We start from the raw sequence: 115343 nt of genomic DNA on the forward strand, positions 1-115343 counted from the left end.
GCCTCGAGCAGATCCAGCACCTTGCGCCGGAACTCCGGCGGATAGCCCCGTCGTCCCATGCCACTTTCCTCTCATCAAGTGGCACAAGAATCCAGTAACCCAACTCCACTCAAACCGGGACACACCACTTGATCTCTTGAGAGGATCGAGTCCATGCCTGGTAAGTCTCCCTATCCCGCCGAGCTGCGCCGCCGAGCGGTGCGGATGGTCGCCAAGGTGCGGCCGGATTACCCGACCGAGCTCCCCGCGTTCCGGAGGTGTGACGATGCCGTCGGCCTTGGCCGCGTGAGCCAGCGCGCTCAGGTAGTCAGGGTGCAGGCGGACGGCATCGGCCCGGCTGAGGTCCAGCTGGGCGGCCAGGGCGATCAACGCGTCGGCTTCGGCCGCCGAGATGTGATGGTCGAGAAGTACCTGGTCGAGCAGGGTGAAGTAGGGGTCGGCGCGGACCGTGTCGGAGGCGCGCGGCAGCCTGTCCAGCAGCCGCGCGAGGAAATGGGTGTCGCGCTCGGCGGACACGCCCCGCCGTACCGGGTCGGTGTCGGTACGCGGGATGGCCGGCCAGGTCAGCGCGGAGGCGGAGTGGAGGACGTGGGCCCAGGGCGCGTCCGGGTGCGCGAGCCTGAGGTAGTGGCGCAGGAGCTCGGCGGCGGCCCGGGCGTCGATGAGCGCGTCGTGATGGCCGTCGAGCGGGATGTCGGCGACGGCGCAACAGCCGGCCAGCGTACGGGGAGCGACCGGCAGGAAGCGGGCGGCCTCGGTCATCGTGCAGACGCCGACGGCGGCCAGAGCGGGGATCGCGGCGCCGGTCCGGGCGAACTCGGCCCGGGCCGGCGCCGCCTTGATCCACCGGTAGAACCCTGAGCGGGACACCTTCAAGACCCGGCACAGCCGCTTCACGCCGAAGGCGTCCCGATGGTCCTCGACGAACTCGAAGCGGCTCACCAGTTCGTCTCTCCGGCGAAATATTTGGCCGCCCGGCGCAGGATGTCGCGCTCCAGCTCCAGCTCCCGGATCCGGGCCTTGAGCTGCTTGTTCTCCTCTTCCAGCACGTCGTCGGACGATAGCGGGCCACGTGCCGGCTTCCTCACCGGGCCCCGCTCCTTCGCGCCCGCGGTGCCGTCCGCCTGCGCCTGACGCACCCAGTTACGCAGCGTCTCCCGGCTGATCCCCAAATCGTCGGCCACCGAGGCCAGCGTCCGTCCCGGATCGGACAGGTACAACGCGACGGCGTCCGCCTTGAACTCCGGCGGGTACGACTTCATCGCCACGTGGAACTCCTTGTCTCCGGATCTCCATCATCCGGTATTCAAGATGTCCACACGTCGGGGGCAGGGCCCGTTGGCATGATTGCCGCCGGACAGGCCGAGAACCGGCGGCAGTGGATCAGCGGTGAGCTTGTCGGGAGCGGTCGTGGCCAGCCACGCCGCCTCGCCTGGTGTGCCCGAAGCACGACGGATGCTTCGCCGAGGTTGGGCTGCTTGTCGGCCAGGTGCGGACCCTTGGTCACGGCTGCAGCGGGTCCCCATCGGCGGGTTCGACGTCTTAGCAGGCGATCAATGCCATGAGGCCGACCGCATCCGCGCCGAGCTCGTCCAGGTCGTGGCCGGCCAACTGGTCCAGCAGGGTGAGCGCGTCCGTGATAAGAGACTCCGAGGAGGCTCTTTGGCGTAGTTGGCGATGGCGGGTCCTGGGTTTCCTATGTCCTGGACCAGCACACGCCTCTCTGCCGGACTCTCATGCCCGTGCCGAGGAATCGGAGTAGATGACCTTGCCGAGCCATTGGCCGCCGTCGACCGAGAGCACGTCGCCGGTGATGTAAGCAGCACGCCGGGGGTCAAGCAAGAACGCCGCCGACTCGGCCACCTCCTCCGGGGTGGTGAACCGGTTCGCGGGGACGCTGCCGAGCACGCGGCGCCGGTCCTCCTCGGTCGGCCACAGTGCGGCACCGGCCCCCTCCGTCTCCGTGGGGCCCGGGGAGATGCAGTTGACCCGCACCCCGCGTCCGCCCCATTCGGAGGCGAGCGTGCGCGTCATAGCGAGGACGCCGCCCTTCGCCGCGGCGCTGTGGACGGTTCCTGGGTGCCCGTGCCAGGCGTAGCTGGCGATGACGTTCAGGATCGCGCCCCGGCCGGCTTCGAGCATGTGGCGGCCCGCGGCGCGGGTGCCGTAGAAGGTGCCATTGAGGACGATGTCCACCACGGCACGCCAGCCGCCGGGCGAGAGGTTCTCGGCCGGGCACACGAAGTTGCCGGCCGCGTTGTTCACCATCGCATCGATGCGTCCGTGCTCAGCCGCGACGCCGTCGATCGCTGCCGTGAGTGCGTCGGCGTCGCGCACGTCACAGGTGACGACGGCGGCGCTGACACCGAAGTCCTCGATCATGCGGGCCGTCTCCTCCAGAGGCTCTGCTCGGCGGCCGACGACGACGTTCCCTCCCCCGGCGGCGTAGCGCACGGCGATGGCACGGCCAATGCCCGAACCGCCACCCGTGACGACGGCGACCTGGTCGGTGAACTCGGCGAGCGGAGACTTCTCAATCATGGAGTGGCATCCTTCACTGGGGTTGAGGCGGCAAGGACGAGGGCGTCGACGGCGATCGCACCGTCAGGGCCGGCGCGGCGTGGGTTGACCTCGCACTCGACGACACCGGCGTCTTGTGCGATGAGACGGGACACGGCCGCGACGCTCTCGGCGACCGCATCGAGGTCGACGGCCGACCGGCCGCGAAATCCGGTGAGCAGGGGCAGGCCGGCGAGCGACTCTACGAGGCGACGGGCCTCACCCACCCCGATGGGCGCGAGAGCGAGTGCGACGTCCCGGTAGAGCTCGGCCTGCACGCCGCCGATCCCGACGAGGACGACGGGTCCGAAGGCGCTGTCGCGCCGAGCGCCGTGCCGTGGACGCTAACCTTCTCGATCGATCCTGCACGGGTGTCCCACTCGCGGGCGCGGTACGTATTCTCCTGAACGTCCGGGGTAGGGACCAGTCCGGGGGTGTTGCAGATGCGTGCGCTGACATTTGCGCCAGGCAAGAAGGGGACGCTGGAGGTGCAGGAGGTGCCCGGCCCCAACCCGGGCACGGGGGAGCTGCTTGTCCAAGGGCTGGCCCTGGGCATCTGCGGGACGGACAGGGAGCTGGCCGCCGCCGTGTATGGCTGGCCGCCGCCAGGCAAGGACCGGATGGTCATGGGGCACGAGTCGCTCGGCCGGGTGTTGGAGGCGCCAGCGGGCTCCGCATTCTCGCCTGGCGACCTGGTGGCGGGTGTCGTACGCCGCCCCGATCCGGTGCCGTGCGGGGCGTGCCTGCGTGGCGAGTTCGACATGTGCCGAAACGGCCGCTACACCGAGCGCGGCATCAAGGAGCTCGACGGGTACGGGAGCGAGCGCTGGACGGTTGAGGCCGCGCACGTCGCGCGCCTGGATCCGTCGCTGGAGAGCGTCGGCATGCTGACTGAGCCCATGTCCGTGGTCGCCAAGGCGTGGGAGCAGATCGACAGGATCGGCACGCGGGCCTGGTTCGAGCCGCACATGCTGCTGGTGACGGGAGCGGGGCCGATCGGGCTGCTGGCCGCGTTCTTGGGGCGACAGCGAGGGCTCGAGCTGCACGTGCTGGACCGTGCTCCTGAAGGAGGGCTCAAGTCGAGAATGGTCTCCGACCTGGGCGGCACCTACCACTCGGGCACGTCCCTAGTGGATTTCCACCAGCACAAACCCGACGTCATCATCGAGTGCACCGGTGCGGGGAGGCTCGTCATCGAAGCCATGACGATGACTGCGGCGGCGGGCACTCTGTGCTTGTGCGGGCTCGCGCCCGGGGGGCGCGAGCATCGGGTGGACCCCGGAATGATCAACCGGGAGATCGTGCTGGAGAACGACGTGGTCTTCGGCAGCGTGAACGCGAACCTGCGCCACTTCAGGGCCGCGGCCACCTTCTTGGCCGAGGCCGATCGGAGGTGGCTCGAACGGATGATCACCCGGCGGGTGCCGCTGGACCGCGCACTTGAGGCTCTCGAGCCTGGGGACGACATCAAGGTCGTCATCGACCTCACCACGTAGCGGAACTCCCCAAGTCTGCTACTGAGAGTGACCTGATGGGTATGCCCCCATCAGGGGGAACTCTCATGATCTTTAACCGAGCCGGTCAAGAGCGCTTGGGACATGTCGTGTTCATCGCGGCGGCCGCGGCCGTCGGCGGATTTCTGTTCGGGTACGACAGCGCCGTCGTCAACGGCGCGGTCGTCGGTATCCAGAACCACTTCCGGGTGGGACCGGTCGAAACCGGGGTCGTGGTGGCGATCGCGCTGCTGGGCTCGGCCGCGGGCGCCTGGACGGGCGGAAGGCTGGCCGACCAATTGGGGCGTACGAGGTCCATGCAGGTGGCGGCGCTGCTGTTCATGATCAGCTCGATCGGGCAGATGCTGCCGTTCACGGTTTGGGATCTCGGCTTCTGGCGGGTGATCGCGGGCTTCGCGATCGGCATGGCGTCGATGCTCGCGCCCGCGTACATCGCCGAGGTGGCGCCGCCCGCCTACCGCGGCCGGCTGGGCTCGTTCCAGCAGTTGGCCATCGTGCTCGGCATCGCCGTCTCACAGCTCGTCAACTACGTAATCGCCAGCATCGCCGGCGGCAACGTCAGCAACCACCTGGGGCCGCTGCAGGCCTGGCAGTGGATGCTGGGTGCCTGCGCGATCCCAGCTTTGCTGTATCTGCTGCTCGCACTGAAACTCCCCGAATCGCCCCGCTATCTGATCATGTCGGGCCGCACCCGGCAGGTGCGCGAGGTGCTGACTGAGATCGAGGGTGAAGACGTGGACCTCGACGAGCGCATCGCGGAGATTCAGCACGTGGTGCGCGCCGAAGGCGTGCCGGGGATGAAGGACCTGCGCGGCCCGGCGCTCGGGCTGCTGCCGATCGTCTGGATCGGCATCACTCTGTCGGCCTTCCAGCAGTTCGTCGGCATCAACGTGATCTTCTACTACTCGACCGTACTGTGGCAGTCGGTCGGCATTAACCAGAGCGAGTCCTTGCTGATCAGCTTCTCAAGCTCGATCATCAACATCATCGGCACGCTGATCGCGATGGCGCTGGTGGACAAGATCGGCCGCAAGCCACTGCTCATGATCGGCTCGGTGGGGATGACGATCGCGCTGGCCACCACGGCGTGGGCGTTCAGCGCGGCCAGGGTGACCGGCGGCAGGGTTACGCTGCCGGACCCGCAGGGACTGATCGCGCTCGTCTCCGCCAATACGTTCGTGCTGTTCTTCGCACTGTCGTGGGGCGTGGTGGTCTGGGTGCTGCTCGGCGAGATGTTCCCCAACCGTATCCGCGCCGCAGCCCTGGGCGTCGCCGCCGCGGCCCAGTGGCTCGCCAACTGGCTGATCTCGGTCTCGTTCCCGGCGCTCGCGGAGTGGAATCTTCCGCTCACCTACGCCGGGTACACCGTCATGGCGCTGCTGTCGTTCATCTTCGTCGCCAGATGGATCAGGGAGACCAAGGGCCGCAAGCTGGAGGAGATGGGCTGACCCGCTCAGTACGGCTGTGGTGTCCCACCGGCGAGGGACACCACGGGGCCTCGGTGTGACGACTGGGGACCTGGTCGCTGGTGTGACGGGATGGGACGATCCCGAGCCACGGCTTGCCGCACGCGGTGATCCACTCTGCCTGACGGACTACGTCGAGGTTGTGTTCGATCCTCGTAGACAATGGATGGCGAAGAGCGGCCGAGCACCTGCTGCAGCCGCCGGACGGCGGAAGGTTAGTGTCGCCGACGTGACGTGAACCAGGCTGCTTGTTCACGAGCGCGTGGGAGGATCGCGTCGCGATGCGGCCCGCCGTCGGGATCGACCTCATAGCGCAGTTGGACGCAGTCCTCGAGCAGCGCGCCGTACAACGTCCAGAGGGGTGAATGCGGATCGATCTCTGCCAGCTGCCTGCGGGCAGCGCGTTCGAGGTGCTCGCCTTCCGCTACGGCGGCGCGCAGGCGGAGCAGGTCCTCGCCGTTGCCAGGGACGACCAGAAGTTGCTCGAAACAGGCGTAAGCCTTCCCGACCGCATCCAGCAGGTCGGCGAAGACCTGGGGAAAACTGCTGGTCTCGTGCTGTCCTGGCAGGCCGCGAACCCCGGCAGCCAGATCGGCGAGGGCACGGGCGACGCCGCGCAGTTGCAGGCAGGCGTGCTCCAGGCACGCGACTGCCTGCATGATGCGGCGCAGGCGCTGGCGGGTTCGCGCCCGACGTAGGGTGAAACGCAGGGACTCATTGGCTCGTTCGGCGCTCTCGTGGGCCGAACGCAGCCTGATGGACAGGCGTCTGGCGCGGGCCAGCCACTTCTGTGCCTGGTGGGCGGTCCAGGGTTGCCTGACGCCTTCCGCCAGTTCGGAGCAAAGGTCGGCGAGATTATCGGCCAGGTCGGCCATGTCCTTGATGGCCCGGCCCACGTGACGGGGCGGAATCACTAGTATGAGCGTGGCTCCGACGACGGCGCCGATGACAATGTCGAACAGCCGCGCCATGCCGTACTCGCGGCCCAGGGCGAACACGAGTAGGGCGGTGATGGGCGCCTGCGTGTTCTGCCAGGGTATGCCGACGGTTCTGCTGACCACCAGCGCGACCGCGACCAGGATGGCCATGGTGGCGGCGCTGGTGCCGAACACCTGCACGAAGCCGATTGCAGCCGCCAGTCCTACCAGCACCGCGATGGTCTGCTGGACGGCCTGGACCAGGGTGCTGTAGGCGGTCGCTGTCACCGACAGCAGCACGCCGGTGGGAGCGAGCACCGGCTGAGGTGAGCCGATCAGTACGGTGGCGATCCACCAAGCCACCAGGCAGCCGACGGTGACCGTCACCGTCGGCATCAGCAACTGCCTCTCACGCCGCACCCAGCGGCGTAGCCCCCGCCGCCGCCATCGGCCCAAGCCGGGGACTAGGTCAGCCCACCTGTCCAGCCATCGCCTCGCGGCGGAAAATGCCATCACCGCACCCTCAGACGTGGTGCCCCACCTGGTGCTTCCGGGTCGTCTTTCACCTTCTATCGCGAGCATGCCCGCGTCGGGTAGCGGGCGCTCCGTTTTCGAGTGGCATTTTGCCCTCACCAGGCCTTCGAGAACACGGCGGTGGATCGAGTGCCGACGTCGCTGACCGGCATGAGACCCTCTCAGCGTCCATCCCGGTAAATGGTGGGTCGTGGCTGGTGCAGGAAGGACAGTGGGCGGATGGGAGGCCTTGGTCCGACAGCAGCCGACCAAGATCTGATGCCCAACCGTGAGCCTCGTTGCTGTCTGACCAGTGAGACTGGTGCCATCGGGAACGACTGCCACTGGATATCGCTGCAGGGGCAGGATGTGTTCTCCCCTGAGGTTGACCCTTGTCTTACCTGGCCCTGGTCCTCCTGGTGCCATCGGCACGATCTGTCGCCTCTTACGGGGAAGCGCTCCCAAAGGTGTGTGTCGGGCTGGCCGTGTGTGGCTTGATGGAAGCCTCGGCGAGAGAATCCGTCCCGTCACTGGTCTGCCTGCTCGGCCACCCCGGCGCGCACCGCCTTCGGATATCCCTGAGCCGGTGAGGATGCACATGACGGAGTTCAAGAAGCCCAAGGCGCGTCGAATCGTGGGCGGGGTCGACACGCATGCTGACACTCATCACGCCGCGGTGGTGTTGATGAACGGACGCCGGGTGGCCGATCGCGAGTTCCAGGCGACCAGAGCGGGATACGCGAACCTGCTGCAGTGGATGCGTTCCTTCGGCCGGCTGCATGCGGTGGGAGTCGAAGGTACCGGCTCCTACGGTGCCGCTCTGGCTCGCCACCTGAGCAGCGCGAAGGTCAAGGTGATCGAGGTCAATCGTCCTGACCGGCAGCAGCGCAGGGCCAAGGGTAAGTCTGATCCACTGGACGCCTATTCCGCTGCCGAAGCTGTCCTGGCGGAGAGGGCCGGCGCCGTCCCGAAGAGCGGGAACGGGGTGGCCGAGTCGATCCGTGTGCTGCATGTGGTCCGCGCCGGCGCGGTGAAGGCGCGCACCGCCTGCATCAATGAGCTGCAGGCGCTGATCGTCACCGCCCCGGCAGAGCTCCGCGAGCAGCTGGCCGGTCTGAAGAAGGCCCGGCTCGTCGATGCCTGCCTCCGGTTAAGGCCGTCCGCCGATCTGGCGGACCCCGCTCAGAGCGTCAAGGCGGCGCTGCGGTACCTCGCTGCTCGCTACCGCGCCCTCAGCGCCGAGATCGACGCCACCTACAACCAGTGGAAGGCGCTGATCGAGCAGGCCCGGCCCGAATTGCTCACCACCCTAGGCGTGGGTGTGGAGACCGCCGCACAGCTGCTGACCACCTGCGGCGACAACCCCGATCGACTGCGCTCCGAGGGATCGTTCGCGGCCCTATGCGGGGTATCGCCCGTCCCCGCATCCAGCGGCAAAACCCGACGCCATCGGCTCAACCGTGGCGGCGACCGGCAGGCTAACCGCGCCCTGTACGTCATCGTGCTGTCTCGTATGTCCTGCGATCCATCGACCCGTGCCTACGTTGAGCGCAGAACCACCGACGGGCTGTCCAAGAGAGAAATCATCCGCTGTCTGAAGCGATACGTCGCCCGCCAGCTCTACAAGATCATCATCCGCCCTCAGGCGCCAGTAACCGAATCGTCCGCCCTCGCTTGACACGCCATAGAAGCATCGTGCCGCCATCCCGTATCCGCCCGCGCCCTTGCCCACTTGGCCGATGCACAGGGCAGGTCTCCGATCTCCATGGTGGACTTCGCGGTGGCGTCGGTGAACGAGGCTGAGCCGCCGCGACACCGCTTGGTGAGGTACGTGGTCGGCTACGACAGTTCTGGCAGCATGCGCGGCACATGTCCCGTGAGACTTGTCAAGGAGATCGGCATGACCATCGCCTCGTACCCCGTGACCGACCCCGTCGCCGAGCACGGGGAAGGGCCCGTCTGGTCTGGCCGGTGGGGCGGACTGCGGTGGGTCGACATGCTGGCCGGCGACGTGCTGATGCTCGACCTCGACGGCAACGTGCGCCGCCGCCATGTGGCAAAGGTCGCCGCTGTCGTACGGCCGCGCGTGTCGGGAGGCTACGTGGTCGCGGCAGAACGCGAGTTGCTGCTGGCCGACTCCGATGACCTGGACGCCCCGCTGCGCTCGCTCGGCGAGGCGTGGACTGACCCTGCGATCAGGATGAACGAGGGCGGTTGCGACCCCGACGGCCGCTTCTATATTGGCACCATGGCCTACGACGAGAGTCCCGGACGCGGCTCGTTCTACGTGGCCGAACCCGATGGGACGCTGCGGATGGTCCTGCCCGAGGTGACGATCTCCAACGGCTTCGACTTCAGCCCGGACGGCTCCCTCGCCTACTACACCGACACCGCGACCGGGCGCGTGGACGTGTTCGACTATGATCCGGAGGGCGGGCTCAGCGGGCGCCGCCCGTTCGTATTCATCGACCGGGAGGTTGGGGCTCCGGACGGCCTGACAGTCGATGACGAGGGCGGAGTGTGGGTGGCGCTGTGGCAGGGAGCAGCCGTCCACCGCTACGACGTCGGCGGCCGCCTCGACGCGATCGTCGGCCTGCCGGTGCGCAAGGTCACCTCGGTCGCCTTCGGAGGCGAGAATCTGGACCGCCTGTTCATCACCACCTCGGCGCGGGACGTGGACCGCGCTGAGCAGCCGGAGGCGGGTTCCCTCTTCGCCGCCGACCCCGGCGTGCCAGGTCGCCCGGTCTTGCCGACGACACTCTGACCGGGTGCTCTATCGCCCTGGCCTAAACGACGAACGGCGGCTATCCCGAAGCCGCCCGTGCGGAGTACGCCGACCTGCATGCCACCCGATGTCGCGCGGGTGGTCACAGCGGAAGTCTGCCTGAACTCGGCCGGCGCTGATCCTACGGCGGAAGAACAACAGGGGGCAGAGGGCGAGGGGACGGCCAGGGCCGTGGCCCTGGCGAGCCCGCCCGGCCCGGCTTCGGCTGCGCCGCGACGGTCTCCAAGCTGGTGACCTGGCCGCCCTGCCGGCGGCGCTCACTCACTGACGCTGGTGGCGGCGTGGCGCGGACCGGCGTACCGCCAGAAGAAGTTGACCAGCACGGTGATCCGGTTGCGTCCGCCCAGCAGGTACGCCACATGAATGAAGATCCACACCAGCCACGCGGGCCACCCACGCATGGTCAATCCGTTGGACAACTGCAACACGGCCTCGGCCCGGCCCACGGTCGCCATGATCCCCGGATCCCGGTACGAGAACGGCCGCAACGGTAGTCCCTGAGCCGCAGCCAGGACCTGCTTGCCCACGTGCTTTCCCATCTGGATCGCCGGCTGAGCGAGCTGCGGCAGTTGCTCGGGCGGTCCGGCCAGGTCGCCGGCCACGAAGATCTCGGGATGCTTCGGCACACTCAAAGCCTCGGTGACCCTGATCCTGCCGCCCTTGGTCTGCGGCAGCCCCCATTCCGCCACGTAGGCGGGCGCAGTCACGCCGAGCGCCCACACGGTCACGTCGCTCGGCACGTGCGTCCCGTCGACGATCCCCACCGCATCCGGTTCCACGGATGCCACGGTGGTGCCCAGCCGCAGTCGCACCCCTCGCTTGCGCAGCGCGCCTGCCGCCGCATTTCGCAGCAGCGGCCTGTACGGCGCCAGCACGAAGTCGAAGCGCTCCACCAGCGTCACGCTCGTCTGGTCGGGACGAATCTCGGGATGCGTCAGCGGCAGCGTGCGCCGCCGCAGTTCGGCCAGCGTCCCGGCAATCTCGACCCCGGTCGAGCCCCCGCCCACCACCACGACATGGACGCTGTCGCGCCGGCCCGCCACCGCGTCCTCCAGACAGTGCTGGAGCCGCCGCCGCAACGCTGCCGCGTCGTTGAGCGAATAGAGCGGCTGTGCGTTCTCCGGCGCGCCCGGCACGTCGTACCAGTTGGTGGTCACACCGGTGGCCAGCACGAGAAAGTCGTAGTCCAGCGTGCTTCCGTCATCCAACTCCACGCGCCGCTTCTCGGGCAGCACCTTGCTTAGTGCACCGCGGCGGGCGCGCACGTTCGGCCACTTGGCGGCGTAGGTCCTGATGGGGTATGACACGTCGGACATGCTCATCCCGGCCGTAGCCACCTGGTAGAGCAGGGGTTGGAAGGTCGAGTACGGGTTGTGGTCGATCAGCGTGACCAGCGCACCTGCCTTGGCCAGCGTTCGCGCCGCGGCCAGCCCGGCGAAACCGGCTCCCACGATCACGACGCGGGTTCTTCGTCTCATGACCATCTCCCTGCCCCGTGCCGCCCCCTCGGAGGCCCAAAGCATGCCCAGTGTCCGTTGAACCCGAGGGACGCAGGAACCGCGCCTCGTACTACCTGGGCGTATGCGGGACCGTTCGCTGGTGCTGTCGACCAGCCTCGTCCAGTACTGTCTCGGCGCTTCAGGGTGACCTGTTCGAGATCGTCAGGCATCGACACGGGCTCATCGCTGCCCCAGATCGGCGAGGAGACCGACCGACACCGCGATAACGACGGTGCCGAAAAGATAGGAAAGCAGGGCGTGCCCAAAGGCGACTTTCCGGATGCGGGTGCTGGCCAGCACATTGTCCGATACTCCGTAAGCCATCCCCACGGTGAACGCCGTGTAGGCGAAGTCGCTATAGCTCGGCGGCTGCTCCTGCCGGAAGTCGATGCCTCCCTCAATTTCGACATAGTACAAGCGTGCGTACTTGAGGGCGAAAACGGTGTTCGTCAAAGTCCAGGACAGGACCACGGTCACCAAACTCAAGATCACCGCGATTGCGGCAACAGGGTCCTGATCGCTGCCCGGGCGGAGGAGGGCCGCCACGACAGCCGCGAGACTGGCCACCGCAGCGATCAGGATGCCCGTGTCGGTGGTGTGTGTCCCACCTTCCTGTTCGGCGATGCGCTTGGTCCCCTCGTGGTCCTGCGACCAGCTGATCAGCCACGCCCACGCCAGGACGAGGGAAACAGCCACATCCCAAGTGACGAAGAAGAACAGTTCAGGGGCGCCGATGAGCGCGACGCCCCCGCCGGCCACGGCACCGAGCAGGACGCACATCAAAACTAGCCGCAAGGAAAGTATCCGCCGTCCGCGACGCTCCCACGCTGCCCTCACTGCACCAGAGTGTCATAGGACGGGCCGACGCCACCCCTTTTGACGTGCGAGTCCAGCGCACGCTCGCCGTCGCTGACCTCGCTCTCGCCCTTCCGACACCGGGAAATTACCCGTCGGCCCCGAGCACAGCCAGATCAGCGGCGGTAACCGGCCATGGCCTCCAACCGTGCGATCCGGTCGGCGATCGGTGGGTGGGTGGAGAAGAGCCTCCCGATGCCCCCGCCACGGAACGGGTTGGCGATCATGAGATGCGAGGTCGAGGAGAGCCGGCCGGTCTCCGGCAGCGGCAGTTGCCGGGTGCCCGCATGGATCTTCCGTAGCGCGCTGGCCAGCCCGATCGGGTCACGGGCCAGCCGGGCGCCGGACTCGTCGGCCTGATACTCCCGTGCCCGGGAGATGGCCATCTGGATCATCCCGGCCGCCACCGGCCCGAGGACCATCATCAGGAGGGCCCCCAGGAGGCCGGGACCCTCGTCATCGTCTCCCCCGCCGAAGAACCCGGCTATGTAGGCCAGGTAGGTGACCATCGTGGCCAGGGCCCCTGCCACGGAGGAGATCAGGATGTCGCGGTTGTAGACGTGCGACAGTTCGTGCCCGAGGACAGCGCGCAACTCGCGTTCGTTCAGCATCTGGATGATCCCGCTGGTCACACAGACTGCGGCATGACGCGGATTGCGCCCGGTGGCGAACGCGTTCGGCTGCAGAATTCGGCGAAATGTACAGCCGGGGCATGGGCTGGCGCGCCTCCTCCGACAGTTCGCGGACCATCTGGTGCAGCGCGGGCCAGTCACCGGGGCCGACAGGCTGCGCATGATCGCCGACAGTGCGATCTTGTCGGAGAAGAAGTAGGCGACACCGTTGCTGACGAGCGCGACCAGGACGGCGATCTGTATTCCGGTGCTGCCGCTGAGCCACCACCCCGCCAGGATGATCAGAGTAGACAGGGCGCCGAGCAGCGCCGCGGTACGCAGACCGTTGTGACGCATGGCGTCCTCCTTTCTCGAACACATCTCCTACCTATCGCGCTCGAGCCCATCCTCCCTGTGGTGTGGGGCCAGGCCTGCCTGTATCCGAGCAGCCGCCATCCGATCGCGTGGCGAGCGGAGGCAGCGGCAAAGCGCCGAATCTCGTCATAGCAGCAGGTCGAAGACACGGATTGTGCGTGTCCACTCCTCGCTTCCCGGATTCTTACGATCAGGCCCCATGACCCTGATCGCCCTGGCGAGCGCCACGGAGAGCCCACCCGCCACGGCCGGCAGCCGAGCCTCGGTTTCTTCGCTGAGCGACAGATCCAGCGGAGGCAGCGCCGCGAGTTCCGCCAGGATCGATGTCAGGTCCAGTTCCTCGTCCAGGTCCCGGAAGTCGTGCATGTTCTCCTGCAGTCCTTTGGTGATGGGCAGGTCCCAGAACTGGATGATGTCGCGCCGGTTCGACTTCGCGGCGGCCTCGGCGACAATGAGCATGTCGTACAGTTTGCGGTTGACGAAGTCGCTGTAGCGCTTGAGATCGGCCTTGTCCACGTCGAGTCCCGCGGCGGCGCGAAAGAAGTGCTCGAATCTGGAAACTGCGATCACGGGCATGTGGATCACCGTCCTTCCTATTGAGTGCCTGTGGTGGTGAATCTCTCGTGCACCAGGCGTACCGCCATGGCACCTTCTCCGACTGCGGACGCGACCCGCTTGACCGAGCCGCTGCGAACGTCGCCGACGGCGAATACGCCCATATGCCCGGTTTCCAGGGAAAGGGGGGTACCCCAGGGCGACGTGCCCTGACCCGTGACAATGAAGCCGCGGTCGTCCAGCGGGACGGTCCCCTTGAGCCATTCAGTGTGCGGCTCGGCTCCGATGAAAACGAACAGCGCGCTGGTCTGGATCTCCAGGAGTTCTCCTGTTCGCGTGTTCTGCGCGCGAACAGCCTGTAGCGTGCGGTCTCCGAGCAGTTCGCGTACCTCGGTGCAGTACATGATTTCGATGCCGGGAGTTCGGTCGATCTCGTCGGCGAGGTAACGGGACATACTCCCGTGTACGTCGCCGCCGCGCACGAGCATGCGCACCGACGACGCGTTTCCGTTCAGGTAAAGCGCCGCCTGGCCCGCGGAGTTCCCGCCGCCGACGACGACCACGGGCGATCGCCGGCACATGCGCAACTCGAACGGTGTCGCCGCATAGTAGACGCCGGATCCTTCGAATTTTTCGAGATGGGGAACATCAAGCTTCCGATAGCGGGCGCCGGTCGCGATGATCACGGCGTGGGCCTTCACGGCGCACTCGCCCTCCACGATGATGCCGTAGTGGCCCTCACGCGGTTCCAGCTCACTCGCCTCGGCGGGGACCGTCAGGCGGGCGCCGAACTTGCCCGCCTGGATGACGGCACGCTCGGCGAGCTCGGCGCCCGAGATCCCCGTAGGAAAACCGAGATAGTTCTCAATGCGGGACGAGGTGCCCGCCTGGCCGCCCGCGGCTACGGCATCGAGCACGACGGTTGTCAGGCCGTCAGAGGCCGCGTACACGCCGGCGGCCAGGCCTGCGGGTCCCGCGCCTACGACGACCACATCGCATACGGTGGCGCTCGACGCAGGGGCGAGCAGGCCGATGGTCTTCGCCAGTTCGGCGGTGGTCGGGTTACGCAGCACCTGGTCGCCGCGCCAGATCACCACCGGGGTGTCGTGCGGGGAGAAGCGCAGCTCGCGCAGGAGCGCGTCCGCGGCTTCGTCCTCCTCCAGGTCGATCCACCGGTGAGGGATCCTGTTGCGTGCGGCGAACTCGCACAACCGCCGGGCATCGGGTGAGTATCGGGAGCCGATGATGCGGAACCCGGCGTCCAGACCGATCAGCAGGGTGCGGCGGGTCAGGTAGGACCGCAGGATGAGGTCGCCGAGCGCTGGATCGCCCGCCACGATCGTCCGTATCTCGTCGGCCGGCACGGCCAGCACCTCGCCGGGCTCCCGCACGACCGCGGTCACGAATCCCGCCTGGCCGGTGAGGAGGCCGAGCTCGCCGAGGAATCGTCCGGTGCCGTGGACGGCGATCGTCCGCTCCTTCGCGCCGTACCCCTCGACCACGGCCACCTTGCCCTGCAGGATCACGATGAACTCACGGAGCTGCTCGCCCTCCCGGTGCAAAATGTCGCCCGGGGACACGGATCGCCGCTCGCCGTGCCGCGACAGCTCGGCGATCTGATGCTCGTCCAGCCGGGGATAGGCCCCGCACAGGTCAGGCGTCTGGACCACGTCGGCCGGCGAGGCCGTCATGACGGTGCCCCTACTGTGTCTTCGACCCACTCGCGCAACTGCGGCGCGGGCGGCGCGCCTGCGCGTTGCGCCACGACGCGGCCCTCGTGCAGCACCATGAGCGTCGGGACGGCCGTGATCGTGTATCGGCGGGCGAGGGCCGGAGAGCCGTCCACGTCGACTTTGACGAGTTTGAGCCGTCCCGCCATCTCGCGAGCGAGCTGTTCGAGTGCCGGGGTGACTGTCCGGCACGGGGCGCACCACTGTGCCCAGAAGTCGACCAGGACGGGAAGGTCGGCTTGTTCGGCGACCTCGGCGAAGGTGCTGTCGTCAGCGTCGGCGATCCACGGCAGCGGCTGGTGGCAGATCCCGCACTGGGGCCTGCCTCGGTAGGCGTCCGGGACCCTGTTGGGTCTGCCGCAGTTGGCGCAGTTCACGGTGTGCATGTCAGGTCCTAGGCGGATAGAAGGTGACGTTCAGCTCACCCTTGTCAGCACCGACCGTGATGGTTGACCCGTCAGGCACGTCGCCAGCGAGCAGGGCGCGTCCGATCCTGGTCTCCACCTCGCGGGCGATGAACCGGCGCAGTGGCCGGGCACCGTAGACGGGGTCGTAGCCCTGGTTGGCGATGAGCCGGCGTGCGTCCTCGGTGACCTCCAGGGTGAGCCGGCGGCTGGCCAGGCGGTTTCTGATGTCGGTGAACATCAGGTCGACGATGCGCTCAATCTCGGCCTCGGTCAGCGGCTTGAACAGCACGATGTCATCGACCCGGTTGAGGAACTCGGGCCGGAAGTGCCGGCGCAGCTCCCCCATCACGCTCTCGCGTGCCTGAGGCTTGATCTCCCCGTCGGCGGTGACCCCGTCCAGCAGGTGCTGGGAGCCGATGTTCGAGGTCATGATGACCACGGTGTTGCGGAAATCGACCGTGCGGCCCTGCGCGTCGGTCAGCCGCCCGTCGTCCATGATTTGCAGCAGCGTGTTGAACACATCCGTGTGGGCCTTCTCGATCTCGTCGAACAGCACCACCGAGTACGGCTTGCGCCGCACCGCCTCCGTGAGCTGACCGCCCTCCTCATAACCGACGTAGCCCGGCGGAGCACCGACGAGCCGGCTGACGGTGTGACGCTCCTGGTACTCGCTCATGTCGATGCGCACCATGTTGTCCTCGGTGTCGAACAGGGCCGCCGCGAGGGACTTCGCGAGCTCGGTCTTGCCGACCCCGGTGGGTCCGAGGAACAGGAACGATCCGATGGGGCGCCGAGGATCCTTGATGCCGGAGCGAGCGCGGATGACGGCGTCGGCCACGAGCCGCACGGCCTCCTCCTGCCCGATGACACGTTCGTGCAGGATTTGATCGATCTTGAGCAGTTTGTCCCGCTCCGCCTCCTGCAGCCGGGTCACGGGGATGCCGGTCCAGCGGGAGACGATGGACGCGATCTCGTCCTCCGTGACGACCTCGCGCAGCAGCCGGTGGCCGTTCTGCCGGGTACCGAGCCGCTCCTCCTCGGCGTGCAGCCGGCGTTCCAGTTCGGGGAGCCGGCCGTGGCGCAGTTCGGCGGCGCGGTTGAGGTCGTAGGCACGTTCGGCCTGTTCGGCCTCCCGCCGCACGCTCTCCAGCTCCTGCCGCAGGCTCTGCACCTTGCGCAGGGCCGACCGCTCGGCCTCCCACTGTGCCCGCATCGCCTCGGCCTCGGCACGCGAGGCGATCAGCTCCTTGCGGAGCTCTTCCAGACGGGACCGGCTCGCGGGGTCGTCCTCCTTGGCCAGCGCGGCCTCCTCGATCTCCAGCCGCATTACCTTCCTGGTGAGCGCGTCGAGCTCGGCCGGCATGGAGTCGATCTCGGTACGGATCATCGCGCACGCCTCATCGACCAGGTCGATGGCCTTGTCCGGCAGGAACCGGTCGGCGATGTAGCGGTGGCTCAGCGTGACCGCGGCGACGAGCGCGCTGTCCTGGATCTTCACGCCGTGGAAGACCTCCAGCCGCTCGCGCAGGCCGCGCAGGATCGACACAGCGTCCTCGACCGAGGGCTCGTCGATCAGTACCGGCTGGAACCGCCGCTCCAGGGCGGCGTCCTTCTCGATGTGCTGGCGATACTCCTGCACCGTGGTCGCGCCGATCATGTGCAACTCGCCCCGGGCCAGCATCGGCTTGAGCATGTTGCCCGCGTCCATGGCACCCTCGGTCGCCCCGGCACCGACCACAGTGTGCAACTCGTCCACGAACAGCAGGATCCGCCCCTCCGCCGCCTTCACCTCGTTCAGCACGGCTTTGAGGCGTTCCTCGAACTCCCCGCGGTACTTGGCTCCCGCCACGAGCGAGCCCATGTCCAGGCTGAAGATGGTCTTGTCACGCAATCCCTCGGGCACGTCGCCGCGGACGATGCGCTGGGCCAGCCCCTCGACGACGGCCGTTTTACCGACGCCGGGATCGCCGATCAGGACCGGGTTGTTCTTGGTCTTGCGGGACAGGATCTGGATCACCCGCCGGATCTCCTCGTCACGGCCGATCACCGGATCGAGCTTGTCCGCCCGGGCGTCGGCGACCAGGTCTCGCCCGTACTTCTCCAGCGCCTCGTAGGCGACCTCGGGCATGGCCGAGGTGACCCGCTGGTTGCCCCGGACGGCGGTGAGCGCCTCCAGGAACCGGTCCCTGGTCACACCCTGGCCGTGCAGCAGCTGTCCTGCCGCAGTCGTGGAGCCCTCCTCGATCAGGGCCAACAGCAGGTGTTCGACCGAAACGTATTCATCCTTGAGCCGGCTCGCCTCCCGGTCCGCGGCGTCGAGCAGCCGGGCCAGGCGTTGAGTGAGGAACACCTGGCCAGGGGCGGTGCCTGGGCCGCTGACCTTGGGACGGCGCGTCAGCTCCGCCTCTAGATCGGCGCCAAGACGTTGCGTGTCGGCACCTGCTTGTTGCAGCAGCCGAGGTGTCAGCCCATCGGGCTGGTCGAGCAGGGCCAGCAGGAGATGCTCCCCATCGACCTCGGTGTGACCGTGCCGCAGCGCCTTGGTCTGGGCGTCGTGCAGGGCCTCCTGCGACTTCTGCGTCATCTTGTTCGGGTCCATTCCCATCCCCCTAGCGTCGTGGCGAAGGGCCGCGCAGGGCGGTCTCGAGCTCCGCGATCCGGTCGAGGAGGTCGATCACCACGCCGATCGCGGCGTAGTTGATGGACAGGCCCTCGTGCAGCCGCTGAATGCGGGCGGCCGCCATGACCTGGGAGGGGGTGAAGCACAGCTCCCCCCTGGCATCCCTGTCCGGCTCCAGCAGTCCGAGCGTTACCAGCCGGCGGACGATCTCCGGGTGCAGCCCCGTGACCCGCGCGTAGGAATCGAGGTCCAGCCGGGCCGGGCGTACCAATGCGTAGATCACGAGCGCCTCCTCGGGTCGAACCGCGATGCGGCAGCGAGCTGCTCGAACAGGCGTCGCTCCTCGTCGGTGAGCGTGGCCGGCACCATGATCCGGACTTCCGCGAAGAAGTCACCCGCGGGGCCGCTCGGGTTGCGCATGCCGCGCCCTCTCAAGCGCAGGCGACGGCCGCTGGACGTGCCCGGCGGCACTTTCAGCTTCGCCTCGCCGCCTGGTGTGTCGATGGGCACCGTAGCGCCCAGTGCCGCCTCCCAAGGAGCGAGCGGCAGGGTGGTGTGGATGTCGCGGCCCTCCACGCGATACCGGGGATGGTCGGCGATCTGCACGATCAGGTGCAGATCGCCTGGCGGCGCTCCGTCGCTTCCTCGCCCGCCTTGCCCGGCGAGCCTGATGCGCTGCCCGTTCGTGACCCCCGGCGGGATCGTGACGTCCACGCGCCTGCCACCGGGCAGTGTGATTCCGCGACGGCCGCCGCGGTAGGCCTCCTCGACGGTCAGCGTGAGCTGCGCCTCCTGGTCTGCACCGGGCACAGGGCCCCAGCGCTGCCTGCCACGGCCGCCGAACATGCCGCTGAGCAGGTCATCCAGGTCAACGTCTGTGCCGAACCCAAAGCCTTCGGCCGGTGACGACCGCCAGGTGCCGCCCGAAGCGCGCGTGCCTGCGCGGGCGTAGTCCGCGGGGTCTACGTGGGGCGGCACCTGGCGGAAATCGTGGCCGAAGGCGTCGTAGCGGCGACGCTGCTCGGGATCAGAAAGCACAGCGTAGGCCTCCGAGATCTCTTTGAACCTGTCCTCTGCCCCCGGATCTTTGTTGACGTCCGGGTGGTAGGCGCGCACAAGCTTGCGGTAAGCGCGCTGGATCTCGTCCGCGTCGGCGTTCCTGTCCACGCCGAGCACCTCATAGAAGTCCCGCCGTGTGGCCATCATCCCGCCTTCTTCGCGACGGCGACTCTTGCGGGCCGCAGTTGCCGCTCACCCTCGCCGTAGCCGGGCCGCAGCACTTCCACGACGTTGCCAGGCTCGACACCGGCCCGTTCGACGGCGGCCACCGCCTCGTGGCGCGCCGGGTCGAAGACGACGCCCGTCTCGTCCTGTCGTGGGTAGCCCAGGTTGGACAGGACGGCGACGGCTTGGTCGCGCACCGCTCGCACACCGTCGAGCACCGCCTTCGCGTCGTCGTCGCGGCACGCATGGCTCAGCGCGAGCTCGAGATTGTCCAGGACAGGCAGCCACGCGGCGGCGACCCTGGCGCGTTCCTCGGCCCGCAGCCGCTCGTTGTCGCGGGCGATCCGCTTGCGGAGGTTATCCAAGTCTGCGACGGCGCGCAGCCACCGGTCCTCCAGCTCCGCGAGTTTGGCGTCTGTCTCCGCAGATGCGGCGGCACTCTCCTCACGGGGTTCCTTCCGGACATCGGGTACGTTCTCGTTCATGTCAATCGGGCTCCGAGGTGGAGAACTCCGCGTCGATTACGTCGTCGCCGGCGCCCGGGGCGCTTTCCTCCCGAGCCTGGGGAGGCACCCCAGGCGTCTCTGGCCGGCCACCGGCGGCGCCGAGTCCGTGGTACACCTGCTGCAGTTCGCCACTGAGTGACCGCAGCCGGTCGATCGGCACCTCTTCCTTGATCGCTTGGCGGGCCTCCTCGATGAGCTGCTCCGCACGTGCCTTCTCGTGCACGGGTACGGTGTCCCCGAGCTCCTGTAGCCGGCGCTCCACCTGGTAGGCGACCGAGTCCAGCTCGTTGCGAGCGTCGATGGTCTCTCGGAGCCTGGTGTCCTCGTCACGGTGCTGCTCGGCGTCCGCCACCATCCGCTCGATCTCCGACTTGTCCAGGTTGGAGCTCTCGCTGATGGTGATCCGCTGCTCGGCCCCGGTGTCCTTGTCCCGGGCGGAAACGTTGAGTATGCCGTTGGCGTCGACGTCGAAGGTGACCTCGATCTGCGGCACCCCTCGTGGCGCGGGCCGGATGTTCTCCAAACGGAAACGCCCGAGCACTCGGTTGTCGGCGGCGCGCTCCCGCTCACCCTGCAGGACCACGATGTCCACGGCGCTCTGGTTGTCCTCCGCCGTAGAGAACGTCTCGGTCCGGCGGGCCGGGATAGTGGTGTTGCGCTCGATGACCTTGGTCATGAGCCCGCCCATCGTCTCGACACCGAGTGAGAGCGGTGTGACGTCGAGCAGCACGACGTCCTGCACCTCGCCCTTGATGATGCTCGCCTGGACCGCCGCTCCGATGGCGACCACCTCGTCCGGGTTCACCGTCATGTTGGGGTCCTTGCCGTCGGTGAGCCTGCGGACGAGGGTCTGGACGGCAGGGATCCGGGTGGATCCGCCGACGAGGATGACCTCGTCGATGTCCGCGGGCCTGAGCTTGGCGTCCTCCATCGCCTGCTCGACGGGATGGATACAGCGTTCGACAAGGTCGGTGGTGATCTTCTCAAAGGTGGACCGCATGAGCGTGGTGTTGAGATGCTTGGGTCCGGAGGCGTCCGCCGTGATGAACGGCAGGCTGACCGTGGTCTGAGTGACCTCGGAGAGCTCGACCTTGGCCTTCTCGGCCGCCTCGAAGAGGCGCTGCAGCGCCTGCGAGTCGTTGCGCAGGTCGATGCCCTGGTCCCGCTGGAACTCGTCGGCCAGGTGGTCGACGATCCTGCGGTCGAAGTCGTCGCCGCCGAGATGCCCGTCGCCGGAGGTGGCGCGGACCTCGACCACGCCTTCGCCGATGTCCAGGATGCTGACGTCGAAGGTGCCACCGCCCAGGTCGAAGACCAGCACGGTCTCGTTGGACTTCTTGTCCAGCCCGTACGCCAGGGCGGCGGCGGTCGGCTCGTTGATGATCCGCAGCACCTCGAGCCCCGCGATGCGCCCCGCGTCCTTGGTCGCCTGGCGCTGGGCGTCGTTGAAGTACGCCGGAACGGTGACGACCGCCTCGGTCACCTTCTCGCCGAGGTACTTCGCCGCGTCGGCGGCCAGCTTACGCAGGACCAGCGCAGAGACCTCCTCCGGCGCATACTGCTTGTCGCCGACCTGGAAGCGCACGGCTCCCTGGGGCCCCTCCACGACGTCGAAGGAGACGGCGTGCTGCTCGCTCTGGATCTCGTCGTAGCGTCGGCCGATGAAGCGTTTGGCGGAATAGATCGTTCCTTTCGGGTTGAGGATGGCCTGGCGGCGGGCCAGCTGGCCGACCAGCCGTTCGCCCTGATCGGTGAACGCCACCACGGACGGCGTCGTCCGGGAGCCTTCAGCGTTGGGTATCACCGTGGGGTGACCGTCCACCGTGGCGGCGATCACCGAGTTCGTGGTACCGAGATCGATGCCTACTGCTTTCGCCATTGCTCGTTCGCCTTCCGGAGAAGCTCTTGGGCCCTGGCCGCGTGCTCGGAGTCGACGAGGACCTCGTACTTGTCGGCCACTAGGCCGGTCTCGGAGATGAAGTCCCTTCGGCCGCCGTGTGCCGCGTGCGCGATCAGGCCGAAGATCGCCCCGGCGACCGCGCCGCCCAGCAGTCCCCACAGGACCAGGGCGACCATGGACGCGGCCGTCGTCGCGAAGATCCCAAAGAACAGGCCGATGAGGAGGCCGAACCAGGCTCCGCTCAGCGCGCCCCAGCCGGCCGCGCGGAGGTACGTCATCCGTGCGACGACGTGCTCCACTGAGCGCAGCCCCACGCCCACGATCAATGTCCCATGCACGGGGAAGCCGTGATCCGACAGGTAGTCGACGGTCTTCTGCGCCTCCTGGTACGTGTGGTAAGTGGCGAGCCGTTCCCTGTGGGCCGTGATGGAACCGGTCGGCGCGACGGTCACGGCTGCTCCTTTCCCCGCCTCAGGCGGTCACCTCGATGTGCCGGGGCTTGGCAGCCGCCGCCTTCGGAACGGTGATGGTGAGCACGCCGTCGGACAGGCGCGCCTCGACCCGTTCTGCGTCGACCTCCCCCGGGAGCAGCGTGCGCAGCTCAAACCTGCCGGTCCTGCGCGTCTTGCGGTGCCGCCGCTGACTCTCGTGCTCCTCGATCTGCCCGGTGACGATCAGTTCGCGCTCGGAGAGCTGAACGTCTATCTCGTCCTTCTTCACGCCGGGGACGTCGACCTCCACGACATACGAGTCCTCGGTCTCCGAGATGTCAGCCGTGGGAGTCCACACGCCTGTGGACCTCTCTTCGGCGAACTCTCCCAGGGCTGCATTCATCAGCTGCCCCAGCCGGTCGTAGACGTCCTCGAACTCGCGTATCGGGTATGTCTCGCCGCCCCTGCGGCGCATTGCCAGCAGTGCCATCGGTCCCTCCTGGGATGGAGGTTCGGGTTCGGTATTTACAGTTCTGACTCTTGTCGGCGCGCTGGGCGGTCGCATCCCCAACTCGTGTAGTTTCGGCGGCTCAGTTTTCGCTCTCATCGTGCGACCGGTCGGGGCCGACCCGTTCCTGCGCCACCGCGAGGCGTGTGAGCTCGACGCGGGAGCCGATGTTCAGCTTGCGGTAGACGTGCCGCAGATGGAACGCGACTGTATGGACGCTGAGGAACATCTGCTCGGCGATCTGCCGGTTGGTATGTCCGTCGACGGCGAGCAGGGCGACGGCATCCTCGGTTTCCGTGAGGCTGTCCCAGCCGGAAGCGGGCCGCGGAGTGTTGTGCCAGTGGCGGCGGCGCACTCCCATGCCGCGCAGCTTCCGGCGGATGCGTGCCGCATCCCTGGTGGACCCGATGTCATGGTAGATCGCCAAGGCTCGATCCAAACTGGTGATCGCCTCCTGCTGCTCCCCGACGGCCTTCAGCAGCACGCCAAGATCCTCCTCGGCCGAGGCCCGCGCCCATATGTCCTCGATCTGCTCGGCAGCGCGGGTGAGGGCCTCGCGATCGCCGTCGAGCAGGCCCCGGGCGTGCGCGGCGGACGCGGCCAACATCGGAAATCCCAAGCTGGCTTGGCTGAGGGACTCCGCCATGGTGACGATGGACTCGGCCGTTGCACGGTCTCCCGCGCCCATGGCGACCCGGACCATCCACGCGCTCACCGTCGGATCCATGGCGAGCAGCGAAGACGGCTGCTGCAGCGGGCCGCAGAGACTCGTGAGCAAGGCCATCGCGCTCCGAGGGCCGTCGCGCGCCTCGGTGACTTGGGCTGCCAGCAGCGCGTGCCGCGCACGCGCTTCGCTCGATCCCTCTGCGGGGGCCGCGACACGTCGCGTCGCTTCTCGCAGGTCGCCCCGTCGGAGAGCGACGGCGGCGAGCATGCCGCTGGCCACCTCGGCTGCCAGCGGGATGTTGTGAACGGCGGCGAGGCTCAGGGCTCTCCTCCCTTCGGTGATCGCACCGTCGAACCGGCCCGCGGCGAACTCGGCGCGAGCCTCCAATGCCGCGACGTCCGCTACCCAGGCCAGATGGTCATGAGCGAGCATGTCCGTGCGTGCCTGCTGGAGCATTGCCCGCGCCTCGTCGAGGCGGCGCACATCGATGAGCATCGCCGCGATGGTGAGACAGGCCTCGTAGCGGCGTTCGTCCGGCCGGTCCTCGCTGGCCAGCCGCCAGGCGTCCTCGGCCAGTGCAACGGCGTTGGAGAGCCTGCCCTCGTCCCGCTCGATCGTGGCGAGGGCGGTCAGCGCGGCCACCATGACGGTTGGACCGTGCCCGGATTCGCCGTCGATGATCTCCTCCGCGTACGCCCGTACGTACTCGTCTTGCAGGCGTGTCATGGCGTACAGCCTCACGACGACCGCGCGGTCACGCACGTGATGCCAGCGGGCCGGGAGGGCCAGCACGCTGTCGGCCTCGTGGATCGCCTCGTCGCCTCTGCCGGTCCGGTACATGATGTCCGAGAGCAGGCATCGTAGTTCCGCCACGTTCTGTGCGGAGCGATTGCCGGCGAGACGTTCCTGGACCATGTTCTCGGCCTCCTCCAGCCGCCCATCGGCGACCGCCGCGTGGACGGCAGCGGCCGAAGCGGTGAAAGGGGCGCCCGCCGGTTCGAGGTCTGTGAGAGCGCCGGACTGGCTCAGCAGTGCATCCCGTATTGGCGGAGGAACCCATGTGGCGGTGGCGGTCCCGATCAGCTCGTAGCGGAAGGCGAGCCCACGCCCCGTGACGTCGAGAATGCCCGCCGCCGTGGCTTCCTCGATGGCGGAGAGCAAGCCGGCCGGTGTGGTGCCGAGCAGCGACGCGGCCTGCTCGATCGGTAGCGGCCCACCGAGCACGGCGACCGTCTCCATCAGGCTTCTGGCCTCCCCGCCCAGGGCATCGGTCCAGCGTCGCACCACCGTTCGCAGCCGGGCGGGCAAATGGGCACGTGACATGGCACCACAGGACGCGTCGAGGCGGCCTTCGACGCGCAGGCCGGCAAGCAACTCGGTGATCAGCAGAGGATTGCCCCCGGCACCGGCCACCAGCGCACGCGTCGTCGGATCGGGCGGCCTCCCGAGCATGTCCGCTGCCAGCTCCGCGACGGCTTCCGGCGAGAGCGGCGCGAGCGTCACCCGCGCGGCGCCGTTCCGCTCCAGGAGGCCGAACAGACAGGCGGCCCGGGCGTCGTTCCCGGCGGTCGAGCCGCTCAGCAGCCAGCCGACGGGCTGGGTCGTCAGCCGGTCGTGTAGGAGACGGACGGTCCGCAGCGTCGCAGGTTCGGCCCGGTGCAGGTCGTCGAACACGGCCAGCACCGGCGCTCCGGCCCGCTCTAGGAAGCCCTTCGTCAGGCGGTCCAGCAGGTGCGCCGGTGAGCCGACGGACTCTGCCTCGAACGGGAGGTCGAGGGCTTCCAGCAGGAAGCCGCACGAAACGAGTTCGCCGAGCTCCTCCACGCTGCCGCGGATCACGCCGATGCCGTGGTGGGGAGCGGCATCGGCGGCTTCGTTCAGCAGCCTGCTCTTGCCCACCCCGGGTTCACCGTCTACGAGTAGCGTGCCGGTCCCGCCTTGTTCCAGCGTACGAAATAGCCCCTCGACCTGGCTCCATTCCCGTTCGCGTCCCCGCATCTCGTCCCCCCAATCGAGCACTTTCCGGCGCCGGAGCAGCGAATCCCATGCCTGCCGAGATCTTTTGTGCTCGGTGCACTACATGTCCTGGGGATGTGGATCGGGGGCGGCTGGAGCCAGGGTTGTAGTGCCGTAAGAGAACGCGAAGGGGTGGACGAGATGGCGGAGACCGGTTATGCGCCGTTCAACCGGACGGTGGACAAGACGAACCGGGTCCTGCGGGAGATCGAAGAGGCGCACGGTTGGTCTGCTGAGCACCGGAACCGATCCTACGCCGCCCTCCGGGCGGTGCTTCACGCGCTGCGCGACCGGCTGTCCGTCGAGGAGAGCGCGCACCTCGCCGCCCAGTTGCCGCTGCTGATCCGCGGTCTCTATTACGACGGCTGGCGCCCGGGCGCGGTTCCGGTGAAGCTCAACCGCGAGAAGTTCCTCGACCGTGTGTCGAGCGGGGTGGACTTCGAAGTCCAGGAGAGTACGGAAGATCTCGTCAAGACGGTGTTGCAGGCGCTCAGGAAGCACATTTCCGACGGCGAATGGGAGGACGTGAAATCCAGCATGCCGAAGGACCTGGCTTCGGTGCTGCCCTAGCGGTCAGGTCTTTCGCCGTCGGCGCAGGGCGCGGATGAGCCGGAGCGGGAGGAGTCCCACCAGAGGAGTCCGCCTGCCGAGATCGTCTCGGTCCTCTTTATCGAAGGCCTCGGCGTAGCGGCGGCCATCCTCGGCGGAGGCGTACCATTTGGCGCTGCGATCGGGTTCTTCATCGGAGCGGCGGCCATGGCCACCGGCGGCATTGCCGTGTTGCTGTTCGGCGTCCAGGCAGAGCAGCAGTCGCTGGAGAACATCGCCCGCCCGCTGACGGCAGAGAAAGAAGAGATGGAGCCCGCCGAACGCGAGTCCCTGCTCCGGGCCGAGCACGAGTATGGCCTGAGCATGGAGGGCAGGCGCGAGGCGGCGGAGCGCAGGGAGCGGGCCCGCCTGCGCAGCGAACGCCGAAGGACGTTGGAGAGCGCAGGAGCCCCACGCTTTCGCCCAGGTCCCGGGACCAGGCTGTACTCGCCAGGCGCGATCGGCATCAGTGGGACGGCCAGCCGGTACGCCGCCATCGCCGGGGAAACCCTCGATCGGGAGATCGACGAGGTGGCTCACGCGCTGGAGCATCACGCACGGCCCTGCGGATCGCGACACCCTCGCCAAACGCGTCCACGGCCGCACGTGGGGACCGGGCCGCTTCCGCACCGCCCTGCGCCACCCGGCTTCGCGCAACCGTGTCGTTCTCCAAGACCGCTCCAAGCGCGCCTGCCGTTACAGCCATCGAAGCCGCCATCCACAACAGCTGCAGTAGTCGGCCAGGCCGACGGCATGGTCCAGCTCCCGGTGGTGAGGGCGAGGGAGGCGAGGAACACGATCGCGAACTGGGCCGCGTAGAAGGTGAACATGCCCATGACCACTGTGAACGGTGGGGAGGTTGAACAGTGCCGCCTGTTCGCGTGCCTCCTGCCTGCTCCCATGGCCGGGCACCTGCTCCCACAGTCGATGCACGAAGGTCAGGACCCCGTGGCCGTGAAGTGCGTACGACCCTCCTCCTCAGCGATGCACTGATCCTGCCGCAAGCCGATGCGCCATATCCAGGCCAGGACGAGGCTCTAGGCGACGATCCAAGAGACCGGTACGGACAACTCGGCGGCACCCGCGATCCCGACAGCCATGTCCACCACAACCCCCGACACGACCGAGGTCGACAACCGCCGCTAGGAGAGGAGCCGTCGTTCGGGGCGCTCCCAGTGAGCCCTCGTCTGAACCACGATGTCACAGGAGCGCGTTCCGCACTTGGGTATGACCTCCTCATGGGGGACCTTCCGGAGTACTCGCCGATGTTGGCGCGGCTTGGGCGGCTGCCGCCGTCAGCAGAGGACCGGCTGTTCGGCTACGAGATGAAGTGGGACGGTGCACGGACGGTCGGCTACGTGGACGGCGCCGCACTCCGGCTGTTCTCACGCAACGGCCTCGACGTCACAGCCGCCTATCCGGAGCTCGGACCGCTCCCGACCGCCGTCCGCGGCCGCGCGGTGCTCGACGGGGAGATCGTCGCACTCGACCACCGGGGCGTGCCGAGCTTCACCGCGCTACAACCGCGTATCCACCAGCGGGATCCGAGTAGAGTCGCGGCATTGGCTCGGTCGACGCCGGTCTCCTATCTGATCTTCGATGTCCTGCACGTGGACGACTTCTCCACCATCGACCTGCCGTACGCGGAACGCAGAGAACTGCTTTCAACGACCGTGGCGGCAGGAGAACGCTGGAGCGTCCCGCCCCACAGCGTCGGCGACGGGGCCGCGGCGTTCCGGCGGAGCCGCGAACGCCTGCTGGAAGGCGTGGTCGCCAAGCGGCTGGCATCGACTTACGAGCCGGGACGGCGCAGCCGCCACTGGGTGAAGGTGAAGAACTTCCGCACCCAGGAGGTGATCGTGGGAGGGTGGAGACCAGGCGAGGGCAGACGCGCCGACATGATCGGATCGCTGCTCCTGGGCGTGTACGACGACTCGGGACGGCTGATCTACGTGGGGAATGTAGGCACGGGCTTCACGGACGCTATGCTGCGGGATCTCGCGGCCCGACTGGCGCCGTACGAGCGGCCGGACAGCCCGTTCGACGAGGAGCTGCCGCGCCCGCACGAGCGCGACGCGCGATGGGTCGCTCCCGTCCTGGTGGGCGAGGTGCAGTACACGGAGTGGACTGCAGACGGCCGTCTGCGGCATCCGAGCTGGCGCGGCCTGCGCCCGGACAAGCGGCCGGACCAGGTACGGAAGGAGGAGGACTGACGGCGAGGATCGGTCAGTCCTCATCCGGAAGCGCTGGAGTCGCGGCGCGCGCCCGACGGCGGACGGGTGGGCCGCCGCTGCGACCATCGTGCCAGCGCCAGCGCCGCGACCAGCATGAAGGCGCTCGCCGTGTAGATGACAAGCTCTGTGAGCTGCTGGCGGCTCTCTGCCGGGTTCACAGGGATAGTCAGCCGGACGACCACTGACAGGATGTGCCGGATGATCGCGATGGTGCCGACGATGATGAACGGTTCCAGATGCAGGCGGCCGCCCGCGAGGTGGGTCTGCACCGTCACGAAGATCTCCAGCACGATCAGCACGAGGAGCAGCTCTTCCAGGATGACGATGATTCTCTCAGCCCCAGACGCCCCTCCTTGAACGACCGTGAGGGTCATCAGGGCGAGAATGCCGACGCCCAGAGCCAGCAGCGCGAACGACACCAGATAGAGGATCCAGTGCTCGGCAGCGGCCAGCATGGCCAGCAGCCTGCTGTTGCCTGGCTTGTGGGCGACCTCGTGTGCCACGGCCTCGGCCGGAGATGGAGGTCCGGGCGCACCTGATCTGTCCGTTGGATTGTTCATGAGCTGTACCTGGGATCGTGCTGGGTGTGTTGCGACCGTGGTCCAGGGTGGCCCATACCCTCGGTTTGGCACGCGTGAATCTCCCGGTCTGGTGCGGTGCCGTCCATCATCTGCCCAGCTCAGGTACCCGCACTCATAGCTGATCGCGGCTCGAGACGTTCAAAGGTGAGGACTACATGGCCTGGCCTGGGCATGAGCTGGTAGGCGGTCGTTGCGGTGCTACCTCCTATGTATGAGGTATCCCTGTGGTGGTGGTCTGACCGCTGAACAACGGTTACGCCGGGAGCAGGGTCACGTCCACGGACGTGATGAGGTGCCTAGCAGATTCCGGACAGTCGGCTACATAAGCTGACAGAAGTCTGGAAGAGTCGAGGCACCCATTCCGCGTAGCGTGCCCCGATTTACCGGACACATCCACAGGAGGTTAAGGCCGGGAGGTGGTGTTGGACTATGGTCCGCAATATGCGCCCGATGCCGTCGGCCGATATGGTCAGTTTGATTTCTTTTCTTGCCGTTTTGTTGATCTTCTTTAGCATTGACGTGCGGTCGAGGGAGTCAGAGGCCGCAGACCCGTGGCATGCGCGCATGTTCGACTGGACCTCCCGGTCCGGCGGGATCTGCACCGCCCTGGCCCTGGCGCTGGGCTGGGTCGACCTCTTCCTGCCGGACGAGAACAGCCCGGTCCATGTGGCGTTCGTGGTGATCCCGGGGTCCGTGGCGGTGCTGTGCGCGATCGTCCTGGGGCTGGAGATGCTCTGGCAGCGGCGATAATCACCAGGATGATTCGCCGGTAGCCCGGCCCTCCCCGCCCGCGGAGCCGCCCTCCGCCAGCACATCCAAGTCAGCTCCCCCGATCATCGCGCGCAGCCAGGACAGCTCGTCGATCGCAGTTTCACCGACATTGCGCACCGAATGGATGTGTCGGTGCTGCCGACGTTGCCGATCGAGCCACCACGTGGCGATCATCCGGGCCGTAAGCGTCTGGATGGCCCGGAAGGTCCTGTCGGGCATCCTGTTCATGCTCTACACCGGCATTGCCTGAAAGTTCCTGCCGCAAGAGCTTGGCTTCGGTTCGGGGATGACCTGCTGGCGCAGGTTGCGCGACTGGCATCAGGCCGGGCTGTGGGACCGGCTGCACCAGGTCCTGCTCGCCGAGTTGCACGCCGCCGGTAGCTCGGCTGGTCCAAGGTGGTGATCGACAGTTCCCATGTCCGGGCGCTCAAGGGTGGCCCAAACCCGGTCCGAGCCCGGTCGACCGTACCAAGCCGGGCTCGAAACACTACGCCATTGCGGAGAAGTGGCATTCTCGTGGCCGTCTCCCTGACCGGCGGCAACCGCAACGACGTCACCCAGCTCATGCCTTTGATCAAGGCCATCCCGCCGATTCGCGGCCGGGTCCGCCGACCACGGAAGCGGCCGGACTGTCTGTACGCCGACCGTGGGTATGAATGACCACGACAAGTACCGCCGCCTGGTCTGGCGCACCGGCATCAAGCCCATCATCGCCCGGCGCGGCACCCCTCACGGCTCCGGCCTGGCATCCAACGGTGGATGGGCGAGCGGACGATTGCGCTGCTGCACTGGTTCCGCCGTCTGCGCATCCGCTGGGAGTCCGCGACGACCTCCACGAAGCCTTCATGACCTTCGCCGCCGCCATCATCTGCTGGCGACCGCTTACGAGAAGCTGATAGCAGGTCAGTAAGTGGGCCCAACCGCCGACAGGTCCCCAACGGCGTCGGCGTAGTAGGCCGAGTCGGCCAGGTGGAACGCGATCTGCCGGAATGTCCAACCCTCACCGGGCGACCGATCGAGCTGCTCTGGAGTGAGCGCGGTCAGCCTGTCGGCCCAGATCCGGCCGAGCCGGGCGAGCCGGCTCCTGGCCTCATCCAGGTCTTGGCCGGTGAAGGGCGCCAGATCGGCAGGAGTGAGCCTTTTTCATCCTGAGTAGCGGCCTTCTTCGATGAGCTGCAGGACGAGGATGGCCTGCACGATCGTGGTGGCGCGGTGCGGGCAACAGCGCAGCCGGGTCAAGACCTTCCAGGTCTTCAAAGTGGCGACGGCGCGTTCCCCGCAAGCACGGATGCGAGCGTGTGCGCGGTTGACCGAGCGCTGATGGCGCGACAGCGGCGGCCGCAGCCGATGGCCTTTGAACGGCGTGCGGATGCTGCCGCCCGCGCCTTGATAGCCCTTGTCGGCGAAGGGAACCTCCCCCCGAGGTGTGGACACCTTGAGTACCGGATGATGGAGATCCGGAGACAAGGAGTTCCACGTGGCGATGAAGTCGTATCCGCCGGAGTTCAAGGCGGACGCCGTCGCGTTGTATCTGTCCGATCCGGACCGGACGCTGGCCTCGGTGGCCGAGGACCTGGGGATCAGCCGGGAGACGCTGCGTAACTGGGTGCGTCAGGCGCAGGCGGACGGCACCGCGGGCGCGAAGGAGCGAGGCCCGGTGAGGAAGCCGGCGCATGGCCCGCTATCGTCCGACGACGTGCTGGAAGAGGAGAACAAGCAGCTCAAAGCCCGCATCCGGGAGCTGGAGCTGGAGCGCGACATTCTGCGCAGGGCGGCCAAATATTTCGCGGGAGAGACCAACTGGTGAGCCGCTTCCAGTTCGTTGACGACCATCGGGGCGCCTTCGGCGTCAAGCGGCTGTGCCGGGTGCTGAAGGTGTCCCGCTCGGGCTTCTACCGGTGGCGCAAGGCGGCCCCGGCCCGGGCGGAGCGGGCCGCGGCCGACGCTGCGCTCGCCGAGGAGATCCGGCACATCCACGGGGAGTTCGACGGCACCTACGGCAGTCCGCGCGTCACCGCCGAGCTGCGCGCCCAAGGTCGCAGGGTCAACCACAAGCGGGTGGCGCGGGTGATGCGCCGCTTCGGCATCGTCGGGCTGCACCTGCGCAAGAAGGTGCGCACCACGGTGCCGGAACCCTCGCATCAGAAGGTGCCCGACCTCATCGGGCGGGACTTCACCGCGCCGGCTCCGAACCGGCGTTACGTCGGTGACATCACCTATCTGCCCGTCGGCGAGGGCCGGTTCCTCTACTTGGCCACCGTGCTGGACCTGGGCTCCCGCCGGCTGGCGGGCTGGTCGATCGCTGATCATATGCGCACCGGGCTGGTGAGTGACGCGCTGCGGGCCGCGGCCGCGACGCGGGGCAGCCTGGACGGTGCGATTTTTCATGCCGATCATGGGGCGCAGTACACCTCGGCCGAGTTCGCCGAGGTCTGTGCCGAACTCGGCGTGCGTCAGTCCATGGGAGCGGTCGGCTCGAGCGCCGACAACGCCGCGGCGGAGGCGTTCAACGCCACCCTGAAACGCGAGACCCTCCAGGGCGCCACGCGCTGGTCCTCACCGCGTGAGGCTCGCCTGGCCGTGTTCAGGTGGATCACCCGCTACAACACCCGCAGGAGACATTCCACCATCGGCTACCTCAGCCCGATCGACTACGAGCAGCAGACCATCGATAGGGTGCAGCTCGCCGCATAACGACCGGTGTCCACACTTCGGGGCGAGCCCCCGACCTGAACGTTGACGCCGTGGCGTCGGTGTTTACCGGAGTAGTACGGGCGTTCGTCGGCCAGCCGGTCGATCGGGATCAGGGTGCCATCGAGGATGGTGTAGGCCAGTCGGCCGGCGCGTAAGACGGCGGTGTGGACGTCGTCGGCGAGCGTGGCGAGCAGGTCGGCTGTCTCGCGGACGTAGCGCCAGGCGGTGCTGGTGCCGATGGCGAAGCCGGCGGCCAGACGGGCGTAGGTGTCGCCGTTTCGCAGGTGGGCGAGTACGAGCAGGGCTTGCCGGGATGGGTCCAGTCGTCGCCACCGGCAGCGGCGCGCAGCCCGCTGAGCGCGGATCAGTGCCGCCAGGCGGGTCAGGGTGTGATTGGACAGCGGGATCGCGGCGCGGTATGACAGCAACGAGGCTCTCCGGTAGAGGCATCGGATCTTGGTCGACTGCTGTCTTACCGGGAGCCTCTTCTCATGCCAACCCGTGCTGGCGCCATCCCTGCTGACCAGCGCGATCAGGTTGTAGGGTCGGGAGCTGGCGCGGTGGCGTTGCCTGGCGGTAGGGCTCGGGGCCTGTCTTCCGCCGGTTTCCCGGTCGGCTGTGCTCTCCCCGATGACCATGGCCAGGTTCGTGACTCCGTTTCCAACTCCCGCCCGTCGAACCGTGCATGCGGTTCTCCCGCACACGGCTCACCGACGTCGTTCACCGGCGGCATTCGGTCTGTCCCGCCAGGGCTTGCCCGCCCTGGGCGCGACGACGATTCCATACAAGCTGATCAATCCGAGATCGGCAGGGCGGGCGCGGGTCAGCACCCACCAGCCAAAAGCCATGCTGCGGCGGTGGCGTCTTCGGATGAAGTGCGCCAGCCGCCACTGGGCGTATCGTCTGATCTTGCTGAGGCGCTGGCCGGAGTGTCCGTAACGGAAGTATCCGGCCCAGCCGCGCAGGAAGCCATTGAGGTCCTGCACGATCGCCTCCGGCGGCAGCAGCATCCAGCGCCGGGCGGTGATCTCCCGGATCCGGTCGCGGGCATGCCGCATCGCCCTGTCCGCGGGCCAGCGAGCCAGGAACACCACCCGTGGTTTGCCCCGATCGCCCCGCGAGCGCACCAGCCGATGGTGAAAGCCCAGAAAGTCGAAGCCATCACCACCGACTTTCAGGTGCACGATGCGGGTCTTGGCCGCCTTCGGCTCCAGGCCGAGCCCGGCCAGCAGTTCCACCAGACAGGCCAGCGCTCGTTCGGCTTGACTGCGCGACCAGCACATCACCACCAGGTCGTCGGCGAAGCGCACTGGCACGCCATCCGCCTGGTCCCAGGCTCGGTCGAGCCGGTGCAGGTAGATGTTGCACAGCAGCGGCGAGATCACGCCGCCCTGTGGTGTCCCGGTGACCTCGCGCCGCACCTGCCCATCGGCGTCCAGCACCCCGCTGCGCAGCACCTGCCGCAGCAGGGACAGCACCGACTGGTCGCAGACGCGTTCCTGGATCGCCTGCATCAACTTCTCGTGCGGGATCGCCGAAAAGCAGTTGGCGATGTCCGTTTCGACCACCCAGCGGCGTCCCCGCTGCTGCTCATCGATGAGCACCTGCAACGCGTCGTGAGCCGATCGCCTGGGCCGGAACCCGAAGGAGCAGTCGGCCATGTCGGCCTCGAAGACCGGCTCGAGCACGATCTTCAATGCGGCCTGCACGATGCGGTCACAAACTGCGGGGATCGACAACGGCCGCATCTCGCTGCTGCCCGGCTTCGGGATGAGCACCCGCCGCGCGGGCAGCGGCCGATAGCGCCGCTGCCGCACCTGTTCAGCCAGCTCACCGAGCAGCCGGTCAATGCCGTACTCCTCGACCTCGGCCAGGGTGGTCTTGTCGATGCCCGGCGCGCCCTTGTTCCGGCGCACCGCCACCCACGCGCGCTGCAACACGTCTCTGCGGAAGGCCTTGTCGAACAGCGCGTGGAACCGACGCCCGGGATCGGCCTTGGCCGCCCGGTAGAGCGCATGCTGCAGGGCACGGACCGGATCACGCGGAACTCGTGGCTCCCGTGACCCCTTCGCGGCGGGACTAGCCTGACCGGCACTCACCGGGCCCCTCCCTGTCAGTCGCTGCGCATCGACGAAGCAGCGGCCCTTCCCTCGCCGCCGGTTGTGTTGTCCGGCCGGCTGATAGCGGTACTACGGCCGCCTCCGACGCCCACCCGGCACGACGCCCACTTCCCGAGACCATCGGTTATAGGACGCGACGCTCCGGCAACACGATCATCCGCAGGTTGCCGGGCCGGGGAGGGCCTCCCCAGTTCCCGCCGCCACTATCGATGCGTTCCGCGCCCCATACGCCGGGGAGTCCTTGACGGCTGCTTCCAGGATCTTCACCGCGTCCATGGCCTTCGCCCCGATTTCGAGAGGCTCGGCACTCCCTCGTCCCACCACAGCGGCGGGCTGAGTAACGACGCCGCAGGCTTCGCTTCATGCTACGGACCGCACCATCGCTCCCCCTTACAGGGCTTTTGACGCTGGGCTTCGACCCCGCCCGTTTCCAGACGAAACCGCCAGCCTGCTACCGGGCCTCCTGGCAGCTACCCGGACCGGACTTCCACCGGCAAGCGACGACGAGCTTACGAACAACAAGCTTCACCGCTACGTCACGGCTTCACCTCCTGCTCTGCTGGGCGCACGGAAAAGCCTCAGTTGTGATCATCGACGCATGCCAGCAATCAGGGACTGTAGGGTTGGCGGCCAGCCGCGCTTCCACCTCGGCGAGGTGATCGATGAGGTGATCGGCGACTCGGCGGATTGCCTTGTGCGGGGTGTAGACCCGCTCATCGGCGCGCACCGGACGACCGTCCCACGTTGTCCAGGTCGCCGCCAGCAGCGCCGGTTCGCAATTATCAGTGGTCGGAATCTCATCGGACATCCACGGCCTCCAGCTCAGCGCGTTACACGACCGGACAGGACAACACTCACTGCTCAAACCCGGCGGAGACCAACAACGGCTCCGGAACGCAACCTAAGCTCCAGACATCTCGACGGCCATCGAAGCATGGATGCACGGCCGGTCAAGATTCATTCTGTTAGGACTTCTGAACGTCTTCCACCCGCCCTGGCGCCCGCGCTGATCCTGCTCACCCTCCTGCCCGCCTGGCTGCGCCAACACACCGCCGGCCAGGGAGCGCGACTCCCGCGCAGCTCGGCGAGCTCAACGCCGAAGCCGTCGACACCCTCCAAGGGCTGTGCGAGCTCACCTCGGGGGCCGGGGACCGGCAGCTCGACCGCCTGCACGAGCAGGGCCGGCGGCTACTGGAGGCCCGGCTGGCCCACGGCCGCCGCTCCGGCCTCGAACACGCCGTTATCCGCCTCGGATGCCGACCCTTGATCATCTACGAAAGCCGATCGACTCCTTGCCACAACAAGATGGCGTTACCACTCATTTGGATTCCCTGGAGCCATCTCGGTGCATCCTGGCGGTATGGGGATTGAAGAGGACGGTTTCCACAGGTTCCGCGAGCCGATGCCTGAGCAGGCTAGTGGCCTGCAGCGAGAAACCGGAACCGCCTCGCATTCCGGCCGGGATGCGCGGCGTCTCCATGACCTGCTTGTGGCGGCCATCGACGCCGCCGGGGCGCACATCGGTGCGCTCTATCTGCTCGACGAGGACCAGGGGCTCCTGCTCATGGACGCCCAGCAGGGCATTCCCCTCTCTATTGCCAAAGCCTGGTCGAGGGTACGCCTCAGCGAGGCTGGAGCGCTCGCGGACGCGATGTCCGAGCGGCGGCTGGTCTGGCTGGCCGACCTGGAGGAACTGGCCCGCAGCTCGCCCTATGCGGGGCTAGTCATGCCATACCGCCTCTCAATGGTCGTCGCGCCCATCCGCACCGGCGACACCAGCTGGGGGGCGCTCCTGCTGGCCTGGCCGCCGGGCCAGACCGAGCCCACCGAGGAACAGCGCCAGGTGATCGAGCGGACCTGCGAGCGGATGGGGACGATGCTGCACGAGGCCCTGCTGGCCGGGCAGCCGGTGAAGCCGCGCGCCAAGCCACGCATGATCACTCCCTGGAAGCGACGACAGCTCGACCTCAACGTCGGCATGGCCACCCTGGACTGCCTCAACAGCCTGCCCGAAGGCTACCTGACGCTGAACCTGAAAGGCCGGATCACGTTCCTCAACCCACCGGCCGCCGAACTGCTCGGCGACTCGCCTTCCCACCTGCTCGGCCGGCGCGCCTGGGAGGCGCTGCCGTGGCTGAACACCCCCGAGTACGAGGACCGCTACCGGGCAACGGTGATCAGCCAGGAGGCCACCTCCTTCACCGCCCGGCGGCCCAGCGGGCAGTGGCTGGCGTTCCAGCTCTATCCCGCGCCGGCGGGCATCAGCGTCCGCGTCACGCCCAGCACCATGACGCATGACCCCGCCCATCTCATGCCGGACCACATTCTGCCCGGCAGCACGAGGGTGGACGCGTCCACGCTCTACGGCACGATGCAACTGGCCCTCAGACTCTGCCAGGCCGCCACCGTGCAAGAGATCGTCGACCTGGTGGGCGACCACCTGCTGCCGGTCTTCAACGCGCAGACCCTGTCCATCGTGTCCGATGAGAACGGCCGGCTGATCCTGCTCGGCAGCCGTGGCACGACGCCGGAGAGCGTCGAGAGGTTCAACCAGTGGTCGACGACCGGGAAGGCCGGAGCAGAGGCCCCGGCGAACGCCACCGAGCCAGTATTCTTCGCCTCCCGGCGGGAACTGCGCGAGGTCTATCCCCCGGTGGTCGACGACCCCCTTTCGGCGTGCGCGGCGCTGCCGCTGACCACGCCGAGGCGGACACTCGGCACTCTCGTGATCGGCTACGACCGCCCGCACCACTTCACCGAGAGCGAGCGCGCCACCCTCACCTCCCTGTCCGGGCTGGTCGCGCAGGCCCTCGACCGAGCCCAGCTCTATGACGTCAAGCACGACCTGGCGCAGAGCCTGCAGGAAAGCCTGCTCCCCCACCGCCTGCCACAGATCGACGGGCTGGAGGTGGCCGCCCGCTACCTGCCCGGCACCCGCGGCATGGACATCGGCGGCGACTTCTACGACCTGATCAGCTTGGGCGACGAGTGCGCGGCGGCGGTCATCGGCGACGTGCAGGGACACGACCCGGCGGCGGCGGCGCTGATGGGGCAGGTGCGCACGGCGATCCACGCCTACGCGGCCTCTGGGGCGGATCCTGGTGAGGTGCTGGCGCACACCAACCGGCTGCTCGTCGACCTGACCCCGGACCGGTTCACCAGCTGTCTCTACATCGACCTCGACCTGCACAACAGTGTCCTGAACGTGGCCGACGCCGGCCACCTGCCGGCGCTGCTGCACCACCATGACGGGGCTACCCAGCTGATCGAGCCGGCCCCCGGGCTCCTGCTCGGCATCGACCCGCACGCCGAGTACGAGACCTCGCAGATCGCGCTACCACCCGGCTCCACACTCGCGCTCTACACCGACGGGCTGGTCGAAGCGCCCGGCGTGCTGCTGGACGACGCCATCGCCGACCTCTCCCTGCACCTCGGCAGGCTCGCCCGGCGGCCGCTGCAGGAGCTCGCGGACGCCCTCATCGCCCCCTCGTCGAACGTCGACCAGCGCCTCGACGACACCGCGCTGCTCCTGCTCCGCTCAAGCACCTGACAACCGCGATGCGGGACGCAGGCCGGACCAGAGCGCCGGCCTCTCAGGCAACTTCTCACCCATGTCCGCACAGGTCAGACTCCAGATTTGCGCCCTAGGCCGACGAAATATGCGGAATACAGGGCAGCGGTAGACCGCAGTTCGCGCACGTCTGAACCGCCGCGTTCTGGTTCACGCCGCCGACTGTCGCAAGCCGATGTGTTGATCACTACTACTCCCTGGGCACGGCCACAAGATCCTAAGACTTCGAAGAGGGGGACCAAGGCCGGGTGAACGGCATGGCCCCTCTGGTGATCAGAAGCGGAACGCCTCGGCGAACCGGCTGAATAGCACGGGACCGCCTTCTACGCGCACGCTGCGTCGTGCGGGGCGACCAGCCTCTCGTCCAGGTCTTCTCGTCCTGGCCGGACGGCATCCTCCGACCCGGCCTGGATCTACGGCCGCCGTCGACATCTACGCGGCCATCTGCAACACACTCACCACTGCGTGCGACTGGAAGCCCGAACGCGTTGAGGAATGGTGGGGACAGGCGCTGGTCCGCGAGTTGCTGACTCACATGCGGCTGGCGTGTGCCTGGAACGGCTGATCGTCCGGTCTACGAGGTCGCGGCTTGTCACGGCCGTCGCCGAGCCAGTGATCGCAGCCCGGCGCAAGCGGCTCGTGGCTGTTCTCAAGGTAGAGGATGCGCCGGTGGAGCCGTGATTGGGCGGCCTTGAGCTGGAGCTGTATGGCGGCGGGTAGCGTGGAGCCGAGGAGGCGAGGAAGGGAACCAGCGGGAGCGCCGACAGGGGTGACGGGATGGGAGCTGATGCCGAGCTCATGCTCAGTGGTCTGCTGCGCGCCGATCACCTGACCTCTGTGGAGGACATACCGGAACTGCATCGCATACGCGGCCCCTCGGCTTCTCCCAGACCATGGTCTACGTGGCCGACCTGCAGCAGCAGTGCCTCCTACCGCTGCACGGCCAGCGCGGTGCGGCCGGGGAGCCGCTGGAACCGCTGCGCATCGACACCACCCTGGCCGGGCTGGCCTTCCGCACCATAAAGATCATTCAAGTGTTGCGCTCCGCCGGACCGCACGAGGACGAACCCGCGGAGCCGCCGGCCCGTGAAGGCCCGCAGCGGCTCTGGGTGCCCCTGCAGAACAGGACCGAGCGGATCGGCGTACTTGGACTCACCGTGCCCCTTTTTCGACGAGGCCACCGATCGGCGGGTGAAGACCCTGGCCTCGCTGCTGGCCATGCTGCTGGTGAGCAAGCGCCAGGCCAGCGACACCTACGAAGCTCTGGTACGCCCCACGACGATGAATCTGTCGGCCGAAATCCTGTGGACGCTGATGCCGGCGCGAACCGTCGCCAACGACCGAGTCGTAGTGAGCGCGATGCTGGAGCCGGCGTACCTGGCGGGTGGGGACGCCTTCGACTACGCCCTCGACGGCCAGACGGTGCACCTGGCGATCTTCGATGCGATGGGGAATGACACCGCGGCCGGGCTGACGGCCACCATCGCCGTGGGCTGCTACCGCAACAGTCGCCGCCAGGGCATGGATCTGGTCGCGTGCGCCGAGGCGATCGACGACGCGATCGCCGAGCAGTTCCAAGCGGCCAGGTTCACCACCGGGATCCTCGCTGACCTGGACACCAGGACCGGTGTGCTGACCTGGGTCAATCGTGGCCACCACCCACCGATGGTGCTGCGCCACGGCCGGGTGGCGGTCACCCTGGAAACCTCCGCGGCCCTGCCCATGGGCTTCAACCTGGGTGAGACGGCTCCCTCTGCCCGCTGCCTGGGTCGTCTACAGTGCTCCGGCCTTGAGGCCAGGGGGTGAAGCGGACTCTCCCGCGTAGCGGGGCAGGGAAAGCCGGATCGCCCCAGGCGATCCGGCGTCTACCCGGCTCAGACCGGGCGGTTCTGTTGCTTGATGTACTGCCGCAGGACACTGATCGGAGCGCCGCCCACGCTTCCTGCGAAGTAGGAGCCCGACCACAGCTTGTTCGCCCGGTAGTAGTGGCGGGCCAGTTCGGGGAACTCGGTGCGCAGCCGCCTGGAGGACACCCCTTTCAGCGAGTTGACCAAGCGGGACAGTGCGACCTTCGGCGGGAAGTTCACCAGCAGGTGGACGTGGTTGCTCTCGCCGTTGAACTCGGCCAGCTCGCACTCGAAGTCCGCGCACACCTCCCGCATGATCTGCTCCCATGCGCTCCAGGTGGGTCCCGGTGAACACCCGATGCCGGAACTTGGTCACGAGAACCAAGTGGGCGTGCAGGACGAGAACACAGTGTTTACCTGTTCTGATGTCTCCATGCTCAGCCATGAACAATGGCATGATCATGGCGTGCAGCTCCGGTACAACTTCCGGCTCCACCCGTCTCCGGGTCAGCGTCAAGCGCTGGCTCGGGCGTTCGGGTGCGCACGGACGGTGTCCAACGACGGGCTGCGCGCCAGGCAGGAAGCCCACGCCGGCGGTCTGCCGTACATCCCGGATGCAGACCTGTCCAAGCAGGTCATCACCCAGGCGAAGAAGACGCCGGAACGCGCCTGGCTGGGCGAGGTCTCCGCCGTGGTGCTCCAGCAGGCGCTCGCCGACCTGAACACCGCCTACCGCAACTTCTTCGCCTCGATCACCGGCCAACGCGAAGGGCCGAAGATCGCCCCACCGCGCTTCCGCTCCCGCAAGGACAACCGGCAGGCGATCCGGTTCACCAAGAACGCCCGCTTCACGGTCACGGCGGGCGGGAAGCTGCGCCTGCCGAAGATCGGCGACGTGCCGGCGCGATGGTCTCGTGATCTCCCCGCCGAGCCGTCGAGCGTGACGGCCATCAAGGACGCGGCGGGGCGGTACTTCGCCTCGTTCGTGGTCGAGACCGGCGCAGATCCGTTGCCGCAGACGCCGCACGAGGTCGGTATCGACCTGGGGCTCACCCACTTCGCGGTGCTCTCAGACGGCCGGAAGATCGACAACCCGAGGTTTCTGCGCCGCGCCGAACGACGGTTGAAGAAGGCCCAGCAGGCCCTGTCCCGCAAGGACAAGGGGTCGAACAACCGGAAGAAGGCCGCGGCCCGGGTCGCCCGTGCTCACGCCAGGGTGGCCGACGGGCGCCGGGACTTCGCGCACAAGCTCTCCACGCAGATCATCCGCGACAACCAAGCGGTGTACGTGGAGGACCTGTGCGTGAAGGGCCTGGCCCGCACCCGGCTGGCCAAGAGCGTTCACGATGCGGGCTGGTCGCAGTTCATGGCCATGCTGGAGTACAAAGCCGGACGGTACGGCCGGGGCTTCGCCAAGGTCGGCCGGTTCTTCCCATCGAGCAAGTCGTGCTCGGCGTGCGGCGCCGTGGCGGGCACGATGCCGCTGAACATCCGGTCGTGGACCTGCCCGTGTGGAGCGGTCCACGACCGGGACGTCAACGCCGCGATCAACATCCTCGCCGCCGGACGGGCGGAGAGGCTAAACGCCTGCGGAGGGACCGTAAGACCCGCCGCCTAGCGGAGGGCAGGACCCAGCGAAACAGGAAGCCACAGAGATGCCGCACGTGCGGCACGGGCTGAATCCTCCTGCCTTCAGGCCGGGGAGCGCGTCAAAAGCTCGAACCCGGTGATCGCTTGCTCTTCTACACCGACGGCATCATCGAGGCGCAGAACGCCGAGGGTGAGTACTTCGGCCTGGGCCGCTTCACCGACTTCATCATCATGCACGAGGGCGACGGGCGTACCAGAAGGGCCGACTGCAGGACGATGCCACGGACTTTTTGGTCGAATGGCTCACCGAGCACTCCCAGCTCACCCTGTAGTCCGGAGGTGCCGTCAGCGGCGGGCATCCGCGGCGCCGGGATCTGGGGGCGGTGGTGCCGCAGGCCGGCGCCTGGGCAGCGGGAGGTTCGCGTACGCGCCGGACAAGGCAACCACCTGCCAAATCCAGTTCTGGACGGCTGCCGCCGCGTCGTCAAGCGGCCCGTCGCTGGGTTCACACTGGTTCACATGCGGTTACTTACCGCCGAGCAGCCGCGGGTAACTATGCCTGGCAGGCAGCTCGTCTTGGTGAGTCCATTGCCGGTTTCAGGATGCGGTAGGTGGTCATTTCGGTCGGCCGAAGCCAGCCGGCGAGCGAGGGCAGGCGGTGAAGTGCCTTTGTCATGGGCTGCCCGTGCCCCGGTCAGCGACCGCCATGAAATTGATCAGCGCCCCTGTGGCCGCCGTTCACGTCACCCGTTGTGACACCGGTGAGCGTTGTGACACCGGTGAGCTCGCTGACCGGGGATGACAACCCCGTATGTGCTTCGTGACGGGTTCGTTAGCGACAGGGCGACCCCGGCTGTCTCAACCTGCCGCCGTGGCCCGCCCTGGACGGCGACGATGCAGCCAGTGGATGCACCTGGTTGGCCGGCGTGTGGGCTGAACCGTCCATCGCCGAAGCGGTCACCGTGGCCAGCCCGGCGTTCGCCAACCGCGTCAACGCCGTGTGCGCAGGGCATCGCCCCAGCGCCGGCCAGGTTCGGCGCATGATCGTGACGCTCGCCCGGTACCTGGCTCGAATGCGCGGCCGCGCCACCCCGTTCGGAATCTTCGCCGGCGTGGCGCCTGTGCGGTTCGGCGAGACGGTCCCGGCCTACTGGCCCGCGAACCACGCGGTTCATGCCCGCGCGGACGCGGCTTGGCTGGCCGCGGTCATCGGCCGGCTGGAGAGGTGCTCCACTCTGCGGCGCCGGCAACGCGTCGAGATGAATGACTTCGCCGTCGCACGCGGAGACCGGCTGGTCGTGGGCTGGCAACCTCATGCCTCGATGATGAGCGATGGCCCGGCCCCACAGGTGTCGGTGCGCTACGGCACCGTCGTGCGGGCGATCGTCCAGGCCGCGCGTTCCACCTGATCGCTGCCGGCGAGGGCGAGGCCGTGGGGCCGGTCTCCGTACGCGAGGACTTCCTGCGCCGCTCACCGTCGATGCGAGTGCCGCTCCGCCACCTTGGCGGAGCGGCGGGCCACCCAGGAAATCGAGTGGAACCGGCTCTGGCCGCGAAGGCAGGCTTACGGAGTGAGGACCACCTTGTTGCACTCGTCCTGCTTGTTCTTGAACAGCTCGAACCCACGCGGCGCCTCGCTGAGCGGCATGCGGTGCGAGATGACGAAGCTCGGGTCGATCTCGCCCGCGCGGATCCGCTGCAGTAGCGGCTCGGTGTAGCGCTGCACGTGACACTGGCCGGTGCGGATGGTCAGCGAACGGTTCATGACAGTGCCCATCGGGAACTTGTCGACGAACCCGCCGTAGACGCCGATGACGGAGACCACGCCGCCGTTGCGGCAGGCCATGATGGCCTCGCGCAGCGCGTAGGGGCGCTCGGTCTCCATCCGGGCGGCCTGCTTGGTGCGGTCGTAGGCGTACATGGCCGGAGTCGGGTGGTGGGCCTCCATGCCGACGGCGTCGATGCAGGCGTCGGGGCCGCGCCCGCCGGTCATGTCGCGCAGCGCCTCCAGCACGTTCACCTCCTCGTAGTTGAGGACTTCGGCGCCGGTGCGCTGGACTCGCCGCAGCCGGTACGGGAAGCGGTCGATGACGATGACCCGGTCCGCGCCGAGCAGGAACGCGCTGGCCGCGGCGAACTGCCCGACCGGGCCCGCGCCCCAGATCGCGATGGTCTGGCCCGGCTTGATGTCGCACATCTCCGCACCCATGAAGCCCGTCGGAAAGATGTCCGACAGGAACAGCACCTTCTCGTCCGGCAGGTCGTCCTCGACCTTGATGGGGCCGACGTCGGCGAACGGCACGCGCACGTACTCGGCCTGCCCGCCGGCGAAGCCGCCCAGCATGTGGGAGTAGCCGAAGATACCGGCGGGCGCGTGGCCCATCAGCTTCTCGGCCATGCCCGCGTTGGGGTTGGAGTTCTCGCACACCGAGTACAGCTCGGCCTCGCAGGCGAAGCAGGCGCCGCAGGCGATCGGGAACGGCACCACCACGCGGTCCCCGGTGTGCAGGTTGTGCACGCCGGGGCCGACCTCGACGACCTCGCCCATGAACTCGTGGCCGAGCACGTCGCCCTTCTTGACGGTCGGGATGTAGCCGTCCACGAGGTGCAGGTCGGAGCCGCAGATCGCGGTCGATGAGACGCGGACGATCGCGTCGCGCGCGTTGAGGATCTGCGGGTCCGGAACGTCTTGGATCTCCAGGCGGTTGCGGCCCGCCCACACGTTGGCCTTCATGCCCGTCCTCCGATCGGCTGTGCGGGACGCTGATGGAGCTGGCGCCGGGCGCGGTGGCCCTCGGGGCTGCCCTCGGAGCGGACCACCTCGCCGGTCTCCATGACCTGCTTGAAGCGGCGCAGGTCGTCGCGGACCTGCTGCTCGGGGTGCTCGCCGAACATGCGGGCGACGGCGGCGGCGGCGAGCTTGCGGCCGGGCGCGCCGTACTCCAGGGAGACGTCCACGACCGTGCCGCGGCCCGCGGGCCCGTCGGTGAAGCTGACCAGGCCGGCGGTGGAGATGCCGGTGCCGGGCACCGAGCGCCAGGCGATGAGGTCGCCGGCCCGCTCGTCGATGATCTCGGCCTCCCATTCCAGGTCGACGATCGTGCCCTTGGCCTTCCAGCGGGAGCGGCGCTGGTTGATGGTGCGCACCGAGTCCAGGTGGACCATGAACGTGGGAAGGTTCTGCAGGTCGCGCCAGAAGCGGTAGACGTCCTCGCGGGGCTTGTTGATGGTGATGGAGGCGCGCACCTGCAGCGGACCCTTGGTCTTGGCAGTGCCGCCCCGGGCGCAGGCGGCGTCCAGGGCGGTGAGCCCGGCGACGGCGCCGAGCGCGGCCAGGGCGCGGGTGCGGCGGGCGCCGGTGCGGCCGGCGGCGGCCCTGCCCAGGACGCCGAGGTCCATCGTGTCGCCGGCGACCCTGGTCCACGCCCACTGGGCAGGGTTCTTGGCGCCGAGCAGCAGCGCGGCGTGCAGGAGCTCGCGCCCGCCGACGAGCCTGGCGACGGTCGTGGCCCCTGGCGCGTCGTCGACGCCGCACAGGCGGGTCACGGCCCGTGGTGCCGCCAGTTGCGCCGCGCCCAGCGCGAGGCTGGTCCACCCGAGCGCACGGGCGAGTTTGTCGGTCATCATGCGTCCTAACGCAGGTTTTGGTGGTATGTGCGTATGCTGCGGGCGGCCCCCGGTCTGCTGACGCCCCCCGCGTCCTCCGTTTCTTGCCCCTGACAAAACGGGTGACACCAGCGGATTCAGGCATGAAAGGTGCAGGTCGTCTGGATGGCCGTCCACGACGGGCTGGACGACACCGGGCTGTCCTGGGTCTCCGGCCCAGGTCCCGTGAGCCCAGCCCGCCGCTCGATCATGAGGCCAAGCAGCGCCTGGCAGTCACCCGGCATGCAGGGAGGTCACCGGCAACGTCGCCATGTCGTGCCGGTACGTCGGCATCAACCGGCAGGTCTACTCCATCTGGTACCGGCGCTGCCGAGCCGAGGGCATCGACGGCCTACGGACGCGCTCCAAGCGGCCCAGGACGAGCCTGAACGCCACCGACGTCGAGATCGCCGAGTGAAGATCGTGGTCGCGCTGTACCTGAAGCGGTGCCACGACGCCACCGTCGGCAAGTCGGGCGTGTGGCGTATCCTCAAGCGCCTGGACCTGGACCGGCCTCGCAGCGGGCACGCGGGCACCCGCCCCCAACCAGGTCCCATTCCGAAAGCAGTGCCAGCGCGGACAGCGACGGACGCACGTTCGTGAGCGACGAGGTCACGCCCGACGTTCAGCGGCGGTGGCCTGCGGGCCCCTGGCGAACTCCTGCACGATGCGCTCGCAAAAGGCCGGCAGGTCGTCGGGCGACCGGCTCGTGGTGATGTTGCCGTCGGTGTCGACCGGCTCGTCGACCACCTCGGCCCCGGCGTTGTGCAGGTCGGTGCGCACGCTCGGCCACGAGGTCAGCCGGCGGCCCCGCGCGGCGTCGGCCTCGACGACGTTCCACGGGCCGTGGCAGATCGACGCGACCGGCTTGCCCGACTGGACGAAGTCCCGGACGAACCGCACCGCAGCGGGTTCCATCCGCAACTTGTCCGGGTTCACCGTCCCGCCCGGCAGGAGCAGCGCCTCGTAGTCGTCGACCGACACCTCGCCGACCAGCCGGTCCATCGTGAAGGTGCCGGCGTCTTCGAGGTCATGGTCGCGCGCCTGGATCTCGCCGCTGGTGATGGAGACCACGACGGTGCGGGCGCCGGCGTCGTCCAGCGCCTGCCGCGGACGCTCCAGCTCGACTCGCTCCACCCGTCGGCCGCGAGGATGGCGACCCGGCGTCCGTTCAGCTCTCCGGCCATGTCAGGCACCCGCCCCCGCCATCGCCGGGTGCAGGACGACCTTCGTCCAGCCCTCGTCTCGCTTGTCGAAGTGCTCATACGCCTCCGGCGCGCGGTCGAGGGGCAGCTCATGGCTGACGATGAAGGACGGTTCGGCCTTGCCCGCGGCGATCAGGTCGCGCAGCTGCCGGTCGTACTTCTTGACCGGGGCCTGGCCGCTGCCGATGTGCTGGCCCTTGAACCAGAACATGCCGTAGTCGAAGGCGAGTTTGCGCTGCTTGGCCAGCTCGTCACCGACCTCGAGGTCCTGCGGGACGAAGACGCCGACATTGCCGATCTTCCCGGTGAAGCGTACCGAGGCGACCAGCCGGTTCATCGTCAGGTTGGGCTGCTCCCGGCCGTCGGGGGTCGTGCGCCTGATAGCCGACGCACTCGCAGCCGTTGTCCGCGCCCAGCCCCATCGTCTCGTCCAGAACAACCTGCACCGGGTCGACCTTGGAATCGTCGATGGTGATCGCGCCGATCGATTCGGCCAGCCGCAGCCGGTCGGGGTGCCGGTCGACGACCATCACCTTGCTCGCCCCTCGGATGGTCGCCGAAAGGGCGGCCATCAGCCCGACCGGGCCCGCACCGTAGATGACCGTCTGGTCGCCGGGCTGCACGCCGGCCATCTCGGTGGCGTGGTAGCCGGTCGGGAAGATGTCGGCGAGCATCACGTAGTCGGTCTGGCGCTGCTCGGCGTCCTCGCCCAGCAGCAGGCAGTTGAAGTCGCCCCAGGGCACGCGCAACAGCTCGGCCTGCCCGCCGCCGTAGGCGCCCATGTCGGCGAAGCCGTAGGCGGCGCCGGCCATTTTCGGCTCAGGCTGAGCGGTCAGGCAGTAGTTCGTCAGCTGCCACTCGCAGTTCTTGCAGTGCCCGCACGAGATGTTGAACGGCAGGACGACCCAGTCGCCCACCTGGACCTTGTCCACCCCGGCGCCGACCTCGGCCACCTGACCCAGGTTCTCGTGCCCGAACCAGCGGCCGGGCTTCGATGTCGGTCCGGCCCTCGTACATGTGCAGGTCCGAGCCGCAGATATTCGCCGACCTGATCCGCGCCAAAACGTCGGTCGGCCGCTCGATCCGCGCGTCCCGCACCTCCTTGACCCTGACCTGCCGCGGCCCCTCGTACACCACTGCCTTCATCACCATCCCCTGAATCCACAGCCGGGCGTGGTAAGTGTCCGAACGAGCACTGACCGTCACAGCGAGGGCTCGGAACGGTGATCTAATAGGCCATGGGAGACGGGGCAGCCAAGCGGTGCGGAGACCTACATCGCGGTCCACGCCGCCTACAGCGCGGCCCTGGCATGGGGCCGCTGGACGGCGAAACCCGCCGCGCTCTCGCACCACCGACACCGTCAACGCCTGCCTCACCGTTCCGGAACACGTCGTCACCCAACTCGGGCTCGGCCCCGCCGTGACGCGCCGCGACGACATCCCCGCGCTTCGCGCCCCGCATCCTGGATGCCCGCCAGCAGAAGCGCTACCTTCGCGCCGTCGAACGACGGCCCCCTCGCCCGTGACCAAGCCGTCGGCGACTGCTGTTGCACAAGCGGGCGGCCTCGCCCTGCCCGCCCACATCCTCCGGCACACCCTGGCCACCCCTTCGCTCCGCACCGGCGTCGACAGCGTCGTCGCCCGGCTCGACCCCACCCGGCGCTACACCTTGCCCACCGACCAACGGGTCCCCACCAAGCGCTCAGCATGAAACAACCACAGCCCGACGATGCGGTGGCCAAGCGGGCGCGCCATGGGCCGCCATCTCGCGGCGCCCTTCCCTCGACAAGCGTCGCCGGATCAACGCCTCAGCGGCGACACGGTGCCCGCTGTGGACACCTACCTCACCTGCCGCATCCAGATCTTCATCACCCGATACACGACGCATGCGCCGCGCGACTGTGGGTATTCGGTCCCGGAATCCACCCGGCTACCGGCGAGGAGCGCTCATGGCCATCAGTGAGCAGCATCGGCCGGAGATCGTCATCGGACTCGTGGCGACCCCGCCGGACTATCCGGCGCAGGTGGTCGCGCGGCTCGCCGCCGAGTTGGCCGACCGGCTCGCCGAGCAGGTGGACCAGCAGGTGCGGTGGACCGTCCGGGCTGGCTGGGGTGAAGTGGCGCCGCGCCGCGACGGCGGCGTCGAGGCGCTGCTCGACGATCTCGCCCGCCGACGCGCCGACGCCCGGTGGGACGTCGCGATCTGCCTGACCGACCTGCCGCTGCACACCAAGCGGGTGCCGCTGGTGGCGCATACGTCCGCCCGGCGCCGGGTCGCGGCGGTGTCCTTGCCCGCGCTGGGGCTGCGCCAGCTGCGAGCGCTCCGCGCCGCCGTCCCGGGTCTCGTGAGCCGGCTGCTCACCGACACTTCCGAGGAACGGGTACCGCCGACCGGCCGGGCACCAGCCGAACTGGCCGGCCAGGTCGCCGCCATTCACCGAGTGGTCGGCCAGGCCGATGCCGGGGAACTGGGCTACGTCGCCTCGCGGCTGGCCGGCCGGGTGCGGCTGCTGACCGGAATGATCCGGGCCAACCGCCCGGGACGCGCCCTGCTGGGCCTGTCCAAACTCCTGGCCGGCGCCTTCGCCACGGCCGCGTTCGCGCTCACCACCAACACCATCTGGGAGATGGGTGACGCGCTCGACGGACTCCGCCTCACTGTGATCATGCTTCTCGGACTGACCGCGCTGGTGACCTGGCTGATCATCGCGCACGACCTGTGGGAGAAACCAGACCGGGAGACACCGGCTGAGCTGGCCCGGCTGTTCAACCTGGGCACAATCCTCACCCTCACCCTGGCCGCCGCGGTGTCCTATCTGGTGCTGTTCGCCGGAACGACACTCGCCGCAGCGCTGCTGATCGACACCTCCGTGCTGGAACAGAACCTGCAGCGGCCGGTCGATCTCACCGACTATCTGAACCTGGCCTGGATCATCAGCTCGCTGGCCACCGTCGGCGGCACGATCGGCTCCGGGCTGGAGGACGAGGACACGGTGCGGGCCGCCGCTTACGGCTACCATCCCGAACCCGGCGGCTGGCGGGACGAGCGGGACGCGTGATTCCCGCCTCGGGCCAGGGCTTGTCCGCATTACCCGGGCGGGCACTGCAGGCCAGCGCCGCCGGAGATGCAGGATCACCTCTAAATCCAGGTAAGCAGCGACCTGGTCGTAGCTCGTCTTCCCGAATGCAGCCGCAGCCACACACGGCGCCGACCTCGTAAAACTTTCTGCACATCTGCTGGGTATGGCACGTCGGACATGCCTATCACCGCCGTAGCCATCAGGTAGAGCAGGGGTTGAAAGGTCGGGTCCGGGTTGTGGTCGATCAGCGTGACCAGCGCACCCACACCTCACCGCCAGCGTGCCGCTGCTGGCCAACCTCAAGAACCTCTACGGCACCGATCCGCACGCCATCCGCTCACCATCGACGTGGTCGAGGCCTCCGGCGCCGTAATCACCATGGGCTGCGGCGACGCCTGCCCCGTCTTCCCTGGTAAACGCTACGAGGACTGGACGCTCGATGATCCGGCAGGCCAGGGCATCGAGGCCGTGCGGGCGATCCGGGAAGAGATCAAGGATCGCGTCGCAAAGCTGATCGCCGTTCTGCTGCCCTAGCGACGATGGCACCGGATCCGCCTGATCAGCTCGGTCTGTCAGAAGCAGCCGCACCCATACTCTTTGGCCCGTGCATATGCGCCTCTGAGGTAGTCGGGGGCGATCGTCCGCTGTACGTCCGACGTGCCGCCCTCGCGCGTCGTGCTATCGAGTTCGCATCCGCCACACGCTTCATGCGTGAGCGATGAGTTCGGGCGGCGGATCGGGTCTGCCCTGGCATGACTCGAATCATCGCTGACATCTCGGTCTCTCTCGACGGCTTCGTCACTGGGCCCGACCCCAGCCCGGACAACGGTCTGGGCACCGGCGGCGAGGCCCTGCACACGTGGGCGTTTTCCGACGACCCCGACGACCGCCAGGTCCTGCGCGAGGCGGCAGCCCGCTCGGGCGCCGTCATCCTCGGCCGTCACCTCTTCGACGTGGTCGACGGGCCGAAAGGCTGGGACGACAACGTCGGCTACGGCGCCGGCGAGGTCGGCAAGCCCGCGTTCGTCGTCGTGACGAACGCGCCGCCGGAGTCCGTGCGGCTCACCGGCCTCGACTGGACGTTCATCACCACCGGGCTGCCCGACGCCGTCACCGCCGCGCGCAAGCGAGCCGAGGCGGCGTCGTCGGACAGTGGCAAGGACCTCGACGTCATCCTCATGGGCGGCGGCGCCACGATCGGCTCCGCGCTCGACGCCGGGCTGGTCGACGCGCTGACGCTGCACCTTGGGGTGCCGGTAAGAAACGTGTCATGAGCCCCAAACGGGCGTTGCTGCGAGAGCAACAACCACTTGGACCTGCACTTCCCGCCCGTCGGTATGCCAAGACCCCCCGGATGCCGCAGGGCCCGCGCGGCGCGCGGGCCCTGTCTTGTCCTGAGCGTGCGGCTCGGTGACGTGGTGATCGTCACGCAGTGGCGGGTGGGACGAGTTCGATCTCGATGGCCAGCACGCCGAGCGCCTCCTTCTCCGGGCCGTAGACGGGGTTGAGGAACCCAGGAACAGCCGTTGGCGCTGAGATTGATCCTGGACGGAACGTGACGCCTGGTTTCGGTGTGTGATCGTCTCTGCTTGAGATTCGGGCATCTGGCGTGATCGTCGCTTTGACGGTGATCAGTGACATCTCTACCGTTGTCACCCATGCCTGTGGGGTTTTTGTCTGATGACCAGGTCAGGGCGTACACGGCGTTCGAGGAGCTGCCGTCGCTGTCGGATCTGGAGAAGTTCTTCTTCCTGGACGCGTTCGATCGCGATGTGATCGCCAAGTCGCGCCAGGACTCCCATCGCCTGGGCGTGGCCGTCCAGATCGGGACGGTCCGTGACAAGGGGCTGTTTCTGGAGGATCCTCTGGCGGTGCCGTGGCCAGTGGTGGACTACCTGGCCGAGCAGCTGGGGATCGGCGATCCCTCGCAGGTCAAGAGGTACGGCGAGCGGCTGAAGACGGCGTATGAGCACGCGTGGATGATCCGGGACGCCTACGGCTACCACGACATTGATGATCATGAGTCGTGGGAGGGGCGGGTGCTGGCGAGGCGGTTCCGGACGTTCCTGCACGGCCGGGCGTGGACGCATGCCGAGGGGCCGACGGCGTTGTTCGATCAGTCGGTGGCGTGGCTGCGCAGGCACCGGGTGCTGCTGCCTGGGGTAACGGTGCTGGAGCGCCTGGTGGCCAGCGTCCGGGAGCAGGCCGACGAGCGCCTGTACGCGACGGTGGCGCGTCAGGTGGAGCGCGCTGATCCGGCGTTGCGGCGGGACCTGTCGGGGCTGCTGGTCGTCCCTCCGGGGGCGCGGATGTCGGAGCTGGAGCGGCTGCGGCAGGCGCCCAAGCGGCAGTCGGGCACGGAGATGGCGCGGGCGCTGCAGCGGGTGGACGACATCGCCCGGTTCCGGCTGGGGCGGGTGCGCGTGAACAAGGTACCGGTGCGGCGGATGAAGACGCTCGCGAAATACGGGGCGGGCAGCAAGGCGCCGCTGCTGGCGCGGCTGCACGAACCGAGGAAGACCGCGACGATGCTGGCGGTGACCCGGTCGCTGGAGTCCGAGGCGATCGACGACGCGCTTGACCTGTTCGCGCTGCTGATGGCCTCGCGGCTGATTTCGCCGGCGCGCCGCAAGTCCTCCGGCGACCGGCTGACGATGCTGCCGAAGCTGGAGAGGGCATCCCGGCTGCTGTCGCGGGCGGGCCGGGTGCTCATCGAGCAGCTCGACCTGGTCGCCGAGGCGGGCGCCGACCTGGACCCCGCGGCGCTGTGGACGGCCGTCATCGCCGAAGCCGGGGCGAGCAAGGAGCAGGTGCTGGCCGCGCTGGAACAGGTCGACCAGCTCGTGCCCGACGACGACGGCGCGGCCGAGGCGGCGCTGCGCGCGCTGCTCTCGGCGACGGCGGGGATCGAGCTCAGCGCCATCATCGTGGTCTCGTGCCGGCAGGAGGCGACCACACGCCGGCGGGCCTGGTCGTCACGATGTCGGCTGCAGACGTCCTGGTCCCACCCGGTGACCGCGGGGCGAAGGAGCCGGTTGTAGGTGTCGATTCGTCAGGGTTCAGTTACAGACGGAGGATGACCAGGGCAATGTCGTCGGTGGTACCGGCAGGTGGGATCAGGTCGATCAGGAGGGCATCGGCGAGTGTTTCGGGGTCGGCGCCCTGATGTCGGGTGAGGGAGTCGGCAAGCCGGGCCAGGCCGGCATCGATGTCTTCGCGGCGGCATTCGATCAGCCCGTCGGTATACAGCACGAGGGTGGCTCCCTCGCTGAACGTGGTCTCGGCCTGCGGGCGGGGGGCGTGCTCGGGGCGGGCGCCAAGCGGGGGATCGGTGGCCTGGTCAAGGAAGTCCACGACGCCGTCGGGGCGCAGCAGGGCAGGCGGAAGGTGGCCGGCGCTGCTGTAGGCGATGGTGTGGTTGGTGCAGTCGATGATAGCCAGGGCCGCCGTGCTCGACTCCGCACCGTCGACGGAGCGAGCAAACACGCCGAGGACGTCCAGGGCCTGGGCGGGACCGCGGGAAACGCGGGAAGCGGCGCTGAGGGCACTGTGCAGTTGGCCCATGACGCCCGCGGCGGCCAAGCCGTGGCCGACGACATCGCCGACGGCCGCCGCAATGCGGTCGCCGGGCAGGTCGATCAGGTCGTACCAGTCCCCGCACACGTTCAGTCCTTCGGCCGCCGGTTGGTAGCGCGCTGCTGCACGGTGATGTCTCAACGGCTCGTGTGCCGGCAGCATCGCCTGTTGCAGGCTGAGGGCGATTTCGCGTTCGCAGGCGTGGGCCTGGCGCAGCCGTTCGTTGACCTCCTGCAATTCCCGCGCCTGGGTGTACAGCTTGGCTTCCAATGCCGTCACCCGGCCTCCGCGGCCTCGGCCACTGCGGGTGCGGATCAGCTCGGTGATGTCTTCGTCACGGTGCAGCAGCAACGCCACCCGCCCGTCCGGGCCGAAGACGGGGACGTTGATCGGGCTCCAGTACCGCTCCTCCCAGACCCCGGGCCGATCCGGGTACTCCACGTCGTAGCGGTGCAGCGTCATGGCGTCGCGCTCCCCGGTGGCGGCCACCCACCGCAGCGAATCCCGCAGCTTGCGCATCCCGGTTGAAGCAGGGTTGCCGGGGTCGTCGGGGAAGGCATCAGACAGGTGGCGGCCCACCACCTGGTCACGGGTGCGCCCCATGATGCTCAAGAACGCCTCATTGACGTCGGCGTACACCAGGTCCGTGGTGAACAGGGCCACCGCGCCCGGCAGCGCCTGGAATACCGCCTCGTAGTCGATCTCGGATACTGTCACGAGTCACCTGCCTGTGACGCCATGTCAATCACCTGTTCTTTCACGATGGGCATCAGCGGCGCTCCAGGAAGGTCAGCGCCCAGGGCGCCGCAACCGCTAGGCCTCGGATACCCACACGTCGGCGGGGGTAGTCGTCCCCACAGGTTGTGAAGAACGACGGCGGTAGCACCAAAGCAGGGCATCGACACCTCCACGCCGGGTGGACGCCTGCAGTTCCACATGTGCGGCGCCTTCGACGAGTTCCTCCGCGAACTCATCGTCGAGGGCACCCTCGAAGGATTGGCCTCGGCCCGCCGACGCGGCCGCGTCGGCGGGCGCCCACTGGCCCTGGACTCCCACGGCGTGGAGATGGCCCGCGCGCTGTATGAGACGAAGGGTGATGACGGCAAGCGCCGCTACGCCGTCCAGCAGATCGCCAACCGGCTCGGCGTCAGCCGCGCCGCCATCTACCGTCACCTCGATGGTGGTAACCCCCGTCCCGGCGTTGGGGTCCCGGCGTACTGTCACGGGCGTGGCCTCCGCCCCCGGTCCGGTCCCCGGCCGACAACGCACTGAGGCTTGGCTATCAGGGGCTGGCGAGCCAGCGGGTGTGCTCCACGGGGGGCGTGGTGTTGCCGGGCAGGCGTAGGACGAATCGGGCGCCTCGGGGGCTGTCTTCGATGGTGAGGGTGCCGCCGTGGGTTTCGGCGATCTGCCGGGCGATCGGCAGGCCGAGCCCGGTACCGCCGGCGTCCCGTCTTCGGGAGGCGCGCGGCACCGGCAAAGGGCGCGGGCCTGGCAGATCAGACAGACACATCAGATGGCCTCCAATCAGGAGGAGTACGGAAGAAAGGAGAACCGCGGCCCCCGGTCCCGGAGAGGGAAGACGGACCGGAGGCCGCGGAGACAAGGGGTTCAGACGCCGGCGGCCAGGTGCAGCACGCGCACCGCGTGCCCCTCCATCTCGTGCGCCGCGTCGGCGTCCGGCAGGGTCCGGGCGACGCTGGTGACGGCGTGCATGACGCCGCCGGCGCTGGTGTCGCCGCCCTGGATGAAGTGGGACAGGATCTGCCGCTGCTGCTCCTCGGAGTAGGAGAGCTTCTTGGCCACCTGCTCGATCGTCGCGGCGGGGTCGGTGACGCGGGCACCGGCCAGCCGTGCCATCTGATCGAGCTTGGCGCGTACGTAGTCGAGGTCGAGGAAGGTGGTGATCGCGTCCCGGGTCTGGGCGGTGATCAGGGCCAGGTTCTTGTCCTGGGTGTCGGCGCTCCAGCGCACCACTCCCTCGTCCATCCGGCCGCCGAGGTGGACGTGCCGGGCCGCGTCGGCGTTGATGGTCATGCCGTTGCGGCAGACCTGCACCAGCAGGCGCGGCACGATGGTGAACGCTCCCTCGCCGACCTCGCTGTTGGTGATGACGAACCCGGCGAACACGACCGGGTTGTCGGTGCCGCGCTCGCCGGTGAACGGGCTGCGGTAGTCGCGCAGCAGGTCCGGGGCGAGGGCTCGGACCTGCTCGCAGACCACGCGGACGTACATGCGCCGTTCGGTCAGGTCACAGCCGTCGATCTGGACCTGCACTCCGCTCTGGCGTACCCCGTCCAGGGCCGCCATGAGGACGTCGAAGTTGTCGATGATTCGGTAGCTGTCGGACAGGAACGCCCGCGCGACGCCATGGCCGCCGTTGCCGCGCAGTCCGCGTACGAGGAAGCGCCGGTCGGCCTCAGCCAGCCAGCCGTTGATGTTCGCGTCGTACAGGTCGGGCTTGTGCTCACGCAGGCGGCGCAGGTACGGCAGCGGGATGCCGAGTTTGCTTGCGAGGCCCTGGTCGCACACCCCGGTCGGCATGTAGAGCCCTGCGGTGGTGGTGACGCCGCGCTCCGACAGCAACGGCGCCGTGCTGATGCGCAGGCGGGTGCCTTCGGCGCGGATCTGGTGGCTGTGGGCCACGACGTCGACCTTGTGCGCCTGCTGATGGCGCAGCAGGTCGACGAGGTCTTCCAGGTTCGCGTTGCGGGTGGTCAGCGTGGGTGCGGATGCGGAACTCACAGGGGTCGCCCCATTCGTGGAGGTGGGTGGAAAGGGGAAGGTCCCGGCCGCCTGAACGCGCGGCCGGGACCAGATGAGGTGGTGCGGGATTTATAGGGCGGTGAGGAACTCCTCGTCGCTCGGCAACTGGTCGAACCGCCACCCCGTGACCAGGGCCGCCGGATAGTGATCGTCGGGGTGCGGCCGGGTGGCGAAGCGGCCACGGTTGTGCGGGGCGGCCTGCCGGCCCCGGTATACCTCGAAGACCTGGGTATCGAGGTCGATGATGTAGCCCCACTCGCACTCGGAGTAGTCCACGGGGTAGGAGGAGGCGTCGTCGATGACGCCTGCTCGCAGCATCGCCTCGGGGTCGCCCTGGGTTTTCCAGAGCAGTTCCACCCAGGTGATCACGTGGGACGAGACGTACGGGTCGGCGTACTCGCGGTACCGCTCGATATCGCCTGCAGTGGGCCGGCCGGAGGTGACCACCCGCAGCGCGACGACGCGCCCACGCAGCGCGTCCGGCGCCTCGGCGGCGGTGCGCAGCCATGCCAGCACGATCAGGCCCACTCCAGTCGGTTCGGAGTCGTAGTGGTTGTAGGCGATCTTCTCGGTCTTGTCGGCCACGAAGCCGATGAATCCACGGCTGGCCATGGTCACCGGACCTCCGTGTCGGTACAGGTCATGTCAGGTCCTTTCGCATCGTTGGCGGGAAGGCCGAAACTCGGTTGGAATGGGCGGCCAGAGCAGCCGCCGTTCGTTGTCAGGCGGCCTGGAGACCGTCGTCGGCGATGACGTCATCCGCGCCATCGGCCGCCTCCGGATCCGGAAGTTCACGGTGGGAGGCGTCGTCGTGCTCCGGGACGTCGGTGAGGGTGACGCCGTGCTCGGGTGAGGGCGCATCGTCCGCGACGGCGGACACGTTCTGGTCCACGGCTGAGTCCGCAGGATCGTCGTCTTCCCGGCCTGCAGTGACCGGTTCCATGGCGGCGGGCGTGTCGCCGAGGTAGGGAGTGCCGTCGATCAGGGCCCGCTCGATGGGCGCCGGCGCGTACGCCTTCTCCCCCAGCTCAGGCCCCAGCTGGTTGACCAGGAACCGCAGCCAGGCGGCGGCGTCAGCGGTCGAGCAGGGGCTGTAGCGACCCTCGCGCCAGGTGTTCTTGCACTCGGCGGAGGCCTCGCTCATCTGGTACTCCCACGCCACCGCGATCGGCAACAGTTGCAGCATGGCCAACCGGCCGGGAGCCGCGGTGGCCAGCGCCGCCTCCAGGTCCGCGGGCCCACCGAGCTTGCCGTACAGCGTCGACAAGGGAGCTGAGCCGAGCTTGTCGCGCACCGGCGCCGGCATGTCGTTGAGTATCCGGGTGACGAACCTCGCGACCGGCTTGGGCGCGCTCTTACGAGCGAAGAACATGGCCAGCCACTCCTGGCGAACCGTCGCGGCCGCCATCCAGGCCCGGTTGCCCTGTACGACGACCTTGCGGGACGGGCCGTCATCCTCGGCCTTGGCTGGCCGCGGAAGCGTGATGGTCGGCGGCGGGGTGTAGCCATGCCGCTCGGGGGTGCTGCAGTACAGCTCCGGCTGTTCCGGGCGCAAGGTGTAGAAGAACGCCCCGCGGCCCGGGCAGTCGGTGTGCTGCTCAGGGTCGAAACCCTCCACCGCGCTGACGAGTCGGCTGAGCCGGACGGCACCGGCCGGTTCGTCCTCAGTCACCGGAATGCCGGCAGCGGCGAGATTGGCCAGCACCCGGTCGTGCGCGGCCGCCTCCTGGCGCTCCCGGCGCACCCGCTCGATGGCGTGCCGGCCGGTGTGCCCCCAGCTGGAGATGTACGTATCGATCCGGTCCAGGGCCTCCTGGTCGCCGTCGAACTCGTCCAGCAGCGCGAGCTCGTCCAGCGTCCAGGCGTACTCCATGGCCTGGGCAGTACGGCGGGTGGGTTCCGACAGCTTGCCCGCGGCGATCGCCTGGGCGACCTCTTCGCGGGTGCGGCCGGTGCGCTTGCGGATCTCGGTCCGGGTGGCGCCCAATTGGTGAGCCATGAACAGGGCGCGGGACTGCTCGAAAGGCGTCAGGCCGAGGCGGAAGTCGTCGTCGTTCTCAACGACCTGGTTGACGAGCAGGCTCGCCTTGTCCTCGGCCTTCGTCAGGTCGATCAGGCACAGCAGCTTCGGCAACTTGATCGTGATGGCGCCTTCCAGGCGGCGGTTGCCTTTCACCACCCACCAGCGGTGTTCCTCTTCTCCTTCGCCGCGCTGGTAGTCGGCCGGAATGGGGATGACCGTGAGCGGGACCTGCAGCTGAGCCTTGAGCGAGGCGCAGAATTCCTGGGTGATGTGGTAGTTCTCCCGCACGTTGTCGGGGAAGTGGCCGAGCTGGCTCACCGGGATCCGCGCCAGGCGAAACTCTTCCGGCAGTTCCAGGTCGGCATCGGGTTCGAGGTTCACCTCCGGAGTGGTCTCGACGGTCTTGGGAGCGGAACCTGATGGCTCGCGGGCTTCGGTGGTGATGGACATGGGGCAATGACTCCCATCGGAATGAAGTAAAGAGAGGGCTCCCGCCGCCCGCCCTTCCGCGCAGGCGAGTGCACGAAGGACCCGGCAGAGCAGGCGGCGGGAGGAACGAAGAGACGCCGGCGGGGAGGGATGCCGGCGCCTCTTCGGCTTGGGTGGCTCAGGCCGCGGCAGCGGCGGGCTGGGCCTCGTCGGCGGCGGATGCACCCTGGACCATGCGCGGGGAGGCGGCGCTGATCTGCGAGGGGCTGGTACTTTCTGTGACCATGCTGTAGCGCGAGCACAGACCGATCGCGGTGGCGGTGATCTTGATGATGCTGCGTATGGTCGCGTGACCGGCGCGGTCCTTGGACTCGAAGCTCCGGGCGACCATGTCGCAGCCCTGGACCACCAGCAGGTGGCCCTTGCGGTAGGACTCGCCGGCGCGGATGGCCGCGACCCCGTAGGTGACCACCTCGACCTGCCGGGTCGGCACGTACGAGGCGCCGTCTCGGCCCGGCGTAGGAGGCCCGTTGACCTCCAGCTTGGCCGACCACATGGCGGGCGAGTCACCCTTGGCGGGGAAGAAACGGGGCGGGAAAGCGATCCTGCCGGTGATGCTGACCTGGATGTCCATGCGTGAGGCCCTTCCTCGGCCGGCGCCCCGTGGGCGCGGCGGATCTGATCGGCTGCCGAGGTGAGAGCTGGCCGTGTGGTGGAGCCCGTCCCGGCAAGGCAGACACAGCGCCGCCGTGGGCGAGGCGCGCAAATCGGGTGGTGCCTGCCGCGGCAAGATGTTTTGCGCCAGCAAAAGATCTCTGCCGTGGCGGGCACGAGCCTTGGCGAGAACCCGGTTCGCGGCGCCGCGCCCAAGGCGGCGCACAGTCAGCCTGCCGGGACGAGCCCACCATCCGGTCACTGACCCGGGCTCATCACGGATGCTGCGTCGCGGCGCTATTCGGCCAGCTTGGCCCGGCAGCGCTTGGCGTCCTCCGCTCCCCCGTCCGCCTCGAACACCGCGGCCGCGTCCTTGTATCGCTCGTCGGCCTCCTGACGGCGGCCCAGCGCGGCGAGCGCGTCACCGGCCAGTTCCTGCGCGCGCGCCTGCCCGGCTCGGTGTAGTAGCTCCGCGCTCAGCTCGCGCGTCTGCTCACTCAACCGCAACGCGGGCTCCGCGCGACCGGCGTTGAGCATGAGCATGGCCAGTGTCTGCAGTGCCAGCCGCAGGTAGGACCGATCCTGCGGTCGCTCGGCGAGTTGCTCCGCCACGACCACCGCCTCACGGCCCAAGGCGAGCGCCCGTTCATGGTCGCCGCAGGCGCTGAGCACGGTGGCCATCGCTCTCAGGCAGACCAGCTCGGCGTGAGGGTTGGCGATGTCGCGGGCGATGCGCAACCCTCGGCCGGCGTCCGCCTCGGCCGCGCTCAGCAGAGCGGAGTGATCCGGGCCACTTGAGAGCTGGCGGCGGCACACTGCTCGCAACGCCAGCGAACGCGCCAACCCAAAAAGGTCTCCGCTACTCTCCCGCGCTTGCACACAGTCATCCAGCAGCGGTGAGGCCCGCTGTGCCCCGCCCGGACCCTGCATGATCAACGCGGCCAGACGATGGCGCACCTCCGCGGTCAAGCGCACGTCTGTGGGCGAGAAACTCTGCAGCAGGAGCCGCCACATGTCCGCGGCTTCGCGATGGCGGCTCTCGCGATACAGGTAGGACGTCACGCGCAACCCCAGCCCCATCGCCAGGCGCTGCTGCCCGTGCTCGCAAGCGATACGGACCACGTACAAGAGATTGGCCACCTCGGTCGCCAGCCAACCGTCGGCGTCGTCCACGATCGACTGGCGAACATCCGACGGCGCGAACATGACCATGCCCAGCACCATGACAGGTGGGTCATGCGGTTCCCGGGCGATCTGCTCGTCGGCCAGGCTGGCGAGCTCCAGCCAGCCCAGCATCAGCCGGTGGATGGCCCGGTCGCGCTCGTTGAGCTGCTCGGCCAGGCGCGCGGCGGCGAAGACGCGAAGCAGGTCATGCTGTCGATAGCGCGGCTGGCCCAGCGAATCCACCCCGACCATGGACAGCAGGCTGCGGCGGCTCAAGCGCTCCAGGACTTCCTCGACGTCGTCGACGTCCCCGCCTCCCAGCATGGCCACCTCCCAGCCGGCGAACCCGCCCGGCCTCAGCAGCGACGCCAAGCGGAAGACCCGCGCTTCGGGATCCGGCAAAGACTCGTAGCTGTCGGCGATGCCAGCCTCGACCGCCATGCCGTCGGCCCGCAGCATGCTCAGCAGCCGCTTGTGCAGCCGAGTGACGAACGTCGCCAGCGGCCAATTCGGCTGTCCGGATAACCGAGCACCGGCGATCCGCACGGCCAGCGGGAGCCCGCCGCAGGCGTCGACGATGTCGGCGGCGGCGACCGCGTCGGACTGAATGCGCTTGGCACCGATGATCTCGCCCAACAGGCTCAGCGACTCCTCCGGTGACAAAGGTTCCAGCCGCACCATCCGCATCCCGGCTCCGCCGACCAGCTGCGCGCGGCTGGTCACCATCACCGCGCATCCCGGCGTACCGGGCAGCAGTGGATCCACCTGGTGCATGCCGGACACGTCGTCGAGCACCACCAAAACCCGGCGGCCGGCCAGCACCGAGCGGTAGAGCGCGGTGCGACCGGGGACGGTGGCGGGCACGTGCCCAAGTTCGACCCCCAGCGCGGCCAGCACCTCCCCCAGCACATCGGTGGTCTCCCGCGGCTGATCAGACATGCCGGCGAGATGCACGTACACCTGGCCGTCCGGGAAGTGCGGGCGCAGCAGGTGCGCAACCTGATGGGCCAGGGCGGACTTGCCCACCCCTGGAGGGCCGCTGATGGAGGCGATGGGCACGCGACCGGTCTGTCCGGCGGTGCGCAGGTATCGCGCCAGTTCTTCCATTTCCGCCGCGCGACCGGTGAAGTCGCTCACCGCCGGTGGCAGCTGCGCCGGAGGCAGTCCTCCGGCTCCCCATGTGGTGACGGGGGTAACTTGCTCGTCTTCGTCCAGAGTCCGGAGATCGAGGGTGTCGTTGGCGATCTCGTCACGCAGCCGGCGCAGCCTGGCCCCTGTGTCCGCGCCGGTCTCCTGCGCCAGCAGTGTCACGAGGCCGTCGTAGTGCCGTAGCGCCTCCACCCGGTATCCCGCCCGGTACAGGGCGGTCATCAGCAACGCGTTGAGCATCTCCGACAGCTGGTCCTCAGCCAGCTCCCGGCGGAGGTCGCCGAGGAGCTGATGGTGCTCGCCCGTGTTCAATCGGGCCTTCAGGAGATCCTGCTGCGCGACCTTGCGCTCCCACAGCAGTTCTTGCCGCCAGGTCGCCAATCGGAGGGGGTCCTCAGGTACGTCGGCCAAGGGAGGATCGCCCCATAAATCCAATGCCCTTCGTAATGAGGCGACTGCGGCATGTTGATCACCAGTTGATATCTGGGCTCGGCCCTCCTCGACCAGCCGCCGGAATTCCGTCAGGTCGAAACTGTCTTCCGGGCGCAGTACGATGCGGTACCCATGGTTGCGTGCGGACGGAATGCGTCCCGGGAGCAGTTGACGAAGCTGCGACAAGGCGGTTTTCAGTGAGTTCTCTCGGCCGTGAGTATCACCCCAGACCGCCTGCATCAGCGTCTCAGCGACGATCCCGTCGGAGCCGGCCAGCAACAGTGTCGCCAGCAGCGATCGCCTGGTACGTGTGATCTCGACCGACTCGTCCCCGCACTCGACCTGGAGCCGGCCCAAGATGGCGAACCGCACAGGAGCCCCCCATTCACCACGTGAAGGCGATCGGCGATGTGATAGCAGTGATTCCTGATCAAATCTGACCATTGTGGATATTACTGCGCAAATCCAAGAGGGGATCATGACCAGGCGACAACCACATCACAACTAGGTCAACACCACTGCCTGACAGGTCCTGACATCCCCCTACCCCGCACGCCTGATGGTCCGCCGCCACTTCGGTCAGCACACCATTGAGTGAGCTCTTTCCAACGTGACGCCGTTGGGCACGGCTGGTATGTGCAGAGCGGTGGCGGATGAGGGGAGGTTCTCAGTAAGACAGCAGACGACCAAGATCCGATGCCCCAACCGGGAGCCTCGTTGCTGTCTTATCGTGCCTCGATTCCGCTGTCCAACCACACCCTGATCCGCCTGGGCGAGCTCATCCGCACACAGCGGGCCGAACAAGGCTGCCGATGGCGGCGGTTAGACCCGGCCCAGCAAGCGCTGCCGGTCCTGGCCCCACGTGCGTAACGGCGACACCTACACGCCTGGCCGCCGGGTTCGCCATCGACACCACCACCGCCTGGCGCTACGTTCGCGAAGCCGTGGACGGGCAGGGCCCGTCGGGGCGAGCCCCCGACCTTGTGGCCGTCCTGGCCGATGACATGCACGCCGCCACGGCACGACCAGCCCGGTTGACCTACGCCATCCTGGACGGCACTCTCATCCCGATCGACCGCCTCGCCGACGAGCGGCCGTACCACAGTGGGAAACACAAGCAGCATGGGGTGAACGTGCAACTGCTGGCCGATCCGGTGGGCCGGCTAGTGTGGGCCTCGCCCGCGCTTCCGGGCGCCGTTCACGACGTGACCGCCGCTCGTACGGTCGGCCTGATCGACGCCCTGACCAGCGCCGGCGTCAAGACCTTCACCGACAAGGGCTATCAAGGCGCGGGCGGCACCATACGCACGCCGTTCAAGCGGCATCGCCACCGTCGATGGCTGTCACGCGGGCAGCGAGAGGTCAACCGCTCGCATGCCTGTATCCGCGCCATCGGCGAGCGCGCCGTCGCGACCTTGAAGGCATGGAAGGTACTGACCAAGCTGCGCTGCTGCCCGCATCGCGCGACCACGCTCGTGCAGGCGATCCTCGTGCTGCAGCTCGTCGAAGAGGGCCGTTACCCTGGATGAAAAAGGCTCATGGAGGCCTGGGACTTGCTCAGGGCCAGGCCGATCATCTCAGTCGTTGATGGCCGGCACGTTGGCGACCACGTGGACTGTACGGACTGCTGGCATAGCAAGCAACTCAAGCAGGGAATCCCTGCCCGACACCGTATCGATGAACCCGTAGATTTTTCCTGCGTCAGCTGCAATTCTCAACCACTGTAGATCTAGGCCGATCTCTGCGAGACCCTGACGGTCCTCATCTGTGAATTGTCTTACCCACTCGCGGTAGTCATCGAGGACATGTCGTGCGCCGCAGTTCTGTATAGGGCTTTCGATTACCATGGCGGTGCAACCGCCCCATCCGGGCCACCAGTAGACCGGCTTTCCAGACTTCGGCTGGACACTTGACAAGAAGTATCGCTTCCATTCGCCATATTCGAAGCGCACAGGAAGCTCACCCTCCGCCATCGGAGATGCCAACTCCACAAGCACTATGAATCTCCCATCACGAGGTACCGCTTGAGCCCGGGCCTCAGCAGCTTCTTTGTCCCCCGGAGAAGCCGGCGTCCCCCCCTTGAATTTCAATAAATAAGGCGTCATCGTTGTCCCGTTGATACCAGGAAAGGTTACATCCCCGAAGATGTTCTGCGAGATCCGCATAATCCGACGCGGCTTGAGTTTGGCCGCCGCGTTCGTATGCGTATCCACCTCCACTGCCATCGTGCTGCTGAACAACTCGCGTTCCACATCGGCGTTGCCACGATGAAGGATCTGATATTCAGGATAGGCGACCTGAAGAGCATTCCCCCAAGCAAATCCAAAGTCATTCTTGATGCCAAACTGAGGCATCTTCACGACCACCATCAGTATCGCCAACAGAACGGCCAGAGCAAGTGGAACTAATCTTCTTTTTGACATCTACTGCCTTTCCTGGTCGGGGAACTGAAATGAGCGGCTCGCAGCCAGGCCGCGAGCCGCTCGGAGCTGGACTAGCCGTGCCTAAACTCGGTGAGGCCGGCCAGCCTCCAGGGTGTCCAACCAGTGCTCTTGTATACTCCCGTTGCGTACTTGTCCACGTACAGGTTCGCGGAGATAGTCAGCTTGACATCCCGGAACTTGCAGATGAGGCCTGTACACTCGACGTAGAAGCTGTTGTTCCCGTCACCTGGATCACGCCAGGAGCGTTGGCCCTTCGGCCCCCAGCGGGAAATGCTGGTCATCATACCGCCTTCTGCGCCGGGTTCGATGCTACCACCAAGAGGCAAAGAGAATGAGACGCCACCGACATAGGCTCTGGTCGCTGCCGCTGACTCAGTCTGCAATTGCAGGTTCTTGAGTACGTACTTGTGCTCGGCCTTGTACTTAGGATCTGTAAAGAGCAGTTTGTTTTGCGAGGCTGCTGATGCTGTGACAGCTCTGGCTTCGACGTTGAAGGTGTGGACATGCAACCACTCGTTGCTGAAGGTGCCGCCCTTCTTGATTGTCCACCCGAGTGATCCGGTCGCGTATACCCCCACACCTTTGATTCCGTACCATCTCATCGTAGTCGCCCTCATGGTGCACTCGGTGCCAGTCCGAGCTCCACCAGGACCCGACTCGCAGTGGCAGGAAAAGGACTTGAGACCAGAACCTGGAGTTGTAGATTCCGCTGGAAAGGCGTCCTTGTCTCCCGAACACTTGACCACGACAGGGCCGTCTGCGGTTCGTACCTGAGCCGGAGCCATGCTTCCGGGAACGAACCCTGCACAGTCGAGATAGTCGGAGGGATCCTCGCTCACTTCTAGAGGAACCTCGATGATTGTCATTCCTCCACAGCGGTCGAAGACATGAACTAGGATTGAAGGTTCGCTCGGCTCCACTTGCCCGAGAGCGCCGATAGCGTTCTTGATCAGCTTCCCATTCTCATCAGTCTGCGCCTCGACAGGGATCTCTGCCCATGCCCGCTGCACAGCTGCCGTGACCCGAACCGTACCGTTTTCCGATGGCTGAACCACGGCACTATCGAGTGCGACAGTGGAGCTAGAACGTGTTATCCCCCCTTCATCGAGTCCCTCTTTGTATATTAGAAGCCTAGTATTGAGGAGTGAGAGTTTTGCGGTGTTAGCAGCGCTCGGAGTAACCCCGGGCGCGTCCCAGATCGTAGGCGCTTGACCCTCCAAAACCGCATCCTGCGCCTCGTAGTAGTGCTTGACGCGGTCAATGTAGGCTTGCGCGCCCGACTCTTCGCTCGTAGCCGCACGTTGCCCTTGAGGGTTGGGCTCCAGCACGCAGTCCGTGGCACTGCTGGGGGGTGGCGGAACTGCCTTGGTAGCGACGCTCGCGGTTGCCCACTCACCGGCGCCGTGAACTGTCTTGGCCCGTACCTTGACGGTGTAGGTGACGTCGTTGACGAGGCCGCTGATGGCCGCCCATGGATCCTTCACTTCCAGTGTCTTGGCGACATTTCCATCGTCAGCCACCACCTCAACGTCATAACCGTCGAGTAGTGCCACGCTGCCGTTGGACTCCGGCAGCCCCCAACTGGCCGTTGCACTGGCATCGCCGCCGACCGCAGCGAGGTTCAGCACCTTGCTGGGTAGGCCGGCCGGAATATAAGTAACGGCAACCGATGGCTGCTCGGCTGCGGCGTCATCACTGAAAGTGATGAGCTCATCCTTATTGGAAGTAAGGAGCAGCCATTGATACTCGCTGCCCGCGATATCTGCCTCCGGCGCGGTCAGGGGAAGCACATACGGCGTTGTGCTCGGGTCGGCGTCGCCGGCTAGTTCTGAACCCCTGCTTTCGCTAGTCACCGGGTTCTTCAAAGGAGTAGCAGTGATGACTGCGTCGGCCGGGCAGGATCCCGCCAGACAGGTGGGGGTGCCGAGTTTGAATATCGCTTCTGATACACCTGCACCGTCAGGCAGTTCTGCAAGCCGCAATCCGATTACCGCAGCGGTTTTGTCAGTACCGGTACCACCGATTCGCATGATGGTGTCATCGGTGACGGTGCAGGGCGAGCCAGCGCATGCAGCAGGATCAGTTTTGGCCGTCTTGACAGTGATATTATCCTTCCCGAGCGTCACATGTCGCAGCTCATGCAGAGGGCCATCCGGCGGTGTGCCGGGTGTGGAGAATTCAAGGGGCTCCGTCTTGGAGGTGCAGACCTCGCCGCCGGAGCTTGAGGCCGTATTGGCGGTTCTGCTCGTGGTCGCCTGTGCCGCGACACCAGTGCCTTCGATCGGCGTGTTCATATCAGCGGTGATTTCGGCGGCTGTCTGCGCGCGGTTGTAGACGCGGACTTCGTCGATGACGCCGTCGAAGAACTCGCCGTAGATGGTGTTGCCGCCGATGTGGAAGTCGCCGCCGTCGTCCTGAATGGTTCCGGAGACGGGCTCGTCACCGATTTGATTGCCGTTGAGGTAAAGGCGGGCTCTGCTGCCGTTGTAGGTGACGGCGAGGTGGCTCCAGGTGTTCACCCGGAGCGGGCTGGTGCCGGCCACCTCCTTGGACTGGCCCTGGGTTGTCAACCAGCCAAGAGGAGTGAAGCCGTCGGAGGCGTACAGGGCGTAGGAGAGGTCGTCGAGTGTCTCGTAATCCTTGCCCATCACCGCGAACCAGTCGTCAACGCTGGACGGCTTAACCCAGGCCGAGAGCGTCATGTTGGAGCCGAGCCGGAGCGACGCGTTGTGGTCGACGGTGACGAGGCCGAAGAGACCGTCGAAGGACAGGCCCTTGCCGTACTTACCAGTCACCCACGAGGTGTCGGTGGCGGTGCCGTGGTTGGTGCCCGTCACGTCGTTGACGGTGGCGCCGCTGCCTTCATTCATTCCGTAGGCGGCGACCAGGCCTGACGGTGTGGGCGTTGGGGTTGGAGTCGGCGTGGGATCGGGCGTGGGTGTGGGATCGGGATCGGGCGTTGGATCGGGGGTGGGTGTCGGGTCAGGATCGGGTGACGGGTCCTCGTCTTGGGGGGCGGTGACGCAGGCGGTCATCTGCCACTTGTAGATGCTGCCCGGCTGAACCGTATCGGCAGGGAGTTGTAAAGAGGCACGTTGACCACCGTTGACAGTACGGCCTCCCAATGGGACAGATCCGACTGGCAGACCAGCGTTGTCATAGAGGTAATACTTGGCGGTGACCTCTCCCCCGGAGGGGCGGTTAACTACGCCGGACAGTATCGGTTGTTCCGGGTCGGCCATGCCGGTCTCGGTACCGGACGGCAATATGGGAGCGTCACTGGTGATGCGGTAGGCCGGGCTCTCGTTGCACGACGGCGGGTTGATGCCGGCGCGGCAAGCCTTGACCACGAACTTGAAGCTGGCCGGGTTGTCCAGCGTGAAGACCTTGTCCAGCGCCTGCCCGGACGGGATGTTGTTGTGCGAGGTGGTTCCGGGCACGCCGACCAGGGCGCGGAGCTCGTTCGCGCTGAGCGCCCGCTGGTAGACGTGGATGTCGTCCAGCGACCCCTTGAGGCTTCCGCCGAGAAGGCGTGAGCGGCCGATCTCGAAGGCGCCCCGGGCGTTCCAGCCGACGGTGTGGTCCCGCTCGCCGGCCAGCACACCGTCCACGTACAGGCGGATCTTGCCTGCGTCCTTGTCATACTGGGCGGCCACGTGCGTCCACTCGCCGATCTTGGCAAGGTGCTCCGACTGGATGACGGTCTCGTGGATGCTGTCCGGGATGTCCTGGTTGATCATGGACAGCACCCAGCGCTGATCGTACTCCGGAGCCGTGGACGTCTGGTAGGAAAGCGTGAACCCGGGCAAATGAGTGCCCATCTGGGACAGCACGTTCTGCTCTTGCGTGCTGTTGTCCAGGCGCACCCAGGCGCTCGCCGTGAAGCTCTGGTTGGTGTTGATGACCGGGCCGCTGGTCGCGGCGTGGCCTCCGGTGAACGTCACCGCCTGTCCGAGCTGCCCCGGCGTGCGGGTGTGCGCGCCGGTCAGGGCGGCGTTGCGGTTGTTGCCGGAGGAGTCGGTCAAGGCCGTGCCGGAAGCCTCGTCGAGTTTCCAGTACGCGGCCTCACCCGCGGGCAGTTCGGCGGCCGGCGGGGCCATGGTGGAGTCGTTGACCGTCACCGTGTAGTTCAGCGGCGTCGCCTCGGGCACGCTGGACTTATAGGTGACCTTGACGTTGGTGCTACGGGCGATCGCGTCGTTGCCGTCCATCGAGTCGATCGACTCGGCGGTCACGGTGGGGATCGCCGGCGGCAGCACCCAGTCCACGCTCAGCTTCGGCAGCACGCCCTGATTGAAGAACTGCGGCCAGAACAGGAAGTCCTCGCTGTAGTTGGGCGGGGTCGAGGTCTCCTGGGTCAGTTTGAGCAGCAGGCCGTGATTGGGTGTGCCGGTGGCCCACAGCCGCGTCATCGCGGTGAGGTTCCAGCTCCAGATCGCGCCGCTGGTGCCGGGCAGCGCGCAGGGGTCGATCGAGGCGCGGCCTTCTTCGGTGCTGGTGGGCTGGTTGCTCCAGTAGGTGTCGTCGGCCACCCAGGACTCGGTGATCCGCTGGGCCGCGATGCCCTGGAACTCGCTGCAGTTGTACACGTCCTCGCGCAGCTGCAACTGCATGGTGGCGTTGGTCACCTGCTTCCCGGCGATCGGGGCGGTGTCGAAGGCCATCAGGGTGCGAGTGGCCTGCTCGGTGGTGGAGTACTGCATCCTGCCCACCGTGCCCGCCACACGCTGGCCGTTCGGGGAGACGATGCCGGTCTCTTGGGTGATCCCCAGGGTGGTGGTGGGGTCGACGGTGACCGGGTACCGCGTCGCGGGGTCGGCCAGCCAAGCCGCGTCCGGCTTCAGCACCAGCGTGGTGGCTCCGTCCTTGGACTCCACGCTGGTCTTGATCTTCTTCTGGCGGCCCGGCTTGGCCGCGGTGGGCTCGTCAGCGGCGGCGTCCCACATCAACGGCGCCGGGGCCGAGGCGACCTTCTTGCCGTTGTCGCCCTTCAGCTTGAGCCCGCCGGCCTTGGTCACCGAGAGCTCGAGTCCCTTGGTCTGCACCGGGATGCGGAACTCCACCGGATCGGTGGGGCGCTCGCGCAGCACGATGTCGTGCCGGAATCCGGTTCCGAGCGCTGTGACGACCAGGTCCCCCGACGGGCCTGCGACGCCCGGATAGGTCGCGACGTTGCCCTTGATCGTCGGCTTGGGCAGTGACGTGGGCCAGGAGAGACCGAACGAGCGGTCCCTGCTGAGGATCATGGTCGCGAAAGGGCCGGACCCGCCCGTGGACAGGCGCACTCTGGCCTTGGCCAGCTTGGGCCTGAGCACGCCGTTCTGCTCGACCAGGGACGGGTCGATCCACGCCCACGAGCCGTCGCCCTGCCTGAGCTGGGTGGGGCCGGAGTAGGACTCGGTGGTCAGGTGACCGTCCGGGTACGCCCAAGTCCGGGAGGCCTCGGTGAAGGCATCCTCGACGGCGACGGGCTTGTTGTCCTTGCGCGCCTGCTCCACCGCGGCGCGCAGGGCCGCGTCCGGGTCCTCGGGACGCGGGAACGTGGTGACCGCGGGGCCTGTTGCCTTCGCGCTCTGTGGCTCGGGGTCGGCTATGGCCTGCCTGATCGGGCCTGCGACCAGCAACGATGCTGCCACCGTGAGCACCGTTGCGGCCGCGAGCCTTCGTTTGGGTTTGCTGATGATGCGGGGTCTGTTGCCTAACTCGTTCACAAACAACCTCAATCGGGAGTGAGTTTGGCTTGTCGACCTTGATCATCAGCCGGAAGATCACCGTGATCAATATGACATAGATCACATATAATCTGCACATAAATTTTGTTAATCTCACGGAGGTTCGAGCGAAACCCAAAAGGGGCAAGATCTTCCCGATTAGTGGTAATTCGGATTTCCCGATCCAGAGCGCATTGACGCGATCTCAGCAAATTGTCGGCAGGTAGTCGTGCTCGAAATGGGTGAGCACGAGTGCTGCGCCGGCGATGTCGCCGATGCTGCTGGGGCTGAGGGCGATGTGCTGAAGGGTCCGCCAGCGGCCTTGCCGAGCGCTACCGCATCGAAGTCCGAGCAGCCAGGTACGCTGCTGGCAACGTGATGACCGACTATGCCGCCAACTTCACTACGGCGGGTGGCGCTACGCCTGCGGCGGGGCTGGTGGCGGCCTACGGCATGAGCGAGGGATCCGGCACCGGTGTGGCCGACTCCTCCGGCAGCAATGACGCCGGGCTGGCCACCGCCACTCGTGGCAGAACGGCAGGTACGGCAAGGCCCTGTCGTTCAACGGCTCCTCCAGCTGGGTCACCTTCCAGAACGCCGCGTCGCTGCGCCTAACGACTGGGATGACGCTCTCGGCCTGGGTTAATCCAACCACAGTGACAGGAACCCCTGGAGAGTGTGGTGACCAAGGGACTGAAACGCCGAGGGGGCCTCCTACGCCCTGTACGCCACCGACGGCAGTGCGGTTCCGTCCGGCTGGGGCAAACCGATCCTGAGACCCCTCGACGGCCGACGGAACCACACCGTTGCCAGTGAACAGCTGGAGCCACCTGGCGCTCACTTATGACGGGTCAACCTGCGGTTGTTCGTCATGGACAGCAGGTCGACCTGACCCCACTGGACGGCGGTCTGACCGACGAAGTGCGCATTTACGACCGCGCCCGCACCCGCGTTCTGCAGATGTGTAGCGCTGAAAGCACACAGATCTGCGGCCTGAACTGGGGAAACGGCTCGGGCACGCTGATGCGGCGTGTCACTAGGCGGGAGTGGTGTGTCTGGTCAGGCGTCTGCGGCGGGGATGGCCTCGACGATCTTCTTCGGTGTCGGAATGTCGAGTTTGGCCAGGATGTCGCGCTGGGGCTTGGTCAGCTCGGCGCGCTGGCGGAAGGTGCCGGTCGGGCCGGTGAAGGTGGCGACTGTGAGCGGGTCGAACTCGGTGCGGATGCGCCTCCACGTGGTGCTGGTGATAAACCGGGCGTAGGTCGATGACCTGCTTCATGTCGGGCCAGCCCTGCTCGACCTCGAGCAGTTGCTTGTAGCCGAGGGCGATGTCCTCGGCCGGCAGTTTGGGGTCGGAGCAGCACAGCAGGTACTTGCCGTCCAGGTTCGTCTCCGCCTTGACCTTGGCGGCGTCGATGCGCAGCAGTCCTTTGGGGGTGGTGCGCAGGTAGCAATTCAGGCCGGGTTTGGTGGAGATGACGCCGCGCAGTTCGGCGCGTTTGGTGGCGGTGGGCGTGTCAGTGCCGGCGATCAGCTCCTGTAGTTGGGCAAGGAGGCGTTCGCGGATGGCGGCGTGGCGCATCGCGCCATGGGTGTTGAAGCAGATCACGAACTGGTCGGCCTCGCCGATCCGGACCTCGTTGACCTCCAGATTATCGGCCACGTCCTGGTAGCGGCCCTGGCGCGACAGGGCGGCCTCGGCCGAGCCCGAGCGCAGCCGTTCGCCAATGATGTAGTAGTGATCGCCCTGGCGCAGGTAGCGGCGGTTGTCGGCGGAGGCGAAACCCGGTCCCCGACCCACACGATCTTGGACAGGGTCCAGTCTCGCATGTCGGCCTTGACCTGGCGGATCAGTGTGGTGTCGGTGGTGTTGCCGGGCCAGGACCAGATGCGGACCGGGATGCCGTCGCGGGTGACGGCCATGCCGATGACGATCTCTGGCAGGTCGTCGCGGTGGTCCTTGGACTTGCCGCAGGCGGTTGTTCTCTGGGAGGTGGACCGCCTCCTCGCGGAAGGAGATCAAGCGATAGAGCGCGTACAGCCGATCCTGGGCCGCATAGTCCAGGAACGCCCCCAACTGAGCGGGCGTCCACACCATCACCGGCGAAGGCCGCGGTGTCCCCAGCCAGATCCGAGCCGACGACATCGAGCTCGCTTCGGGATCCTTGCGTACCTCAAAGCAACCTGGCCCGGGGACGACCGACGCCCAGTGGTTTGTGCCTCACCACTGGCCACCGAGCACGAACTGGCAGCGCTCCGCATTTCCCTCGCCCAAACGTGCCTGGCACGCGGCGGAATGCGGACCACTGACCCTCAGCATGCTCATGATCACACCATGTGACGTCTCCGGCAACAATGTCTTTTGTGGTTCGGCCAAAGATCGGGACGGGCGCGCCCTCGCTGCTTGATCGGCCTCGTCACCGCGGAAGAACTCCACCATCGATGATCGTCGGGTCAGTTGCCGCTCTTCTCGTGGTAGACAAGGCGGGCGGAGGCCTCCGATGTCGTCTCCAGCCGCCACCGGGGCGGCAACACGTGTCTGGCCGCAGGATCGGTCAGCACGCACTCATGAAATCCGGCGACGCTGGAGAAGGCTGCACGGTCGAAGCTAACGTGGCTGGAGATGGTCGACTTCGTGAATGCGGCCCACCCGCCGAAGGTCGCCTCCTTGAATGTGGCCGCACCGGTGAAGGTCCCGCCGCGGAACCAGGCGTCGGTCGCGAACGTCGCCTTGTCGAAAATGGCGGACCCAGGGACGCTGCCCACGCTGCTCTCACGGAACGCCGCCTGGTAGAACCAGGCATCCCCGGAGAAGGCCGACCCGGGAAACCACGCGCGCCCGCAGAAGGCCACGTTGTCGAACCAGGCGTCGCGCCGGAAAGCCGCGTTCTCCAACCAGGCGTCGCCGACGAAGGTCGCGCCGTTGAACGCGGCCTTCCCGCAGAAGGTGGTCCTGCGGAAGCGGGCCGGCCCATAGAAGCGGGCGCCTTCGAAGCCGGCGGCGGCGACGCGGCCATCGGTCAGGTCGAAATCGACCAGGGCGGCGGCGGCCAAGTCCAGGCTCATGCCCTCCCAGAAGGCGGGCGCGGCCGCAGGCACCGGGTGCTGGTCGGCGGGCCGGTCGTCACGTACATGGGCAGCCAGGATGCGCTGCGCCGTGAGCCGCACCTGCAGTTCGCCCTCCTGATCACCTGCCGTGCCGGACGGGGTGGGCACAGCGGCGGTGGCTCCCAGGCGGGCGGCCCGGTAGCGGCGCCGGGCCGCCGGCAAGGCGGCTGTGCGCTCCTGCCTCGGGTCGGGCACAGGGTCAGGCGGCGGCGTGAACGGCATGCGCAAGTACGCACAGAGCACGTTCACGACGGTCTACCGGTGGCCGGGATTGTCCTGACCGAGGCGTTCCAGAGCATATATATCCCGGCCAGCCGGACGACGGCCTTGTCGTGCCCGAGTTGCTCGGCGGCCTTGACGTACAGGTCGGTCACCCGGCGCTCGGCGGCGTCGTGCCGATTGTGCTCGGCAACCCGCTCGGCCAGGAAGGCTGTCACGTGCGCGGCATGCTCCTGGTGGCGCTGGCGGCGGAAGGCCAGCATCAACGTCACCACCGCACCCACGCCGGCCCCGGCCGCCAAGGCGGTCTGGATCATCCCCTGGCGGGCGGCCGCCTCCGTCACGCTCCAGCCGGCGGCCAGCAACAGCCATACCACCCCGCCGACCACACCGCCCACCACCAGTGCAGTAGGGACCATCCACCATGCCGCCGCTCGGGGGGTGCGCAGACCCAGCGGAATCTCCTCGGCCGCAGCGGCCGCGGAAGCAGGGCGGCGACCCGGAAGTAACGGCATACCCCCATTCCACTAGCCTCCGGTCGCACCTGAACAGACCGGATCCGATCGCCATGGCCGCGTCGGATGACTGGCGGATCATCTGGACCGGCGTTCCGGGTTTCCTGGGCGGGCCCGGTGATCATGAGGGCTGGGGCACCGAACAACTGCGGCAAGCACTGCCACTTCCGCATCCCCTCCGTGCTGTGGACCGAGGGATACATCGCCCGGCTCGGCGGGCGCAGGATCGCTATGCTCCTCGTGCTGCTGTGCGAGCAACACAGCCCGGGAGTGACGTGTGGTTCTCCCCCGGCCGGCCAAGGAGCGCTTCGGCCTGCCACCTGCACGCTTGGCCCCGAACAACTCCGCGACCTCGATCTCGTCGATACCCGCATGACAGCGGCGAGGAAGGCACCTACATCACCTTCCAACACCGCGCTGGCCGGGCAGCTGCTGCGCGTGCTGGCCTGGTACGGCGCCGAACCCATCCCCCGCACCCTGTTGGATGCTCTGGATGCCGACACCTCACAGGTCGTGCATGCCCTGGGTGAGCTGGCCGCCTACAACATGATCCCCCTGGACGGCGAGAGCGTCACGGTGCATCGGCTGGTCCAAGCCGTCGCCTGCACCCCCGACCCGGCCACCCGCACCGGCAGACCGCCGACATCGACACCGCCCGCGAACGAGCTACCCGCCTGATCAACCATGCCGCCCCCAACTCGCCGTGGGATCCGGCCGGCTGGCCGCTCTGCCGGACGCTGCTGCCGAATATCACCACCCTGACCAACCACGCCTCCGCAACCACCGCTCACCTGCTCAACCAGACCGGCCTCTTCCTGTAAGACCAAGGCGCCATCAGGAGCGCGATCGACGGACAGCGTACGCTCGGGCTCGCCGGCGTCGCCGCGCACCTGGGCGGCGAGCTCGGCGGCGGCCCGGGCGTCGATGAGCGCGTCGTGATGGCCGTCGAGCGGGATGTCGGCGACGGCGCAACAGCCGGCCAGCGTGCGAGGAGCGACCGGCAGGAAGCGGGCGGCCTCGGTCATCGTGCAGACGCCGAGGGCGGCCAGAGCGGGGATCGCGGCGCCGGCCCGGGCGAACTCGTGCTCCAGGAACCCGAGATCGAAACGAAGATTGTGCGCCACGGGCACCCGCCCACGCAACAGACCGGCGAGACTCCCGGCGATCTCCTTGAAGGCCGGCGCGTGACGGACGTCGGCAGCGGTGACGCCGTAGGTGCGCTGCTGCCCCAGGTCACGTTCGGGGTTGACCAGGGTGCTCCACTCGCCGGTCACCAGGCCATGCGGGTCGAGCAGCACGACCCCGACCTCGACGATCCGGTCGCGCCACGACGGGCGCAGGCCCGTGGTCTCCACGTCGATGACGGCGTATCCGGTTGGGCCGCTGGTCATTTCCCTCACCCCTTCGTCCCTCAGGACGGACGCGTCTTGATGCCTGAGGGTTGGGGTTCGGGCACGGATTGTGACTACCCTGTGATGATCAGCACATGCTTCTTGGCCCATGCCTTTACGTCGTAGATCACCATTGGGCGTTCCCGCGAAAGTGAGCTCGGATGAAGGCAGGGCCTGTTGAACATCACCCGCCGGACGGGGTCGCCGAACTAGCCCGCAGCCCGCCATTCCCTGGCGGCCCGAAGGAGGGGGTGAGGGATCATACAGGGGTCAGATCGGGGTCAGAGGATCAAAAAGCCGGACCCCTCTGGGAGCCCGGCTTCTGACCTGCTGCAACATGATGGGCGATACTGGGATCGAACCAGTGACCTCTTCGGTGTGAAACATGCAGGCTACAGGTAGCTGCCACGGGCTATGGTGCCTCCCGTTTGGGGGACCGTAGGGGGACCGGCAGTCTCGGACACTCCCGTTTCAGGGCGGCATTTCCCGACACTGTCCGATCCCCTCGCGATGTACTCACCTGCGGTAATGCCAGTAAGTGACGGAACCCGACATCACCTGACACGCTGATCAACAGACTCATAATCCGTGGGTCGTGGGTTCAAGTCCCACCCGCCCTACTTCTGAATCCCCAGGTCATCCAGGTTGTTGCGTGATTGGTGCGGGGCCTCGGCGCGGGCAGGAGCCGCGTGGGAGACCGAGGGGAGACCGCCAGTCGCGGACACCCCCTCGACAACCGCTCTGCGAGGCACCAGAGCCGCACTGGCCTCCGCGGCCATCTCCGGAAGCACTGACGTGTAAATATCGGAAGTGATCGACTGACTGGAGTGGCGCAGCATCGACGACGTCGTCTTCATGTCGTTCCCTGCCGCCAGCGACAGCGTGGCCGCTCCATGCCGCAGGTCGTGCAGCCGGATGGGGGGCAGGCCCGCCGCGAAGACGAGCCGTCTGAAATGCTCACTGACCCGATCCGGCTTCAGCTTTGAGCCGTCTTCCCAGGTGAAGGTCCTCCCTGTGTCGGTCCAGGACGCCCCGAAGGCCTCCCCCTCTTGGAGTTGTCGCTCGCGGTGCGCGCGCAGGGCCTTCAGCGCGCCCCGGTCGAGCGCGATGATCGCATCGGACGACTCCGTTTTCGGCGCACCTTCCCGCACTGTCTTCCCAACGTTCTGGAACACCTGCGGCATCCCTGCGCCGTTCAACGGGGTGATCCCGAAGGGAGAGATCGGCCTGAACCTGGCCTGGCCGACCGGCGCCCGCGTCTGGACCGCCGAGGTCGTCGGGGGGTTGCTCCACCCGGTGGAGGAACTGGCGCTCACGTTGGTGCCGCGCCTGTCGGATCTGCGCGACACCGCGCTGTGCCGCGCCCGGTTCGCGCTCCCTGACAGCGAGCAGCAGCGCATGCACTGACCCGATCTCCGCTCGCCCTCCAGAACGGGCCGTCGCCTTGGGTAGTCTCGGCCCTTGCCAAATACGCGAGCAAGCGCGGGACGCGCAGTCAGCGACAAGAAGGACGGCGAGGAAGAATTCCGTCGGCGGCAGCAACGTACCGACAAGGCGACGCTTTGCAAGCGGGATCCTGTTCACTGCGGAAAAGGGACCGTTCAAGAGAACGACGACGCAGCGACGATTGTCGGCTCTTCGAAGTTGAGCGGGGTTTGAGGTCTCACGTGGCGCGGGGAGCTTGAAAGGGCTCGTGGCTCTCGGTGATTCTTCTTGTTGTCGAAGCAAGCAGATCACGTCAGAGAAGCCACGAGCATGGTCAACGATACGACGCGGTTGCTCGATCTGGACGGTGTGGCCGTCACGAAAGTCGTCGCCGCAGGTAACGGGATAGAAGACGGGCCGGTGGTGCACCTGGCCACCACCGATGAGCGGGCCAGGTGCTGCCCGGAGTGCGGGGTGGGTGCGGTGCGGGTGAAGGGATGGGTGACCACCCGGCCGCGGGACCTGCCCGTGGCGGGCCGCGGTGCGCGTTGCGGTGGCGTAAGCGGCGCTGGTGCTGTGACCAGGCCTCCTGTCCGCGTCAGACGTTCACCGAGCAGGTGCCGCAAATCCCTGCACGGTCGCGGTTGACGCTGCGATTACGCCAGGCCGCCGGTGCCGCCGTCGGCGATGGCGGGCGGACGGTGATCCAGTCGGCGCGCGATCACGGCCTGTCGTGGCCGGTGGTGTCGGCGGCGTTCACCGAGCATGCCCGGCGGGTGTTGCCCGCCCAGCCCGCACCGGTCGCGGTGCTGGGCATCGACGAGGTTCGCCGGGGACGTCCTCGCTGGGTGCTGGAGGAGGCCACCGGCACCTGGACCACGGCGGTGGATCGCTGGCACACCGGGTTCGTGGACCTGTCCGGCGATCAGGGGCTGCTGGGTCAGGTCGAGGGCCGTACCATCGCCGCGGTGACCGGCTGGCTCCTGCAGCGGGGAACATCCTGGCGCGAGCGGGTGGGCTTCGTCGCGATCGACATGTGCACCATCTTCAAGTCCGCGATCCGTTCCGCGCTGCCGCACGCCACACTGGTGGTCGATCACTTCCATGTGGTGCAGCTGGCCAACCAGGCCCTGACCGAAGTCCGCCGCCGCCTGACCGTGCAGGTGCGTGGCCGGCGTGGCCGCAAGGGCAACCGGGAGTGGGAGCTGCGCAACCGGCTGACCCGCTCGGCGGCCCGGATGCACGGCGCCCAGCTGGATCCGATGGTCGATGACCTGCAGGCCCTGCCCCAGCGGCTCGGCGCGCCGATCCTGGCCGCCTGGAACGCCAAGGAAGACCTGCTGGACCTGCTCGCCCTGGCCCGCACGCGCCCCGACCGCACGGTGATCGCCGATCGTTTGTTCCGCTTCTACGATCGCTGCGCCGCCTCTGGACTGCCCGAACTCGAACGCCTGGCCACCACGATCGAGACCTGGTGGCCCGAGATCCTGGCCTTCCTCCGCACTGGCATCACCAACGCCGGCTCCGAGGGCACCAACCGCGTCATCAAGACCACCGCCCGCGACGCCTACGGCTTCCGTAACCCCGAAAACCAGCGATTACGCACCCGCTGCGCCACCACCCGACGCGGACGCGGACACCTCAACCCCGCCTAAATTCGAAGAGCCCGATTGTCGGTGTCACCACGGGAGTCGCCGGCGTCGCCAAGACGGTGATAGGAGCCATCGTCAAAACAGGCGCAAAAGCCGCATCGCGCGCAGGAACGAAGGAGGCCGCACAACAAGCTCGTGACGCCTAGGGGAATGAGCGCCGAAGGAATCATGCCACTTATATCGGCGGCAGAGACAAGAAGGGAAACATCTACGCCGGATGTTCAAAGAACCCCACGGGCTGCGCCGAGGATGATGTGGCCAGGCAAGGCGCAACCGATTTCACCAATGCCTACGGTTGGCGCAGAAACAAGGTGACCGGCGAGCTGGAATGGACCCGGATTCCCACCTGTGTAAGATGTCAGGACAAGTACTCCAGGAACCAATTCCCCAAGGACAACACCTATGACCCGGGAGGCAGGTGGACACGATGACAGATCGACTTCTGTACAACGTAGAAGTGGAGCGGCATGACTGGCCTGCTCTCACGGTGTGCGGTGGGACCGCGGTAGAGATTCCCCAGACGGTCGAAGCCATGCTCTCGTCGTCGGACGCCGACGAGGTCGAACGTCATTACTGGCAGCTGGAGAATCGCGCGGTGGTGCAAGGACAGCTTTACAGCTCAGCCCCTCCCCTCGTGTCGGTTCTCATCGCAGCCCTTCTGGGCGAGCTATCCAGACCGGCCAGGATCGGCGCTCTGGAGCTGCTGTATCAACTGGTGACGGGCACATCGCACCCGGAAGAGGCCGAGGCTCATCCGGACTTGGGTGATGAATGTCAGAAAAAGGCACGCGAAGGGCTGTGGGTACTGTACAGAGAGCTACTGCACGGCGAATCCGATGCCGCCAAAGACATTCTGGACGTGATTGAAACCGATCCAGGCCGTCTTCGCTTCTATCTCGCTCAACTCGTCCATGGATAGGTCATCTTCGGCGGGCACGACCTCCAGCGACGTCACCCCTTACCTCGACCGCCTCCGGGCCAGCACCATCAACGCCTGCAGGTACGGACGCGCCCCTGCAGCCAGCATCACCAGCCGGACGGGCCACCCCGCGACAACGCCGACACCGTCGAGCGCACCATCACCGAGCCGACCCTGCTGTGAACCAAGGCGAGAACTGTCGGCCCCCATCCGTACCGTGAAAGCCCCTGCTGGCGACGGCGAGAAGGACATGACCATGCCGGGTCCGGACGGATCCGCCGGTGCGTCCGCCCAGCTGACCCTGACCGTCGACGGTGATCGGCTGCGCATCGAGATGCGCGGCAACGACGCCGACGGCGGGCTGCTCGCCGACCTCAGCACGTCGGAGCGTCTGAACAGCTCGGCGTTGCTGGTCAGCGCCTCGCCGCCGAACTCGGCGACGAGCGCCGCCGCGCGGCCGGAGCCGGAGACGGGCCGTCGACGGTACGCATCACGTTGCTGGGATGGGTCCGCTACGGCGGACGATCCCGACGCATGCGGGGATGGTTCGCTCCGCGACCCGGTCGGCGAGTTCCTGCCACTATCGGCCTCGCGTGCGAGGGTGGTCCCGGGTTCGTGCCGGTCTCCATTGATGGTGATTGGCGGGATCCGCCGACCGAGGAACGACAACAAAGGGCCAACCCAGGCGCGAGATCATCTTGCTTCCCTCGTGGGGGACCGGTAGTCCTGGACACCTCCTCCGCAACCGCTCTGCGTGGCACCAGAGCCGCGCTAGCCTCCGCGGCGGCGTGCGCTATTTCCGGAAGCACTGATGTGTAGATATCGGAAGTGATCGACTGACTGGAGTGGCGCAGCATCGACGACGTCGTCTTCATGTCGTTCCCTGCCGCCAGCGACAGCGTGGCCGCTCCGTGCCGCAGGTCGTGCAGCCGGATGGGGGGCACCCCCGCCGCGAACACCAGCCGCTCGAAATGGTCGCTGACCCAATCCGGCTTCAGCTCCGAGCCGTCTTCCCAGGTGAACATCCTTCCTGCGTCGATCCAGGACGCCCCGAACGCCGCCCTCTCCTGGAGCTGGCGTTCGCGGTGCTCGCGCAGCACCTCCAGCGTGCCCCGGTCGAGTGCGATGATCGCATCGGACGACTCCGTTTTCGGTATCCCCTCCTGCACCTTCCTGCCGACGTTCGTCAGTTGCGTGGACACCGCCAGGGTGCCCTCGTCCAGGTCGCAGTCAACCCATCGGGCGCCGCACGCCTCACCTCGGCGCAGGCCTCGGAAGGCGATCAGGTGGTAGAGCGCGTACAACCGGTCGGTGGCAGCGTGGTCGAGAAATGCACCCAGCTGAGCGGGCGTCCACACCATCACCGGTGAAGGGCGCTGCGTTGCCAGCCAGATCTTGAATCTCTCCCGCCGCTTCTTCGGCTGGAGCTTCGCCGCGCGCTCGGCTGCCAGCAGCTCCTGGTAGGCCGCGTTGAACGCCTGCACTCGGGCGCCTGTCCATACCACCCCTTTCGCCTTCTTGCCTGGGTCCAGTTTCACCAGCGCCGCGGCGTTGAAGGAGACGACGTGTTCTCGCTCAGCCGACGCGAGCACCGTCCGAATCGTCGCGCGCACCCGCTGCTTGGTCACCGGCCCGGTGATCCGCTTGCCTCGCACCGAAGCGCGGACCGCTGGATCGTCGGACTTGCGAGCGGCCAGCAGCGCAGCGTTCTTCTCATCAATCCGGTTGAACACCCGCTCGACGGTCGGCACGAACACCTTGTCCATCCGCACGTTCTCGAGCACTCCCCGGATATGCGTCTCATAGTGGGAGACGTAGCCGAGCAGCGTGCTCTCACGGATGTCTTTCAGGCGCTCCCGCCGCTCCTTCCAGTGCTGCCAGTACTCACCGAAGGTCATCGCCTGCAGCGGCTGCCTCCACGTCAACATCCGGCTGGAGGAGCACAAACTCTGCCTGCTGGTGCTGATCGGGGTGCGGGCTGATGGTCGCAAGGAGCTTGTCGCGCTGACCGACGGCTACCGCGAATCGGCAGAATCCTGGGCCGACCTGCTGCGGGACTGCGCCCGGCGCGGCATGCGTGCCCCGGTGCTCGCCATCGGCGACGGCGCGCTCGGCTTCTGGTCGGCGCTGGCCGAGGTGTTCCCGCAGGCCAGGGCACAAAGTGTGCTGGTTTAACAAGATCGCCAACGTACCCGGGGCGCTCCCGAAGTCGGCCCACCCGGGCGCGAAGAAGGCCCTGGCCGAGATTTGGAACGCCGAGAGCAAGGACCACGCGCTGGCCGCGGTCACCGCCTTCGAGGCCGCTTACGGCGCCAAGTTCCCCAAGGCCGTCGCCAAGATCACCGGCGACGTCGAGGAGCTGCTGGCCTTCTACGACTACCCGGCCGAGCACTGGCGGCATCTGCGCACGACCAACCCGATCGAGTCGACGTTCGCCACCGTCCGGCACCGCACCAAGGTCACCAAGGGCCCCGGCTCCCGCGCAGCCGGCCTGGCCATGGCCTTCAAGCTGATCGAGTCCGCCCAGCGGCGCTGGCGTGCGGTCAACGGCGCCCACCTGGTCGCCCTGGTTCGCGCCGGGGCCACCTTCATCGACGGCAAGCTCGTCGAACGCCCGACGGAATCACCCGTCCCCACAGCCGCCTAGGAACTCATGATCCACAGGTCTTGACTATTGCTCCTGGCCGACGTCGCGCCGGCGGTTCTCACGTGTCGCGTCTCCTCCTGGCGCGTACCGCCACGACCGTCCCACCGGCCAACAGCGCTCCGTTCACTCCAGCCGCCGTCTTCCTGGTCAGAGGGCAGGTGACTGCCTGCCGGCGTCGAGTGCGGTGAAGTAGGCGGCGCTGTCGGCGTCCGTCGGGTAGTACGACTCGATCGCGACCTCGTCCAGGGTGATGTCCATCGGAGTGCCGAACGTGGTCGTCGTCGAGAACAGCCGCAGTTCGCGCCCGCCGAAGCTGAAGATCATCGGGATGGCGACCTCCGACTCGACCGGTTGACTCGCGTCCACCGAATGGGGGGCAAGGTAATCCTCGTAGAGCGCGGTGAGTCCAGGGTCGGGAGCTGTGGCGAGCTGCCGTGCGATCCGGATGCGCAGCAGCGTACGCACCTGAGCCAGGTTGACGATGTGCGGCGCGAGCCCGCGCGGGTCCAGCCCCAGCCGCACCATGTTGATCGGCGGTACCAGCAGGTCGGGGGCGACGGCGGCGAGGAACGGGTCGATGGCGCGATTGCTCATCACGATGTCCCACCGGCGATCGATGGCCAGCGCCGGATACGGCTCATGCGCGCGCAGCACCCGTTCGATCGCGTCCCAGGCCGCCGACAACGACTCCTGATCGAGCGGCCGTTCGGCATAGCGGGGCGCGAAGCCGGCAGCCAGCAGCAGCCGGTTACGCTCTCGCAACGGCACGTCGAGCTGCTCGGCCAGTCGCAGGATCATCTCGGCGCTCGGGCGGGACTTGCCGGTCTCCACCAGGCTGACGTGACGAGCCGACACCTCAGCGGCGATCGCGAGATCCAGCTGGCTGAGGCGCCGGCGATGCCGCCACTGCCGCAGCAGTTCCCCCACGGTGTGCATGGACGACGATGCTACTCATCGAGCACCCGAATGCCATGAAATGGCATTTCATCGACAAATGTCCCGGACGTCGGAAACATTGCGGCCCGTGACTACGCAGAACATGACCCACGGCAACAAGAGCATCGTCCAGCAGGCGCTGACCGCACTGGTCGCGACCGGCGACGTCGACGCGCTCGCGCCGTTGCTGAGCGACGACTTCCTCCATCACCGCCCGGACGCGACCTCCAAGACGAAGTCGGAATGGCTGGCCGCCGTGGGCGCCGCGCTCGTCCCGCTCGCCGGCATGCAGATCGAGATCCAGCACGTGCTGGCCGACGGCGATCATGTCGTGATGCATTCCAGGCGTCAGCTGCCCGCTGACGGGCCGGAGATCACGGTCGTCGACATCTGGCGGCTCGACGACGGTCTGATCACCGAGGCATGGGAGATCATCGAGCCGACGTCCCAGGCGGCCGCCAACCTGACCTGGTGGGAGATTCGCTGATCGCCGGCCCGGCCGCAGGCCGGGCGCCGCGGCCGTGAACACCGGGGCATCGGGACGGCCCCATGCCCCACCTCAAGCCTGGGTTCTGCACCCCCTCCCCGGCCACCCCCGCCGTCGGGAAGGTCAGGGATCTCGCCGAACTGCCGCAGGCCTTCGGCCGGTGCGGAGGAGGAGATGGAGTAGCGGCCCAGGACGTCGAGATGGGCGTGACCGAGCGGGGACAGCCGGCCGGCGTCCTCATCCTTGACCGGGAGGCCTCCGGGGAGGGGCAGACTGGATTTTGGTGCTACGTCGCCTGTGTCTCGGGTCCAAGTCTGGTGAGTCCGCCCCTTTGACTGGACCGATCCTCTCCTCAGCCCGTTCCCCGGGCTGCGGCGGCCGGGGAACGGGCTCTCTGCGACAGTTCCTGTCGGTCTCAGCCTCGATCCGGTCGGGGGATGTCGATACCGCCGGCGCGGAGCCTCGCTTCAACGAGCGAGGCCAGGCGGGCCGCGGCGGAGTCGCGTTCTTCGCCGTGGTGGGCGATCAACCGGTAGCGGGTCGCGGTCTCGGTATGGGCTTGCAGACCGGTCACGATCCTGAGGTGGTCGGGGTGGGCGAGGTAGTGCTCGGCCATGCCGGTGGCCAGTTCCTCAACGCGGGGATCATCCGGTGCCCAGCCGATGACTTCGGCGCTGCGCTTGGTCAGCTCCACGAAGCGGGGGTTGCCCAGCGCGTGTTCGATGTCGGCGAGGTAGTCCTCGAAGCTTTCGGGGACCAGGGCCTTGGCCAGGACGAAGGATTCCCGGGCGGTGCGTACGTCCTCGGGGGTGAAGCCGAGGGTCGGCATTGCCTCCAGCATCGCCACGGCGCGGTCGGGCAGCAAGGTCCAGTCGCCGCTGGTGAGCCGGTTGAGCATGTCCCTCTGTGCGGCCAACGCGGCGATCCGGGCGGTGAGGCGCTGCTCGACGTCGGCGAGCGCCGCGGCGAACGGCGCGGCGTCGCAGTCCAGCAGCGGGCCGATGTCGGCCAGCGGCACCCCGGCGCCGGCGAGCGTTTTGACCTGCACCAGTCTCAACAGCTCGGCCGAGCCGTAGCGTCGGTACCCCGAGCTGTCGCGCGCGGGCTCCTCCACCAGTCCGAGCTTGTGGTAGTGCCGCAGTTTTGATCGTGATGCCGGCGAACGCGGCCGCCTGGCCGATGGTCACCCCTGCGGCCATGGGCTCAGTGATCCTTTCGCGCCTGCGCGGCGGCGGTCTCCCGCACCGCGGCGGCGATCGCTCGGAAGTCCTTGCGCAGGATCTGGGTGTGGTTGCTCTCGACTTTGGTGCTGACCCGCAGGTTGGGGTTGCGGCGGACCACCGGATCGAGAGAGGCGCGCATCTCCTCCATCTCCTCCGCACCGCCGCCGAGGTTGGCTCCGGAAGCCAGGATATAGCGCACCGGGCAGGACAGCCGGTCCAAAACGGGTTCGAGGGCGGCGCACACCTCGTTGATCTCGATGTTGACCTGCGCGTGCTGAGCGGCACTCATCGAGGCGGCCAGGCCGAAGGGGCGCGCGAGCGGCAGCCCCAGCCGCATCCTGCGAAACGCGCGCCGGATCCGCTCCCGGTTCTCCTCACCGGTCAGCCCCCAGGGGACCGCGCCGTCGACCGAGACCAGCCCCGGCGATCCGGTCGGGGTTGCGATCGGCCCAGTGCACCGCCAGCGCCGCACCATAGGACCAGCCGACCAGCAGCGGCCGCTCCACCCCGGTCGCCTTGAGGACCGCGTCGACGTCGCGCAGACAGCCCTCGAAGGAGTAGTCGGCCGACCGCTTCGACTTGCCGCGGGCGCGCTCGTCGTAGGTGAGGTGTCGCCACCGGGGGCCGAGTTCGGCGATCACCCGCCGCCAGGAGCGCTGGCTCGCATAGGAGCCGTTGAGATACACGACGGCTTGACCGGGGCCGGGGGTATCGGTGACCGCCAGGGCCGTGTCGTCGACGGGCACCATGCCGGCCCATGAGGAAACGTGTGAATGCGTCATGCGGTCAGCATCCGCCTTGACCTCGGGTCAAGGCCAAACGGACCGTCGACTTCGAGGAACGCGACGAGGACTACGGCCGGCAAGCCGCCATGCTCGCGGTCATCGGCCGGACCGCAGGAGCAAGGCTGACCAGCGAGTGGCTGGAACAACCACACCCGTACACAACGGTCCCCCATGTCCGACGGAGCACGCTGAACCCCTGAGCGCTCGACCACATGCATCTCGGGAAGCGATCTTCGCCTGGGAGTCATCGTCGCTGCTCAACCACGCTGGTCGGCAGAGGGGACGGCTCGATCAGCGCTCAGGTCGCCAGTCCCCCGCTTTGTCGGGGTGGCACCTGGCTGGCGTCGCGCCGTCGCGGCAGCGCGGCCGCCAGGAGGGCGACGGCGGCCAGCACCACGGCGATGGTGGCGAAGGCCTGCCCGTAGCCAGTCGCCAGCTCCGGCGCCCGGGCCGGGCCGGCACGTTCGCCGTCCTGCCCCGCCGTTAGCGCGACCAGGGCGGCCAGGCCGAGCGCGCCGCCGATCTGCTTGGCGGTGTTCATCAGCCCGGAGGCCGCCCCCGCGTCGGCTGCGGCGACGCCCGAGGTGACCGTGACAGTCAGCGGCGTGTTCAGTAGGCCGCCGCCGAGCGAGATCAGCACGGCCGGGCCGGCGATGGCCGTCAGGTAGTCCTGGCCAGGGGCGATGCGGCTCTGCCACCAGAAGCCGGCTGCGCCGATCAGCGCCCCGGCGACGATGAGCACGCGATCGTCGGCGCGGCGCATCAGCCATGGCGTCAGGCGCAGGCCCACCAGCATGGTCAGCAGGGTGTGCGGCAGGAACGCCAGCCCGGTCTGCAGCGGCCCGTAGCCCAGGACGTGCTGCAGGGACAGGGTCAGGAAGTACCACATCGGGTTCAGGCACGCCCCGGCCAGCAGCATCGCGATGTTGCCCAGCCAGATCGGCCGCGCCCGCACCAGGCGGGGCGGGATCAGCGGCGCCCGCGCCACACGCACCTCGACCAGCACGAACACTGCCAGCAGGACGGCCCCGGCGAACGCTACGGCGGGCGCGTCCGACAGGCCGTAGGCTAGCCCGGCCAGCGCGGCGGTGGCCAGCACCGCGCCGAGCACGTCCAGCCGCCGCCCGCCGCGCATGTCGGGGGTGGCGGCCAGCCGGCGGGTGGCGGTCAGGCAGACCAGGCCGATCGGCACGTTGATCAGCAGAATCGCCCGCCAGGACAGGTATTCGGTCAGCGCCCCGCCGATCAGGTTGCCCGCCGTGCCGCCGGCCAGGCTCACCGCCGTCCAGATCGCGATCGCGCGGGTGCGGCGCGGCCCCTCGGGAAAGACAGCGGTCAAGATCGTGAGCGTGGCCGGGGCCAGCACCGCCGCCCCCACCCCCTGACAGGCCCGGGCCGTGATCAGCGCGCCCGGCGCGTCGGCCAGCCCGCCGGCCAGGCTCGCGGCAGTGAACACCGTCAGGCCGGCGGCGAAGACGCGCCGGTGCCCGTACAGGTCGGCCAGCCGCCCGCCGAGCAGCAGCAGAGCGCCGAAACTCAGCGCGTAGGCGTTGCCCACCCACGCCAGGTGCCGGGCGTCGAAGCCGAGCGCGTGCTGGATGGACGGCAGCGCGACGTTCACCACCGACACGTCCAGCACCACCATGAACTGCGCGGCACACAGCAGCGCCAACACGACCGGCACCCGCCCTCCTCCTCATATGACGATGCGATCACATTGCTTTACCGTGACGTCAGCATATAATCCGATGCGGACACATCGGAAAACTGTGGGAGGGGCCATGGGCCGGGGACCGGGAGCGCACCACGCGCAGCGACGCGCCGAAATCGCCGACGCGGTGCTCGCCATCGTCGCCGACCGCGGCCTGGCCGCCGTCTCACTGACCGAGGTCGCCGCCCATGCGGGCATCTCACCCGGCCGCGTCCAGCACTACTTCCCGGCCAAGCGGCAACTCGTCGAAGCCGCCTTCGAGCGCGGCAACGAGCTGTCCAGCGCCCGCATCCGCGCCAAGACCGGCGCCGACCCGCAGGCCGCCGAGCCGCGCCTGGTGCTCACCACGGTGCTGGGCGAGCTCATCCCGTACGACGCCGCCACCGAGGCGCACATGCGCGTGCGGCAGTCCTTCCACGCCTTCGCCTTCGCCGAGGAGGCCATCGCGGCCCGGCTGCGCGTCCTGTACGCCGACTTCCACCGCCAGATGGCCGACTTCATCGCCTGCGACCAGCAGGCCGGACACATCCCCGCCGCCCTCGACCCACACGTCACGGCGCTGGCCCTGGTGGCGCTGGCCGAAGGGCTCGCCGCCTACGTGCTCACCGGCGTTACCTCCGCGAGCACCGCCCGCCAGCAGGTACTGGCGGCCGTCGCCGACCTCTACCGCTGAGTCACGAGCCCAGCAAGCGGTTGGTCCCACGAGTGCCGCTCACCACGGTCCGCCGGCCAGGGTGGGCGCCCACGAGCATGGCAATGGCGGCGGCGACGCCTTCGCGGGTGTTCTCGCCGATCATGTCGCGCTGGAACTCCAGCACGGCTGCTAGGACGGAGACCATCATTTTGGTGCCGGGGTCGTCGCTGGCCAGATCGATGCCGGGCAACAGTCCGGATTCGACGCGCAGGTGGAGGCTCCGGCGGATGAGTACCGGGCGCAGGGCGAGGATGTCGGAGACGGAGCGGAACAGGCGGGCGGCGTCGGCGATGCGGATGGTGTCGCCGACGGCGGCCTCGTGCAGCAGCGTGGTGAAGCCCGCGCGATCGAGGGAGAGTTGCCGGCTGGAGGTGGCGGGGTCTTCGTAGACCGGGGCGCCTGCGGCCATCAGGCCGGCGAGAGCGTGCCGCTGGCGCGCGTCGGTCTGCTTGTCGGTGGAGTGCCGCAGATAGACCCGGTCAGCCACGTCGGGCATCCGCGGAGTGGTTGCTGGTGAAGGCGCGGGCGATGAGCGGGGCGCTGTGCGCGCTGGTGGTGCGGACGTAGTCACGCCGCTTCTGGGTGTTGGGCTGCCAAGCCAGCTCGACCGGACCGTCGGCCTCGTTGGCGCGGTCGAGCAGCGGGGCCTCGCGGTCGAGGAAGGCCGCGATCTCCTCCAGGAATGCACTGCCCTCCTCACGCATTGCGTGCATGGCGGTGCGGATCTGGCCGGCCTCCTCGCAGACGCGCATGACCCCCGCTTTGTAGCGGGTGATGTCCGCCGCAGTGTAGGGGATCTCCGTGCCGTTCCAGTCGGCCTGCTTGAGCAGGGCGCCATTCCCGAAGGCCGGCCTTGTAGTAGCCGGTGGATGTCTGCGACCACTTCAGAGGGGCGGAAAGGGAGGCGGAAGCCTGGACCGGATTCCATTGGATCGACGAGCCTTTTGTACAGGGTGGCGGAAGGCGGCTTGATTGGATCCGGCCATGGGGGCGCAATCGACCGGTTGTGCCCCCATGGGGTTTCGATTGACGTTGTGGATCAGGCTCTCATCGCGCTGCCGTGGCCGCGATCATGATCAGCCGGAGACTCGCCCGGCGGAAGACCTCTCGGGGCGCGCACCGGCATCGGCGGTTATGTCGACGACATGTGACAGCGTTTGCCGGTCTGCTGCTACAGCGATCGCTTCCGCTTAAGGGCGATGTCGCTGGAGAGCTACCGCGCCAAGGATTCAGGGCGGGTCACCAGTACAGGCGCTGCCACAGCGCGATCCATCGGTCTGGGTGAACGTATCCGACGACGGCGTCACGAAACACGCCGGCCGCCGCCAGAGCGGCGTCCACTCCTCGGTGACGCGTCCTCAGCGAGGCGCGCACCGAGCCGCCGAGCCCGCTGAAGCCCAACTCGACCAGTTCCTGGTAGGTGCGGCGGCCGCGCACCAAAGGTTCGGGCCTACGCTCGATCCGCAGGATCGCCGGCGAGACTCCCGGCGATCTCCTTGAAGGTCGGCGCGTGGCGGACGCCGGCGGCGGTGAGGCCGCGGATGCGCTGCGGTCCCAGGTCGCGTTCGGGGTTGACCAGGGTGCTCCATTCGCCGGTGACGAGTCCGCGCGGGTCGAGCAGCACGACGCCGACCTCGACGATCCGGTCGTGCCACGACGGGCGCAGGCCCGTGGTCTCCACGTCGATGACGGCGTATCGGGTTGGGCCGCTGGTCATTTCCCTCACCCCTTCGTCCATCAGGACGTCGCGTCCTGATGCCTGGGGGTTGGAGTTCGGGCACGGATTGTGACTACCTTGTGATGATCAGCAAACGCTCCTTGGCCATGCCTTTACATCGTAGATCAACATTGGGGCGCTCCCGGACCGCGAGCTTCGACAGCTCGCCGCCAGGCGTCCCCGTGTGGAAAGTTTCACGAACACCGCCGCGCGGACGACGGTGATGACGCGGGTACGACCGCCACATCGCATGGCGTCACATGGCCCGCGACCAGCCTGGTGATCCGTGGGGCGATATCGCCGCCCTTTTACGGGCCGTACGGAAATCGCGATTCACCGCTTGTTTCGGAGCGCGGTCCCTTGTATGGGTCTGTCCAGTTCGTACCCATTGTGTGATCCTCCCCTCGACACCCGACCGGCCTCACCGACGTGCGCGTCCGCCTCGCCCCGATCAGGGCGGCGCCCCTGGCGGACGGCGAGGCCGGCGGCTCTGGCGAATCTCCACAGTCAACGGCGCGAAGAAAGGGACTCCATGATCGCTGGCAACCTGATCCGCCGGGCACTGACGGCCGGCGTGATGCTGGCCACCACCGCCGCGATGGTCGTGACCATGCAGCAGCCCGCCGCCGCCTCAACCCTGACGCTCAACGCCACGGTGGACTGCCTCAACGTCAACTACTCCGGCGACACCCGCGACTGGTACGCCTCGTACGTCTCGGTCGCCTCCGCGCCTCCTTCGTACGGCGTGACGATGCCCCTCAGTTCGATGGTCGCGAACCCGGCGAACCACACGTGGTCGTTCACGATCAGCCTGCCCGGCGGCAGCACCTCGGTGAGCGTGTCGGCCATCTGCAGCGGCGGTCACCAATATGACCAGGTCGGCTGGACCAACGGACCGGCGATCAGCATTCCCTCCTCGGCCACGACCCTGACCGCCACCTGGGGCTGCTCCACCCAGCAGGTCTACCCCGGGCCCTACATCACCGGCTGCGGCGCGCAGTCCTACTCCTACAGCTGAGGCTCCTGCTTCCCAGAAGGCCGTCCGCTTTCACCGCGGGTGGCCTTCTCACATGCGGGCACGGATACCGCGCCCTCACCAGCGCGCCAGTGCTGTCAGCAGCGGTGAGGAAGAACGGGTGCGGCCCAGCCCTCACTGAGACGTTCGCCGAGGGCTGGGCCGTTATCCGGTCGCGAGGTCACGCGCCGGTGCAGGTGTATCCGGATGGCAGGGCCGTGTCGCCGTTGGGGCGGCTGACCTGGAAGCCGAAGCTGGTGGTGGCTCCGGGGGCCAGCGTGCCGTTGTAGCTCACGTTCTTGGCCGTGACGGTCTGCCCGCTGGTGGTGACGGTGGCGTTCCACGAGCCGGTCAGCGTGTGGCCGGCCGGGAGCGTGAAGGTGACCGTCCAATTGGTGGTCGTCGAGGTACTGGTATTGGTGATGGTCAGCGGCTGGATCACATAGCCGGTGCCCCACTGGGTCTGCACGGTCGGCGTCGCCGAGCAGGTTTCGGTGGTGGTGCCGCGGGTGGTGACCTGGACGGTGTCGGACACCGGCGAGAGGTTGCCGGCGGCGTCCCGCGCGCGGACCTGGTAACGGTAGGTGGTGCTCGGGGTCAGGCCCGTGTCGCTGTACGAGGTCGTGGCCGAGGTGCCGACCTGGGCGAAGGTGCCGCCAGTGGCCCCGGGTGCGCGCAGGATGTCATAGCCGGTGACCCCCACGTTGTCAGTGGAAGCGGCCCAGGACAGATTGGTGCCGCTAGCGGTGGTGCCGGAGGCCGCCAGCCCGCCCGGGGCGGTGGGTGGCGTGGTGTCGCCTCCGGTGGAGGTCGTGGTGAAGGTGACCGTCGCGGAGTTGCCCGACAGGTTGCCCGCGCCGTCGCGTGCTCGTACGTAGACCTGGTATTCGGTGTCGGCGGTCAGCCCGGTCAGGGTGATCGAGTTGGTGGTGGACTGGCCGAGCTGCGGGTCGGTGGCGCCCTGCTCCCGGTAGACGTTGTAACCCGCCAGGCCGGAGCCGCCCTGGTCGGTGGATGCCGTCCAGGTCAGCGTGGCGCTGGTGGCGGTCACGTTGGACGCGACCGGGGTGCCTGGCGTGGTCGGCGGAGTGGTGTCGTTCGTGCTCTGGAACTGGTTGAAGAAGTTCCACACCACTGCCTTGGTCCAGGTACGTGCGCCGTCGTCAGCGGTGGACCCGTCCACTGGACCAGGGGTGTGCCCCCCGTCGAACGCCGCCCACACGACCGGGTATCCGGATCGGCATCCCGAGTAGGCGGTGACGACGTGCGTCAGGCTGCCCTGTGCCGGCTCGGGCGGATTTTGGGGAGTGCACCCGTTGTTCCTGACGAACGTGTCGCGCAGCGACCGGCCCTGCGAGATGTTGAGCACGTTGTCCCTGAGGCCGTGGAGCCCGATGTAGGCGATGGGCTGGGTGCCGCCGCTGCATCCGCTGAGCTGTGCGCCGGCGTAGACCGCGACCGCGCGGAAGACCGTCGCCCGGGCGCAGGCCAGGGCGTAGCTCATGCCGCCGCCGTAGCTGAAGCCTCCGGCGAACCGCTGCGTGGTGTCGACGCACAGGTCTGCTTCGATAAGCCTGATCATGTCGTCGACGAAGGCCAGGTCTTGCCCGCCGGAATTGGCCCAGCCGTTGTTCAGTCCCTGGGGGGCGACGAAGATCGCAGTGTTGTTCGCCAGTTGCCTGAGCCCGTAGTAAGACCAGGTGAATCCGCTGCTCCCGCCCGAGTCGACGTCGTTGGCGGTGCCGCCCAGCCAATGGAACCCGAAGATCAACCGGTAGGGATTGGTGTTGTTGTAGTTGTCGGGAATCCTCAGGATGAAGGAGCGAGTCTGGCCGCCGCTCTGGATCGTGTGCGTGCCACTTCTGAGTGTCGGAGTCTTGCCGCATCCTGGCGTCGTGGCGGCGGCGCTCGCCGCACGGGACGTGGTTTCGCTGCTGCCCAGCGCCGTACCACCCGTGGCCACCGCGAGAAGCACCGCCGCGATGACAGCGGCGAGGACGGATTTACGCCGTATCATCACTCACCTGCCTGTGGCACCGCCGGAAGGGACGGTGCCAGGGCGTCAGTTAGCGTTAACATGAGCTGAATCAGTCCTCTCATCCGTGCGGAACTGGCGTAATGGGAGGGCACGGCGGAAGAACCGCGTCATCGTTCACATCGCTTTGCCGCGCCCGTTCCTGCCGATGGTGGTGGTGCGACGGAGCAAATACGAGGCATGCGGGTCCCGTCAAGGCGCGGTTCGCTCCTCTGAGGTGACGGGCGGCGCTCCCATGCCGTTTTGCTGGCACGTATCACGTCGTTCAGTCTGAAAACATGTTGAAAATTTCAGGGCAAGACTCCCAGGAAGCCGTGAGGCCGAATTCAACCCTTCCCTGCCTTTGACCGCGCCGCTTCCAAAGCCCTGAACGAGAAAGCGGGCTCGGCTCGTCGGCCCTCGGCTACGACGCGACGCAGGCAGGAGCCGATAGGCGCTCGCCACCGCGTGTGCGGTGGATCACATGTCGGGGATCGTGTCACTTTCGCAGCCTCACGGCTTCTCAAGGGTTATGGGAACACGTTCCGCTGACAGGACCGCATCTCATGCTCGCGGGCGCGATCGCTGCTTGCCCGCCGACGTATGCGCCCAGCGGACGACACGCTGTCATGATGTCGGGAAAGGTAACCGCCGGGCTCCGCGCCGGAGGCTCCCCGCGCCCTCGTCCGGCGAGACCGCGCTCGGCCTGCCCGCGACTTCCTCATCGCCCCCGACGGGGTCGTCCTGGCGGCCAAGTACGGCAAGCGCGCGAGCGACCAGTGGTCCGTCGACGAGCTGCTGCGCCTTGCCGCGGAGCGGGCGTGATGGCGCTGAAACCCTTCCGCTTCGGTGTGGCGCTGAGCGCCGCCGCCGATCGCCGCGACTGGATCGAACAGTGCCGCACGGCCGAGAGTGTCGGCTTCGACACGATCTCGGTCATCGACCACCTGGGCCGGCCCGCACCGTTCCCGGCACTCATGCTGGCCGCCGAGCACACCACGCGACCGCGTCTCGGCACCTACGTGCTGGACGCCGGCTACTACCACCCCACACTGCTCGCCCGCGACCTCAGCACCGCCCATCAGCTGAGCGAAGGCCGGCTGGAGATCGGCATAGCCGCAGGACGGCCGTCGCCCACCCCTGAGCGGCTCGCCGAGCTCGGCATGCCCTACCCCACCGGCGCCGAGCGCGCCGGCATCCTCGAACACACGGTGAAGGAGCTGCGCCGCCTGCTGCCCAGTCCCTGCCCACCGCTGCTCATCGGCGGGCGAGGTGACCGCGTCCTGCGCCTCGCCGCCGAACACGCCGACATCATCGCCATCACGGGCGCCGCCAGCAGCCGCTACGGCAAGGTCGGATTACCCGCCTTCGCCGGCGCGCCCATGATCGCCGAACGCGTCGCCTTCGTACGGGCTGCGCTCAACTTCCGCCAGGCACAAGTGGAGCTGAACAACGAGATCCCGGCGATCATTGTTACGAACGAGCGACAGGCGGCGATGTCCAAGCTCCAGCACTTCGCGCCGGACGTCCCGCACGACGAACTGGGCGACGTCCACGCCTTTCTCGTCGGTACGGCGGAGCAGATCGCCGACAAGCTCCGGCAGAACCGCGAGCGCTACGGGTTCAGCTACGTCACGGTTCTCCAGGGAGGGGTGGGAGACGGCATGCGTGCCACGGAGCCCGTTATCGAACTGCTCCGCTGACCTGCTCGAATCTCGGCTGCCGAGCTCAACGCCCTGGCGCGGTGTGGTCCTGCTCCAACTACCAACACGGCTACTTCACCCCGCCCACCTCGTCTACCGCCCTCCTGAGCGGCCACCGGGCACCAGCACGCCCTCCACGAGACCGATCCCTGCCGGCTGCCCACGCCAGCGGGTGGAAGATCTGCCGAGGAGGGACCCCACCGCCGACACGTACTTCATGTCCGTCCCGCCTTCAACAGCTGGCCAAGATCGGCGCCGACGCGGCGGGCGGCGTCACCAGAGCGGGCTTCACCTCAGCGGACCTGGCCGGACGCGAGCAGGCGAAGTGATCGGGCGAGCGTGCCCGCTCCCCGGTACGTCTCGTTCACCCCGCCCTGCCCGGGCTGAACCGCACGGGCCGCGACCGGCCCGCGCGGTCCGTCAGTGTCCAGCGCCCGCGCGGGTGTGGCGCCGGGCGAAGACGATCCAGGTCGCGACGGCGGCCAGCGCCGCGAGGACGATGACGCCTATCTTGAGGGGAGTTCCCGTCGCGCCGTCGTCGTCCCCCGCGGTCGTCGCCGCGGCGGCCCCGTTCCGCGCGGGCGCCGTCGCCTGGCTCGTCTGGTCCGGTGCGGGAAGGGCCCCGACAGCGGGCGTGGCGGCGACCACGCCCGCCTTCACCCGCACCGTCGTCTTCGCCTTGGACGGTTCGGTCGCGGTCACGGTGACCCGCCACTCCCCGCTCGGCAGCGGCTCGGCGGAGTGGTAGAGGTTCTGGCCCTCGGGCGCCGACCTGAGCGGCACCGGCCCGAAGGACCGGCCGTCGGCCGAGGTCGCCTTCAGCGTCGCCGCGACGATCTCCGTGACGGGATGGCCGTCCTTCTTGTATGTCACCAGCACGTTGACGTTGTCGGCGCCGTCTCCTGTCACCTCCAGCTTGATCGGCCCGCCGTGGGCCGCGGCTGCCGGTGCGCCGAGCACCAGCGCGAGCCCGGCCAGCAGGACGGTGAGGACGTATGCCGGTGCCTTTTTCACGGTTGGTGGCTCCCCTCGGGTTCGGTGTCGGGGGTGAGCGCCCCTTCGCCGGGTGATGTGGGCAGGAACACGTGCTGGTGGCCGTAGCCGGCGTCGATGTTCACGGCGTCGAGGGCGGTGGCCCCGATCGACCAGGTGAAGAGCGCGCCGGCGCGTTGCCGTGCGGCCAGGTCGAGGGCGGCGGCGCGGGCCGGTCCTGTGAGGTCCCGCGCCATCGTGTAGGTGTCGACGGTCGTGGCGAACTGCCGCACGGCGGAGGCGAGACTCGACCGCGCCACGTTGGTGGCGGTCTCGCCGGACGGCGGGTCGGCGAAGCCCTGGACGGCCGCGGCGGCGGCCTGCCGCCACTTCTCGACGTCGGCGGCGGTCACCGCGACAGGTCCCGCGGGGCCGTCGCCGGGCAGGGCCAGGGCGAGCCCGTCGAGCACGGGGAGGAGCCGGGTCCGCGTGCCGCGGGCCAGCTCCGTCAGGGTCCTGATCTGTGTCCGGTCGCGCAGCGCGGACTCGGCGCGGAGGCGGTCGGCCGCCTGCTCGATCGAGCTCGGCCGGGTCACGCCGAACACCACGCCGCCGGCGACGAGCGCGCCGAGCGCGAACGCGAACGCGAGGGCGAGCACGCGGCCCCGCGTCGCGGGCCGGGCCGGGGCCGGTCGCCTGGGTCGGTTGATGGTGGCCACCTCCTGGGAGCGGTTGCCGAGGGCGCTCACGCCTCCTGGGACGATTCCTGGCGGGCGAGCATGATCAGCTTCTCGATGCGCCTGCGGCGCCTGGCGGCGTTCAGCCGGATGGCGAAGAAGGCGAGGACGAGGAGGGCGAGGGAGCCGAGCTGCGGCCAGGGCAGCGCCCACACCGTGGTGCCGACCGCCGCCCGCTGGGCGGCGACGCCGGGAAGCGGCTCGCCCGCGGGCGAGGGGACCGCCATGACGGTCGCGCCGATGGGTCCCAGCGGCCACGCGCCGGGCACCCGCGCGACAAACGTGCGGCTGCCGCCCGGCATGAGCTCCCTGGCCCTGGCCGCGGACGGGTCGTTCCAGCCGCTCTCCCCCGCGAGCGTGGACGTCAGCACGTGGTTGTCCGTGACCAGCCGGACGTTGCCTTCGTTGGCCACGGTGTAGGTCACCTCGACGGATCCTGCGGCGAACGGGTTCCACGAGCCGGCGTACTCGGCCCGCACGCCGGTCACGGCCACCTTGGCCACGTAGTCGCCGGTGACGCGGATGTTCAGGCGGACGCCCACCCGGTTCTGGACCCGTACCTGGCCGGAGACGGTCTCCAGGGACGCGGTCACGCCCGCGGGGTGATCCCCCGGCGTCGCGTTCCGGGGGATCGACACCGTCACGGGAACGACGGACGTGGCCCCGGCGGCGATGGTCACCCTCTCGGGGACCGTGATCCAGGCACCGCCGTCGGTGGGCTCGGCGTCGGAGGGCCGCATGTCGAAATAGCCCTTGGAGGTCAGGTAGCCGTCGTTGGCGTCGATCGCGAAGTCCACCGGCTCGGTGGAGCGGTTGATGACCGCCACGTGCTCGACGACCTGCCGGCCGCCGGCGAGTTCGAGGTCGATGACGCTGCGGCCGTCGGGACCGTCGGCGTTGGCCGGCACGACCGACCAGGTGGTGTCGGCGCCGGACGGGGTGGCGAACGCCACCATGGCGGCCAGCAGCGCGACGCCGAGAGCGGGGAGGACGGCGAGGCGGGCGAGGACGCCTCGCGGGCGGCTTGCGGTCAACAGAGGTCTCCAGTCTCGTCGTGGCCGTCCGGGGCCCGCGCCGGGCGGGCGCGGGCCCCGGACGGCCGGAGCGGACGATGGCGTCCTGCCTCCGGTTCAGGACCAGGTGAACGTTCGGGACCGGTTGCCGTTCAGGACTGGTTGAACAGGGAAAGCGTGAGGGTCGAGTGGTACTCGCCGGCGGTGACGTCGGCGGGGGTGCGCAGCGTGAGGTCGGCGTTGACCTGCCAGGTGCCGATCTCGTCGGCGGAGTTCGCCGTCGACACCAGCAGTTCCTGGCCCTGCAGACCGACGGCCGGCGCTCCCGAGCCGTCGGAGATGACACTGGAGACGGGCTCACCGGCCTCCACCGCCCCGGAGGAGGAGTCGGTCAGCAGGCGCGGCCGCCAGCCCAGGTACTGCGAGCCGATGGGCGGCGTGGAGCCGCTCGTCGCGGTGAACTCGCCGGCCTGGCCGACAACCGCCCAGAAGTCGCCGGCAGGGATCTCCTCGGGCCGGCGGGTGTCGTTCACCGTGACCGTCGGCAGGGTGCCGACGAACTGGCGGGCGGCGGCGTTGGAGCCGTCCTCCTGAAGGGACACGCCGCCGTTGTCGGCGACGGTCATGGACACCTGGCCCGGAGTGGTGCCGGGCTCGATCGTCACCGTGACGTCGATGCCCTGCTCGGGGTCGTCGTCCGCCACCGCGGGACCGGCCACGCCGACGCCCGCGAGCGCGACGCCGAGCACCGCCGCGGCGAGCAGTTGCGTGGTCCTGTTGATTCTCATGTCTTCGCTCCATCGCTGGGGGGCGGGGCCGGCCGTCCGATCGGCCGGCCGGCCCCGGTTCTGCTGGGGGCGGTGACCACGGTCGCGCGGACAGTGGTCACCGCCGGTGCGGTCAGCGGCAGCTGAGCGCCGGGTAGTCGGCGTCGTACGACGAGGTGACCTGCTCGCCGCCGATCGTCGCGACTCCCTTCACGGTCACCGTGCCGGCGTCGATCTGCCCGGCCCGGCTGTTGAAGGACTGGTACGCCTGCTTGCCCGGGGTCACGTCGGCCACGGTCTTCGAGCCGAACGGGGTGGTCAGCGTCACCGTCACCGGCACGTCGGAGCCGTTGACGGCCGTGACCGCCACGTACGCCGAGGTGCCGATGCAGCGGGACGAGGCGGAGACCGTCAGGTCGACCTGCGGCGTGGACGCCGAGATCGTCAGTGTCAGCGTCTTGGCCTCCTCGACGTTGCCCGCCTTGTCGGCCGAGCGGTAGCGCAGCTCGTGCTGCCCGTCGCCGGTCACGGTGACCGGTCCGGTGTAGGCGGTCCAGTCGCCGTCGTCGAGCTGGTACTCGGTCCTGTCGACCCCGCTGCCGCCGTCCTCGTCGGTGGCCTGCAGCGTGACCGACACCGGGCCGGTGAACGTGCCGCCCGCCGGCTCCTCCGGATCGGTCGTCGCCGTCGTCACCGGCGCGGTCTTGTCCTCGGCCGCCGCCTTGGTGAGGCGGAAGTAGTCGAACGTGACCTTCTTCGACGCCGACTGGTTGGTGCCGATCGTGTACACGCCGACCTTGGCGCCGGTGGCCACCGCGCTGTTCTGCACCGCGGCGGACAGTTCGGTCCAGGTCTCGCCGTCGGCGGAGTAGGACCCGGAGTAGGTGTCGCCCTCCTTCTTGAGCCGCAGCCACCAGATGCCGGTGGTGAGGTTGTTCACCTGTGGCTGCGGGCTCTGCACGGTGCCGCCGACCTCGCTGCGCAGCTCGATGCTCCGCGCCACTGTCGACCCGGCCGCGTTGGTGGTGAGGAAGTCGAGCTTCACGTAGTCGTCGTCGCCGGTGTACACCATGAGGCCGCCCTGCTGGTACTGCTCGTTGAGTGCCGAGGCGTCCACCTTGGTCTCCAGCGTCCAGTCGCCGCTCGGGGCCGGCTGCAGGATGAGGTTCTCCGGGCCGGTGTTGTCGGTCCCGTAGATGTCACCTGTCGTGGTGTCGAGCTCCAGCTTGCCGTCGCTCACGCGCATCGCCGTGGCGTCGGGGCGCACGATCGCGGTCCAGCGGCAGGCGTCGAGCGCGGTGCCGTCGAACTCGTCGTTCGGGTCCGGCCCGGTCGCACTGTCGTCCGGCGTGATGTGGAACCAGTCGAAGGACGCGTCCACCACCGGGTGGTTGGCCCCCGCCAGCGAGATCAGGCCGATCTTCGGGTCGGTGATCCCGGCGAGCGGCTTGGTCTGCGGCATCGCGGTGAACGTGGTGCCGTCGGCGGAGTAGTGGGCGGTGATGTTCGTTCCGTCGCTGATGAACCGCACGTACACCGTGTCGGGGTAGGCGTCCCCGAGAGTGGCCGTATTGCTCTGCGACACCTCGTTGGGGCTGCCGTTCTCCTCCCGGATGAACTGGAAGATGCGGTCGGCGTGGTTCGGACCCGAGGTGGAGCGCGCCTGCAGCACCATCTTGGCGTAGTTGTCGTCGTCGCCGTAGATGATCAGACCCGCCTGCTGGTACGCGTCCCGCGCGTCCAGCGTGAGCTTGGCGGTGGCGGTCCAGGCGCCCGACGGCGCCGGCTGCACCACGATGTTCGGCGTGTTGCCACCCGTGCTGTAGATGTCGGTGGTCGAGGTCGGGATCACCAGTTTGCCGTCGGCGACCCTGAGGTCCTGGTTCTCCCTGATGACCGACCAGCGGTCCCGGTCGAGCTGGTCGCCCAGGAAGTCGTCGGAACGTCCGGTGAAGCACACCGCGGCCGGCGCGTCCACCTTGACCTGGACCTGCGCGGTGGCCGACGCGCCCTTGTCATCGGACACGGTCACCACGGCCGTGTAGGTGCCCGGCGCGGTGTAGGTGTGGCTCGCCTCGGCCGTGGTGGGCTCCGGCGCGCCGTTCACGCCGAAGTTCCACTTGTAGGCGATCGGGTCGCCTTCCGGGTCGGTGGCCGTCGCCTCGAAGTCGACCGTCAGCGGGGCGACGCCCGTCGCCGGTGTCGCCGTCGCGGTCACGACCGGACGCTGGTTGTCCGTGGCGCCCTTGCCGACGAAGTCCACCCAGTTGAAGTTCGCCAGGTAGGCGTCGTTCGCCGCGCTCGCCGGCTTACGCACGACGAAGTACAGCGGTCCGCTCTCCGCCGGCGCGCCGGTCACGTCGAGCGTGACGTCGGTGAACGTCTGCCAGCCGCCGGTGGGCGTCACCTCGGCCGAGCCGACCAGCGTGCCGGTCTCGGGGTCACCCGCCCTGACCTGGACGGTGCCGCCGGCGCCGCCCGAGGAGGCGCGTAACCGGAGCGCGGTGACGTTCGACAGGTTCACCGGGTCGAACGACCACCAGTCGCCGTCCTGGACGAACCCGATGTGCTGATTGCCGCCCTGCGGGTCGCTCGTGGTCTCGGCCTGGACACCCGCGGTGTCGGTGCCCACGCCGTCGGCCACCCGGCCGGTCTGCGTGAAGTGCTCGGCCTGCTTGCGCTTGGGCTGCAGGAGCGTCTCGCCCCGCCCGGTCAGGGGCTTGGCGCCGTTGGCCCCCTCGTCGGTGTAGCTGGCCTCGATCACGTAGAAGAGGTTGTCGTACTCGCCGTGGCCGGCCTGCTGGGTCTGCAGGGTGCCCTCACAGCCCGTGTGCTGGTCGAGCGGGTGGCCGTGGCTCTCGTGACCGAGGATCGCCTGGATCTGCACCTTGTCGCAGTCGATCGTGCCGTCCTCGGGGTCGGTGGCGGTCACCTTGAACTTCACCTGGTCACCGAACTCGAAGAAGGCGCCGTTCGGCGGGAGGTCCACCGTGACGGTGGGACGGGTGTTGCCCGCGCTGATCGCGACACTGGCGGTGGCGGTCTTGCCGCCGGGGGTCGTGACGGTCAGGACCACGTTGTAGTCGCCGCCCTCCTCGTAGGTGTAGGAGGGGTTGGGGTCAGTGGAGTCGGTGTCGCCGTCGCCGTCGAGGTCCCACGCGAACGTGAGCGGCTCGTCGTCCGGGTCCCGGCTGCCCTCGCTGGAGAACGTGACGGCCAGCGGCAGCGGCCCGTCCGTCTTGTCCGCCGTGGCACGGGCGATCGGCGGGCGGGTGCCCTTGATGTAATCGATCCGGTAGATGCCGGAGTCGGCGTTGTCGCCGCCGAAGCCGGAGCCCCACTCGATCATGTACAGCGCGCCGTCGGGGCCGAACTTCATGTCCATCGGCTTCTTGAACGACAGGGAGCCGAGGATGCGGTTCATCTCCACGAGCTCGGTGCCGCTCTCGTCGAGCTGGAACGACCACACCTGGTCGTTGTTCCACTCGCCGAACACGGCCTTGCCGTCCCAGTACGCCGGCCACTTCACGTCCGACTGCAGGTCCGGGTCGGCGCGGTAGACCGGGCCGCCCATCGGCGCGCCGCCCCTCAGCTCCGGGAAGTTCTGCGGGTCGGCCGCGTAGTGGTACCAGATCGTCGCGGGCACCATCGTGGGCAGGTCGGTGAGGCCGTCGTTGTTCGGGGAGTCGTTGACCGGCGCGGCGCAGTTGAACGGCGCCCCCGACTGCTGGGTGGCGAAGTCGTAGTCGATGTACGGGGTGTTGTCGCCGACGCAGTAGGGCCAGCCGTAGTTGCCCGGCTCGGAGACGATGTTCCACTCGACCGTGTTCTGCGGGCCCCGGGTGGCGCTCGCCGAACCGGCGTCGGGGCCGTACTCGCCGAGCATGATGTGGCCCGTCTTCGGGTCCAGGCCGATGCGGAACGGATTGCGGAAGCCCATGCCGTAGATCTCCGGCTTGGTGTTCTCCGTGCCCGGCGGGAAGAGGTTGCCGGACGGGATGGTGTAGGTGCCGTCGGGCTCGGGGTGGATCCGCAGCAGCTTGCCGCTGAGGCTGTTGGTGTTGCCCGAGGTGCGCTGGGCGTCCCAGCTTGCGCGGCCGGACCGCTCGTCGATCGGCGTGTAGCCGTCGGAGGCGAACGGGTTGGTGTTGTCGCCCGTGCCCAGCCACAGATCGCCGGTCCGGGGGTCCATGACCATGCCGCCGCCGTGGTGGCAGCACTCGGCCCGCTGGACCGGGACGTCGAGGATCCGCGTCTCGCTCTCCAGGTCCAGGGTGTCGCCGGTGACGGTGAACCTGCTCAGCCTGTCGACGTTCGTCCCGGTGGGCGAGTAGAACAGGTACATCCAGTGGTTGGTGTCGAAGTCGGGGTCGAGCGTGAGCCCGAGCAGGCCGCTCTCGTTGGCGGTGAAGACGTCCAGCCGCGCCGCCGTCACCGTGCCGCCGGACGGCTTGATGATCTTGACATCGCCGAGCCGGTCGATGTAGAAGACCCGGCCGTCCTCGGCGACGTCCACCATCATCGGGTTCGAGGTGTTGTCGTCGAGCGTGACCTTCTCGAAGCTGCTGCTCTGCGAGGCCGAGCAGTCGGCCCTGACCGCGCCGGCGGCGGTCTGGATGCCGCCGAGGAGCAGCTTCAGGAAGTTGGGCTCGCTGTAGTTCTCCTTGAGGTGGCCGAGCCCGGTGTACCAGGAACGGCCGCCGTCGTAGTCGTGGCACCAGGTGTTCGGGTGGTCGGCGCCCATCGTGGCGCCGGTGTAGGACTTCTCGTCCATCGACGTCAGCACGTGCACCGTGCCGCGCGGGTTGGCCTGGTAGTCGTACCACTCGTCGGTACGGGTCCAGGTCGCCGGCAGGTCCTTCGTGGACGGGTGCGCCGGATCCTCGACCTTGACCGTGGCCTGCTGGATCGCCGGGTGCGACTTGAAGTACGCCCCGACCAGCTTGCCGTACCAGGCCCAGTCGTAGCCGCTGTCGGCGGCGGCGTGGACGCCGACGAAGCCACCGCCGTTCTGGATGTAGCGCTGGAAGGCGTCCTTCTGGTCCTGCGTGCCCAGCGGGTCACCGGTCGTGGACATGAAGACCACGGCCTGGTACTGGGCCAGGTTCTGGTCCGTGAACAGCGCGCTGTCCTCGGTGGTGTCGACCGCGAAGTTGTTCTCCTCGCCGAGTTTCTGCACGGCCGCGATGCCCTCGGGGATCGAGTCGTGCCGGAAGCCTGTCGTCTTCGAGAAGACGAGCACCTTGAACGCGGGCTCGGCCGCCGTGGCGGCCTCGGCGCTCACGGGCGCCGCGAGGAGGGTGACGAAGGGGGCGACGAGGGCCAAGGCCATCGTCGTCACGGTCCGGCGCCTCGGGCGTCGTCCGCGTGCTGGCAGGACCGCGTTGAGCAGCCTGGCCCACGTTCGATGACGTGGTGACATGGAAAACCCTTCCTGACCGGGGGGACGTCAGGCAAAGGCGCGCGCCGCCGCGCTGTTGCCACTTGGTGGGTAGCGGATGGTGCGGGGTGCTGGAGGGTGCCGTCTCCAGGCATGTGGGGCCGTCAGTGAGGTACCGGCCGGGGCGATGAATCCATGATCGTCGTCGGGTCGTCGATGATGTCGCTGACCACCATGCTGGCGGCGCCGCGAGAGGCGGCGCCGAAGCCGAGAGTGGAGGCGACGAACCGGCACTGGGCGGCGGGAGCGGCCACCACGAGCCGTTGCAGCTGATCCTGCGCATGCGGCAGCAGCCACTGCGCCAGCGAGGCGAAGTAGCCGCCGATGACGATCACGCGCGGGTTGAACAGGTTGGCCAGGATCGAGCCGCCGAGCCCGAGCCACTCGCCGACCTGCGCCACCGCCGTCGTCATTCGCCGGTCGCCGGAGGCCAGGCCCCTGGCGAGGTCGGCCACCCGTTCGCCGGGGTCGGGCATCGGCATGCCGGGCAGCCCGTAGGCCTGCTCGGGCATGGCCGCGCGGACGAGCGCGGCCAGGCCGACCTTGGTCTCCCAGCACCCGATGCGGCCGCAGCCGCACTGGGCGCCGTTCGGGTCCACCTGCAGATGCCCGACCTCGCCGGAGAATCCGTCCGCGCCGCGCAGGAGCTCGCCGCCCAGGATGATGCCGCCGCCGACCCCGACCTCTCCGGTGAGGTACACCAGGTACGGAGTGCCGGCGGCGACGCCGGAGGTGTATTCGGCCAGCGCGGCGAGGTTCGCGTCGTTGTCCACCCGCACGGGCACGCGCAGCGGGCTCAGCAGGGAGCTCAGCTGGTCGGCCAGCGGCAGGTCGTGCCAGTAGAGGTTCGGCGCGAGCGTCACGACGCCGCGTACCACGTCCACGAGCCCGGGGACCGCCACCACGATGCCGGCGGGCGACGCTCCGGCCCGCCGCATGGCCTCCACGGCCTCCTTGGCCACGAGCCCGAGCCGGCGCACGGCGCTGTCCGGGCCGCTGCCCATGGCGTCGTGGACGACCCGGCGCTCGACCAGGATCCGGCCGCTGAGGTCGGTGCCGTGGACCGCGATGTAGTCGACGTTGATCTCCATGCCGAGGGCGCCGACGTGCGCGCCGTGCAGCGCGACCGCCCGTCTGGGGCGGCCGACCGCGCCGACGTGCTCGACGCCGACCTCGCGTACCAGACGCCGTTCGAGGAGCTCGGCCATGAGGTTGGACACGGTGGCCCGGTGCAGCCCGGTCGCCTCGGCGATGTGGGCGCGGGACAGGGACTTGTGGTCGCGCAGCTCGCGCAGCACCAGGGAGAGGTTGGCCCGGCGCAGCGCGGCGAGACCCGCCGGCGGAGCGCCGCCCGGAGCACGGTTGGGCGGCTTGTACGTCATGGGTACCACCCGCCCCTTTGTTTATCTTTGACATCAATTAATTGCAGTTGTAACACGCGGATGCAGGAATGTGCACCCCTCACATCCGTAACGAGTTGGCATCGCCGAAATCCCCGCATTTCAGCGACCACTCCGGCGCCAGTTATCGGAACGTTACACACATTGCAACCGGTTTCCCTCTTGTGTCATCAGAGGTCGGCCCCTTTAATTCGGCTAGCCATCCGCACTGATCGAGGAGGAGCGTGGACCACAACCTGGGCGATCGCCACGCGACCGACTCGGCGAGTCGCGACGGACCCGCGGGAGCCCTCGCGGACCAGGCCACCATGCGCCCCGACCCCGCCCTCGTGCCGCGTCATGTGAGCGCGAACAACCCGTGCTCCCTGCCGGCCGTCACCGTCGCGACCAGGCTGAACAAAGCCACCGTCACCAGCCCCGTCAACGAGACGGGGCCCTCAGCACGCGGGCTCCGTCGGCCTCCCGGGTGTCGCGCTCGCCCTAGGCGGCTCCCTGGGCGTGGAGGTCAACGTCGACCACATCGCCGAGTACACCTCGGGCGTCGCGACGGGCATCCCCGACCTTGCCTGCCTCACCGCCGAGGTGGGCGTCGGTGGCGTCGTCATCTCCGGCGGCCGGCTCCTGGGCGGAGCGGACGGGTTCGCGGGGATCGGCCATGCCATGATCGATCCGTCCGGCGCACGGTGCCGCTGCGGCCGCCTCTGCTGCCGGGAGACCGAGGTCGGGCCGGCCGCGCTGGTGGGCACGGCCACCCCGGACCGCCCGTACGGCACCGGCCCGCAGGTCGTCCGCGACACGGAGGAGCGCCTGGCCGAGATCGAGCAGCGCCGAGCCGACGGAGATCCGCACGCCGAGGCCGGCCGGTGGCCCGGGATCGGCGCGGCGCAGCCCGAACCGGCCCCACCAGCATCTCCATCCGGACGTCTCCGGCCGTCGGAGCCATCGAGGGAACTCCGACGGTCCGCTCTCCCCGCTCGCCCTGACCCGCCCCCGTCCTCCGCACCTTCCGCCCGCCTGATCGCTGTTCCGCACCTTCCGCGTGCCGCGGCCACGGCGCATGCCGTCCGGCGGACGGACGCCGCCGTGTCCCTGCCCACCGTGCCTTTCCCATGCCTTTCCCATGCCTTTCCCGTGCCCTTCCGCCCCAGAACGTCCCGCCCGCCTGATCGGCCGCCAGAGCCGCAGCGGCACCGTCGACGCCGACCTCGGTGCCATCGCGGCGGTGCCAACCGGTGCCGTCAGGCGGGCGGGGCACGGCCCCACCGAACCGAGGAGGCCCTGTGCCGCGGTCAGCATCCGGCTCCTCGTCCCTGCTCGTGATGCGGGGAATCGTCAAGCAGTTCCCCGGCGTGCGCGACGCCTCCCCCGTACGGCCGGCCCCGCCGGCCGCGGCGATGCGTCACGGCATCGCCACCCGCCCTGGGCAGCCTGACCTCCGGCTTCGAGGCCGTGCACGACCTGTGGCCACGACCACCCCCTCGGCAGCGCCGAGCAAGGGTTCAGGCGGGTGCAGGTCACCGAGCCGGACCACCCGTACTCGGGCGCCCGGTGGCCGTCCGGCCACGGACTCGGGTACGAGCACGCCTTCGTCCACGAGACGAAGGACTTCCTGGAGGCGATCGCCGCCGGCGCCGGCCCCTCCCCGTCCTTCGAGGACGGCCTGCGGGTGCGGCGCGTGCCGGCGGCCGTCGAGCAGAGTGCGGCTGAGGCAGCCGCTTCACGATGGTGGAGGATTCATGACGAGACCGATCACGTTGTTCACCGGGCAGTGGGCGGACCTGCCGTTCGAGGAGGTCTGCCGGCTGGCTTCCGAATGGGGCTACGACGGCCTGGAGATCGCCTGCTGGGGCGACCACTTCGAGGTCGACAAGGCCGTCGCGGACGACTCCTACGTCGAACGCAGGAAGGAGACCCTGGCCAAGTACAACCTCGGCGTGTGGACGATCTCCAACCACCTCGTCGGCCAGGCCGTCTGCGACCACCCCATCGACGAGCGCCACAAGGGCATCCTGCCCGCCCGCGTCTGGGGCGACGGCGAGCCGGAAGGCGTGCGGCAGCGCGCCGCCGAGGAGATGAAGAACACCGCCAGGGCCGCCCGCGCGCTCGGCGTCGACACCGTCGTCGGCTTCACCGGCTCGTCGATCTGGCACACGCTGGCGATGTTCCCACCGGTGCCCCCGTCCATGATCGAGGCGGGGTACGCCGACTTCGCCGACCGCTGGAACCCGATCCTCGACGTCTTCGACGAGGTCGGCGTGCGCTTCGCCCACGAGGTGCACCCCAGCGAGATCGCCTACGACTACCACACGACGGTGCGCACGCTGGAGGCCATCGGGCACCGGCCGGCCTTCGGCCTGAACTGGGACCCCTCACACATGGTGTGGCAGGACCTGGACCCGGCGAACTTCATCCTCGACTTCGCCGACCGCGTCTACCACGTGGACTGCAAGGACGCCCGCGTCGCCACCCGCGACGGACGGCGCGGCCGCCTGTCCTCCCACCTGGCCTGGGCCGACCCCAGGCGCGGCTGGGACTTCGTGTCCACCGGCCGGGGCGACGTGCCGTGGGAGGCGTGCTTCCGGGCGCTCAACCACATCGGCTATGACGGCCCGATCTCCATCGAGTGGGAGGACGCGGGCATGGACCGGCTGCACGGCGCGCCGGAATCCCTCGCCTACATCCGCTCGCTCAACGCCATCACCCCGCCGGCCGCCGCCTTCGACGCCGCCTTCTCCTCCGAGTGACGCCGTTACGCCGGGGCGACGGCCGCAGGTGGCCGCCGCCCCGGCGGAGATCCGCACGCTCTCCGTTCCCGTGCAGATGCTGCTCGACGCGCGAGTGGATGGCCACAAGACCGGAATCTCCGCCTCCTTCGACCTCTGCGGCCGATTTTCGGGCATCCATACGTCATGAGCGAAATAGCACGGTGGCCATTATGGATTTTGCGCCTTGGCCGGCCGGGTGGGCATGCGGCCGCGCGCCATGCCTGAGAATAGAGGGCTCCCGTTAAGGCATCGCTGACAATTCCCGATACTTCACATTAAAGGCCTGTCACTATTTATCCTCCGGAGTCAGGACGCGTCGGTTTCGGTCCCCCAGCCAGGCCGCTTCGAGGATCGCGGTCAGGCTGGCGGTGTCGGTCGGGCCTGGATGGTTCTGGATCAAGCGGGTGACACCACTGGCCATCTCCGCGAAGCGCGGGAGGTCAGCGCGTGCCACGCCGATGTCCGCCAAGGTGGCGGGGATGCCGATGTCGGCAAGGAGCCCGTCGAGCCAGGTGAGGAACGCATCTGCGGCCTCGGCGTCCGAGGCGTCGGTCACATCGAGCCCGCACACCTCGGCGAGGATGGCCAACCGGTCGCCGATGGCGTCCCTGGCCGCGTCCAGCGCGTAGGGCAGCAGCAGCCCGACGCCCAGGCCGTGCGGTGTGTGGGTGGCGGCTCCGATGGGGTACTGGAGGGCGTGCGGAGCCGCGTTGCCCGCGTGGGAGAACGCGAGCCCGGCCAGCATGGACCCGTAGGACATGTCCGCGCGCGCTTCCTTGTCGCCTCCGTCCCTGACGACATGGGGCAGGCTGCGGGCGATCCGTTCCGCGGCCAGGAGCGCGTAGTGATCGGTGATCGAGTTGCGGCCGAGGAAGACCTGCTCCACCGGGTCGCGTGGGCCGTGGGCCCGGGGCCGCGCGGTGTAGCTCTCCACCGCGTGGCAGAACGCGTCGATGCCGGAGTGGGCAGTGACGGTCGCCGGGCAGGTGTAGGTGAGCTCGGGGTCGACGATGGCGAAGTCGGGCACGATGTGGACGCTGGAGACCCCCACCTTCAGCTCGCGGTCAGGGTCGGTCAACACCGAGACGGGCGTGAGCTCGGAGCCGGTGCCTGACGTCGTCGGGACCGCGACGAGAGGAATCGTCGGCCCGGGCACCTTCGACTCGCCGTAGAAGTCGCGCGGCGTCCCACCATGGCACCGGATGACGCCGACGATTTTGGCGAGGTCGATCACCGTGCCACCGCCGATGGCGAGGATGGCGTCGGCGTCCACCTCTGCGGCGACCGAGACGGCCAGGGCGACATCGGCGAGTGGCACGTCGGGACTCGCGTCGGCGAACACCTCGACGACTTCGACCTTCTCCCGCACGGCGGCCACGATCTCGGCCACGCCCGGCTGCCCCAGAAGAACCCGGTCGGTCACGATGAGGACGCGCGAGCCACACTCGGCCACCACTCGCGGGATGTTCTGCGCGACCCCTTCGCCCACTATCAGCTGGCGTGGTGCGCGGACGGTCTCAAGCATGTCAGTGCCTCTCTGGAGCGTCGGCGGTGATGTGCTGGACGGACGTCCAGCTCACCTGCGAGACCGGGACGGCGATCGCCCCGTCCACCGCCGCGGCCGCGTCCGTGGCGCGCGCACCGGCGGAGCCGACGGCGTCCCCGGGCACCTGGAGCAGCGGGCCGGTCACGGTAGGTCGATCGCCGCGTAGGTGATGTCGAGGTATTCATGGATGCCCTCGTGCGACCCCTCCTTGCCGATCCCGGACTGCTTCACGCCTCCGAACGGAGCTGACGGGTCCGAGATCAGACCACGGTTGATACCGACCATCCCCGTCTCCAGCCCCTCGGTGAACCGGAGCGCCCGCTGGAGGTCGCGGGTGAAGACGTATCCGACGAGGCCGTGCTCGGTGTCGTTGGCCTTCGCCATCACCTCGTCGTCGGAGGTGAACGAGATGATCGGCGCCACCGGGCCGAAGATCTCCGTTGCCAGCATCCGCGCGTCCTCGGGCACGTCGACGAGGACCGTGGGCGGGTAGAAGTGGCCCGGCCCGTCCGGACGCCCGCCGCCCACCAAGACACGGGCGCCGCGATCGACCGCGTCGGCGACGAGCTTGTCGATCTTGGTGACCGACGCCTCGTCGATCAACGCCCCGACGTCCACGCCGTCGTCGAGACCGTGGCCCATCGAGAGCGCGCCCATCCGCTCGGCGAAGCGCGCCGCGAACTCCTCCCGTACGGGCTCCTCGACGTAGATGCGGTTGGCCGCGATGCACGATTCCCCGATGTTGCGCATCTTGGCCACCATGGCACCGTCGAGCGCGACGTCCAGGTCCGCGTCGGCACACACGATCAAGGCCGCGTTGCCGCCCAGCTCCATGGAGGTGCGCAGCACGTTGCCCGCCGCCTGCCGGAGGAGCACGCGCCCGACCTCGGTCGACCCGGTGAACGAGAGCTTGCGGGTCCGGCTGTCGGCCAGCAGCGCTGAGACCACCTCGCCGGCGCGCCTGGTCGTCACGACGTTGACGACGCCCGGGGGAACTCCGGCCTCCTCCATGATGCGGGCCAGGAACAGCATGGTGAGTGGCGTCTGGGCCGCCGGCTTGGTGATCGTCGTGCAGCCCGCCGCCAGCGCAGGAGCGATCTTGCGGGCGCCCATGGCCAACGGAAAGTTCCAGGGCGTCACGAAGACGCACGGTCCGACCGGCTTCGGCACGGTGAGGATGCGATATCCACCAGCGGGAGCGGTGTTGTAGCGCCCCTCGACGCGCACCGCCTCCTCGGCGAACCAACGGAAGAACTCGGCGCCGTAGGCCACCTCTCCCCGGGCCTCGGCGAGCGGCTTGCCCATCTCGAGCGTTATCAGCCGGGCGACCTCCTCGGATCGCTCGGTCAGTGCCCGGTACGTCGCGGTCAACAATTCTGACCGTTTTCGCGGCGGGGTCGCCGCCCACTCCGTCATCGCCTCGCCGGCCGCGTCCAGAGCGACGAGCCCGTCGACGACGTCGGCGTCCGCCACCTCGGCGATGGTCTTGCCTGTGGCCGGATCCTCGACGACGAAGGTGGCTCCGCCGGCGGCGTCGCGCCAGGCGTCGCCGATCCGGAGCCGCCGGTGCTCGGGGGCCAGGACGTTCATCGGGTCACTCATTGCGTCGCCTCCTGTGATGTTCCTGGTGCTGTCCGGCGTGACTACCGCCCGGCCTCGGACAGCGCCAGCCCGGTGCCCGCGTCGAACAGGTGCGCGCGGTCCAGGTCGACCGTGACGAGCAGCCGCTCGCCCGGCGTACCGGTGACGGTGGCTCGTGCCTTGACCTTGAGGATCTCCGTCCCCACTCGGACGTCGACCACCGTCCGGTCACCGAGCGGCTCAAGGCCGTAGAGCTCACCTGACAACGACGCGTCCCCCCGCTGCTCGACGGACAGGTCCTCCGCGCGCAGGCCCAGCAGCAGCGGACGACCGTCCTCGGCCGTGGTCCAGCGGGGCCGCGGCAGCGTCCAGCCTTCCGCCCCGACCAGACGATCTCCCTCGGCGTGGCAGGGGAGCAGGCTGATCGGCGGGCTCCCCACGAATCCCGCGACCCACTGATTGGCCGGACGCTCGTACACCTCGGTCGGCGTTCCGACCTGTTGCACCTTCCCCTCCTTGAGTACCGCGACCTGGTCGGCCATGGACAGGGCCTCGACCTGGTCGTTGGTCACGTAGACGAAGGTCGCTCCGAGGCTCCGGTGGATGCGGGCGAGCTCGGTGCGCATCTCGACGCGGAGCTTGAGATCGAGGTTCGTCAGCGGCTCGTCCATGAGAAACGCGCGAGGGCGGCGTACCAGCGCCCGGGCCAGGGCGACGCGCTGCATCTCGCCGCCCGACAACTGCGCCGGACGGCGCCGCAGCAGACGTTCGATGTGCAGCAGGCCCGAGATCCGCTCGACGGCGGTGGCGATCTCGCTCGCCGAACAGCGGCGTGCCCGCAGCGGGGAAGCGATGTTCTCGTACGCCGTGTGTCGCGGGTAGAGGGCGTAGTTCTGGAAGACCATGGCCAGGTCGCGTGCGGCCGGGGTGTCACCGGTCGCGTCCCTCCCGTCCAGATGCACCGACCCGGCGTCCAGCTTCTCCAGGCCGGCGATCGCTCGCAGGGTCGTCGTCTTGCCTGCCCCGGAGGGGCCGAGCACGACGAAGAACGATCCGTCGGGCACGTCCAGCGTCACCCCGTCCAGGGCCTGGACCTTGCCGAAGGACTTGCGCAGCCCGTGCACTGCCACGGTTCCCATCAGGCCACCAGCTCTTCCGTGCTCACGTCGTAGACCGCCGGGGTCCCGCCGATGTGCCGCAGCCCGACCGGCGCGTCAGCGGCGAAACGGACAGTCGGTGGCATCCGAACCCGTACGTCGTGCCGGCCGCCGTGGTCGACCACGTAGATGATCTCGTCGCCGAGCCACTCCGCCGAGACCAGGCGGGCCGGGACCGAACGTTCCGCCCCTGGTTCTGTGACTTCCAGCGCCTCCGGCCGGACGCCCGCGACCAGGCGACGGTCGCGCGGCAGGCCTGGCGGTGGCGTGAAGACCAGTCCGTCCTTGCTGCGCAGCTTCCCGTCGGCCACCTCCACCTCGATCAGGTTCATCGGCGGGGAGCCGATGAACGCGGCGCAGAAGAGACTCGCCGGACGGTCGTAGACCTCCAGCGGCGTGCCGATCTGCTCGACGCGGCCCTTGTTGAGAATGGCGATTCTGTGACCGAGCGACATGGCCTCGACCTGGTCGTGGGTGACGTAGACCATCGTCGTCCCCAGCTCCCCCTGCAGGTGCTTGATCTCCGTGCGCATGTCCGCTCTCAGCTCCGCGTCCAGATTGGTGAGAGGTTCGTCCATGAGGAATGCGCGCGGCCGTCGCACCAGGGCGCGGGCAAGCGCGACGCGCTGCTGCTCCCCGCCGGACAGCCGGCGCGGCCGCCGGTCCAGGAGCGGGCCGAGCCGCATCAGCCGGGCGGCCTCGTCGACCCGTTCGCGTACCTCCGCCTTGGGCAGTCCCTCGGCCCGCAGGGGGAACGCCAGGTTGTCGCGGGTTCTCAGATGCGGGTAGAGAGCGTAGAACTGGAACACCATGGCGATGTCGCGCTCGGCGGGCGGCAGGTCGTTGACCAGCGTGTCGCCGATGCGGATGTCGCCCGTCGTCTGCCTCTCCAGGCCGGCTATGGCCCGCAGCGTGGTCGTCTTGCCGCAGCCCGAAGGACCGAGCATCACGAACAGCTCGCCGTCGCGGATGGACAGGTCCACGTGATCGACCGCGACCGTCCCGTCCGGGTAGCGCTTGTGCAGGGCTGTCACCTCGATGCCCGCCATCAGCGTCGCACCGCCCCGAGCGTCACACCGGCGACGAGGTGCTTGCGCACCAGGTAGGCGAAGACGAGCACCGGCAGGGCGAACACCACGGAGGCGGCGGCCACCAGACCCCAGTCCACGGTGGTTCCGCCGATGAGGCCGGCGATGGCGGGTGGGGCCGTCCGCACGCTGTCGCTGGAGGTGAGGAAGATGGCGAACACGAACTCGTTCCACGAGAAGATGAGGGCGAAGACCGCCGTCGCGGCGATGCCGGGCAGGAGCAGGGGAAGGGTGAATCGCCAGAACGCCTGCAATCGGGTGTAGCCGTCGAGCATGGCGGCATCCTCGTACTCCGCGGGCACCTCGTCGACGAACCCCTTCATCATCCAGATCGTGAACGGGACGTTGAACGCGGCGTAGATGAGGATCAGGCCGAGCTTGGTGTCGATGAGCCCGACTTGGCGGTACATGAGGAAGATCGGGATCACGACCACCACGGGCGGCATGAAGCGGGTGGACAGGATGAAGAACAGCTGGTCCTTCTTGGCCTTCACGGCGAAGCGTGAGTAGGCCCAGGCCGCCGGGACCCCCAGCACGGTGGCCAGCGCCGTGGAGGCCCCGGCGACCACGACGGAGTTGAGGAACGCGACGGACAAGGTCGAGCGACCGCCGCCGGAGGCGACGAACACGTCCTTGAAATGGTCCAGGGTGACCTGGAAGTCGAAGAACTTGGCCGGGATGGCGTAGACGTCCCGGTTCTCCTTGATGGACGTCTCGATCATCCACAGCACCGGGAAGAGCATCACGACGGCCAGCACGGTCAGCAGCGCGACCTCCAGCACGGAGCGGCCCCGGCCGCCGAAGCGGCGCGCGAGGGGCGTGCGATCCCTGGCAGGACGCGTGGACACGGCCTCGTCGACGGAGACTGCCATCAGTCCTCCTTGAGCTTGTTCAAGTAGCGCAGGTAGAGCTGCGTGAGGACGATGACGACGAGGACCATCAGGATCCCGTACGCCGAGGCGGTTCCGGTGTTGAAGCCCAGGAACGCGACCTTGTAGACGTGGAACGACAACGTCTCGGTGGAGACCCCCGGACCTCCGCTGGTGAGGATGTAGACGAGGTCGAACAGCCGGAAGGCCTCGATGGCCCTGAACAGCACGGCGATGAGGAGCAGCGGCCACACCAGCGGAAGAGTGATGGTGCGGAACCGGAACCACTCGGACGCCCGATCGATCGAGGCGGCCTCGTACAAGTACTTGGGAACCGCGGTGAGGCCCGCGAGTGCGATGAGCATGATGAACGGCGTCCACTGCCAGGTGTCGACCAGGATCAGGGAGATCAGTGCCGTTCGCTGCCCGGTGAGCCACTCCACCTGCCCCAGGCCGAGCGAGCCGAGCATGCTGTTGATCACGCCGAACTGGGCGTCGAGCATGAATCGCCAGAACAGCCCGACCACGACCGGCGACAGCATCATCGGAACCAGGAACAGCGTGGTCAGCAGTCCCCGCCCGTGCGTGCGCCGTGAGATCAGGTAGGCGATGGCGAAACCGAGCACGGTCTGCAGGGTGACCGCGCCGACCACGTAGATCAACGTCGTCAAGGCCCTCAGGTGGACCTGCTCCGAAGCCAGGATGGCGGTGTAGTTGCCGAACCCGACGAAATCGGCCGGCCCCCCGCGGGTGGCCGAGTAGTCGGTGAAAGACAGGTACAACGCCCACAGCAACGGGAACACCGACATGGCGAGCAACAGCAGCAGCGCGGGCGAGGTGAAAGCCACAGCGAGCCCGCGGTCGCTCAGGCGGCGGGACCGGCCCGGTGCAGGCGGCGTCGCGGACGCCACCTGCCCGGGCTGGTCGCTCGTCAGGGGGGCGGAGTCACTCACAGTCCGCCGCCGCCCTTGCTGTCACTGGAGTCGAGCACGCTCTGCTGCTCCTTGGCGATGTCGTCGAGCGCCTCCTTCGGCGTCTTCGCACCGTTGAGAGCCGCGTTCACGTTGGTGTTCTCGATGTCGACGAGGCGCGCGTACTCGGGCACATTCCACATGTCCCGCATCCGTGGCACCGAGTCGGTGTACACCTGGTTGAACGGCGCGGCGTTGAGGAACTCGGGTGACTCCAGGGCGTCCGTACGCGATGGCACGCCACCGGCCGCGGCCCACTTCTTCTGGATGTCAGCCTGCTCGAACCACTTCATGAAGTTCAGGGCCTCCGCCTGGTTCGCCTCGGGGGAATAGGCCGACACGTGCATCCCCATGCCGCCGAGAGGCACCAGGTTCGTCTTCTGACTCGGCAGGGCGGCGAAACCCAGCTTGTCGAGAATCTCCTCCCGCGTGGTGCCGAGCGTCGACTGCTTCGGGTCGAGCAGGCCGCCGCTCGCGGCGATCCAGTTGAACGCGATGCATGCCTTGCCCTGGGCGACCGCCGCGTTCACCTCGTCGATGAACCAGTTGCCGGAGCCCTTGGCGGTCAGCGGCTTCATCTTGTTGACCAGGACGTCCATCGCCTCCTGGCCCGCGGCGTCGTTGAGGACTCCGTCGATCTTGCGCGTCTTGGGGTTCCAGAGGTTGCCGCCGTAAACGCCGTTGACCGTGTTGTAGGTGACGGCCGCGGCGTCGGAGCCGTTGGCCTGGTGGAAAGCCAGCCCGCTGACGCCGGGGTTGTCCGCCTGGCACTTCCCGGCGACTGAGATCATCTCGTCCCAGGTCTGCGGTGGCTTGTCGCCGATCAGGTCCTTACGGTAGATCATCGTCCAGGTGTCGCCGAGCAGCGGCAGTCCGTACAGGCTGGCGTTCTCGTCGCGCTTCCCGGTCTCCGCCTGGGGGAACTGGCCGTAGGCCGCCAGGAG

94 protein-coding genes and 10 pseudogenes (1 of these 104 running past the window's edge) are annotated in these 115343 nt (G+C 68.2%); 33 read left to right on the forward strand and 71 right to left on the reverse strand.

The features are described from left to right. Positions 1 to 807: 807 nt before the first annotated feature. The 3 genes and pseudogenes from ABD999_RS19540 to ABD999_RS19550 all read right to left on the reverse strand — a co-directional run. Positions 808 to 1268: pseudogene (locus ABD999_RS19540) on the reverse strand (transposase); the annotation flags it as partial. Between the two features lie 466 nt (positions 1269 to 1734). Further along, on the reverse strand, positions 1735 to 2541 hold the full coding sequence (locus ABD999_RS19545) for an SDR family oxidoreductase (protein WP_271277792.1): 807 nt from the start codon (positions 2539 to 2541) through the stop codon (positions 1735 to 1737). Then, complete coding sequence (locus tag ABD999_RS19550) at positions 2538 to 2837, reverse strand: acetate--CoA ligase family protein (protein WP_271277793.1); 300 nt, start codon at positions 2835 to 2837, stop codon at positions 2538 to 2540. The genes ABD999_RS19545 and ABD999_RS19550 overlap by 4 nt, the downstream gene beginning before the upstream one ends. Before the next feature lie 165 nt (positions 2838 to 3002). Between ABD999_RS19550 and ABD999_RS19555 the strand changes: the two genes are divergently transcribed. Then, positions 3003 to 4055, forward strand: coding sequence for a glucose 1-dehydrogenase (locus ABD999_RS19555; RefSeq protein ID WP_271277794.1), 1053 nt, complete (start codon positions 3003 to 3005; stop codon positions 4053 to 4055). A gap of 65 nt (positions 4056 to 4120) precedes the next feature. Continuing rightward, entirely contained in the window at positions 4121 to 5521 is a 1401-nt protein-coding gene (locus ABD999_RS19560; protein WP_271277795.1) for a sugar porter family MFS transporter, read from the forward strand. 233 nt (positions 5522 to 5754) lie between these two features. Here ABD999_RS19560 and ABD999_RS19565 read toward each other — a convergent pair whose 3' ends face one another. Then, the gene (locus tag ABD999_RS19565; RefSeq protein WP_271277796.1) at positions 5755 to 6852 is read right to left on the reverse strand and encodes an FUSC family protein; all 1098 of its coding nucleotides are present in this window, start codon (positions 6850 to 6852) and stop codon (positions 5755 to 5757) included. Positions 6853 to 7567: 715 nt separating this feature from the next. On the opposite strand from ABD999_RS19565, the gene ABD999_RS19570 reads away from it, so the two are divergent. Together ABD999_RS19570 and ABD999_RS19575 are read left to right on the forward strand one after the other, a co-directional pair. Beyond that, entirely contained in the window at positions 7568 to 8647 is a 1080-nt protein-coding gene (locus ABD999_RS19570; RefSeq protein WP_271277797.1) for an IS110 family RNA-guided transposase, read from the forward strand. A gap of 222 nt (positions 8648 to 8869) precedes the next feature. Next, positions 8870 to 9733 carry an SMP-30/gluconolactonase/LRE family protein gene (locus ABD999_RS19575; protein WP_271277798.1) on the forward strand — a complete coding sequence of 288 codons (864 nt, stop codon included), beginning with the start codon at positions 8870 to 8872 and terminating at the stop codon, positions 9731 to 9733. Between the two features lie 278 nt (positions 9734 to 10011). On the opposite strand, the gene ABD999_RS19580 is transcribed toward ABD999_RS19575, so the two are convergent. The 14 genes and pseudogenes from ABD999_RS19580 to ABD999_RS19645 form a co-directional block, all read right to left on the reverse strand. Further along, positions 10012 to 11232 (reverse strand): NAD(P)/FAD-dependent oxidoreductase, encoded by a 1221-nt coding sequence (locus tag ABD999_RS19580; RefSeq protein WP_271277799.1) that lies wholly within the window; start codon positions 11230 to 11232, stop codon positions 10012 to 10014. 201 nt (positions 11233 to 11433) lie between these two features. After that, on the reverse strand, positions 11434 to 12033 hold the full coding sequence (locus ABD999_RS19585) for a DUF1345 domain-containing protein (protein ID WP_271277800.1): 600 nt from the start codon (positions 12031 to 12033) through the stop codon (positions 11434 to 11436). 191 nt (positions 12034 to 12224) lie between these two features. Further along, a pseudogene (gene htpX / locus ABD999_RS19590) lies at positions 12225 to 13076 on the reverse strand (zinc metalloprotease HtpX). A gap of 144 nt (positions 13077 to 13220) precedes the next feature. Further along, entirely contained in the window at positions 13221 to 13670 is a 450-nt protein-coding gene (locus tag ABD999_RS19595) for a DUF1931 family protein (protein ID WP_271277801.1), read from the reverse strand. A 17-nt stretch (positions 13671 to 13687) separates the two neighbouring features. After that, positions 13688 to 15340, reverse strand: a complete 1653-nt coding sequence (locus ABD999_RS19600; protein ID WP_271277802.1) for an FAD-dependent oxidoreductase — start codon at positions 15338 to 15340, stop codon at positions 13688 to 13690. Continuing rightward, positions 15337 to 15765: a thioredoxin gene (gene trxA, locus ABD999_RS19605; protein WP_148032309.1), complete on the reverse strand. Its 429-nt coding sequence runs from the start codon at positions 15763 to 15765 to the stop codon at positions 15337 to 15339. Before trxA ends, ABD999_RS19600 begins: the two co-directional genes overlap by 4 nt. A 1-nt stretch (position 15766) precedes the next feature. Beyond that, positions 15767 to 18385, reverse strand: coding sequence for an ATP-dependent chaperone ClpB (gene clpB, locus ABD999_RS19610; protein ID WP_271277803.1), 2619 nt, complete (start codon positions 18383 to 18385; stop codon positions 15767 to 15769). 10 nt (positions 18386 to 18395) lie between these two features. Further along, positions 18396 to 18689, reverse strand: coding sequence for a chaperone modulator CbpM (locus tag ABD999_RS19615; RefSeq protein WP_271277804.1), 294 nt, complete (start codon positions 18687 to 18689; stop codon positions 18396 to 18398). After that, the gene (locus ABD999_RS19620) at positions 18686 to 19612 is read right to left on the reverse strand and encodes a DnaJ C-terminal domain-containing protein (RefSeq protein ID WP_271277805.1); all 927 of its coding nucleotides are present in this window, start codon (positions 19610 to 19612) and stop codon (positions 18686 to 18688) included. The genes ABD999_RS19615 and ABD999_RS19620 overlap by 4 nt, the downstream gene beginning before the upstream one ends. Further along, positions 19609 to 20115 carry a nucleotide exchange factor GrpE gene (locus tag ABD999_RS19625; protein WP_271277806.1) on the reverse strand — a complete coding sequence of 169 codons (507 nt, stop codon included), beginning with the start codon at positions 20113 to 20115 and terminating at the stop codon, positions 19609 to 19611. The genes ABD999_RS19620 and ABD999_RS19625 overlap by 4 nt, the downstream gene beginning before the upstream one ends. Position 20116: 1 nt before the next feature. Further along, complete coding sequence (gene dnaK, locus ABD999_RS19630) at positions 20117 to 22015, reverse strand: molecular chaperone DnaK (protein WP_271277807.1); 1899 nt, start codon at positions 22013 to 22015, stop codon at positions 20117 to 20119. Next, positions 22000 to 22488, reverse strand: a complete 489-nt coding sequence (locus tag ABD999_RS19635; protein ID WP_271277808.1) for a general stress protein — start codon at positions 22486 to 22488, stop codon at positions 22000 to 22002. Before ABD999_RS19635 ends, dnaK begins: the two co-directional genes overlap by 16 nt. Positions 22489 to 22507: 19 nt before the next feature. Beyond that, positions 22508 to 22957 carry an Hsp20/alpha crystallin family protein gene (locus tag ABD999_RS19640; RefSeq protein ID WP_271277809.1) on the reverse strand — a complete coding sequence of 150 codons (450 nt, stop codon included), beginning with the start codon at positions 22955 to 22957 and terminating at the stop codon, positions 22508 to 22510. Between the two features lie 100 nt (positions 22958 to 23057). Then, a complete protein-coding gene (locus ABD999_RS19645; RefSeq protein WP_271277810.1) occupies positions 23058 to 25640 on the reverse strand; it encodes a LuxR C-terminal-related transcriptional regulator in 2583 nt (860 codons plus the stop codon). Positions 25641 to 25799: 159 nt separating this feature from the next. Here ABD999_RS19645 and ABD999_RS19650 point away from each other — a divergent pair, with 159 nt between their 5' ends. After that, complete coding sequence (locus ABD999_RS19650; protein ID WP_148034681.1) at positions 25800 to 26228, forward strand: DUF2267 domain-containing protein; 429 nt, start codon at positions 25800 to 25802, stop codon at positions 26226 to 26228. 3 nt (positions 26229 to 26231) lie between these two features. Here ABD999_RS19650 and ABD999_RS19655 read toward each other — a convergent pair whose 3' ends face one another. Next, positions 26232 to 26555, reverse strand: a complete 324-nt coding sequence (locus ABD999_RS19655) for a hypothetical protein (protein WP_271277811.1) — start codon at positions 26553 to 26555, stop codon at positions 26232 to 26234. 929 nt (positions 26556 to 27484) lie between these two features. Here ABD999_RS19655 and ligD point away from each other — a divergent pair. After that, entirely contained in the window at positions 27485 to 28459 is a 975-nt protein-coding gene (gene ligD / locus ABD999_RS19660; protein WP_271277812.1) for a non-homologous end-joining DNA ligase, read from the forward strand. Positions 28460 to 28479: 20 nt separating this feature from the next. Here ligD and ABD999_RS19665 read toward each other — a convergent pair whose 3' ends face one another. Continuing rightward, a complete protein-coding gene (locus ABD999_RS19665) occupies positions 28480 to 28935 on the reverse strand; it encodes a phosphate-starvation-inducible PsiE family protein (RefSeq protein WP_271277813.1) in 456 nt (151 codons plus the stop codon). A 690-nt stretch (positions 28936 to 29625) separates the two neighbouring features. Here ABD999_RS19665 and ABD999_RS19670 point away from each other — a divergent pair. Then, a complete protein-coding gene (locus tag ABD999_RS19670) occupies positions 29626 to 29811 on the forward strand; it encodes a hypothetical protein (RefSeq protein ID WP_271277814.1) in 186 nt (61 codons plus the stop codon). Here the strand turns inward: ABD999_RS19670 and ABD999_RS43955 are convergent, their stop codons facing one another. Further along, a complete protein-coding gene (locus tag ABD999_RS43955) occupies positions 29812 to 30051 on the reverse strand; it encodes a hypothetical protein (protein ID WP_378525385.1) in 240 nt (79 codons plus the stop codon). A 180-nt stretch (positions 30052 to 30231) separates the two neighbouring features. On the opposite strand from ABD999_RS43955, the gene ABD999_RS43960 reads away from it, so the two are divergent. Beyond that, a complete protein-coding gene (locus ABD999_RS43960; protein WP_378582431.1) occupies positions 30232 to 30492 on the forward strand; it encodes a transposase in 261 nt (86 codons plus the stop codon). Positions 30493 to 30975: 483 nt separating this feature from the next. On the opposite strand, the pseudogene ABD999_RS19680 reads toward ABD999_RS43960, so the two are convergent. Continuing rightward, positions 30976 to 31281, reverse strand: a pseudogene (locus tag ABD999_RS19680) (transposase family protein); the annotation flags it as partial. Positions 31282 to 31309: 28 nt separating this feature from the next. On the opposite strand from ABD999_RS19680, the gene ABD999_RS19685 reads away from it, so the two are divergent. After that, positions 31310 to 32526, forward strand: a protein-coding gene (locus ABD999_RS19685) for an IS3 family transposase (RefSeq protein WP_378525383.1) whose coding sequence is annotated in 2 segments (ribosomal slippage) — positions 31310 to 31622 and positions 31622 to 32526 — 1218 coding nt in all. Because the reading frame shifts where the segments join, the coding sequence is not laid out codon by codon here. Positions 32527 to 32546: 20 nt separating this feature from the next. On the opposite strand, the pseudogene ABD999_RS19690 reads toward ABD999_RS19685, so the two are convergent. The 3 genes and pseudogenes from ABD999_RS19690 to ABD999_RS19700 all read right to left on the reverse strand — a co-directional run. Continuing rightward, a pseudogene (locus ABD999_RS19690) lies at positions 32547 to 32954 on the reverse strand (transposase family protein); the annotation flags it as partial. Between the two features lie 279 nt (positions 32955 to 33233). Continuing rightward, positions 33234 to 34625: a group II intron reverse transcriptase/maturase gene (ltrA, locus tag ABD999_RS19695; protein WP_271277817.1), complete on the reverse strand. Its 1392-nt coding sequence runs from the start codon at positions 34623 to 34625 to the stop codon at positions 33234 to 33236. A 565-nt stretch (positions 34626 to 35190) separates the two neighbouring features. Beyond that, positions 35191 to 35454, reverse strand: coding sequence for a hypothetical protein (locus tag ABD999_RS19700; protein WP_271277818.1), 264 nt, complete (start codon positions 35452 to 35454; stop codon positions 35191 to 35193). Between the two features lie 681 nt (positions 35455 to 36135). On the opposite strand from ABD999_RS19700, the gene ABD999_RS19705 reads away from it, so the two are divergent. Further along, complete coding sequence (locus ABD999_RS19705) at positions 36136 to 38196, forward strand: SpoIIE family protein phosphatase (protein WP_271277819.1); 2061 nt, start codon at positions 36136 to 36138, stop codon at positions 38194 to 38196. Positions 38197 to 38748: 552 nt separating this feature from the next. Here the strand turns inward: ABD999_RS19705 and ABD999_RS19710 are convergent. Further along, entirely contained in the window at positions 38749 to 39045 is a 297-nt protein-coding gene (locus ABD999_RS19710) for a hypothetical protein (RefSeq protein ID WP_271277820.1), read from the reverse strand. A 363-nt stretch (positions 39046 to 39408) separates the two neighbouring features. Between ABD999_RS19710 and ABD999_RS19715 the strand changes: the two genes are divergently transcribed. Further along, a complete protein-coding gene (locus ABD999_RS19715) occupies positions 39409 to 40023 on the forward strand; it encodes a PP2C family protein-serine/threonine phosphatase (RefSeq protein WP_271277821.1) in 615 nt (204 codons plus the stop codon). Positions 40024 to 40091: 68 nt separating this feature from the next. Here the strand turns inward: ABD999_RS19715 and tnpA are convergent. Further along, positions 40092 to 40509 (reverse strand): annotated as a pseudogene (tnpA, locus tag ABD999_RS19720) (IS200/IS605 family transposase). A gap of 21 nt (positions 40510 to 40530) precedes the next feature. On the opposite strand from tnpA, the gene ABD999_RS19725 reads away from it, so the two are divergent. The 3 genes from ABD999_RS19725 to ABD999_RS19735 all read left to right on the forward strand — a co-directional run bounded on the left by ABD999_RS19725 (position 40531) and on the right by ABD999_RS19735 (position 43063). Beyond that, positions 40531 to 41682, forward strand: a complete 1152-nt coding sequence (locus ABD999_RS19725) for an RNA-guided endonuclease InsQ/TnpB family protein (RefSeq protein ID WP_345482819.1) — start codon at positions 40531 to 40533, stop codon at positions 41680 to 41682. Between the two features lie 116 nt (positions 41683 to 41798). Then, on the forward strand, positions 41799 to 42410 hold the full coding sequence (locus ABD999_RS19730) for a hypothetical protein (protein ID WP_271279901.1): 612 nt from the start codon (positions 41799 to 41801) through the stop codon (positions 42408 to 42410). A gap of 170 nt (positions 42411 to 42580) precedes the next feature. After that, a complete protein-coding gene (locus ABD999_RS19735) occupies positions 42581 to 43063 on the forward strand; it encodes a lantibiotic dehydratase (protein ID WP_271279914.1) in 483 nt (160 codons plus the stop codon). Between the two features lie 155 nt (positions 43064 to 43218). On the opposite strand, the gene ABD999_RS19740 is transcribed toward ABD999_RS19735, so the two are convergent. Further along, positions 43219 to 44388 (reverse strand): zinc-dependent alcohol dehydrogenase, encoded by a 1170-nt coding sequence (locus ABD999_RS19740; protein ID WP_271279902.1) that lies wholly within the window; start codon positions 44386 to 44388, stop codon positions 43219 to 43221. Continuing rightward, positions 44385 to 45281 (reverse strand): SRPBCC family protein, encoded by an 897-nt coding sequence (locus ABD999_RS19745; protein WP_271279903.1) that lies wholly within the window; start codon positions 45279 to 45281, stop codon positions 44385 to 44387. Before ABD999_RS19745 ends, ABD999_RS19740 begins: the two co-directional genes overlap by 4 nt. A 289-nt stretch (positions 45282 to 45570) precedes the next feature. On the opposite strand from ABD999_RS19745, the gene ABD999_RS19750 reads away from it, so the two are divergent. After that, on the forward strand, positions 45571 to 45717 hold the full coding sequence (locus ABD999_RS19750) for a leucine zipper domain-containing protein (RefSeq protein ID WP_271279904.1): 147 nt from the start codon (positions 45571 to 45573) through the stop codon (positions 45715 to 45717). Between the two features lie 194 nt (positions 45718 to 45911). On the opposite strand, the pseudogene ABD999_RS19755 reads toward ABD999_RS19750, so the two are convergent. The 3 genes and pseudogenes from ABD999_RS19755 to ABD999_RS19765 all read right to left on the reverse strand — a co-directional run bounded on the left by ABD999_RS19755 (position 45912) and on the right by ABD999_RS19765 (position 47457). Then, a pseudogene (locus ABD999_RS19755) lies at positions 45912 to 46486 on the reverse strand (type 1 glutamine amidotransferase domain-containing protein). A 1-nt stretch (position 46487) separates the two neighbouring features. After that, positions 46488 to 46841: an MDR/zinc-dependent alcohol dehydrogenase-like family protein gene (locus ABD999_RS19760; RefSeq protein ID WP_271279905.1), complete on the reverse strand. Its 354-nt coding sequence runs from the start codon at positions 46839 to 46841 to the stop codon at positions 46488 to 46490. Further along, positions 46756 to 47457, reverse strand: a complete 702-nt coding sequence (locus ABD999_RS19765) for a zinc-binding dehydrogenase (protein ID WP_271279906.1) — start codon at positions 47455 to 47457, stop codon at positions 46756 to 46758. Before ABD999_RS19765 ends, ABD999_RS19760 begins: the two co-directional genes overlap by 86 nt. A gap of 569 nt (positions 47458 to 48026) precedes the next feature. Here ABD999_RS19765 and ABD999_RS19770 point away from each other — a divergent pair. The 4 genes from ABD999_RS19770 to ABD999_RS19785 all read left to right on the forward strand — a co-directional run bounded on the left by ABD999_RS19770 (position 48027) and on the right by ABD999_RS19785 (position 50858). Continuing rightward, positions 48027 to 48215, forward strand: a complete 189-nt coding sequence (locus ABD999_RS19770; protein ID WP_271279907.1) for a hypothetical protein — start codon at positions 48027 to 48029, stop codon at positions 48213 to 48215. A 238-nt stretch (positions 48216 to 48453) separates the two neighbouring features. Beyond that, positions 48454 to 49563 carry a DUF2267 domain-containing protein gene (locus ABD999_RS19775; RefSeq protein ID WP_271279908.1) on the forward strand — a complete coding sequence of 370 codons (1110 nt, stop codon included), beginning with the start codon at positions 48454 to 48456 and terminating at the stop codon, positions 49561 to 49563. Positions 49564 to 49932: 369 nt separating this feature from the next. Beyond that, a complete protein-coding gene (locus ABD999_RS19780) occupies positions 49933 to 50118 on the forward strand; it encodes a low molecular weight phosphatase family protein (RefSeq protein WP_378525276.1) in 186 nt (61 codons plus the stop codon). Positions 50119 to 50336: 218 nt separating this feature from the next. Next, on the forward strand, positions 50337 to 50858 hold the full coding sequence (locus tag ABD999_RS19785; protein ID WP_271279909.1) for a dihydrofolate reductase family protein: 522 nt from the start codon (positions 50337 to 50339) through the stop codon (positions 50856 to 50858). A gap of 151 nt (positions 50859 to 51009) precedes the next feature. Here the strand turns inward: ABD999_RS19785 and ABD999_RS19790 are convergent, their stop codons facing one another. Further along, complete coding sequence (locus ABD999_RS19790; protein WP_271279910.1) at positions 51010 to 51225, reverse strand: hypothetical protein; 216 nt, start codon at positions 51223 to 51225, stop codon at positions 51010 to 51012. A gap of 17 nt (positions 51226 to 51242) precedes the next feature. Here ABD999_RS19790 and ABD999_RS19795 point away from each other — a divergent pair, with 17 nt between their 5' ends. After that, positions 51243 to 52625, forward strand: a complete 1383-nt coding sequence (locus ABD999_RS19795; RefSeq protein ID WP_271279911.1) for a DUF4158 domain-containing protein — start codon at positions 51243 to 51245, stop codon at positions 52623 to 52625. 22 nt (positions 52626 to 52647) lie between these two features. Here ABD999_RS19795 and ABD999_RS19800 read toward each other — a convergent pair whose 3' ends face one another. After that, entirely contained in the window at positions 52648 to 53877 is a 1230-nt protein-coding gene (locus ABD999_RS19800; RefSeq protein ID WP_271279912.1) for a PP2C family protein-serine/threonine phosphatase, read from the reverse strand. Positions 53878 to 54057: 180 nt separating this feature from the next. Between ABD999_RS19800 and ABD999_RS19805 the strand changes: the two genes are divergently transcribed. Next, positions 54058 to 54432, forward strand: coding sequence for a recombinase family protein (locus ABD999_RS19805; protein ID WP_345482848.1), 375 nt, complete (start codon positions 54058 to 54060; stop codon positions 54430 to 54432). Positions 54433 to 54442: 10 nt separating this feature from the next. On the opposite strand, the pseudogene ABD999_RS19810 reads toward ABD999_RS19805, so the two are convergent. From ABD999_RS19810 to ABD999_RS19835, 6 genes and pseudogenes are all read right to left on the reverse strand, one after another. Further along, a pseudogene (locus tag ABD999_RS19810) lies at positions 54443 to 54622 on the reverse strand (ATP-binding protein); the annotation flags it as partial. A 149-nt stretch (positions 54623 to 54771) separates the two neighbouring features. Then, the gene (locus ABD999_RS19815) at positions 54772 to 55905 is read right to left on the reverse strand and encodes a DUF932 domain-containing protein (protein WP_271277485.1); all 1134 of its coding nucleotides are present in this window, start codon (positions 55903 to 55905) and stop codon (positions 54772 to 54774) included. Between the two features lie 90 nt (positions 55906 to 55995). Further along, on the reverse strand, positions 55996 to 56538 hold the full coding sequence (locus tag ABD999_RS19820) for a hypothetical protein (protein ID WP_345482821.1): 543 nt from the start codon (positions 56536 to 56538) through the stop codon (positions 55996 to 55998). Positions 56539 to 56647: 109 nt separating this feature from the next. Then, positions 56648 to 58399 carry a ParB/RepB/Spo0J family partition protein gene (locus tag ABD999_RS19825; protein ID WP_271277483.1) on the reverse strand — a complete coding sequence of 584 codons (1752 nt, stop codon included), beginning with the start codon at positions 58397 to 58399 and terminating at the stop codon, positions 56648 to 56650. Between the two features lie 157 nt (positions 58400 to 58556). Beyond that, the gene (locus ABD999_RS19830) at positions 58557 to 59012 is read right to left on the reverse strand and encodes a single stranded DNA-binding domain-containing protein (protein WP_271277482.1); all 456 of its coding nucleotides are present in this window, start codon (positions 59010 to 59012) and stop codon (positions 58557 to 58559) included. 317 nt (positions 59013 to 59329) lie between these two features. Further along, complete coding sequence (locus ABD999_RS19835) at positions 59330 to 62149, reverse strand: AfsR/SARP family transcriptional regulator (RefSeq protein ID WP_271277481.1); 2820 nt, start codon at positions 62147 to 62149, stop codon at positions 59330 to 59332. A gap of 345 nt (positions 62150 to 62494) precedes the next feature. On the opposite strand from ABD999_RS19835, the pseudogene ABD999_RS19840 reads away from it, so the two are divergent. After that, positions 62495 to 63306, forward strand: a pseudogene (locus tag ABD999_RS19840) (transposase family protein). 48 nt (positions 63307 to 63354) lie between these two features. On the opposite strand, the gene ABD999_RS19845 reads toward ABD999_RS19840, so the two are convergent. The 7 genes and pseudogenes from ABD999_RS19845 to ABD999_RS19875 form a co-directional block, all read right to left on the reverse strand. After that, on the reverse strand, positions 63355 to 64146 hold the full coding sequence (locus ABD999_RS19845) for a hypothetical protein (RefSeq protein ID WP_271277480.1): 792 nt from the start codon (positions 64144 to 64146) through the stop codon (positions 63355 to 63357). A gap of 125 nt (positions 64147 to 64271) precedes the next feature. Further along, positions 64272 to 69932 carry a LamG-like jellyroll fold domain-containing protein gene (locus tag ABD999_RS19850; protein WP_271277479.1) on the reverse strand — a complete coding sequence of 1887 codons (5661 nt, stop codon included), beginning with the start codon at positions 69930 to 69932 and terminating at the stop codon, positions 64272 to 64274. A gap of 1059 nt (positions 69933 to 70991) precedes the next feature. Further along, positions 70992 to 71903, reverse strand: a pseudogene (locus tag ABD999_RS19855) (IS1634 family transposase); the annotation flags it as partial. A gap of 483 nt (positions 71904 to 72386) precedes the next feature. Beyond that, positions 72387 to 73289 carry a pentapeptide repeat-containing protein gene (locus ABD999_RS19860; RefSeq protein ID WP_271277477.1) on the reverse strand — a complete coding sequence of 301 codons (903 nt, stop codon included), beginning with the start codon at positions 73287 to 73289 and terminating at the stop codon, positions 72387 to 72389. Continuing rightward, a complete protein-coding gene (locus ABD999_RS19865) occupies positions 73286 to 73678 on the reverse strand; it encodes a hypothetical protein (protein ID WP_271277476.1) in 393 nt (130 codons plus the stop codon). The genes ABD999_RS19860 and ABD999_RS19865 overlap by 4 nt, the downstream gene beginning before the upstream one ends. A 635-nt stretch (positions 73679 to 74313) precedes the next feature. After that, positions 74314 to 75165, reverse strand: coding sequence for a 3'-5' exonuclease (locus ABD999_RS19870; protein ID WP_271277475.1), 852 nt, complete (start codon positions 75163 to 75165; stop codon positions 74314 to 74316). A 617-nt stretch (positions 75166 to 75782) separates the two neighbouring features. Continuing rightward, positions 75783 to 76340: a tyrosine-type recombinase/integrase gene (locus ABD999_RS19875; RefSeq protein WP_271277474.1), complete on the reverse strand. Its 558-nt coding sequence runs from the start codon at positions 76338 to 76340 to the stop codon at positions 75783 to 75785. Between the two features lie 28 nt (positions 76341 to 76368). On the opposite strand from ABD999_RS19875, the gene ABD999_RS19880 reads away from it, so the two are divergent. From ABD999_RS19880 to ABD999_RS19890, 4 genes are all read left to right on the forward strand, one after another. After that, complete coding sequence (locus ABD999_RS19880) at positions 76369 to 76572, forward strand: hypothetical protein (RefSeq protein ID WP_271277473.1); 204 nt, start codon at positions 76369 to 76371, stop codon at positions 76570 to 76572. Positions 76573 to 76920: 348 nt separating this feature from the next. Further along, complete coding sequence (locus tag ABD999_RS44090) at positions 76921 to 77238, forward strand: transposase family protein (protein ID WP_378525277.1); 318 nt, start codon at positions 76921 to 76923, stop codon at positions 77236 to 77238. After that, positions 77139 to 78245: an ISL3 family transposase gene (locus ABD999_RS19885; protein WP_378525278.1), complete on the forward strand. Its 1107-nt coding sequence runs from the start codon at positions 77139 to 77141 to the stop codon at positions 78243 to 78245. The genes ABD999_RS44090 and ABD999_RS19885 overlap by 100 nt, the downstream gene beginning before the upstream one ends. A 424-nt stretch (positions 78246 to 78669) precedes the next feature. Continuing rightward, positions 78670 to 79161, forward strand: a complete 492-nt coding sequence (locus ABD999_RS19890) for a hypothetical protein (RefSeq protein WP_271277471.1) — start codon at positions 78670 to 78672, stop codon at positions 79159 to 79161. Between the two features lie 512 nt (positions 79162 to 79673). On the opposite strand, the gene ABD999_RS19895 is transcribed toward ABD999_RS19890, so the two are convergent. Then, positions 79674 to 81059, reverse strand: coding sequence for a site-specific integrase (locus ABD999_RS19895; protein WP_271277470.1), 1386 nt, complete (start codon positions 81057 to 81059; stop codon positions 79674 to 79676). 16 nt (positions 81060 to 81075) lie between these two features. Here ABD999_RS19895 and ABD999_RS19900 point away from each other — a divergent pair. Beyond that, positions 81076 to 81808 (forward strand): annotated as a pseudogene (locus ABD999_RS19900) (IS256 family transposase); the annotation flags it as partial. Positions 81809 to 81955: 147 nt separating this feature from the next. Here ABD999_RS19900 and ABD999_RS19905 read toward each other — a convergent pair. Further along, positions 81956 to 82744, reverse strand: a complete 789-nt coding sequence (locus tag ABD999_RS19905) for a helix-turn-helix domain-containing protein (RefSeq protein WP_271277469.1) — start codon at positions 82742 to 82744, stop codon at positions 81956 to 81958. Positions 82745 to 82832: 88 nt separating this feature from the next. Here ABD999_RS19905 and ABD999_RS19910 point away from each other — a divergent pair, with 88 nt between their 5' ends. Beyond that, a complete protein-coding gene (locus ABD999_RS19910) occupies positions 82833 to 83231 on the forward strand; it encodes a nuclear transport factor 2 family protein (RefSeq protein ID WP_271277468.1) in 399 nt (132 codons plus the stop codon). Positions 83232 to 83646: 415 nt separating this feature from the next. Here ABD999_RS19910 and ABD999_RS19915 read toward each other — a convergent pair whose 3' ends face one another. From ABD999_RS19915 to ABD999_RS19930, 4 genes are all read right to left on the reverse strand, one after another. Beyond that, positions 83647 to 84372, reverse strand: a complete 726-nt coding sequence (locus ABD999_RS19915) for a helix-turn-helix domain-containing protein (protein ID WP_378525283.1) — start codon at positions 84370 to 84372, stop codon at positions 83647 to 83649. 62 nt (positions 84373 to 84434) lie between these two features. After that, a complete protein-coding gene (locus ABD999_RS19920) occupies positions 84435 to 84791 on the reverse strand; it encodes a hypothetical protein (RefSeq protein WP_271277467.1) in 357 nt (118 codons plus the stop codon). Between the two features lie 37 nt (positions 84792 to 84828). Then, positions 84829 to 85236 (reverse strand): alpha/beta fold hydrolase, encoded by a 408-nt coding sequence (locus ABD999_RS19925; protein WP_271277466.1) that lies wholly within the window; start codon positions 85234 to 85236, stop codon positions 84829 to 84831. 301 nt (positions 85237 to 85537) lie between these two features. Next, positions 85538 to 86923: an MFS transporter gene (locus ABD999_RS19930; RefSeq protein WP_271277465.1), complete on the reverse strand. Its 1386-nt coding sequence runs from the start codon at positions 86921 to 86923 to the stop codon at positions 85538 to 85540. A gap of 97 nt (positions 86924 to 87020) precedes the next feature. On the opposite strand from ABD999_RS19930, the gene ABD999_RS19935 reads away from it, so the two are divergent. Continuing rightward, positions 87021 to 87623, forward strand: coding sequence for a TetR/AcrR family transcriptional regulator (locus tag ABD999_RS19935; RefSeq protein ID WP_271277464.1), 603 nt, complete (start codon positions 87021 to 87023; stop codon positions 87621 to 87623). A gap of 1 nt (position 87624) precedes the next feature. On the opposite strand, the gene ABD999_RS19940 is transcribed toward ABD999_RS19935, so the two are convergent. The 3 genes from ABD999_RS19940 to ABD999_RS19950 all read right to left on the reverse strand — a co-directional run bounded on the left by ABD999_RS19940 (position 87625) and on the right by ABD999_RS19950 (position 89361). Next, on the reverse strand, positions 87625 to 88140 hold the full coding sequence (locus ABD999_RS19940; protein WP_271277463.1) for a recombinase family protein: 516 nt from the start codon (positions 88138 to 88140) through the stop codon (positions 87625 to 87627). Continuing rightward, entirely contained in the window at positions 88124 to 88396 is a 273-nt protein-coding gene (locus ABD999_RS19945; RefSeq protein WP_271277462.1) for a hypothetical protein, read from the reverse strand. Before ABD999_RS19945 ends, ABD999_RS19940 begins: the two co-directional genes overlap by 17 nt. A 698-nt stretch (positions 88397 to 89094) precedes the next feature. Beyond that, complete coding sequence (locus ABD999_RS19950) at positions 89095 to 89361, reverse strand: exonuclease domain-containing protein (RefSeq protein WP_271277460.1); 267 nt, start codon at positions 89359 to 89361, stop codon at positions 89095 to 89097. A gap of 532 nt (positions 89362 to 89893) precedes the next feature. Here ABD999_RS19950 and ABD999_RS19955 point away from each other — a divergent pair. Continuing rightward, positions 89894 to 90379, forward strand: a complete 486-nt coding sequence (locus ABD999_RS19955) for a hypothetical protein (protein WP_271277459.1) — start codon at positions 89894 to 89896, stop codon at positions 90377 to 90379. A gap of 178 nt (positions 90380 to 90557) precedes the next feature. Here the strand turns inward: ABD999_RS19955 and ABD999_RS19960 are convergent, their stop codons facing one another. Continuing rightward, on the reverse strand, positions 90558 to 92393 hold the full coding sequence (locus ABD999_RS19960; RefSeq protein WP_271277458.1) for a cellulose binding domain-containing protein: 1836 nt from the start codon (positions 92391 to 92393) through the stop codon (positions 90558 to 90560). Between the two features lie 821 nt (positions 92394 to 93214). Between ABD999_RS19960 and ABD999_RS19965 the strand changes: the two genes are divergently transcribed. After that, the gene (locus tag ABD999_RS19965) at positions 93215 to 94093 is read left to right on the forward strand and encodes a TIGR03621 family F420-dependent LLM class oxidoreductase (protein ID WP_271277457.1); all 879 of its coding nucleotides are present in this window, start codon (positions 93215 to 93217) and stop codon (positions 94091 to 94093) included. A 420-nt stretch (positions 94094 to 94513) separates the two neighbouring features. On the opposite strand, the gene ABD999_RS19970 is transcribed toward ABD999_RS19965, so the two are convergent. The 6 genes from ABD999_RS19970 to ABD999_RS19995 form a co-directional block, all read right to left on the reverse strand. After that, on the reverse strand, positions 94514 to 95107 hold the full coding sequence (locus tag ABD999_RS19970; protein WP_271277456.1) for a hypothetical protein: 594 nt from the start codon (positions 95105 to 95107) through the stop codon (positions 94514 to 94516). Then, a complete protein-coding gene (locus ABD999_RS19975; RefSeq protein ID WP_271277455.1) occupies positions 95104 to 95814 on the reverse strand; it encodes a hypothetical protein in 711 nt (236 codons plus the stop codon). Before ABD999_RS19975 ends, ABD999_RS19970 begins: the two co-directional genes overlap by 4 nt. After that, positions 95811 to 96836 (reverse strand): COG1470 family protein, encoded by a 1026-nt coding sequence (locus tag ABD999_RS19980; RefSeq protein WP_345482823.1) that lies wholly within the window; start codon positions 96834 to 96836, stop codon positions 95811 to 95813. Before ABD999_RS19980 ends, ABD999_RS19975 begins: the two co-directional genes overlap by 4 nt. Positions 96837 to 96967: 131 nt before the next feature. Continuing rightward, positions 96968 to 97603 carry a hypothetical protein gene (locus ABD999_RS19985; protein WP_345482824.1) on the reverse strand — a complete coding sequence of 212 codons (636 nt, stop codon included), beginning with the start codon at positions 97601 to 97603 and terminating at the stop codon, positions 96968 to 96970. A 112-nt stretch (positions 97604 to 97715) separates the two neighbouring features. Next, entirely contained in the window at positions 97716 to 102914 is a 5199-nt protein-coding gene (locus ABD999_RS19990) for a ThuA domain-containing protein (RefSeq protein WP_345482826.1), read from the reverse strand. Positions 102915 to 103126: 212 nt separating this feature from the next. Next, positions 103127 to 104404, reverse strand: a complete 1278-nt coding sequence (locus tag ABD999_RS19995; protein WP_271280270.1) for an ROK family transcriptional regulator — start codon at positions 104402 to 104404, stop codon at positions 103127 to 103129. Between the two features lie 516 nt (positions 104405 to 104920). On the opposite strand from ABD999_RS19995, the gene ABD999_RS20000 reads away from it, so the two are divergent. Both ABD999_RS20000 and ABD999_RS20005 read left to right on the forward strand, forming a co-directional pair. Continuing rightward, entirely contained in the window at positions 104921 to 105742 is an 822-nt protein-coding gene (locus ABD999_RS20000) for an ROK family protein (protein ID WP_271280271.1), read from the forward strand. Positions 105743 to 106158: 416 nt separating this feature from the next. Further along, entirely contained in the window at positions 106159 to 107166 is a 1008-nt protein-coding gene (locus ABD999_RS20005; RefSeq protein ID WP_271279981.1) for a sugar phosphate isomerase/epimerase family protein, read from the forward strand. A gap of 310 nt (positions 107167 to 107476) precedes the next feature. Here the strand turns inward: ABD999_RS20005 and ABD999_RS20010 are convergent, their stop codons facing one another. From ABD999_RS20010 to ABD999_RS20045, 8 genes are all read right to left on the reverse strand, one after another. Then, entirely contained in the window at positions 107477 to 108712 is a 1236-nt protein-coding gene (locus ABD999_RS20010; RefSeq protein WP_271279980.1) for an iron-containing alcohol dehydrogenase, read from the reverse strand. Between the two features lies 1 nt (position 108713). Continuing rightward, a complete protein-coding gene (locus ABD999_RS20015) occupies positions 108714 to 108878 on the reverse strand; it encodes a hypothetical protein (protein ID WP_271279979.1) in 165 nt (54 codons plus the stop codon). Continuing rightward, on the reverse strand, positions 108875 to 110335 hold the full coding sequence (locus ABD999_RS20020; protein ID WP_271279978.1) for an NAD-dependent succinate-semialdehyde dehydrogenase: 1461 nt from the start codon (positions 110333 to 110335) through the stop codon (positions 108875 to 108877). Before ABD999_RS20020 ends, ABD999_RS20015 begins: the two co-directional genes overlap by 4 nt. A gap of 41 nt (positions 110336 to 110376) precedes the next feature. After that, positions 110377 to 111453: an ABC transporter ATP-binding protein gene (locus tag ABD999_RS20025; protein ID WP_271279977.1), complete on the reverse strand. Its 1077-nt coding sequence runs from the start codon at positions 111451 to 111453 to the stop codon at positions 110377 to 110379. After that, entirely contained in the window at positions 111453 to 112520 is a 1068-nt protein-coding gene (locus tag ABD999_RS20030; protein ID WP_148032967.1) for an ABC transporter ATP-binding protein, read from the reverse strand. Before ABD999_RS20030 ends, ABD999_RS20025 begins: the two co-directional genes overlap by 1 nt. Then, positions 112520 to 113431 carry a carbohydrate ABC transporter permease gene (locus tag ABD999_RS20035; RefSeq protein ID WP_271279976.1) on the reverse strand — a complete coding sequence of 304 codons (912 nt, stop codon included), beginning with the start codon at positions 113429 to 113431 and terminating at the stop codon, positions 112520 to 112522. Before ABD999_RS20035 ends, ABD999_RS20030 begins: the two co-directional genes overlap by 1 nt. Further along, on the reverse strand, positions 113431 to 114276 hold the full coding sequence (locus tag ABD999_RS20040) for a carbohydrate ABC transporter permease (RefSeq protein WP_271279975.1): 846 nt from the start codon (positions 114274 to 114276) through the stop codon (positions 113431 to 113433). The genes ABD999_RS20035 and ABD999_RS20040 overlap by 1 nt, the downstream gene beginning before the upstream one ends. A gap of 101 nt (positions 114277 to 114377) precedes the next feature. Further along, positions 114378 to 115343, reverse strand: the 3' portion of a protein-coding gene (locus ABD999_RS20045) for an extracellular solute-binding protein (RefSeq protein ID WP_271279974.1). 384 nt of this gene lie beyond the right edge of the window; 966 of the gene's 1350 nt are visible here — the last part of the coding sequence; the start codon falls outside the window, past its right edge; its stop codon occupies positions 114378 to 114380.

Origin of the sequence: Nonomuraea ferruginea (assembly GCF_039540635.1) — a bacterium.
In the GTDB taxonomy this organism is placed as follows: Bacteria; Actinomycetota; Actinomycetes; order Streptosporangiales; family Streptosporangiaceae; genus Nonomuraea; species Nonomuraea ferruginea.

What these genes read in the sequence shown, in the direction of transcription:
- ABD999_RS19545 (WP_271277792.1), bottom strand. Translation starts at nt 2,541, where the DNA reads ATGATTGAGAAGTCTCCGCTCGCCGAGTTCACCGACCAGGTCGCCGTC.
- ABD999_RS19555 (WP_271277794.1), top strand. Translation starts at nt 3,003, where the DNA reads ATGCGTGCGCTGACATTTGCGCCAGGCAAGAAGGGGACGCTGGAGGTG.
- ABD999_RS19560 (WP_271277795.1), top strand. Translation starts at nt 4,121, where the DNA reads ATGATCTTTAACCGAGCCGGTCAAGAGCGCTTGGGACATGTCGTGTTC.
- ABD999_RS19565 (WP_271277796.1), bottom strand. Translation starts at nt 6,852, where the DNA reads ATGCCGACGGTGACGGTCACCGTCGGCTGCCTGGTGGCTTGGTGGATC.
- ABD999_RS19570 (WP_271277797.1), top strand. Translation starts at nt 7,568, where the DNA reads ATGACGGAGTTCAAGAAGCCCAAGGCGCGTCGAATCGTGGGCGGGGTC.
- ABD999_RS19575 (WP_271277798.1), top strand. Translation starts at nt 8,870, where the DNA reads ATGACCATCGCCTCGTACCCCGTGACCGACCCCGTCGCCGAGCACGGG.
- ABD999_RS19580 (WP_271277799.1), bottom strand. Translation starts at nt 11,232, where the DNA reads ATGAGACGAAGAACCCGCGTCGTGATCGTGGGAGCCGGTTTCGCCGGG.
- ABD999_RS19585 (WP_271277800.1), bottom strand. Translation starts at nt 12,033, where the DNA reads ATGTGCGTCCTGCTCGGTGCCGTGGCCGGCGGGGGCGTCGCGCTCATC.
- ABD999_RS19595 (WP_271277801.1), bottom strand. Translation starts at nt 13,670, where the DNA reads ATGCCCGTGATCGCAGTTTCCAGATTCGAGCACTTCTTTCGCGCCGCC.
- ABD999_RS19600 (WP_271277802.1), bottom strand. Translation starts at nt 15,340, where the DNA reads ATGACGGCCTCGCCGGCCGACGTGGTCCAGACGCCTGACCTGTGCGGG.
- trxA (WP_148032309.1), bottom strand. Translation starts at nt 15,765, where the DNA reads ATGCACACCGTGAACTGCGCCAACTGCGGCAGACCCAACAGGGTCCCG.
- clpB (WP_271277803.1), bottom strand. Translation starts at nt 18,385, where the DNA reads ATGGACCCGAACAAGATGACGCAGAAGTCGCAGGAGGCCCTGCACGAC.
- ABD999_RS19620 (WP_271277805.1), bottom strand. Translation starts at nt 19,612, where the DNA reads ATGATGGCCACACGGCGGGACTTCTATGAGGTGCTCGGCGTGGACAGG.
- ABD999_RS19625 (WP_271277806.1), bottom strand. Translation starts at nt 20,115, where the DNA reads ATGAACGAGAACGTACCCGATGTCCGGAAGGAACCCCGTGAGGAGAGT.
- dnaK (WP_271277807.1), bottom strand. Translation starts at nt 22,015, where the DNA reads ATGGCGAAAGCAGTAGGCATCGATCTCGGTACCACGAACTCGGTGATC.
- ABD999_RS19640 (WP_271277809.1), bottom strand. Translation starts at nt 22,957, where the DNA reads ATGGCACTGCTGGCAATGCGCCGCAGGGGCGGCGAGACATACCCGATA.
- ABD999_RS19645 (WP_271277810.1), bottom strand. Translation starts at nt 25,640, where the DNA reads ATGCGGGGACGCGAACGGGAATGGAGCCAGGTCGAGGGGCTATTTCGT.
- ABD999_RS19650 (WP_148034681.1), top strand. Translation starts at nt 25,800, where the DNA reads ATGGCGGAGACCGGTTATGCGCCGTTCAACCGGACGGTGGACAAGACG.
- ligD (WP_271277812.1), top strand. Translation starts at nt 27,485, where the DNA reads ATGGGGGACCTTCCGGAGTACTCGCCGATGTTGGCGCGGCTTGGGCGG.
- ABD999_RS19665 (WP_271277813.1), bottom strand. Translation starts at nt 28,935, where the DNA reads ATGCTGGCCGCTGCCGAGCACTGGATCCTCTATCTGGTGTCGTTCGCG.
- ABD999_RS19670 (WP_271277814.1), top strand. Translation starts at nt 29,626, where the DNA reads ATGTTCGACTGGACCTCCCGGTCCGGCGGGATCTGCACCGCCCTGGCC.
- ABD999_RS43955 (WP_378525385.1), bottom strand. Translation starts at nt 30,051, where the DNA reads ATGCCCGACAGGACCTTCCGGGCCATCCAGACGCTTACGGCCCGGATG.
- ABD999_RS19700 (WP_271277818.1), bottom strand. Translation starts at nt 35,454, where the DNA reads ATGTCCGATGAGATTCCGACCACTGATAATTGCGAACCGGCGCTGCTG.
- ABD999_RS19740 (WP_271279902.1), bottom strand. Translation starts at nt 44,388, where the DNA reads ATGAAGGCCAACGTGTGGGCGGGCCGCAACCGCCTGGAGATCCAAGAC.
- ABD999_RS19745 (WP_271279903.1), bottom strand. Translation starts at nt 45,281, where the DNA reads ATGATGACCGACAAACTCGCCCGTGCGCTCGGGTGGACCAGCCTCGCG.
- ABD999_RS19750 (WP_271279904.1), top strand. Translation starts at nt 45,571, where the DNA reads ATGTCGTGCCGGTACGTCGGCATCAACCGGCAGGTCTACTCCATCTGG.
- ABD999_RS19760 (WP_271279905.1), bottom strand. Translation starts at nt 46,841, where the DNA reads ATGAACCGGCTGGTCGCCTCGGTACGCTTCACCGGGAAGATCGGCAAT.
- ABD999_RS19775 (WP_271279908.1), top strand. Translation starts at nt 48,454, where the DNA reads ATGGCCATCAGTGAGCAGCATCGGCCGGAGATCGTCATCGGACTCGTG.
- ABD999_RS19785 (WP_271279909.1), top strand. Translation starts at nt 50,337, where the DNA reads ATGACTCGAATCATCGCTGACATCTCGGTCTCTCTCGACGGCTTCGTC.
- ABD999_RS19790 (WP_271279910.1), bottom strand. Translation starts at nt 51,225, where the DNA reads ATGTCACTGATCACCGTCAAAGCGACGATCACGCCAGATGCCCGAATC.
- ABD999_RS19795 (WP_271279911.1), top strand. Translation starts at nt 51,243, where the DNA reads ATGCCTGTGGGGTTTTTGTCTGATGACCAGGTCAGGGCGTACACGGCG.
- ABD999_RS19820 (WP_345482821.1), bottom strand. Translation starts at nt 56,538, where the DNA reads ATGGCCAGCCGTGGATTCATCGGCTTCGTGGCCGACAAGACCGAGAAG.
- ABD999_RS19825 (WP_271277483.1), bottom strand. Translation starts at nt 58,399, where the DNA reads ATGTCCATCACCACCGAAGCCCGCGAGCCATCAGGTTCCGCTCCCAAG.
- ABD999_RS19830 (WP_271277482.1), bottom strand. Translation starts at nt 59,012, where the DNA reads ATGGACATCCAGGTCAGCATCACCGGCAGGATCGCTTTCCCGCCCCGT.
- ABD999_RS19845 (WP_271277480.1), bottom strand. Translation starts at nt 64,146, where the DNA reads ATGGTGGTCGTGAAGATGCCTCAGTTTGGCATCAAGAATGACTTTGGA.
- ABD999_RS19865 (WP_271277476.1), bottom strand. Translation starts at nt 73,678, where the DNA reads ATGGTCCCTACTGCACTGGTGGTGGGCGGTGTGGTCGGCGGGGTGGTA.
- ABD999_RS19870 (WP_271277475.1), bottom strand. Translation starts at nt 75,165, where the DNA reads ATGACCAGCGGCCCAACCGGATACGCCGTCATCGACGTGGAGACCACG.
- ABD999_RS44090 (WP_378525277.1), top strand. Translation starts at nt 76,921, where the DNA reads ATGGTCAACGATACGACGCGGTTGCTCGATCTGGACGGTGTGGCCGTC.
- ABD999_RS19890 (WP_271277471.1), top strand. Translation starts at nt 78,670, where the DNA reads ATGACAGATCGACTTCTGTACAACGTAGAAGTGGAGCGGCATGACTGG.
- ABD999_RS19895 (WP_271277470.1), bottom strand. Translation starts at nt 81,059, where the DNA reads ATGACCTTCGGTGAGTACTGGCAGCACTGGAAGGAGCGGCGGGAGCGC.
- ABD999_RS19905 (WP_271277469.1), bottom strand. Translation starts at nt 82,744, where the DNA reads ATGCACACCGTGGGGGAACTGCTGCGGCAGTGGCGGCATCGCCGGCGC.
- ABD999_RS19920 (WP_271277467.1), bottom strand. Translation starts at nt 84,791, where the DNA reads ATGCGGCTGGGGCTGCCGCTCGCGCGCCCCTTCGGCCTGGCCGCCTCG.
- ABD999_RS19925 (WP_271277466.1), bottom strand. Translation starts at nt 85,236, where the DNA reads ATGACGCATTCACACGTTTCCTCATGGGCCGGCATGGTGCCCGTCGAC.
- ABD999_RS19935 (WP_271277464.1), top strand. Translation starts at nt 87,021, where the DNA reads ATGGGCCGGGGACCGGGAGCGCACCACGCGCAGCGACGCGCCGAAATC.
- ABD999_RS19940 (WP_271277463.1), bottom strand. Translation starts at nt 88,140, where the DNA reads ATGCCCGACGTGGCTGACCGGGTCTATCTGCGGCACTCCACCGACAAG.
- ABD999_RS19945 (WP_271277462.1), bottom strand. Translation starts at nt 88,396, where the DNA reads ATGCGCGTCTGCGAGGAGGCCGGCCAGATCCGCACCGCCATGCACGCA.
- ABD999_RS19950 (WP_271277460.1), bottom strand. Translation starts at nt 89,361, where the DNA reads ATGACCAGCGGCCCAACCCGATACGCCGTCATCGACGTGGAGACCACG.
- ABD999_RS19955 (WP_271277459.1), top strand. Translation starts at nt 89,894, where the DNA reads ATGATCGCTGGCAACCTGATCCGCCGGGCACTGACGGCCGGCGTGATG.
- ABD999_RS19960 (WP_271277458.1), bottom strand. Translation starts at nt 92,393, where the DNA reads ATGATACGGCGTAAATCCGTCCTCGCCGCTGTCATCGCGGCGGTGCTT.
- ABD999_RS19965 (WP_271277457.1), top strand. Translation starts at nt 93,215, where the DNA reads ATGGCGCTGAAACCCTTCCGCTTCGGTGTGGCGCTGAGCGCCGCCGCC.
- ABD999_RS19985 (WP_345482824.1), bottom strand. Translation starts at nt 97,603, where the DNA reads ATGAGAATCAACAGGACCACGCAACTGCTCGCCGCGGCGGTGCTCGGC.
- ABD999_RS19990 (WP_345482826.1), bottom strand. Translation starts at nt 102,914, where the DNA reads ATGGCCTTGGCCCTCGTCGCCCCCTTCGTCACCCTCCTCGCGGCGCCC.
- ABD999_RS19995 (WP_271280270.1), bottom strand. Translation starts at nt 104,404, where the DNA reads ATGACGTACAAGCCGCCCAACCGTGCTCCGGGCGGCGCTCCGCCGGCG.
- ABD999_RS20005 (WP_271279981.1), top strand. Translation starts at nt 106,159, where the DNA reads ATGACGAGACCGATCACGTTGTTCACCGGGCAGTGGGCGGACCTGCCG.
- ABD999_RS20010 (WP_271279980.1), bottom strand. Translation starts at nt 108,712, where the DNA reads ATGCTTGAGACCGTCCGCGCACCACGCCAGCTGATAGTGGGCGAAGGG.
- ABD999_RS20020 (WP_271279978.1), bottom strand. Translation starts at nt 110,335, where the DNA reads ATGAGTGACCCGATGAACGTCCTGGCCCCCGAGCACCGGCGGCTCCGG.
- ABD999_RS20025 (WP_271279977.1), bottom strand. Translation starts at nt 111,453, where the DNA reads ATGGGAACCGTGGCAGTGCACGGGCTGCGCAAGTCCTTCGGCAAGGTC.
- ABD999_RS20030 (WP_148032967.1), bottom strand. Translation starts at nt 112,520, where the DNA reads ATGGCGGGCATCGAGGTGACAGCCCTGCACAAGCGCTACCCGGACGGG.
- ABD999_RS20035 (WP_271279976.1), bottom strand. Translation starts at nt 113,431, where the DNA reads ATGGCAGTCTCCGTCGACGAGGCCGTGTCCACGCGTCCTGCCAGGGAT.